Consider the following 86,381-nt stretch of genomic DNA (forward strand, 5'->3'; position numbering starts at 1 on the left):
GCCGCCTGGGCGACATCGCGCAGGCCATGCTCGACCAGGTTCCCTCCGCGCTCCCCACGTTCCACACCGATGAGGAACGGCGCGTCGTGCAAACCTGCGCCGCCGTCGTCTCCGACCTCGTGGCCGAGCCGGGTGACCGCCTCCTGCACTGGGACCTGCACTACGACAACGTGCTGGCCGGCGAACGCGAACCCTGGCTGGCGATCGACCCCAAGCCCCTCGCGGGCGACCCAGGATTCGACCTGCTGCCCGCCATCGACAACCGGTGGGACGAGATTGTCGCGACCGGCGACGTGGGTCGCGCCGTCCGCCGCCGCTTCGACCTCATGGTCGAGATCCTCGGCCTGGACCGGCAGCGCGCCGTGGGCTGGACGTACGGCCGCGTCCTGCAGAACGTCCTGTGGGACGTCGAGGACGGCGAGGAGCAGATGGACGGGGTCCAGCGCGCGATAGCCGAGGCCCTCTACCCGTACCTCTAGGATTCCGGCATGACGGGCATCAACGTGAGCCGGTACGGCGATCCGGCGGGCCCCCCGGTGCTCGCCCTGCACGGCATCAACGGCCACGGCGGCCGCTGGCGCAGGCTGGCCGAGCACCACCTGCCCGACCACCACGTCCTGGCGCCCGACCTTCGCGGCCACGGCCGTTCGACCCACGATGCCCCCTGGCATGTGGACCAGCACGTCACCGATCTCCTCGCACTCCTCAACACGGAGGACATCCCCCGTACGGACATCGTGGGCCACTCCTACGGCGGGATAATCGCCGTACACCTGGCCCGGACGGCCCCCGAACGCGTGCGGCGCCTCGTCCTCCTCGATCCCGCGACCGGCCTGGACCCCGCCCGCGCACGCCAGCGGGCCCACGAAGCCTGCACCCAACCCTCGTTCGCCACCCCCGCCGACGCCCGTGCGGACCGCGCCAAGAGCTGGCCGGAGGCCTACGCCGGCGCGGAGGACGACGAGGTGGCCGACCACCTTCACCAGGACGAGGACGGCCGCTGGCGCTGGCGTTTCGAGCCCGCCGCCGTGGTGACCGCCTTCTCCGAGATGGCCCGCCCACCCCTACCGCCCCCACCCGGCGTCCCCACGCACCTGGTGATCGCCACCCAGGCCGCCATGGTCCGCCCCACCTTCGTGACCGCCTGCCGCGAGTCCCTGGGCGACGATCTCACCATCACCGAGATCGACGCCGGCCACATGCTCTACCTCGACCGCTTCGAAGAATCCGGCACCCTCCTCCGAGAATGGCTCGAAGAGGGCGGGGGCAACCGAACGGTGTTCGGATGAACGCGCGGGCTCTGGGATGTACCTTCCGGGCTACGGCGGGCACAACAGGACAGTGGCACAACATGAACTGCGCACTATCGGGGTGGAAGAGGAGCTCCTGCTCGTCGACCCGGTGAGCGGGGCACCTCAGGCGGTTTCGGGCGCCGTGATCCGGTACGCCAAGGATCACGCCGGCGTCACGCTCTCCGGCAAGAGAGCCGAGCCTTTCGAAACCGAGCTGCAGCGCGAGCAGCTTGAGACCGGCACCGCGCCCTGCGCCTCCCTCGCCGACCTCGCTGACGACATACGCGGCGGGCGGCAGGCGGCCGCGGAGGCGGCCAGGGGCGTGGGCGCGGCGGTGGTGGCGCTCGCCACCTCGCCGGTCACCGTGCACCCGTCGATCACGCCCTCGCTGCGGTACCGGCGTATGGCCTACGCGTACGCGCAGACCGCGGACGAGCAGCTCACCTGCGGCTGCCATGTCCATGTGAACGTGGACTCGCCGGACGAGGGCGTCGCCGTCCTCGACCGGATCAGGCCGTGGCTGCCGCCGCTCCTGGCCTTGAGCGCCAATTCCCCGTTCTGGCAGGGGCGCGACACCGGATACCACAGTTGGCGCCAGCAGGTCTGGGGACGCTGGCCGTCCAGCGGCCCGACCGAGCTGTTCGAGTCGGCCAAGGGCTACCGGACCGCGGTCGAGGCCATGCTGGACAGCGGCGCCCTGCTGGACGAGGGAATGATCTATTTCGACGCCCGGCTGTCCCGGCACTACCCCACCGTGGAGGTCCGGATCTCCGACGTCTGCCTCCACGCCGACGACACCGTCCTGATCGCCGCGCTGGTCCGGGCGATGGTGGACACCGCCGCGCAGGCCTGGCGGGCCGGGATCCCGCCCGACCGGGTGCGGACCGACCTGCTCAAGCTGGCCGTCTGGCGGGCGAGCCGTTCCGGACTGCTGGACGACCTCGTGCACCCGGTCACCAGGCGTCCGGCGCCCGCCCAGGCGGTCGTGCAGGCCCTTCTCGACCACCTCACTCCGGCGCTCACCGCGTCCGGGGACCTCGACACGGTCCGCAGGCTCCTGCGGCGGCTTCTCGAACGGGGCAACGGCGCCCAGTGGCAACGCCATGTCTACACGCGGGCCCGCGACGTGAGGGCCATCGTCTCCGAAGCCATCGCCCAGACGTCAGGCACGGCCGAGGAGCCGTAGCAGGCCCGGGTCGGCCTCGAACCACCGGTCCAGCTCGTCGGCGCCCACGCGGTCGGCGACGACCTGCAGGGCGGCGTCCTGCCGCACGTACTGGACCGCCATCAAGGCGACGGCAGGGTCCGCCGTGTAGATGCCCCACGCCGCCCCGTTGCCGAACCCGCCCACGACCGCCTCGCGCCGGTCCCCCACGACGACGATGAGCCGGTAACCCAGGTCGGCCGGATAACGATGCCGGTAGACGTGCCCGACCTCCTCGATCTCCCCGAACGCCACGACCGAGACGTCAACGCCCCGTTCCGCCGCAGCCCGGACGCCCGCGTGCAGCCGTTCCATCTCCTCGGGCCACACCGACAGGAAGAGGTCCCGCCGCGCCCCGGCCACCACGTCCTCGGCCCGCGCCAGCATCGCCGCGCCGTCGCGCAGTCCGTGGACCAGGTGCGCCTCCGGCGCCGCCGCCACGGCCGGCAGCGCCGACTTCAACGCCTCCACCGACCCGTCGAACTCCCGCCGCATCCGGTCCAGCAGCGCCTCGGGCGGCAGCGGCAGGTACTCGGTCGCGTCCGGCGACTCCCGCAGTTCGTACGCCGCCCCACGGGCCACAAGCTTCCCGAGCGTCTCGTACACCGTGCTCCGCGGCACCCCCGACCGCTTCGCCACCTCGTACCCGTTGATCGGCTTCCCCGCCGCCACCAGCGCGACGTACGCCTTGGACTCGTACCCCGACATGCCCAGCCGCTGGAGGTGGTCGAGGACGTCCTGCATGCTCACCGCCGCAATGCTACGCGGCGGGCTCATGGCCGGTCTGATCAGCCGTTGACAGCCGGGCGCCTGGGAGGCCGGGCCGACGACCCCGCTGACACCCGGGCGCCCGCCGCGGCGAGGTGGACGACCCCGCTTTCGTCCACCTCACCTGCCAGGGGGCGAGGTGGACGACCTCGGTGTCGCCCACCTCGCGGTGGGAGGGATCAGGCGGCGGCGGCCGTTCGGCGCTGGAACGGCAGGTAACGCTCGGCGCGGCGGGGACGGGCCGGGAGGCCGGTGGACTCCACGGCCAGGATGCGGTCGAAGCGGAAGGCACGGACGCCGCGGCGCATGCGGCACCAGCCGACGAGGTACCAGTGGTCGCGGTGGACGAGGCAGGTGACGGGCTCCACCTCGCGGATGGTGACGTTGGCGCCGGCGTCGCCGTAGCAGAGGCGGACGACGCGGTGCTCGGTGATGGCGGCGGCCACCACGCGGGCGCGGTCGGCGGTGGAGGCCTCGAGCGGGCGGGTGAGCGTGGCCAGCGTGGCGGTGACGACGTCGTCGTGGCTGTCGGTGTCGAGGAGGTGGCGGAGGGCCCGGCGGGCGGTGGTGGCCTGCGGCCCCGCGCCGAGGTGGGCGAGGGAGAGCGCCAGGGCGGCGATCTCGGCGGCGGTCAGCGCGGCGCCGTCGGTGTGGTGTGTCTTGCCGGGGTACGTCGTAACGTTCGCCATGGTTCGATCATACGTTCGAACACTGACATTTTGGAGGTCTTGAGCCCGACCCTGCCCATACGGGAAACTGATCCCTCAAAAAGTGCACAATCCGGGGGAATCGGGGGCTAGATGTGCATGCTGCCGGTACCGGGCGACCGCTGATGAACCGCGATGACGTGGACCGTGCCCTGCAGGACCTGCGGGACGAGAAGGAGCGCATCAGCCTTGCCCTTCTCGACCTGGAGGGCCACCAGGGCCATCGGTTGCTGGACGGGGCGGCGGTCACCGGCGAGACCGCGCGGCGGCAGGCGGAGCTGCAGTCCCGGATGACCGCATTGTGGAGCCTCTTCGACCACTACGGCGGCACGCTGGCCGCGGCCGAGGAGCTGCGCGCCCGCCATTCGCGTCCCGGCCAGGCCCAGCTGGCCGAGCTGACCCGGCTGCTCACCGGGCCGTCGGTCGAGCTGCCGACCGAAGAAGTGCCGATCGAACGCCGCACGCTGCTCTCCACACCGACCGGCAAGAAGCTGACCCTCGCCCAGGTGGTCCAACGGATGACCCCGCTGTTCGAGGAGGCCGCGCAGATGGTGGCCGCCGTCGACGCGGTCTGGTCGGAGCTGCTGGCGGCACTCGGCCAGGTCGAGGCGGACCGCAGGGCGGTGCACGAACTGGCGGTGTCCCTCGGCGGGCCCGACCCCGAGCTCGACCGCCTCGGCCGCGAGCTCGACGATCTCGCGGCCGCCGTGCGCACCGATCCGCTCTCGTTCGAGAAAGGCGGCCACGTCGACACCTCCCGGCTGCGGGCGGCCAGTACCGGCCTGATCGAGCTCCGGCGCAGGCTGGGCGAGGCCGCGGCCTTCCGGGCCGACTCGGACGCGCGGATCGCACGGGCCGCGGCGGCCGTCGACCAGGTGCGCGAGGCCGAAGCGGCGGCCCGCCAGGCCCGCGACCAGGTCCTCATCAAGATCGCGTCACCGGTGCTCCCGGACCTGGCCGACCGTTCGGCCGCGCTCGCCGACCGGCTGGCGGCGCTCCCGGTCCTGCGGGACGCGCGCCGCTGGAGCGACCTGGCGGAACGCGTCGGCGATCTCGAACGCGCCGCCGCGACCGCCCTCCAGCAGGCACGGAACGACCATGCCCTCATCACCGGGCTCCTGGACCGGCGCGAGGAGCTGCGCGGCCGACTCGACGCCTACCGTGTCAAGGCCGCGCGGCTCGGTCTGGCCGAGGACACCGAGCTCACGCGCCGCTACCAGGAGGCCCGTGAGCTCCTTTGGACATCCCCCTGTGACCTCCGGAAGGCGACCGTGACGCTGTCGGGTTACCAGCAGGCCATCTCATCGCGGGCGAAGGGATCGAACGGATGAATCGATGCGGTGCGCCGGACTGCTCCGGAACCATCGAAGACGGCTACTGCGTCATATGCGGCATGCCTCCTGAGGCTCCAAGGCAAGCACAGCCAGGATCGGCGTCCGCTGACAAGTGCACCCAGCCCGGCTGTACGGGCAGTTTCCAAGACGGTTACTGCGACGTGTGCGGCAATCCTCCTGCGTCCGCCAGCGCACCTGCGCCCCTTGCTGCGGCTGCCCCGCCGATGGCCGCACCAGGACGGTGCACGCAGCCCGGATGCACCGGAACGTTGCAAGACGGCTACTGCGACGTCTGCGGCAGCCCTCCCTCCTTGGGTACTCCTGCTTCAACACCTGCAACCTCAGGCAGCACGTCCTCGGGCAGCGTTTCCTCTAGCAGCCTTCCCTCTGGCAGCTTCGCCACCGGCAGTGTCAGAACGGGCAGCAGCCGCACTGGATCGTCGCGTTCATCCGGACGCCGGGGAGCTCTCGGCGCGGGGCTGGTCGAAGTGCCGCGCGTCCCCTATCGCGACCCGTCCACGGCCATTCTCGCCAACCCCGAGGTCGCGGAGAACCGCCGCTTCTGCAGCGGCTGTGGTGAGCCCGTAGGGCGTGCCAAGGGCGGCCGCCCCGGCCGTACGGAAGGGTTCTGCGCCAAGTGCGGCGCCGCCTACTCGTTCACGCCCAAGCTGCAGAAGGGCGATCTGGTCGGTGGGCAGTACGAGGTGCTCGGCTGCCTCGCGCACGGCGGCCTCGGCTGGATCTACCTGGCCAAGGACAAGAACGTCAGCGACCGGTGGGTGGTGCTCAAGGGCCTGCTGGACTCGGGCGACGCCGACGCGCTGGCGGCGGCCGCGGCGGAACGCGCGTTCCTCGCCGAGGTCGAGCACCCCAACATCGTCAAGATCTATAACTTCGTGCAGCACAGCGGCTCCGGCTACATCGTCATGGAGTACGTCGGGGGCCAGTCGCTCAAGGACATCCTCCAGCAGCGGCGCAAGCAGGGCGAGGACGCGCTCCCCCTCGGCCAGGCCATCGCGTACGCGCTGGAGGTGCTCCAGGCGTTCGGCTACCTGCACTCGCAGGGTCTCGTCTACTGCGACTTCAAGCCGGACAATGTCATCCAGACCGAGGAGCAGCTGCGCCTGATCGACATGGGCGCGGTGCGGCGGCTGGACGACCAGGACGGCGCGATCTTCGGCACGGTCGGCTACCAGGCACCCGAGATCGCCGACGCCGGGCCGTCGATCAGCTCCGACCTCTACACGGTGGGCCGGGCGCTGGCGGTGCTGAGCTTCCGGTTCGCCCGGTTCACCACCGAGTTCTCCGACGCGATCCCCGCGCGCACCGAGGTCCCGCTGCTAATGCGGCACGAGTCGTACGACCGCTTCCTGCGGCGCGCGACGCACCGCGACCCGGCGCTGCGGTTCCACGACGCGGCCGAGATGGCCGACCAGCTGACCGGCGTGCTGCGCGAGGTGCTGGCCGCCGAGGACGGGTACGCCCGCCCCGCCGCGTCGGGGTTGTTCGGGCCGGAGCGCTTCGCGCCGGGCACCGACACGACCCGGCCGGGCAACGACGACACGGCGCTGCCGCCGCTCTCCCGCGCCGCCGCGGCGGCTTCGCTGCCCGTCCCGCTGGTGGACGGTACCGACCCGGCAGCCGGGTTCCTCGCCGGGCTGACGGCCCTTGAGCCCGCCCAGCTCGCCGCGACGATCGCGAACGCGCCGCAGCAGACGCCCGAGATCTCGCTGACCCTGGCCCGCGTGCGCATCGAGCTCGGCGACTTCCCCGCCGCGCGGGCGTTCCTCGACCAGGTGGCGGCGGAACGTCCCGACGACTGGCGGGTCGACTGGTACCGCGCCCTCGCCACGCTCGCGGAGGGCTACCTGGACAAGGCGCAGCCCCAGTTCGACCGGCTCTACTCGCTGCTCCCCGGCGAGGCGGCACCCAAGCTGGCGCTGGCCTACTGCCTGGAGGAACGGGCGCCGCGCGAGGCCATACGGCTGTACGAGACCGTCTGGCGCACCGACCAGTCCTACATCAACGCCGCGTTCGCCCTTGCCCGCATCCATCTCAAGGCGGGAAACCGGACGGCGGCGGTCGCCGTGCTCGACTCGGTCCCCAAGACCTCGATCCGGTATCTGCCCGCCCAGGTCGCCGCGGTGGCCACGGTCGTGCGCGGCCGCGCGGTCAACGATCTGACCGCCGCCGAGCTGGCCGGCGCGGGCGAGCGGCTGAGCCGCCTGGACCTGGAGGGTGAACGGCGCGCTCGGCTCGTCGCCGAGGTGCTGGAGGCGGCCCTGGCGTGGCTGAGCCTGCCCTCCTCACACCATGGCTCTTCCCGGCACGGCAACGCCCAGGGCGGGACGCTCTTCGGCGCCCCGCTCACCGACGCGGCAGCGCTGCGCCGCGTTCTGGAAGACGAGTACCGTGCGCTGGCCCAGCACACGCGTGACAAGGAGGATCGGCGCCTCCTCATCGACCGCGCCAACGCCGTACGTCCGAGGACCCTGCTTTGACGGAGGACCAGAACGTGGTGGAGGCACCGATGCGGGCTTGTCCCAACTGCGGGGAGGGGGTCTTCGAGGGAGAGGGGTTCTGCGAGGCCTGCGGGCATCCCCTGACCGCGGAGGCGACGGCGGCCGTCCAGGCCGGGCGGGTGGCGCGCGAGGGCGTCACCGCGAAGGTCCTCCCGGCCGGGCGTCCCGGGACCCGCCCGACCAGGCGGACCGAGCCGAAGTCGCCGCGGCCCGCCTGCACCGAATGCGGCGCCACCGCGATCGATGCCGACGGTTACTGCGAGCACTGCGGCATGCGGCAGCCGGCCGAACGCGACCACATCGAGATCGAGCTCCCGGGCAGCGTGGCCGCGGGGGCCAGTGACCGGGGCCGCCGCTACGCCCGCAACGAGGACTTCCTCGCCCTCGCCGCCCACTCCGGCGGGATCGCGGCGGTGGTCTGCGACGGCGTCGGGTCCTCCCCCCATCCCGACGACGCCTCCCGCGCCGCCGCGGAGACGGGCGTGGCCGAGCTCGCCGCCCGCTTCGGATCCGGCGCCGCTCCCGAGGAGGCCACGTGCGACGCCGCTCTCAAGGCGGCCGAGGCCGTCGCGGCGCTCGCCGAGTCACCGTCCGACGCCCCTTCGTGCACGTACGTGTCGGCGCTCACGTACGCGGACCCGGCGACCGGCACCCCCGCCGTGACCGTCGGCTGGGTCGGCGACAGCCGTGCCTACTGGCTGGGCGGCGGCGGGTCGGACGCGGCGTCCGAGCAGCTCACTCAGTCCGAGCAGCTCACTCAGGACGACTCGTGGGCGGCCTTCATGGTCGCCGAGGGCGCGCTGACGGAGGCCGAGGCCGAGGCGCATCCCAACGCCCACGTCATCACGGCCTGGCTCGGCGCGGACGCCGACGAGGTACGGCCGCGGGTCCGCACGTTCTCCCCCGGCGGTCCCGGCGCCGTGCTCGTCTGCAGCGACGGCCTGTGGAACTACGCGCCCAAGCCCCAGGACCTGGTCGCCGTCCTGGCCGGCGCGGCGTGCGACCCGGCCCTTGACCCTCTCGGCGCGGCCCGGACGCTGGTCCGGTTCGCCCTCGAGGCGGGAGGCCGGGACAACATCTCGGTGGCCGTCGTCCCGGTCGCCATCGGCACGGTCGCCCCTGACCCGGTCACGCCTAACACGGAGCATGCCCCATGAGCGAGCAGCCGCAGTTCAGCATCAAGATCGACCAGAACAAGTACCTGCCCGAGGGCGGCCGCGAGGTCCACGCGGTCGTGTCGGTCGAGTCGACCGGGTCGCCCACCGGGGTCTCGCAGCCGGCCTCCGCCGCCGAGGTCATCATCATCGACACGTCGGGCTCGATGTCCTATCCCGACACCAAGCTGCGCGCCGCCATCGCGGCCGCGCAGGTCGCGGTCGACACGCTCCGCGACGGGGTGTTCTTCGCGGTGATCTCGGGCGCGAACACCGCGAAGATGGTCTTCCCGCAGCAGACCACCTTGGTACGGGCGGACGCCACCACCCGGCAGCAGGCCAAGCAGGCGTTGAGCCGCCTGCAGGCCCAGGGCGGCACCGCGATCGGCTCCTGGCTGCGGCTGGCCGACCAGCTCTTCGACGCGCACCAGGAGGGCATCCGGCACGCCATCCTGCTCACCGACGGCAAGAACCAGCACGAGACCGCCGAGGAACTCGACGCGGTGCTCTACCGCTGCACCGGCCGGTTCGTGTGCGACTGCCGCGGCGTGGGCACCGACTGGGAGGTCGCCGAACTGCGCAAGGTCTCGTCGGCGCTGCTGGGCAGCGTCGACATCGTCGCCGACCCGCAGGGCCTGGTCGCCGACTTCCAGGCGATGACCGAGGCCGCGATGGGCAAGGCCGTCGCCGACGTCGCGCTGCGCGTGTGGACGCCGCAGACCGCCAAGCTGCGCTTCGTCAAGCAGGTGATGCCCACGGTGCAGGACCTCACCGGCAAGCGCACCGAGTCGGGGCCGCAGGCGGGCGACTACCCGCTCGGCGCGTGGGGCGCGGAAAGCCGCGACTACCACATCTGCGTGGAGGTGTCGCCGGGCGAGGTCGGCAAGGAGCTGCGTGCCGGCTGGGTCAAGCTCGTGGTGCCGGGCGCCGCCGGGGCCGAGGACGAGATCCTGGCGACCGGCAACGTCCTGGTCCAGTGGACCGACGACGAGGCGGCCTCCACCAGGATCAACCCGCGCGTCGCGCACTACACCGGGCAGGCGGAGCTGGCCGACGCCATCCAGGAGGGACTGCAGGCCCGCAAGGACGGCGACGAGGACACGGCCACCGCGCGCCTCGGCCGCGCCGTGAAGCTCGCCGAGGAGGCCGGCAACGACGAGATCACCTCGCTGCTGCGGAAGGTCGTGGACGTGGTCGATCCGGCGACCGGCACCGTCCGGCTGAAGAAGAACGTCGAGAAGGCCGACGAGATGTCCCTGGACACGCGGTCGACCAAGACCGTCCGTACACGGAAGGGCGAGGGGTGACGATGGCGACCTGCCCGGCGGGCCACACCTCCGGCGCGACCGACTACTGCGACGTCTGCGGCGAGCGCATCGGCGCTCCGGCGGCGCCGACCGGCACGCCGAGCCCGACCATGCAGATGCACGCGGTGGGGTCGGCGGCAGGAGCTCCGTGCCCCGACTGCGGGACACCGTCGAGCGACCGGTTCTGCGAGGAGTGCGGGTACGACTTCGCGACCGGCGGCGGCAAGCCGACACCCGTGATCGTCACCCAGCCGCCCCACCCGGATTCCCCGCATGCTTCCGGGCCGTCGCGCCATATCGCTCCCGAGGAGCTCCAGCGGCGCACGACCGGAGCGTCCGCCTCCCCGCCCGCCGCGCCCCCCGTTCCCGCCGGCCCACCGGCTGGAACGGCGAGCCGTGACGCCACCATCGAGAGGGCCTCACGCATCGCAGGGCCTGCCTCCGGAGCGCCGCCAGCCGGGTCCGCGCCAGGAACATCCGCGCCTGGCGGGTCCGCCGGGGCAGCGGCTGGAGCCGCGCCAGGAGCAGCCACCCCCGGCACGGGCTGGGTCGCGTTGGTGAACGCCGACCGCGACTACTTCGCGACGATCGTCGCCGAGGAAGGGCCCGACTCCGGGAATCTCGCGTTCCCCCCGTACCACCCGGAACGCCGGATCCCGCTGGAGGCGCAGCAGGTGCGCATCGGGCGGCGGAGCTCCTCGCACGGCACGCCGGAGATCGACCTGCGCGAGCCGCCCGAGGACCCCGGTGTCTCGCACGTCCACGCCGTCCTGCTGGCCAAGCCGGACGGCACATGGACCCTGGTCGACCCGGGCTCCACCAACCGCACGTGCCTCAACGGCGCGACCGAGCCCATCCCGTACAACGTCGAGATCCCGGTCGGCGACGGCGACCGCATCCATGTGGGCGCCTGGACCACCATCACGCTGCGGAGAGGCGAGGCTACATGACGGCCGTACACCAGGCTCCCTCGGCGGGCTCGCCACCCCCCGGACCGCCTCCGGGCACGGCGCCGGCGACACGGCAGGCAGCCCCGCCCGCGCTGCCCGGCCGTCCCGCCGCGCGCAGCGAGCCGCGCACCGGTGCCGCGCGGCTGGTCCCGCGGACCGTCGCGAGCCGGATCCGCTCCCTCACGGTGCTGGTTCTCATCGCGCTGGCCGGACTGCTCGCCGTCACCTGGAGCGCGGTCGGGAACGCGCGCGACGGCGTCCGGGTCATCGGGCACGACGCGGGGCGGCAGGTCGTCGCCACCGGCGACCTCTACACCCAGCTCATCAACATGGACGCGCGGCTCGCGGACGCGCTGCTGATCGGCCGCACACCGAACCTCGGCGAAAAGCGCGACCAGGCGCTCCGCGACTACGACGACAGCCGCCTCCGCGCCGGCACCGCGCTGCTCCAGGCGGCCAGGCTGGCCGACGATGACACCGAGAAACGCACCGCGCGCGAACTGCTGGACGCGGTGGCGCGCTACGAGCGGCTGGCCGGGCAGGCGCTGCTGCTCGACCAGCAGACGCCGCACACCGCGGGAACGCCGCCGGAGCCCGTGCTGAAGGTCTACCGGCAGGCGACCGACCTGATGAAGCTCGACCTGTTGCCCAAGGCCTACAACCTGACCCTCGACAACGGCACCCTCGTCCGCCACACGTACGAGGACAAGCAGGACGCGGTCTCGAACGGCAGGCTGTGGGTGCTCCTCACCGGGATCGTTCTGCTGGCGCTGCTCGGCGGTTTGCAGCTCTTCCTCGCCGCGCGCTTCCGGCGGATGCTCAACCCCGCGCTGGCACTGGCCACTGTCGCCACGCTGGTCCTGGTGGGCGTGAGCTTCACGATGTTGGGCGGCCAGGCCGATCAACTGCGCAAGGCCAAGGAGGACGGCTTCGACTCCATCCTCGCGCTGTCGCGGGCCCGCGCCATCGGCAACAGCGCCAACGCCGACCAGACGAGGTTCCTGCTGGACCCGGTCCGCGCCGACACCTACGAGCAGGTCTTCCTCAGCAAGTCGCAGGCCATCCTGTACGTGAAGGCGGACAGCCTCGCGCAGTACAGCGCGGCCGTGCAGACGCCGGGTCGCGAACGGGAGTACCTCGGCTTCCTGGGCACGGAGTCCCGCCGTGCCTCGCTGCCCGGCCAGAACGCCGCCCTCGGCTCGGTCTTCACCACGTACCGCGCGTACCAGCGCGACGACCGCGCCCTCCGTTCCCTGGTGGCGAACGACCAGCGGCAGCAGGCGATCACGGAGCGGCTGGCCAGGCCCGACTCGTCCTTCGTCAGGTACGACGTGGCCCTGAACGAGCTCATCAAGATCCACCAGACCGCGTTCGACGACGCGATCAAGAAGGGCGACGACGGCACCGCCGGCTGGAACATCGTGATCCCGGCCGCGGGGCTGGTGCTGGTCGCGGTGGTCCTGGCCGGCGTCCGCCCCCGGCTCTCGGAGTACCGGTGAGGGAGCAGAGAATGCGCGTACGTCGTCGGATCGGGGGCGCCGCCCTGGCGGCCGCCTCCGTCCTGGGAGCCTCCGCTTGTGGCATCGGCGCCGCCCAGGAGGGCTCGGTGGCGGGCAAGGACACGCTGGTCATCGGAGTCAACAAGGACCAGCCCGGGGTGGGCGTCCGCACGCCCGCCGGCGGCTACGAGGGCTTCGACATCGACATCGCGCGGGAGGTCGCCAAGCGGCTCGGCGTCACCGGCGGGAACGTCACGTTCAAGGAGGTGACGTCCGGCACCCGGCAGCAGATGATCAAGAACGGGGACGTCGACCTCGTGGTGGCCAGCTACTCGATCACGCCGGACCGCAAGGCCGAGGTGACGTTCGCCGGGCCCTACTACATCGCCCACCAGGACGTGCTGGTCCGTGGTGACAGCACCATCAGGAACGTGCGCGACCTCAAGGACCGCACCCTCTGCCAGGTGGAGGGCTCGGTGTCCTACGAGCGCGTCACCAAGGAGAGGGGCATCGCCGCGAAGCCGGTGCCGGCCACCGGCTACGCCGACTGCCTCGACAAGCTGACCAAGGGCACGGTCGACGCCGTGTCCACCGATGACCTGATCCTCGCCGGGCTCGCCGCGCAGGCCGCCAGGAGCGGCGGCGCCCAGGGCGGAACGCCCAAGATCGTCAACGCGCCGATCTCGGACGAGAACTACGGCATCGGCATGAAGCTCGGTGACACCGACGGCTGCGTGGCGGTCAACAAGGCGATCACCAGCATGTACCAGGACGGGACAGCGCAGAAGCTTCTGGCCAAGTGGTTCGATCCCGTCCGCCTCAAGTACACGACGACGGTCCCCCAGTTCGAGGGGTGCGAGTAGACCGTCCTCCAGCCCCCACCCAGCCGCCTTTCAAAGGACAAGCTTCGCTTGGCTGCCTGACGGGATACCGAGATCAGTCGGTTACGCAAGTGGCACTTCCGGCCCAGGATCGTACGTTATGGTCGCGATCAAAAGCATTTCCGGTAATAACCACCCGACCGGCGAGAGGTACGAGGAGCACCATGACGACGGTCATCCTGGTGGTGATGTGCGTCGTCGTGGGGGCGCTCGAGCTTTATGCCGGGAAGCAGAGCAAGGACCAGGCGCGCGCGTTCGTCCGCCGGATCGACGAGCTGAACGAGCAGGTCAGCAAGCAGAACACCGTGCTCGTGACCGTCGGCGAGCAGCTCACCGCCGAGCTGTCCAAGGTCAAGCGCGACGTGCTGCCCGCGCTCGACTCGCGGTTGCGCCAGAACACCGGCCAGGTCGAGGAGCTCGCCGCGCTCGTCCACCAGGCCGACGGCTACCTGCGGGTCCAGGCCACCCGCCTGCACGACCTGGAGAAGCAGCGGGTCACGCTGGCCGCGCTGCGGCGCAAGCTCGTCGAGGTCGAGACGTCGGTGCGGTCGGTCACCCGCGCGGGCACGGCCGCGGTCGAGGGCAAGGTCGACGCCGCGCTCGACCGGCTGTCCGATCTCGAACGCAGCGGCACCGAGATCCTGGAGCTGCAGCGCACGCTCACCCGGACGCTCGAAGACGTGGAGGACGTCGTCACCGAGCTGCTCCAGTTCACCGAGGGCGAGCTGGACGAGGCGGTCACCTCCTCTCTCACCGGCCAGCCTCGCGGCGGCGAGGGCGACGCCGCGGCGGTGACGGCGACCGGACGGCTGTGGACTCGGGACGAGCACCTGGACGACATCCTCACCGAGGTCTACGAACGGTGCGTCCGCACGGCCCGCCTCAACATCCGGTTCCGCACGATGGAGGGCCCGAACGGCTCGACGCCGGGGACGCCTGAGCGGCGCCGCTACTTCCTCGCCGGGCACAACATGGAGGACCTCGCGGGCGGCTTCACCGCACTGCTGATCTCGACCGGCGCCGACCTCCCCCACAACGGCAACGGCCTGTCGCGCGGCCGGCCCGTCCTGCCGCCGGGTGTCGAGCCGCCGCGGGCCCCGGAGGACGAGGCGGCGCTCAAGGCGTTGCTGCGCACGCTCCACGAGAGCACGGGCGCCGTGGCGCAGATCGGCCCGCTCATGGCCGTACGCGCGCGGGACGAGCTGCTGTGCGCCGTGCTGACCCCGCCGCAGTCGCTGGAGCTGGAGAGCGACGAGGTCTACTGGGATCCTGCCGCGGCCACCGTGCGGCTGCGCCGGCTCCCGTCCCATCAGTTGTGGGATCTCACCGCCTGGGCCGCCACGCCGTAGGCCCGTACGGTCCGTTCGCCGGGGTCGCCGAGCTGGACGAAGACCGGGCAGGTGACCGCGCCTGTCACCTGGTCGACCTCGGCGCACAGCCCGATGCCCGTGGCGCGGTCGAGGAAGACCACGTTCTCCACGGCCTTCGCGGCGCGCACGGCGTACGGGACCGAGTCGGCGTCACCCGTGTCGAAGAGCTCCTCGAAGGTGAGCTTGCGCGCGTACCGCAGCAACTCCCCGGCGTCCACGATCCGGGTGCCGATCGCGGCCGCCGGACCGGCGATGACGATGCCGAAGCTCGGGTTGTCGCGGCCGCGCACATAGATCTCCCGGTCCGGCTCCAGGCCCCGCCGCCGGACGGGCAGGTGCAGGCCGAACCCGGCGTCGCCGTTGAGGAACGCCGGCGGCCCGAAGCCGTTCATGCCCGTCTCGGACGGCCCCTCGGCCACGCGCAGCGCACCACCGGGAAGATGCCAGCCCGGCAGGTAGACGCCGAGCCCGCGCAACAGCAACCGCCAGACGGGACGCCCGGTGACGTCCGGGACGAACTCCCCTTGCGGGCCGCGAGCGCCCGCAGAGCCGTCGTCCAGAGCCGGACCCGGGGCAGGCCGCTGAGCGCCGTCCATGAGCAACATCTTGTGGTCTCGCACCCGCACATACAAGACCGTTTACGGAACCCGGTCACCGGCCGTCGGTTTCTGACCTCATGGGGACTGCGGAGGCGCGCTCCGGTCGGCTACCGTTTGAAGTCACCGGATCATGACGAGGGTGCCGCCGTGAACATGCAAGACATGATGGTGTTCCGCGACGCGGGCTCGCGGACCGTCGACAGGTACCTGATGTCGTACGAGGGGCGCGTGATCGCGGTCCGGCGGCATCCCGCGGTGTTGCTGCTCCCCGTCTCGCTCGTCGTCGCCGGCCTGGTCCTGTGCGGCTTCGTCGGCGCGGCGCTCGGCGTCACCTGGGTCTGGTGGTTGTGGCTGCTGCTGCTCGGCTACCTGACCTGGAAGGTCATCGCCTGGTCGATCGAGTTCTTCCTGGTCACCGAGCACCGGGTGATGGTGATCAGTGGCGTGCTCAACCGCTCGGTCGCGATGATGCCGCTCGCCAAGGTCACCGACATCGCGTTGGAACGTTCGCTCGCCGGACGCATGCTGGGGTACGGCGAGTTCGTGATGGAGTCGGCGGGCCAAAAGCAGGCACTCCGCAACGTCGGCTACATGCCGTATCCCGAGCAGCTCTACCTTGAGGTCTCCTCGGTCATCTTCGGCGCCGAGGACGCGTCGCCGGACTGACCTCAAGTGGTGGACGGGCCCCTCGGGCTCTCTCGGGCTCTCCGGCCCTCAGGAGTCGAAGCCGAGGCCGAAGCGGTCGAGCGTGCGCAGCCAGAGCCCCCGGCGGCCGCCGTTGCGGTCGGCGCGGGCGATCTCCCGGCGGGTCAGTTCGATCACCCCGTAGCGCAGCGGCTCCGGCGGGAACGGCACCGGCTTGGACCGAACCATCCGCAGGCGGGTGCGCTCGGTCTCCTCCCCGGGCGCCAGGCCGACTCCGAGCCGGTCCAGCATGACGTCCGCGCCGAACCGTGTCGCCCCCACGCCGAGCCCCGTGTAGCCGGCGGCGTACGCGAGGCGCCCGCCGTGCGCCGTGCCGAAGAACGCGCAGAAGCGGCTGCAGGTGTCGATCACCCCGCCCCACGCGTGGCTGAACCGGAGGCCCTCCAACTGCGGGAAGGTCGTGAAGAAGTGTTCGGCCAGGGTGGCGAACGTGGCGGGCCGCCGTTCGAGCTCGGCGTGGATCTCGTTGCCGAAGTGGTAGATCGCGTCGTAGCCGCCCCACAGGATCCGGTCGTCGGCCGTCAGCCGGTAGTAGTGGAACTGGTTGGCGCTGTCGCCGAGTCCCTGCCGGTGCGTCCAGCCGATGGCCTCACGCTGCTCCTTGCTCAGCGGCTCGGACACCAGGGCGTAGTCGTACACCGGCACCAGGAAGTGCCGGAGACGCTTCAGGAGGGGCGGGAAGACTCCGGTGCCAAGGGCGACCTTGCCGGCCACGACCGCGCCGTACGGCGTGGACAGGCGCAGCCGTGAGCCGCTGTGCAGTCCCGTGACCCTGGTGTTCTCGTAGATGCGGACGCCGAGGGAACGGCACGCGTCGGCGAGCCCCCAGGCGAGCTTGGCGGGGTTCACCATCGCCACGCCGTCGCGATCCCAGAGGCCGCCGAGATACGTGGGCGAGTCGACTTCCTTGCGGACCTCGGCGGCGTCGAGGAGGATCGGCGCGCGGCCGAGGGCGCTGGCCGCCTCGGCGTCTTCGGCCAGCCCGGGGATCTGCCACTCCTGCGTGGCGACGTTCAGCTCGCCGGTGAGCTCCCACTCGGCGTCGATGCCGTACCGGGTGAGGGTGGCGCCGATGTCCCGGAGATTCTCGTGGCCGAGCCGTTCGAGCTCGGCCATCTCCTCCGGCCAGCGTTCCATGCCGTTGCCGAGCCCGTGCGTCAGGCTGGCCGCGCAGAAGCCGCCGTTGCGGCCGGAGGCGGCGGCGCCGATCCGGTCTGCCTCCAGCACCACCACGTCCAGCGACGGATCGCGTTCCTTGGCCCGCAGTGCCGCCCACAGGCCGGTGTAGCCGCCGCCCACCACCGCGAGGTCGCAGGTCTCCCGGCCGACCAGGGCCGCGCCCGCCTCGGGGCGTGCGGGGTCCTGCAGCCAGTACGGCGCCGGTTCGGCCTCGGCAAGCGACGTCAGCGCGTTCACATTTCCACTCCTCACGGCCCTCAGCTGTGCCGGGCGCGGCGACGGGCGGCGACGATGTTGATGACGGCGAGCAGCACCCCGATGGCGAAGATCAGCGTGCCCATGACGTTGACCTGGGGCGGGGTGCCGGTGCGGGTGGAGGACCAGACCCACAGCGGGAACGTCTGGGTCGATCCGCTGGTGAAGTTGGTGATGATGAAGTCGTCCACCGACAGCGCGAACGCCAGCAGCGCCCCCGACAGCACCCCCGGCATGATCATCGGCAGTGTGACCAGCCTGAACGTGGTGAGCGGGCCGGCGCCGAGATCGCGCGCCGCCTCCTCGACCGACGGGTCGATGCCGACCGCCCGCGCCCGGACCGTGATCGCCACGAACGACACCGAGAACATGACGTGCGCGGCCAGGATGGTCAGGTAGCCGCGCGGCGTCTCGGTCGCCACGAACATCGACAACAGCGAGGCACCCATGACGATCTCGGGGCAGGAGATCGCGGCGAACATCACCAGGTTGGCCATGCCCTGACCGCGGAACCGGTGCCGCCCGATGGCCAGCCCGAGCAGGGTCCCCAGCACCGTCGCGATCAGCGTGGTGAGCAGCGCGATGGTGAGCGAGTTGATCAGCGCGGTGGTGAGGTCCTTCTTGTCGAACAGATGGACGTACCACTTGAGCGTGAAGCCCTCCCACTCGAAGTTCTGCTTGGTGTGGGTGTCGTTGAAGCCGAAGAGGATCATCACGGCGATCGGCACGAGCAGCCAGCCGACCAGCACGATCGTGTAGAGATGCAGGCCGCGCCCCCTGAGGGGCCGGCGACGGCGGCGCCGCGGCGCGGCGACGGGCGGCGGGGCGGAGATCGTGGTCGTCATCGTCCTGCCGCCTCCAAGACGTCCTTGGTGCCGAGGGCCCGCGCGTACGCGAAGATCCCGATCAGGAGCAGCGCCATCAACGTGAACGAGAGCGCCGAGGCCGTGTGGTAGTTGCTGTTGGTGAAGTACTCGGCCTGGATCACGTTGCCGATCATCGTGTTGCCCGGCCCGCCGAGGACCTGCGCGTTGACGTAGTCGGAGGTGACCGGGACGAACGTCATGATGACCCCGGCGAAGACCCCCGGCAGCGACAGCGGCAGCACCACCCGCCGGAACACCTCGACCCGGCCGGCGTACAGGTCGTACGCCGCCTCGATGGTCCGGTAGTCGATGCGTTCCAGCGCCACGTAGATCGGCAGCACCATGAACGGGAGGAAGTTGTACGTCAGCCCGGAGATGACCGCGAAGCCGCTGTCGAGCACGTGGAAGCCGTCCGGCAGCAGTCCCCAGCTCTTGAGCGGCCCCAGGATCGGCCCGTTGTCGGTCAGCACGAGCTTCCAGGAGATCGTGCGCAGGACGAACGACACGAAGAACGGCAGCAGCAGCAGGAACAGCCAGGTCGACTTGTGCCTGCCGCCCTTGAACGCGATCCAGTACGCCGCCGGATAGGCCAGGACGATGCACGCCACCGTCGCGATCAGCCCGTACCAGAGTGACCGGAGCAGCTTGTCGCCGTAGACGTCGAGGCCTTCGGTGTAGTTCTGCCAGTGCCAGGTGAGCTTCCACCCGTCGATCAGGTTCCCGGTCATCAGCGACACCGAGGCCATGTAGACCAGCGGGATCGCGAAGAAGACCAGCAGCCAGAGCCCGGCAGGGAGCATCAGCAGATAGGGCGTCAAAGCACCCCTGAGACGACGCATGGTCAGTTCCTTTCTGGGGGGACGACCCCCCAGACCCCCCGGCAAGAACAGCTGACCGCTGATCCTCGCTTCGCTGCGGTCATCGGTCAGCTCCTTTCTGGGGGGACGACCCCCCAGACCCCCCGGCAAGAACAGCTGACCGCTGATCCTCGCTTCGCTGCGGTCATCGGTCAGCTCCCCTGCACGATCGGGAGGAAGATCTTCTGGTACTGCGTCTCCTCCTGCTGGGTGAGGACGCGGTAGGTGCGCAGCTTGGCCAGGTCGGCGTCCGAAGGGAAGACCAGGGGGCTGCTGCTGAGGCGTTCGAGATCCGCCTTGTCGTCGCCCTTCGCCGCCGCGGCGTCGGCGGCGATGAACTTCTTGGCCTCGGGCACCGGGGTGACGAAGTTGATGTACTCGGTGAGCGTGGCGTTCCGGCGCGGGTCGTACAGCCAGTCCATGAGCGTGAGGGCGTCGACCGGGTTGGCGGCCGTCTTCGGGATCATCATCAGGTCGGTCCAGATGGTGCCGCCCTCGCGCGGCACCACGAACTTCACGTCGTCGCTGGCCAGCGAGTAGACGTCACCGGACCAGGCCATGGTGAGCCACACGTCGCCCTTGGTGACGGCGTCGATGTAGTTCTGCTCGTAGTACTTACGGACGATCTTCTGGTCGCGCTGGTCGCGCAGCTTGCGCGCGGCGTTCTCCCAGTCCTTGGGCGTGGACTTCTCCGGGTCGATCCCGAGGGCGAACATGGCGAAGTTGCCGAGCTCCTGCGAGTCGCTCATCATGCCGACCCGGCCCCTGTACTTGGGGTCGAAGAGCTGGGCGACGCTGGTGATCTCTTCCTTGACGTACTTGGTGTTGTAGGCGATGCCGGTCACCCCGGACACGTACGGGATGGTGAAGGCGTTGCCCGGGTCGTACGGCGGGTTCTGGAACTTCCGCCCCGCGTGCTTGGCGAACCTGGTCAGGCGCGTGTGGTCGAGCGGCGCCAGATAGCCGAGCTCGATGAGCTTGGTCGTCTGGATGCCGCTGGTGACCACCATCAGGTCGAAGCCGATCGACTGGTTCGCGGCGAGCGGCGCCTGGATCTTGCCGAACCACTCCGCCGCCTCCTGGATGACCTCCTTGTAGGCCACCTGGATGCCGGTCTCCTTGGTGAACGCCTTGATGGTGGCCCGGTCGTCCTCCATGTAGCCGGGCCAGTTGGCCCAGTTGATGCTGCCCTTGCCTCCCTTGCCCTTCCAGAACGCGTCGATCTGCGCCTGGTTGACCTTGCCGCGGCCACCTTGGCCGGGGATGCCGCACGCACTCAGCGCGAACGCGGCGGCGGAGGCGCCGAGCAGCCGGAGCGCGCCGCGCCGTGTCGTCATGCCGCGGACGAACGCGGGATCGATGCTGCGGACGGGCGCAGGGTCGATGCCCCGGACGAACGCGGGGTCGTTGTCCGGACGGGTCATGACGCGCCGATCGCGTAGGAGTGGCGCGGTTCCCATGACAGCCAGACGTCGTCACCGCGTCCGGCGATGTCGTCGGCGTTCGTCGCGTTCTGCAGGAAGACCGTGACCTCGTCGCCCGCCGCCGTGGTGACGATGTAGTTGGTGGACGTGCCGAGGTAGACGACCTCGGCCACCTTCGCGCGCACCCGCGAGCCGCTGTAGCCGCCGCCCGCACTGCCGGCGCCGTTGCCGCCGGGCGGCTGCGTGGCGATCTCGATCTTCTCGGGACGCACGGTCAGTTCGAGCCGGTCGCCGGGCGCCGCGGTGCGGCCGTCCAGCGGCACCACGATCTGCCCGTCGCCGCCGTAAGTGATGAACGCCTCGGTGTCGCGCACCTCGCCGATCTCACCGGCGAGCAGGTTGGACGTGCCGATGAAGCCCGCCACGAACTTGCTGGCGGGGCGCTCGTAGATCTCCCGGGGCGAGCCGAGCTGCTCGATGCGGCCGTCGTTCATGACCGCGATCCGGTCCGACATCGTGAGCGCCTCGCTCTGGTCGTGCGTGACGTACACGAACGTGATGCCGACCTCGCGCTGGATGCGTTTGAGCTCGACCTGCATGTGCTGCCGCAGTTTGAGGTCGAGCGCGCCGAGCGGCTCGTCGAGCAGGAGCGCGCGCGGCCGGTTGACCAGGGCGCGGGCCAGTGCGACGCGTTGCTGCTGGCCTCCGGACAGCTCGCCCGGCCGGCGTTTCTCGCGACCGGCCAGATCCACGATGTCCAGCATGGCGGCGACCCGCCTGCGGATCTCGTCCTTGGCGACGCCCTTGCGCCGGAGCCCGAACGCGACGTTCTCGAACACGCTCATGTGGGGAAAGAGCGCGTACGACTGGAAGACCATGTTGACGTCGCGTTTGTTGGCGGGCACGTCGGTGACGGGTTTGCCGTTCAGGAGCACCTCGCCGCCGGTGGGCTCCTCGAACCCGGCGATCATCCGCATGGTGGTGGTCTTGCCGCATCCCGACGGACCGAGCAGGGAGAAGAACTCCCCCTGCCCGATCGCCAGGTCGATCCCGCGGACCGCGGCCACCTTCTCCCCGTGCGCGTGGTACTCCTTCATCACACCGGTGAGCTCGATGGCGGGGAGCGCGGAGCCGGACGTCTCCTGGTCGTCGCGTACGGGAGGATGCGAGGTCTCAGTCATGAGCGGGGTCCTTCGCGGGGTTCGAACGGCGTGCTAGGCGCCGATGTAGTGCATGACGTGCTTGATTCGCGTGTAGTCCTCGACTCCGTACATCGACATGTCCTTGCCGTAGCCGGAGTGCTTGAAGCCGCCGTGCGGCATTTCCGAGACGAACGGGATGTGGGTGTTGACCCAGACGGCCCCGAAGTCGAGCGCCTTGGTCATCCGCATCGCGCGGCCGTGGTCACGGGTCCAGACGCTCGCCGCCAGCCCGTACTTCACGCCGTTCGCCCACTCGATCGCGCGCTCCTCGTCGCTGAAGCGCTGGACCGTGATGACCGGCCCGAAGATCTCGTTCTGGACCATCTCGTCGTCCTGGCGCAGCCCGCCGATGACGGTCGGGGCGAAGAAGTAGCCGCCGTCGTAGCCGGGTCCGCCGAGGCGCTCGCCCCCGGTGAGCACCTCGGCGTGGTCGGGTGTGCGGTCCAGGAAGCCCTGGACGCGGGCGAGCTGGTCGGCGTTGTTGACCGGGCCGTAGTCGGCGTCGGCGTCGGTGGGCACGCCGACCTTCGTGCCGCGGGCGGCCTCGGTGAGCGCCGCGGTGAAGTCGTCGGCGAGCCGGTCCGCGACCAGCACGCGGGTGGCGGCCGTGCAGTCCTGGCCGGCGTTGAAGTAGGCCGCGCCGGCGATTCCCTCGGCCGCGCTCTCGATGTCGGCGTCCTCGAAGACCACGACCGGGGCCTTGCCGCCGAGCTCCAGGTGCACGCGCTTGAGATCGTCCGCGGCCGCCCGGGCGACCTCCATGCCCGCCCGCACGCTGCCGGTGATCGACACCATCTGCGGGGTGGGGTGGGTGACCAGCGAGCGGCCGGTGTCGCGGTCGCCGCAGATGACGTTGAAGACGCCCGGCGGCAGGAACTCGGCCGCGATCTCGGCCAGCAGCAGCGTGCTGGCGGGCGTCGTCTCCGACGGCTTCAGGACGACGGTGTTTCCGGCGGTCAGCGCCGGCCCGAACTTCCAGACCGCCATCATCATCGGGTAGTTCCAGGGTGTGACCTGGGCGCACACCCCGATCGGCTCCCGGCGGACCGACGAGGTGTGGTCGGTCATGTACTCGCCCGACGCCTTGCCCTCCAGGATCCGCCCCGCCCCGGCGAAGAAGCGGATGTTGTCCACCATCGGAGGGATCTCCTCGTCGGCGGTGAGCTGGATCGGCTTGCCGGTGTCGCGGGATTCGGCCGCGACGAGCTCCTCGGCCCGGCCCTCCAGCGCGTCGGCGAAGCGGAGCAGCGCGAGGCTCCGGTCCTTCGGGGTGAGGTCCCGCCAGCCCGGGAAGGCGTCTCCGGCGGCGCGGAAGGCGGCGTCCACGTCCTCGGCTCCGGAGACGGGCGCCTCGGCGTAGACCTCGCCGGTGCTCGGATCGACCACCTCCATGGTCCGGCCGTCCTTGGCGTCCACGTACTCGCCGCCGATAAAGTTGCGCAGCCTTGTCCTGCTGTCGCTGGTCACCGTCCGACCCTCCTCGATGGGCACGCACCGATGTGTCCTATTGGCCCCGACCTTGACAGAGGTTTGGCATGATGACAAGTGATTCCGTTGTTACGATCCAATTTCACGACGGAATCACTTGGCAAGTAGCTCAAGCAGGCACGATGCCGCAGCGAAGGAGAGCACGATGGTGGCGCGCCCCCCGGACGATCTTCCGGAATCGCCGGAACAGCCCCGGGAACAGGCGATGCGGGAGCCCGCCGCGCCGGAGCAGGCGGGTGGACGAGGGAGGCGGCGGGGACAGGCCGCCGTTCCGCTGGACGACACGGCCAAGCAGATCATCGAGCAGCTCCAGCAGGACGGCCGCCGGTCGTACGCGGCGATCGGCAAGGCGGTCGGGCTCTCCGAGGCGGCGGTGCGCCAGCGCGTGCAGAAGCTGCTGGACACCGGCGTCATGCAGATCGTCGGCGTCACCGACCCGCTCATGCTCGGCTTCTCCCGGCAGATGATGATCGCCGTCAAGTGCGAGGGCGACCTGGAGAAGGTCGCCGACGAGCTCGCGGCCATCGACGAGATCGACTATGTGGTCATCACCGCGGGCTCGTTCGACATCCTGCTGGAGCTGGTCGCCGAGAGCGACGAGCAGCTGCTGGAGCTGCTCGGCCGGATCCGGGCCGTGCCCGGCGTGCTAGGGACCGAGAGCTTCGTCTACCTGAAGCTGCGCAAGCAGACCTACTCGTGGGGCACCCGCTGACCAGCCCTGTCCGGCTCCCGGTACACGCAGAACGATCCAGTAGGCCGAAACCTCCATATTCTCCTTCTTATTGGGGATGCCGCATCTGCGCCGCCGGGCGTACTTTTGGATGCTGTAAGGAAGGAGACCGGCCATGTCTGAGTCGGTTCACCAGGACCTTCCCGTCTCCCATGACGACGATCACATCGAGTTCCGGACGTCCGAGGAACAGAGCCGCGTGATCCGCAAGGCGGCGGAACTCATGGGGTGGACGGTCCCGCAATATGTCCTGTCCACGGTCCTCGACCGGGCTGAACGCGATCTTTACGAGTACGCCGCGGCGCGCGAGGCCATGCTCGACGGCCCGGACCGCGCCTCCACCTCACCCGCCGGACAGGAAGCCGCCGTCATCCCGCTGGTCGCCGTCGTGGCGGCACTCGGCTGAAGGACCGATTGATTCGGCTCGTCGACTCGGCCATGTGATCCGGCCGTTGATCTGGCTCGGCTCCGTGCCCGGGATTCACGTCCCGGCACGGAGCCGGGCGGCGTACTCGGCCGCCTCGGCGTCCGAGTCGTACTTCTGCCGTGGCCAGAAGAAGCCGCGCAGCCCGTCCTTGCGGTTGCGGGGCACCACGTGCACATGCAGGTGAGGCACGCTCTGGCTGATGCGGTTGTTCATCGCCACGAACGAGCCCGCCGCGCCGAGCACCGATTCCATCGAGGCCGCGAGCCGCTGCGCGTGGCCGAAGAGCCCGCCCACCAGATCCGCGGGCAGGTCGGTCAGCGTCTCGTGGTGCTCGCGCGGCACTAGCAACGTGTGCCCCTTGAACAGGGGCCGCGTGTCCAGGAACGCCATGGCGTCCTCGGCGTCCAGCACGAGATGCGCCGGCCGTTCCCCCTTGATGATCTCGCAGAACACGCAGCCGCTCATGAGCCGCATTCTGTCAGCTCCGGGCTAACGGGGCGCTTACAGCGAGATCACTACTGTCCGTGGCCTATGCAGCTGACCGAGGTCGCCTTCCGCTATCGCCGGAGAGCCCCCTGGGTACTCCAGGACGTCTCGTTCTCCCTCCCGCCGGGCCGGGTGCTGGAGGTGACCGGACGCAACGGGGCCGGGAAGTCCACGCTCCTCCGGTTGCTGGCGGGACTCCGTGCGCCGCACCGCGGCACCATCACGGGTCGCCCAGACCGGGTGGGGTACGCGCCAGAACGCTTTCCGGTGGACCAGCCGTTCACTGTGTCGGCCTACCTGGACCATATGGCGGCCGTACGCGGTATCAGGCGGCCTGCCATCGGCGAGTGGGCTGAGCGGCTGCGGTTCGAGCACCTCCTGAACGTGCGGCTGCCAGAGCTGTCCAAAGGCAGCGCGCAGAAGGTAGGTCTCGCCCAGGCGCTCCTCGCCGAACCCGGCCTGCTGATCCTCGACGAACCGTTCGCCGGCCTGGACGCCGAGAGCCGCGACACGCTCCCCGGGTTGATCGCCGAACTGGCCGGGGCAGGCACGGCGGTCGTGGTCAGCGACCACCAGCGCGTCATCGAGTCGGTCCCCGGCGTCGACCGGATCCGCGTCGAGAAAGGGACCGTGACCCCGGTGACCGCAGAAGCCGAGTGGACCGTGCTGGAGGTGGTCGTCCGGGCCGGCGAGGCCGAGGAGGTCGCGACCAAGCTCCGCGCGGACGGCCACGACGTACGGAGGGCCGACCGGTGATCGCGCTCGCGCGCTTCCAGGTGTCCGGCTACCTGCGGTCCCTCCGGATCCTGCAGCCGGTGATCGTCATCTTCCTGATCCTGGCGCTGCTGCTCTCCCAGGCCCCGGCCAACGCCAGGCTGGCCGCCGGGGCGTTCGGCGACGTCGCGGCGTTCATGTTCCCGGTGTGGGCCTGGACCGCCCGTGCGCTCCTGGACACCCAGCCGGACGAACAGCGTGCCTTGTCCGCAACCGCCGCGCGCCACCACCTGACCCCGGCCTTCGCTGGTCTCCTGGCGGCCTACGCCGTCAACCTGGCCCTGGGCGTCGCCGTCATCGCGGTGCCGACAGCGCAGGGGCTCTCCGCAGGTCTCGACGCCGGCGCCGTATCAGCCGGCCTCGCCCTCAATCTCCTGGTGGCCGCCGCCGGCACCTTCCTGGGCGCCTGGACGAGCCGTGCGATCATCCCGGATCCGGGCGTCTCGCTGCTGGCGCTCCTCGGTGGTGCGGCCGCGGCCCTCCTGCTCAGCATCGGCCCCTTGTCATGGCTGTCGGTCCCGATGGTCGACTGGATCCGTGCCGCCCACGACGGCCCGGACGATCTCATCGCCGCGTTCCCGGGTCTGGGCCTCCACATCGCGCTCTGGACGGCTGCCGTGGGCGTCACGTACGTCCTGATCCGCCGGACCCGCCCCTGACCGCAGAACGTCACGCGCCGGTCGTGGACCCAGGCCGGACGATCATCAGAATCGTCACCACCGCCCAGAGCACGTTGAACACCCCGGTGAACATGGCCAGCCGAGCAGCAAGAGGCCCGACGTCCGACCCCTCGCCCTGCGCGCGCTGAGCCCGACCGCCACCTGACGCGCCCTCGGTCTGATGTTCGGCTGACGCGCCCTCGGTCTGGCGTTCGGCTGCCACGCCCTCCATCCGACTCGCGGCCGGTGCGCCTTCGACGGCGGCGAGCGCGGCGGCTTGCCGGGGCAGGACGAGGAGGCCGAGAACGGCGGCTGCCGCGGCGGTGAGCAGGATCGAGATGACCAGCCACGGATCGCTGAGGACTCCCATGCTGCTGGCGGTGATGAATCCGAAGACGGGCACGGCGATGCCGAACACGGCGTACACGCGGCAGATGCGGTGCAGGTTGCGCAGTGCCGGGAGGGAGTCCGGATCCGTCTTCGCGTTGCGCAGAGCAGGCGGGAACATGCTGGCGGCCACGGCGACCGGGCCGATCGCGAGGATCGCGGCGAGGACGTGCAGGATGAGGAACAGCTTGCTCATGTCGGCCCTGGGAACCCTTCGTGCACACGGGATCGTACGGAACGTCGCTGACGCTAGTCAGGGCTCCCAGGAGCGGACAGCGGCGAGCACGCCAACTTCCGACCGGATCCAGCCAGGAGGTCGTCAGGCAGTGGCGGCCGCCTGCAGGGTGAGCCAGGTGTCTTCCAACCGTCCGGCGGAGTTGACGCAGAAGTAGATGCGGCCCGGGGCGCCCCAGTCCCAGCCGAGCCGCGCGTCGGAGTCGAGCTGGAGCAGCAGCTGCCATTCGTTTTCGGCGGCCGTCTCCTCTTCGGGAGAGAGGGCCATCGTGTCGAGGTCGCGACCCGTCGACGCGTACGTGCAGTCGGGGCCGAGCGGCCGCTGCACGAGCGCGGGCCAGCCGCCGAGCTGGTGCAGCGGAGTGTCGTCGGGCCATACGTGCTGGAGCCACGCCGCGTGCAACTGCTCGTACACCGGAAGGACACCGCTGTAGCGTTCCTCAAGACGCCTGACCACGGTCTCCTGTGGCGCGGGCAGTGAGAGGAACGGCGCCGCGCCGAGCGGGCAGATCGGGAACGAGGACGTGCCTTCGGGAGGCTCGACCTCGTGCAGGCCGCCTGTGAAGAGCCGCCACCCGTCCCGCTGCGCACGGTCGTCTCCCCAAGGGCGCGGCAGGGCACTCGCATAGAAGAACGCTGCCTGGCCCTCCTGGGGCAACCCGGGAATGTCCATCACCTTGGCCAGGTCCGCGAAGTCGACCGCCAGCATGAAGTCGAGGGGTCGCCCTTCCCACGTCGGCCATTCCTCGCCGGGCGGAAGCAGCGGCGTGCCGCCGAGCCGTACCGTCGTGTCGCCGTCCGGACCGAGCCGCAGCGCGGGTCGCGCCAGCGGAAGCAGCGCGCCGGTGACTTCGGGGGCGAAGAAGACGCCGAACAGGGAGCGCAGCCGCTGATGCTGCGCGGCGAAGTGATCCATGTCACGTAGCGTTGCGTGTTCGGGCGCCGCGCGCCAGCACCCGGCCAAGATCTGTGGATATCCGGTTCGTCCCTAACCGGGGGCAGGCTCCGCCGGCGTGGGGTTTCAGCGGCGTTCGAGCGCGCCCGCGAGCTGGACCAGGAAAGCGTCGACCTCTGCCTCGTCGTAACCGGGCCCGAAGCGTACGGTCCGGAAAACGATCTCCCGTACGTCCCGAGCCGTCACCGGCGGCGCCGTCCCGCGCAGCCCCGTGATCACCCGTTCGAGGAAGGCGTCCACGTCGCGCACGTCATATCCGGTCCGCATCCGGGCGCCGGTGAACCGCGCGTTCTGGATCCAGCCGATCAGCCAGCCCGGATGGACCCGCCCACGCCCCGGGCGGAGCCCGATGGGTGCGGCGGCCTGAAGCTCGCGGATGCACTCCTGGAGCAGCTCGTCCACCGCGCGCGGCTCGTACCCCCGCAGCACGATGTCGAAGCGGGCCGCCCGCACGTCGTCAGCGGTGATTCTCTCGACGGCAGTGCCGCCTTCGGCAGCGGTGTCGCCTCCGGGAGCAGTGCCGCCTCCGGCGGCGAGGAGTCTTCTTATGGCGGGACCGGTCGGCTTGCTCGTGGCGCCGAGCGTGCTCCGAATACGGCCGAGCAGATCGTCCACCTGGCCGCGGTCGTACCCCCGCAGCGCCACGGGCAGGCGGTGTGTTCTCGTCTTCACCGTCCCTCGCTCCTCGTTCCGCGCCTCCCCCAAGGCTCAACGGCAACAGAGTGGCGCCCGTACGCCCAGCGCGCAAGGTCAGATGGCAGCGGAGCGCGTGGTGCCGAGAAGCCGTTCGCAGGCATCGAGCAGGCGCTGCCGAAGCGGATGCGCGCGTTCGGCGAATCCACGCTGCTCGCTGGCGTATTCCGCGCGGCCTTCCGGCGTCTCGATCCTGATCGGCTCATGCCCGAGCGCGCTGAGGTCGTACGGGCTGGCGCGCATGTCCACGGCGCGGATGTCACGGGCCAGCGCGAAGCAGTCGGCCACCAGCTCGCTGCTGATGAGGGGCGAGAGCTTGAACGCCCACTTGTAGAGGTCCATGTTCGCGTGCAGGCAGCCGGGTTGTTCGAGCTCCGCCTGACGCTCCCGGGTGGGCTGCAGAACGTTCAGTGGCCGCGCCTCCGGGGTGAAGAAGCGGAACGCGTCGAAGTGGCTGCATCGCACGCCGCGGGCCTCCACGACCTGCGCGATCTCCTCGGCCTCAAGCCTCATCGGCCAAGCCGAATGCCGGATCTCCTGCGACCTGTAGACCATCGCCCACTCGTGCATCCCGAAGCACCCGAAATGCGCAGGCCGTCGAGCGGTCGCGGCCAGCAGCGCGGCGGCGAACTCCACCGCGGCCTTGCGCTTGGTCATCAACGAGGCGACGTCGAGGACGGCACCCTCGGGTGTGTCGAGATAGTCGCGCCCGAACTCCCGCGCATCGGCGCCCAGAAGGACGACGCCCGCCCCCGGATGCCACCTGCGCAGCTTGCCCGGGCTGTAGCCGTAGTAGCTGAACAGGAAATCCTCAACCGGATGCGCCACACCACGTCCGCGTCGTTCGAGATGAGGCTCCACCCAGCCCGCGACCCGCCGCCGATGCGCCTCGGCCCGTGCCCGCCATGCAGCAGACTCCAAAGCCAGAGCACCATGCTGATCTTTCACTCGCCTGCCCGCCGCCAACCTGCCGACCGCACCCTCCGCCGCGCCATTCGCCGAGCCGCTCACCACGCCGCTCGCCGAGCCGTTCGCCACGCCGGGGGTCAGTCCTTGGTCGTGGCGGCGAGCTGGCCGCAGGCGCCGTCGATCTCACGGCCGCGCGTGTCGCGGACGGTGACCGGCACACCGTGGGACTCCAGGCGGTGGACGAACTCCTTCTCGTCCTGCGGGCGCGAGGCGGTCCACTTGGAGCCGGGCGTCGGGTTGAGCGGGATGAGGTTGACGTGCACGAGATGCCCGCGCAAAAGCTTGCCGAGCAGGTCGGCCCGCCACGCCTGGTCGTTGATGTCCTTGATCAACGCGTACTCGATCGAGACCCGGCGGCCGGACTTGGCCGCGTACGCCCAGGCGGCGTCCAGGACCTCGCTGACCTTCCAGCGGTTGTTGATCGGGACAAGCTCGTCGCGCAGCTCGTCGTCGGGCGCGTGGAGCGACAGGGCGAGCCGTACGGACATGTCCTCGGCCGCCAGCTTCTCGATCGCCGGGACCAGGCCGACCGTGGACACCGTGACCGAACGCTGGGAGATGCCGAGGCCCGCCGGCGCCGGATCGGTGATCCGGCGGACCGCCCCGAGCACCGCCTTGTAGTTGGCCAGCGGCTCGCCCATGCCCATGAAAACGATGTTGGAGACCCGGCCGGGCCCACCAGTGATCTTGCCACGGGCCATGGCACGGGCGCCCGCAGCGACCTGCTCGACGATCTCCGCCGTGGACAGGTTGCGGGTCAGCCCGGCCTGCCCGGTGGCGCAGAACGGGCAGTTCATGCCACATCCGGCCTGTGACGAGACGCACATCGTCGCCCGGTCGGGATAGCGCATCAGCACCGACTCGAACAGCACGCCGTCGAAGGCCTTCCAGACCGTCTTGAGCGTCTTGCCGCCGTCGCAGGTCAGCTCGCGGACGGGCGTCAGGAGCTCGGGCAGCAGCTCGTTCGCCAGCCGTTCCCGGACCGCGGCCGGAAGATCGGTCATCTCGGCCGGGTCGTCGGCAAGGCGCGCGAAGTAGTGCCGCGACAGCTGATCCGCGCGGAACGGCTTCTCGCCCAGCTCGGCGACGGCCTCCCGGCGTTCGGCGGAGGTCAGGTCGGCGAGGTGGCGCGGCGGCTTGGCGCGGCGGGGTGCGGCGAAGACGAGCTTGGCCGGGGTCTTCTCGGTGGCAGACATGGTCCTTCCAGTGTCGCAAACCCCAGCGTGTGCCTGGGCCGTACGGGGGTTGAGCCGTACGGGGGGTTGAGCCGTACGGGGGGTTGAGCCGTACGGGGGTTACGTCCGGGATGCTGCGCATGACCATTAGCGGGGATTAGGCTTTCGATCATGTCGGTATTGCACAGGGGGTCCGTTTCGAAGGCAGTCCTCGATGAGGTCAGCCCGTACGGAAGCCGCAGGCTTGTGGTGGAGACCGACGGCGTCGTCTCGGCCGCCTATCTCAGGAACGCCAAGGACGCGGTCGTCGGGGCGGTGTGGATCGCCAACCACGGCCCCGCCTCCCAGGATTTCGACCGGTCCCGGTTGGACGCAGGCCTCGCGCCGTTGCTGAGCGCCGATCACGTGAGCCACCCGGAGGGCCGCCCGGCCCTCGGCGACCTCGAAACGGTGTGGTTCGAGGAGGGCGACGGCGTGGCGATCCTGGAGGCCGGTGACCTGCTCTGCGTGATCCCGGGCTGGTCCGACATGGAACGCGGCATCCCCGGTTACAGCCGCGACGCGACCAAGCAGAGCCCGTTCGCGTTCCCCCTCTCGGACGAGCCGTTCGGCCCTCGCCTCGAACGTGCCCGCCGGCACTGGCAGACCGTACGGGCCGACGGCTCCTGGGCGGACTTCCAGCAATCCGTCCTCGGTCATCTCCTCCACCGCCTCGGCCCAGGCGGCCACTACTGGCACGACGTGGGCCGCCAACTGCGCGACGGCCTGGCCCCTACGGTCGGCGTCTCGGAACGTCCCGCTCGCGGTGACCGCGAGTTCACGGTGCTGAGCACAGTGGGCATGAGCCGCCAGCGCATGCCCACGATCGAGTTGTACGAGGACGAGGTGGCCCCGCATGCCCGCATAGAGCTCGCCCTTGCCACCACCCTGCCCAGCCAGCGCGCGGGCAGCATCTTCCCCTGGCTGGCCCAATACCCCTGGCGTTCCGTCACGTGGTTCGCCCCCGGTGACGTCGTCAAGTGGTACCACGAGGCTCGGACGTTCCCGCTGAACACGACCGAGTCGGCCGACTGGGAAGGCGTGCTCCTCCTGGACGACCCCACCCGTCTCCCTGGCCCCATCGCCCCACCCATGGACGGCCTCACCATTCAAGGCGACCCCGTCCACTGGCTGTGGCTCGTCCCCATCACGGGCGAAGAGCACAACTACGCCAAGAGCGAGGGCTCCGACGCCCTGATCCGCCGCCTGTCCCAACAGTCCCGTACCTGGGTCGTCAGCTGACCAGCCGAGGGGCCCTAGCCGCCAGGTGAGCGCGGTCCAGGTGAGCGCGGGTTCAGGTGGAGGGGAGGAAGAGTTCCAGGAGGATCCAGACCACGGGGGCTGTGGCGATCAAGGAGTCGAGGCGGTCCATGACGCCGCCGTGGCCGGGGAGGAGGGTGCCCATGTCCTTGAGGCCGAGATCGCGCTTGATCATGGAGACGATGAGGTCGCCGGCGATGGCGATGACCGCGGCGGCGGCGCCGATGACGGCGCCCTCCCAGAGATGGCCGTCCAGCAGCCAGGCGACGAGCCAGGCGCCGACGAGCATGCAGGCCAGGACGGCGCCTCCGGCGCCCTCCCAGGTCTTCTTGGGACTGATCGCGGGGACCAGCTTGTGCTTGCCGAGGAAGGTCCCGGCGAAGTAGCCGCCGATGTCGCTGGCGACGGTGGTGGCGATGAAGATCACGATGCGGTGGTCGCCGTCGGCGGGCTCCATGAGGAGGGCGACGATGCCGCCCATCAGCACCAGGTAGCCGGTGGCGAAGACGCCTGCGGTGACGTCCCGGACGTAACCGGACGCCGGGCCGTCGGCCATGCGCCAGATGAGCACGGTGAGGATGGTCAGCGCGGTGACCGCGACCAGCGGCTCGGGGCCCCAGCCGTACGCGGTGATCGCGCCCGCGACCAGGCCGAGGGCGAGCGGGATCAGCGGGACCCGGATGTCGCGGGCCTTGAACGCGTCGGTGAGCTCGCGCAGGCCGATGACGAGGAACACCACCATGACGACCAGGAAGATCGTCTTGACGGTGTAGAGGGAGAGCAGCACGAGCGCGCCCAGGGCCACGCCGACAACGATGGCGGCGGGGAGGTTACGCCCGGTCTTCGTGTGGGCCGGGGGTGGCGTCCGCGGTGCCTCCGGCTCACCCGGGGAGCCCTCGGGCTCCCCGGACGCGTCCAGTTCCATCAAACCTCGAGGAGCTCGGCCTTCTTGTGCTCGAGAAGTTCGTCGACCTGCGCCACGTACTTGTGGGTGGTGTCTTCGAGCTCCTTCTCGGCACGCCGGACCTCGTCCTCGCCGGCCTCGCCGTCCTTGGCGAGCTTGTCGAGGGTCTCCTTGGCGCGGCGGCGGATGTTGCGGATGGAGATCTTGCTGTCCTCCGCCTTGCCGCCGGCGACCTTGATGAACTCCTTGCGGCGCTCCTCCGAGAGTTCGGGGAAGACCACGCGGATGACGTTGCCGTCGTTGGTGGGGTTCACACCGAGGTCGCTGTCGCGGATCGCCTTCTCGACAGCCTGCATGGACGACTTGTCGAAGACCTGCACGATGACCATGCGCGGCTCCGGCAGCGTGAACGACGCCAGCTGGTTGACCGGTGTCGGCGTGCCGTAGTACTCCGCGGTGATCTTGTTGAACATGGCGGGAGTGACCCGGCCGGTGCGGATGGCCTGGAAGTCCTCCTTGGCGACCGCGACCGCCTTCTCCATTTTCTCCTCGGCCTCGAGGAGGGTCTCGTCGATCACTTCGACTCCCGTGTCATCTGATCGGCCAATGTCACCTGAACGCCGGTGCCTGCTCGGCTCCGGTCAGCCCTCGGCCGGGCTGACCAGCGTGCCGATCTTCTCACCCCGGACGGCCCGGACGATGTTGCCCTGTCCCATGAGGTCGAAGACCACGATGGGCAGTTCGTTGTCCATGCAGAGACTGATGGCCGTGGCGTCCATGACCTTCAGGCCCCGCTGTAGAACTTCACCGTAATCCAAACGGTCGAACTTGACCGCGTCCGGATTCTTTCGCGGATCGGCGTCGTACACACCGTCCACTTGAGTCCCCTTCAGCACCGCCTCTGCGCCGATCTCCAGCGCGCGCTGCGCGGCGGTGGTGTCGGTGGAGAAGAACGGCTGGCCGAGACCGGCCCCGAAGATCACCACGCGCCCCTTCTCGAGGTGCCGCATGGCGCGCCGCGGGATGTAGGACTCGGCGACCTGGCTCATCGTGATGGCGGTCTGCACGCGGGTGTCGAGGCCGAGCTTCTCCAGGAAGTCCTGGAGGGCCAGGCAGTTGATCACGGTGCCGATCATGCCCATGTAGTCGGCGCGGCCGCGGTCCATGCCGCGTTCGGCCATCGCGGCGCCGCGGAACATGTTGCCGCCGCCGCACACCACCGCGACCTGCACTCCGTCACGCACGGCCTCGGCGATCGCCTCGGCCACGTGCTGGACGACCTCCGGGTCGATGCCCAGCGGGTCGCGTCCGGCGAACGCCTCGCCGGAGAGCTTCAGCAGAACGCGCTTCCAGCCACGCTTGTGACCTGCGGGCACGCCACGGGCGCCGGACGAGACGGCCGGGGCGCCCGCGGCGCTCGGCGAGACGGTCTGGGCGCCGGACGGGGCGGCCTGGGTGGACGCACCGGACGTACCGGACGTTTGTGGAGACGACGCGGCCGCCGTCGTGTCAGCGTTCGGTTTCTCCTGCACGGCGGCGGCCTCCTCGTATCGCGGCTTCGTAATCTGTCGGTCCCTGTTTCTCGGGGGGTCGTCCCCGGACCCGGGCTCTCCTGCGACCTGTGCCCAGATCCGGGGAATCCCCACAACGCCGTGCTTGTGGCGGGCGCTGCGGGGTCCCTGTTCCCAGAATGCCTCTAAGCGGCGAGCGTCAGCTCTGGCCGACCTTGAAGCGGGCGAAGCGCTTGACGTTCACGCCGGCCTCCTGGAGGACCTTCGCGATCGTCTTCTTGCCGTCCTTCACGAACGCCTGCTCGACCAGGACGAAGTCCCGGAAGTAGGCGTTGACGCGACCCTCGACGATCTTCGGGATGGCCTGCTCGGGCTTGCCCTCGTCGCGGGTGAGCTGCTCGGCGAGCGCCCGCTCCTTCTCGACCGCCTCGGCCGGGATCTCGTCCCGGGTGAGGTACTTGGGCGCCATCGCCGCGATCTGCTGGGCGATGTCCTTGGCGATCTCGGCGTTCTCGGTGTCGAGCTCGACGAGCACGCCGGTGGTCGGCGGCAGCTGCGGGTCGGACTTGTGCAGGTAGCTGGCCACGTACGCGCCCTGGAAGTGCGCGTAACGGCCGAGCTCCAGCTTCTCGCCGATCTTGGCGCCGTTCTCCTCGATCAGGGCCTGGACGGTCTTGCCCGGCTCGATCTCCAGGTCCTTGAGGCTGTCGGCGTCGGTCGCCTCGCTCTTGGCTGCGAACTCGACCAGACGGTCGGCCAGCTCGATGAACGCCTGGTTCTTGGCGACGAAGTCGGTCTCGCACTTGAGCTCGAGCAGGGCGCCGTCGCCGGTGCCGTCGAAGCGCTCGGCGACCAGGCCGTTGGCGGCGGTGCGCTCGGCGCGCTTGCCGACGTCCTTGGCGCCCTTGAGGCGCAGGATCTCCACGGCCCTGTCAAAGTCGCCGTCAGCCTCGGTGAGAGCGTTCTTGCAGGCCATCATGCCGGAGCCGGTCAGCTCACGGAGCCGCTTGACGTCAGCGGCGGTGAAGTTCGCCATCGTTTTCTTCGTCTCTGTCGGGATGGAAGTCTGCTGGTGAGACGGGCCCCGGGGCGGCCGCACGCCGCGTACATCCGCCCCAGGGGCACCACGTCGTCGTCAGGCCTGCTCGGCCTCGGTGGCCGGGGCCTCGGCGGCCGGAACCTCGGCGGCGGGGGCCTCAGCGGCAGGGGCCTCAGCGGCGGCCGGAGCGTCGGCGGCGGGAGCGGCCTCGCCCCCGGTGGCCTCGGTGGCCTCGGCGACCGGGGCTTCGGCGGCCGGGGCCTCAGCGGCCTTGGCGGTCTCGGTGCCGACCTGCTCCTTGTTCTCCAGCAGCTCGCGCTCCCACTCGGCCAGCGGCTCGGCGACGGTGCCGCCCTCGGCCGGCTTCTCGTCGCCGCCGGAGGCGGCGCCGGCGCGGGCGATGAGGCCGTCGGCCACGGAGTCGGCGACCACGCGGGTCAGCAGGCTGACGCTGCGGATCGCGTCGTCGTTGCCCGGGATCGGGTAGTCGACCTCGTCGGGGTCGCAGTTGGTGTCGAGGATCGCCACGACCGGGATGCCCAGCTTGCGGGCCTCGTTGACGGCGATGTGCTCCTTCTTGGTGTCCACGATCCAGATGGCGCTGGGAACCTTCGCCATGTCGCGGATACCGCCGAGGGTGCGCTCGAGCTTGTCCTTCTCGCGGCGGAGACCCAGAAGCTCCTTCTTGGTCATGCCGGAGCCCGCGACGTCGTCGTAGTTGATCTCCTCCAGCTCCTTGAGCCGGGTGAGCCGCTTGTGGACGGTGGAGAAGTTGGTGAGCATGCCGCCCAGCCAACGCTGGTTGACGTACGGCATCCCGACCCGGGTGGCCTGCTCGGCGATGGCCTCCTGGGCCTGCTTCTTGGTGCCGACGAACAGGATCGTGCCGCCGTGGGCGACCGTGGCCTTGACGAACTCGTAGGCGCGGTCGATGTAGGACAGCGACTGCTGCAGGTCGATGATGTAGATGCCGTTACGGTCCGTGAGGATGAACCGCTTCATCTTCGGGTTCCACCGGCGGGTCTGGTGGCCGAAGTGGACGCCGCTCTCAAGCAGCTGCCGCATTGTGACGACGGGTGCCATTGCCCGTGTTCTCCTGTCCGGCCCGGTTCGCTCTTTCCGGGCCACGTTCTCGGTTGGATGCCGGCGCCCGGCTCGGCCCCTCCGTCACCGTGGTGACGGACCGAGAGGCCGTGCCCCACCTGTCAGAAGCAGGTGGCCAGGGAGCGCGTGAATTCGGTCGCTCGGGTAAGCACCCACGCGACCGTTTCCCAAGTCTATGGGATGACCGCCGTACACGTGGAATCGACCGGAGGTGGCCGCCCGGGGGTTTTCCACAATCCGGTCCGGGCCTGGTGACGAGCGGCCCCGTCGAGGCAGCCTGCCGGACATGACCCTCGTCACACTTCTGCTCGCCTGCGCCGCGACCATGCCCGCCCCGGACGTGCGGCGCATGCCCGCCCCGGAAGCATGGCGCATGCCCGCGCCAGAGGCATGGGGCATGCCCGCCTCGGACGCGTGGCGCTGGCCGTTAGGACCACCCGCGCCCCGGATCGTACGGGGATTCTCGCCGCCACCGGCCCCCTGGTCTTCCGGCCACCGAGGCGTCGACCTGGCCGCCCGCCCAGGTCAACCGGTCTACGCCGCAGGCCCCGGCCGCGTGTCCTATAGCGGCCGCCTGGCCGGCCGAGGCGTGATCGCCATAAACCACGGCCCCGTCCGCACCACCTACCTGCCCGTACGATCCCAGCTCCCGTTGGGCCGCCCGGTCGAGGCCGGCGCGCACATAGGCGTCCTGGAGGCGAGCTCTCACTGCGCCGAACCCTGTCTTCACTGGGGCCTGCTGAGGGACGCGACCTATCTGGATCCCCTGAGCCTGGTCCGCCCCCGCATCCGCCTGCTCCCCCTATGGCCGTCCGAACCCACACCCGCAGACGCCAAGCCCGAACAGCCACCGCCCTACGAACCAGAACCCCGCCTAGACCTCCGCGACGCGACAACCGCCACAGGCGGGGCGATAGCCGGAATTCTCCTAGCCCTTGCCTGCTCCCTCGCCTGGCGCACCACCCGCACCCTCACGCGCCGCAAGCCCCCCACAGGCGTAATCGACCTGACCCAGGAACGCCGCCAGCGCCGCCAACGCCAAACCCCGTCGCCCTAACCCCCGACGGCCATTACGGAGACGCCCCTCGCAACCCCGAGGCCCGCGCCCCAGGCACACCGAGAGAGCCTCCGAAAGGCGGCTATTCAGCACCGCGAGGGTGGGCTTGGCGGTGCACCTGTTTGAGACGTTCTGCTGAGACGTGGGTGTAGATCTGGGTGGTCTGCAACGATGCGTGGCCCAGGATCTCTTGGACGCTCCTGAGATCGGCGCCTCCCTCCAGGAGGTGCGTTGCCGCGCTGTGCCGGAGACCGTGCGGGCTGAGGTCTGGCACGCCGACCTCCCCGATACGGGTGTGGACGATGCGCCGGGCGCTGGTGGGGTGGAGTCTCCCTCCCCGCGCGCCCAGGAAGAGCGCGGGCCCGCTGTCCTTGGTGACGATCGCGGGACGGCCTCGCCTCAGCCAGTCCGCGACGGCCCGTGCCGCCGGTTCGCCCATGGGGACCGTACGTTCGCGGCCGCCCTTGCCCAGCACCCGCGCCGTTCTCCGAGCGGTGTCCAAGTCGTCGATGTCCAGGCCGCAGAGTTCGCTGACACGTACGCCAGTCCCGTAGAGCACTTCCAGGACCGCGCGGTCGCGCAGGCCCAGCGCCCCCTCCGCCTCCATCTCGTCCAGCAACCGGGCAGCCTCGCCCTGCGTGAGCACTGCAGGCAGGTCACGCTCCCGTTTGGGAGTGCCCAGCAGAAGTCCGGGATCCGTTGAAATCAGGCCCCTCCTATGGAGGTGGCGGGTGAACGCACGGGCCGCGGCAGTCCGGCGGGCAAGCGTGGCTCGTTTACGGCCAAGTGCGTGTTGGCGGGCCAGCCAGCCTCGCAGCACCCCGACGTCCAACCCCTCGGGCTCGCCCACACCCACGTTCGCCGCGTACAGGCACAGGTCGGCAAGGTCACCGAGATAGGCCCTCAACGTGTGGGGCGACACATCACGTTCAGCCCTCAGATGCAGCTCGAAATCCGCGAGTGCCTCACGCGCCCAGGGTGCCTGCGAACCATCCACAGCGGTCACGCTGTCGCCCCCGACCGCGTCAAGCAAGCACCAAGGCCGAGTTATCCCCAGAATTCCGTTCGACTTCCTTCCGAGCCCGGCCCGGGGCAACGTCGAAGGCCGGAGGTATCGACCATGAACAACATGACCCTCGGGCAGCGCGGCGAGGACGCGGCGTCCGTCTACCTGGCCGGACTCGGCTGGACGATCATCGATCGCAACTGGCGGTGCCGCCAGGGCGAGATCGACATCGTCGCCCATGACGGACGGCAGCACGTGGTCTGTGAGGTGAAGACCCGCAAGAACGCCGCACTGGGCACCCCCTTCGAAGCGATCACGCAGGAGAAGGCGGTCCGGTTACGGCGGCTGGCCTGGCGATGGGCCGCACGGCACGGCATCGCGGGCTCAGCCGTCAGGGTCGATGCCATCTGTCTCCTGACCGAGCCGCCCCGCCGCCCCGCGCCCGGCAACGTCGTGGACGGCTTCACGATCGAGCATCTGCGCGGGGTGATCTGAGTGGCGCTGGCCAAGACCCGCTCCGTGGCCCTGGTGGGCGTCGACGGCTTCATGGTCGACGTCAGTGGTCGTAAACCACGACGCCGAACGTAGGACGGGCCCGGACGCGGTGATGGAAGCACCGGCCGAGCCCTTGATCCGGAAGCCCACTAGGAAGGTCCGAACCCAATGACGAATCATCCCACGCCCAACGACATACTCCCCAGCGAGACCGTGAAGATCATCCTCGCGGTTCTCGACGGGATCGCGATCCCGCACGCGGCGACCGTCGAGCACGACGAGACCCGCACCAAGATCCTCCTCGACCGCGTCATGCACGTCACGGTGATGCTGGAGAGCCTGCTTGGCTCGGGGTGCCCGAACATCGACGACGCCGTCTCGTACTTGGAGGAGAAGCTCGCCGAGCACCAGCCGGTCGGCTACGTGTCGCAGAAGGCCGCGCGCCGGCGTATCGAGGCGGGTGCCACGTGGAGCGAGGCCGTGTCCCTCGACTACCGCGAGGGGGCCGGCCGATGACCGCGACCATGCCCGAGCGGCTCAACCTGAGCGCGCTGCACGACGACCTTCAGGCCGTCCTCGACGCGCACGGCATCGCCTGCGACGACCTGTCCGTGCTCCCGATCGTGCAGGCCGGCGAGTTCGCCGGCGTCACGTTCTCCGGGCACTCCTACGAGCGCCCCGCGGGCCTGCCCGCCGCGGACAACGCGGCCGTGCGGCGTGACGTCGTCGGCGAACTCCTCGCGCGGTTCTTCCCCGAGCACGCAGAGGAGGCCGCAGCGTGAACCCGGCGAAGATCTGGGCAACCGGCGCGTTCCTGCTGGGCGTAGCCGTGTCGATCTCAGCGAACGTCGCCCACACCTACTACCCGTCGCCGGAGACCCTCCAGGAGGCGCACAAGACCGCGGAGACGTGGAAGCCGGAGTTCGGGGCGCAGTTGGCGGCGGCGTTCTACCCGTTGGCGCTGCTCCTGGTGGTCGAGCTTCTCGGCCGGGTCCAGTGGCCGTCCACGTGGGGCTGGGTCGCTGCCCGCTACGGCGGTACTGCGGTCGTCGCCGGCGTTGCTGCGGTCGTCTCCTACCGGCACATGGCCGCGCTGCTGGAGGCGTACGGCGAGGACGACCTCACCGCGACCATTGGGCCGCTCGCAGTCGACGGGCTGATGGTCGTGGCGTCGTTCGCGCTGCTGGCTCTGGGGAGCGCTCAGGAGCGGCACGGGGTATCCGGGGGCGACACCCTTCCCGCCGCTGCAGAGGAGCCCGTGGCGGACGGGTACGCGCTGTGGGACGACATTGAGCCCGAACCGCACACGCCGGCGCTGTCCTGGTGGCCACTGCCCGCGCTCGAGGCCGCGGAGCCGGAAATCCCATCAGAACCTAATGGGGTATCAGAGCCCGAGCCTGTACACGCCGTACTCGACGTGCCCGCCGATGTACTCGCTCGGGCCCGCGAGGTGTTCGCGAGCGAGCTCGACGAGGGCCAGGTGCCGGGCATCCGTCCCATCCGCCGGGCCCTCAAATGCGGCCAGCCGCGAGCGCAGCAGGTACAGGCGTACCTGGCCGAACTCGCCAACGGCGTACGCGTACCCGCCCAGTAACCCCCCCCATTGCCTGGCCCCGGGTGGACCTTCCACAGCACGCCCGGGGCCAGGTCCCCCTCAATCAAAGGAGGACCCTCATCATGACTCAGCGCAGGAGTACGCGGCGAGGTACGCGTACCCGCACGCGCCGTTGGCGCCCCAGCCTGTTTGATCACCTGCTGGTTGCCGGGTGCTTCGCCGGAGCCCTGTACCTGCTTTTCCACGAGCTGCTGGCCGCACCCGTCGCGCCAGCGGCCGTCGTCGCGTTCATCGGGTTCGGGTTCGCGCTCGGCGCTCAAGTGCCGGCACCGCGGTACCGGGCCCCGATCACCTGGAGGCACCGCCGATGAGCCGCGGAGGCAAGAACATCACCGAACTCGCCGAAATCCCCTTCCACGGGTCACTCGGTGAGGCGTTCCACGACTACGGCCAAGAGCTGTTCGCGCTCGGCCACCGGTGGGCGTTCGAACTCGGCCAGGCAGCCAACGACGCCGAAGCCGCCATGGCCTCACTCAAGGGCCACCCGCTGCTGTTCGGAGTCGACGTCAGGGCGCGGGCCCGGCGCGTATCCAAGCGGCTCCGCAGGGCGCAGAACCTCGCCTACGGCCTCTCGCAAGAGGGTCTGCGGTTCCACCAGGCGTACGTGCAGCACTTCATCAACGCATCGGACAAGTGGTGACGCATGGGATCGGGTGAACGGCGCATCGAATCGCTCGGAGACATCGAGTTCAACGACCGCGTGTCCCGAAGCGTCAGCGAGTACGCCAAGCAGACACAGCGCCTGGCCCGCGACATGGCGTCAGAGCTGGACGTCGGCGCCACGGCCGCGCATTCGGCGATGCTCAAGCTGCGGTTCCACCCGCGGCTGCAGCACCTCAACGTCAGGTGGCGGGCCCGGCGCGTCGCTCGGCATCTGGCGCGGGCCCGTGACCTGGCTCAAGGCATCTCAGCGGAGGCCGTCCGCTTCAACCTGCAGTACCGGCGCGAGTTCCTCGACATCGACTCGCGCGGCGACACCAGCAAAGCCAAGTACACAGGGGAGGTGGACCTGTAATGGCACGCAAACAGACATTGGAGATCGCAGGGGACGCCACCATGGAGCGGATCACCGTGGCGGCCGTGTCGCGGATCGGGGTGCTGATCCCGCCGTACGTGGTGCTGATCCTGCTCATGGTCGTCGGTGCGGTCTCTCACGCCAAGTGGGGTGACCCGCCGGCGGTGGTGTGGGCGACGATGTTCGGGACGTTCGCGTCGGTGGCGCTGGCCGCATTCACGTGGCTTATCGCCCACAGCCGCGGCCCAGTCGGGCGGATGCACGCCACCGTCACGGCTGGCGGCGCGTCGCTGTGGTTCACCGTCGCCACCATCACCGGCCCCACGTCGGGGTTCACGCTGGCCGCGTGGTTCTTCGGCGGCGGCTACCTGGCGGTGTTCTGGAACGCACGGGTCCTGATCAGGCAACAGCCCGGGGCCGAAGGCATCACTGACCCGTTGGCGTGGCTGTTCAACAGGTCCAAGGGCAAGTTCGGACTCAACGACGGCACGGTCCGCACGACCGAAGTGACCGAACACGCGATCAAGGGCAAGATGCAGCTCCCGCCCGGGGAGAAGACCCAGGGTGACGCGTTGAAGTCGGTCGACCGGATGGAGTCGGGGCTGCAGTTCCCGCCCGGGTCGGTGGTGCTGGCTGAGGACGAAGACGACGCGTCCCGCATGCACGTCACCGTGACCGACCCTCGGACCATGAAGAAGCCGCTTCCGTGGATCGGCCCCTACCGGCCAGGCGGGTCGATCGCCGAACCGCTGCGTCCGGGCCTGTACCAAGACATGTCCGATGTCCTGCACACCTTCATCGGGCACTACATGCAGACCATGGGTGCCATCGGGTCCGGCAAGTCGATCGGCGGGTGCTGGAACTACTGTGCCGAGATCATGACCCGGTACGACGCCGCAATCTTCGCGATCGACATGTCCAAGGACACCCAGACGTTCGGACCGATGCGCAACGGCCTGCACCGGTTCGAGACGACCAAGGCCGGCGCGGTCGACCTGGTCCGCAAGATGCACGCCGAGATCCCCAAGCGCACCAAGCGGCTGGCCGAGCACGGCTACCAGAAGTGGGCGAAGGGCTGCGGCCTGACGTACTGGTACCTGTGGATCGAGGAGTTCCCCAAGTTCCACGCTGCGCTGGGCAGCAGGGACGCCGACAAGTTCGAGGAGGTCGTCAAGGAGATCCGCTCTGCGGGCGGGTCGGTGATCCTGTCCTATCAGCGGTCGGACTACACGCAAGGCCCGACGATCGTCCGCGGGCAGCTCGGGAAGATGTGCTTTGGCGTGATGGAGTCCGACGATGCCGGGTTCGGGCTTAGCGAGCGTCAGAAGGAGGCTGGGGCGTCTCCGGAGCTGTGGGGCAACCACCAGCCCGGAATGGCGTTCCTGGACGTCCCAGGGATTGCTGAGACGCGCTACGCGATGCCGTTGCGCACGTTCTCGTGGGGCAAGACCGACCGGGAAGCCAACGCAGCCATGAAGGCACACGCCGCGCAGTGGCCGGCCGCAGCCAAGACGGTGGACGAGTTCACCGCTCGGCTCGTCGGGACCACGGCCGTCGCCATCCCGATGCCCGCCGGCACCGACGAGGACGACGACGAGCTGCTCGACGACCAGGACAACCCGGTTGAGGAGTACCAGACCGACGACGACCCAGACCCGACCGTCACCGCGAGCCCTGACGACGAGGTCCGTGAGCCCACCGGCGACGAGGCCGACCGGTTCGTCATCCCCGCCCCGTCCGGGCAGAAGATGCCGCCGGCCGCGGCGCGCGGCCTGGTCCACGACTGGATCCGGCACCGCTCCGCAGTCGGCAAACCCACCTTCACGGCCGGAGACCCTGAGCTCAGGAAGCTCCGGGAAGCGGCTGGGATGACGTCCCGCGGCTGGACGTACAAGGTCATTGAGGAGCTGCAGGCCATGGGCGTCATCGTCGCCGACGACTCCGCGTCCACCACCGTCTACAGCATCGACGACCTGGAGGCGCTCGACCGGACCCCTGTAGGCGTCTAGCCCGACAGGCAAGGGGCCCCGTCACGGTCGGCGGGGCCCCTTTTCGCGTGCGTACGGCTGCGCGTGGGACGCATGCGCAGGCACGTGTTTGATCTTGTCACGCGGGTGTCACGCGTACCTGTCACGCGGGTGTCACGGGCAGGTGTCACGCGCCGTGACACACCCGCTGACCTCACACTCCCTCCCCCAACCCCCGCCCCGCGTCACGCCGAACCGTCACAGACGCTCGACCGGCGTACACTCGGAACCCTTGGCAGGGCATGGCAAGGCATGGCGCGGCTCGGGACTCTGCAGCCCGAAAGAAGGACAAGACCATGACCTGTGAAGAGATCACCGTCCGCCGGGAGTGGTGCCGCAACGCTCCGCGTCCCGGACAGACCAGGTGCACGGAGCACGTCGACGGACCCGCGTTCGACGCCACCGCGGACGACTACCGGCACGCTGACGCCGTCGAGCACGACCGCGAGATGAACCGGGGCACCTGACATGCGCTAGGCCCTGCGCCTACCGTGGGAGTTGTCTGGGCTTCCACGGAAGGGCGCAGGGCCTATGTCAGACCGTACAACGATTGGCGCGAGACTCAAGAAGCTCCGCAAGGACCAATCACTCACCCAAGAGGAACTCGCCGAAGCGGCCGGAGTATCGGTCGACCTGATCGGCAAGCTTGAGCAAGGTCGCCGTGAATCCGCCCGGGTTTCCTCACTGGTCAAGCTGTCCAAAGCGCTCGATGTAGACCCATCTGCGTTGATTGGGAAGCGGCCACGGCTCGATCCCAGCGAAGATGCGCGGGTGCTGTCTGTACGAGACGCGATCCTGTCGCCGAGCCTGCTGCCCGGCATCACCGACGACGACACCGAACCGCCCGCGCTGCCCGACGTTGAACGCGCGGTCCGCGGCGGCTGGCTGGACTACTGGGGCGGCCGGTTCTCCCGCCTGGCTGCGACGCTGCCGGGCCTGCTCGCCGAAACCCGCATGGCGTCCCGCGAGCACGGGCCGGCCGCGGCCAAGCCACTCGCGCAGTCCTACCAGCTCGCCGCGTGCACACTCGTGCACCTGGGCAAGGACGACCTGGCCGTGATGGCCGCCGAACGCGCAATCCACGCCTCCACCGGCGGCGACGACCAGCTGTTGTGGGGCACCATGCACGGCACATGGGCGTGGTGCGTCCACCACCAAGGCCGCCTGGACGTCGCCGAGCGGCACGCGCTGCGCGTCGCCGAACAGATCGAACCGGACTTCACCCGGTCACCGTTGCCGCACCTGACGGCGTGGGGCGGCCTGGTGTTGACCGGCCTGGCCAGCGCCGCCGCGGCGGAGCGAACCGATGAGGTGCGGGAGTACATCGGGTACGCACGGACCGGAGTGGGGCGGTTCGACCACGACCGCCACGACTACGAAGTGAACTTCGGGCCCACCGCCGTGGCAATGCAGGCCACACACGCGTACACGATGCTCCACAAGCCCGGCGAAGCATTGAAGGCCGCCAAGCGCGTAGAACGCGGTGACCTGTACGACATCAGCTATGCGCGGCATCTGCTGGACGTCGCGTCGTCCCATGTCGACGCCAGCCACCACGTGACCGCCGAAGCGACGTTGCAGGAGGCGGAGTCGATCTCGCCGGAGTGGTTCCGGCACCAGGGGCCGGCGCGGGCGCTGGTCGGCGACCTGGTGAACGAGACACGGCGGCTCTCCCCGGGCCTGCGTCGTCTGGCTCGCGCGGTCGACGTCGACCGGTAACCCGGACACCACGTCCGGGTGCGGCCGGATACGGCCACTGGCACCCGGACACCCCGTCCGTGGTCTGTGTGTTGATTCGGCGAAAGCCTGTGTCGTGTGACGCAGACGAGACCAGCGGCAGGCACCGACGAGATCAAAGCCGCGCTACGCCGAGACTTCCCCGGCTGGTCCATCATCACGACCAATCGTGATCGGTGGTGGGCAACCCGGAACCCCGAACGTGACCCTGTCACCGGCCGGTTGGTCGACCACTTCGTCACAGCTGTGGAAGCCGACACCTCGGATGAACTGCACGCCAAGCTCGCCGAGGTCACGGACGGCACTCCATGATGAAGCGGGCGGGGGCGGCGAGCCGAGACAACCGCGCCAAGGATGCCGAAGGCTCGTCGCCAACGTCTCTACCTCCCGATCCGGTCGGCGTCCACATGCTGCGGATCTCACTCGAACGCCAAGGATGGTCCGTCACCAACCGCGGCGACCACGTCGAGCTGATCCCCCCACGCGGCACCAACTGGCCACACCCGCACCCCAAGCTCGTTGTACGGCAAGTCGGCGAATCCGGGTGGCGCTGGTGGGCCTGGGCAGGCACCGGCACGCTCATCTGCCGCGTCAACTACGGCGACCGCGCATCCCGCCTCATCCTGTCGACCCTGGCCAAACACACCCGCTAGACCGTCGTGGCCCTGGATGGGTGACCACATCCCCAACCCCGCCCAGGGCCACGGCCCACGACGCGGGGCCGGCGCCGGTTACTAGGGCCGGCGCCGCCCCGCGTGGACCTGCACCCCACTCAAGTGGGTCACAGCCCAACACGTGTAGCCCACTCATCCAGAGCCCGGACAGGGTCACCGGACCTCCGTACATCGACCGGCAGAGCAAGCAGCCGATGACGCGCCACCAGCTCCTCGAGCTCGCCGAGCGCGATCAAGCCTGCGTCCGCATCAAGCGCCAACCCGTACCCGGCAATCGCCACCAGGCCGGCCGCGCGGTCATGCCAATCCCTCTCGGGATTCCGGAGCCTCACCGCGGCACCCGCCCCGCGGCTATCTCAGCGACCGACACGCCCTCAACCCACGACTTCGGAGCCACACGCCGCTCAATGGACGACGGCCACCGTTCGATCCGGTTCCGTTCCCGCTCCGTCAACGCGCCACGCTGCCTCAGCACCCAACGCGCGACCTCACGCCGGAAACGCCGCACCACATGCCGCTCAGCCTGCCCACGGAACGAGTCGAACTCAGGCCCGTCCAGCCGGAACCCCTCACGCGTCACCAGCCGAGCCACCCGCAACGCCTCCACGTCATCCCACATGAACGACGGAGCCCCCATCGCCCGCCACACCTCCGCCGGCCGCTCAAACAGCGGGAAATCCCGCAACTCCGCACGAAGCCTCACGACACCACACCCCGCACGCCATACGTGCCACGCACACCCACCCGGCGCTGCCGTGCGTTCTGCTGCTCCTCACCCGGCATCCCAGACGGCAACCGCAGCGACGCGGACAACCGCGCCAGCGCGATACGCGCATGCCTGGCCTCCACCGCGGCCGGATGAACCCGCTGCGTCAGACCCGGACCCGGCACCATCAGCCCGTCTTGCCGCACCTGGTCGTCGAGCTCGTCCAGGAGATCCACCGTGCGGACCATCTCGCGGAACAGCGCCATCTCGTGCTCGTCGAGCTCGAACACCGACAGCACCGACGTCCACAGACGGCGCCCAGACGGGCCCGTTTCGTCGGGCACGCTCTGTAGTTGAGAATCGGACATACCGGGCACTCCGATCGTTTCAGGGGTCAGGCAAGGCGAGCCGCTATACGAGGGCGGGTGCCAGCGACCCCCGGGGGAAGATCACTCCCCACCCTGTGTAGTCGCTGGTCATGAGTTGTCCGGGTCGATGAGGCCGGGATGGCGTTCGGGATCACGCTTGCGCTTGGGTCGTCGGCGTTGGGATTCCTTGCCTGCGTCGCTGCTGGTCTTCCACCTGTGGTGACGGAGGCACAGCAACCGTAGGTTCGTGTCCTGTTCGAGTAGGTGAAGTTCGGCTTCTGTCTTGGCCGTGAACACGGGAACGATGTGGTCGACGTCGGTTCCTGGCTGTCCGCATCGTGTGGTGCCTTGGGCGTCCATGAGCCATTGGCAGACTCCGCCGTCGCGGGCGATGATCCGTTCTCGGGTCTGCTTCCAGCCTGTTGGACGAGGCTGTGACCTCCGAGACCCTTCGTCCTTCCAGTACCCATCGGGCATGAGGGGTCTCCTACTGGACGTCGGCGAAGCGTGGGTCGGCGGCGAGCTGGGGAAGTCTGTGGTCCTGGTAGCGGTCGACCTCTGTGGGTGTGGGCATGAGGTAGGTGGCTTCGCGGGCGAATCGTCCACTGAGGGACTTCTCGTCACCGATCATGGATTGCAGTTCTCGGTAGTCGTCTGTCTTGTGGGGTTCGACCTCGTTGAGGTAGGCGACGATGACCCTGCTCAGGCCCTTGCCGTCGGTGGCCTGGGCGACGTCGTGGGCGCGTTCGAACAGGGCCTTGGCCATGAGCTTGTCGTCGGCGCGCATGGCTTTGCGGAGCTCGGCGACGATGGCGCCTTCCTCGTCGAACTTGGCCGCTTCGGCGCGGGCCTGGCGGAACGCGGCGGCGCGGGTGGCTGGGTCGTTGCCGTCGCTGCTGTTGGGTGCGAATAGGCGACGCTCCAGGGTCTGCCGGCGGTTGGTTCGTTCGGCTTGTTCGGCTTGACGGAGTTCGGTGAGCTGGTTCCGGGTGTCGACGGTGTTGCGGGAGATCAGGGTGTCGCGGAGTTCAGCGGTGATCTCTTTGCGGGTGAAGCGGTCGCGGATGCGTTGCAGCTTGCGGTCGTGGGCTTCTTTGATGCGTGCGGCGTGTTCGCCGTAGTTGGTGGTCATGGGGTGTCCTTCCGGGTGGGTGTGGTCTGCCAGTAGCGGCAGCTGGCACAGACGCCGGCGCCGTGCATGAGCACGCCGCATACGACGGTGAACGGGTAGATGGGTTCGCCTGCTTCGAGGCCGGCGACGATGTGTCCGCAGGCGTCGCAGGTGCGGTCGGCTGTGGAGTCCGCGGGGACGCCGAGTAGGTGTGTGCATGTCCCGCAGACGACGAGGTCGGGTTTCCACGCGACCGACGCGACGGGTTGGGGTCGGGACGGGTGCGGGTTGTGGAGGCATGTGTCAGCGGTGCCGGCGAACCAGCGGACGAGGGAGTCCAGGACCGACAGCCGTACCCATCCGGGGTGGTCTGCGGCGGGCATGTCTGCGGTGTGGTCGACGGTGCCGTGTTCGGCTGCGTTCTTGAGGCCGGTCGCGATTTGGGTTACGGCTGCTTTGGCTTGGTCGCGGTACCAGGCGGGGAACCGGTCGCCGACCGCGGCGAGAGTCTGGGGGGTGAGGTCGCACAGGACGTCGTCGAGGGCGAGGACGGCACGACCGTGGGCAGCGGAGGTCACGGTGCCTTCTCCTGGTTGCGGTTGAGTTTGTCGCGGTGCCTGCGCTGCAGGCCGTGACGGCGGCGTTCGGAGAGTTCGGCGAGGCGCCGGCGCCGGTTGTCTTGGCGTTCGCGGTTGCGCCGGATGGTCTCGGCGAGGCGCTCGTCGACTGCGGCGCGCATGTCGTCATCGAGGCTCATGCGGCATCACAGCCGGGGTGGGTGGTCTGGCCGGGTTCCACGACCGTCATCGATCCGCCGCACCCGCGGCACGTGCTCTCAAACGGGACCGACAATAGAGAGGATCGCGTCTCAAGCGACTCAGTGCGTCTCAACCCGGCCTCAGAGCCCTCCGGTGAGCCGCTTGAGTCGCTTGAGACGCGATCGTTCTTATTGTCGGTCTCGTTTTCATCGGCCGGTGTCCGGAGCCGGAGGCCGGTGTAGGTACGAACCTGCTTGCCGTCCGCGTCTCGTGGCCGGGTGGTGCGGATCTGTGGAACCACTGCTTGGAGGTTGCGGCCGAAGATCTGCTTCGTACCGGCGCCGCCGCGGCCGTTGTCCTCACACCAGATCTTCCAGGCTGCCCAGATCTCCTCCACCGTGATCTGGAAGCGGGTACCGGTGACGCAGCAGTCCCGGACGAACGCGCTCGTCGGTGAGGCGATGTCCTTCATCGCGGTCACGGCTTCAACCGACGATCCGGGTTCGGTCAGGCGTCCGCGTTTGTTGAGCCGGTCAAGGCCGTCGAGTGCCCAGTTCAGGATCCCGCCGAGCTCAGTGGCCAGTTTCCCCTCAAGCTCGGTGTCCTCTCGGCCCAGCCAAGACTGCGTCATGGTGAGCACGATGAACCGGTGCGCGATCACGCCGGAGGCGTCTCCGAACTGCGGCATGACGTTGGAGAGGATCAAGAACCGGGTTGGGAGTCGGCCGGTCCACGCCTGCTTGTACTTGCGGTCGACCTCGACGCGGTCCTCACCGCTGATGGTCAGCAGACGTTCTACGACCTGGTTGCCCGCGTTGCCGGTGAGCCGGGCATCGGAGATGACCGCGAAGGGCTTGCCGATCAGCGACGCCATACCGAAGTTGGTCGCCATGCTGGCCATGGTTGGGCCAGCGACGTTGCCGGCGCCGAGGAGAGCGGTCAGCGTCCGGCCAATAGTGCCCTTACCGGATCGGGAAGGGCCGAGGATCATGAGGATCTTGTGCAGGTGGGTCCGGCCGGACAGCACGTACGCGAAGTACTCCTGTACTGCCTGAATCGACGCGATGGCGTCTTTGTCCTCGGCTTTGCTCTGGTCGTCGTCGCGGCCGGTCGTGGGCCAGAGTCTCCTGAGGAACTCCAGCCACTGAGCGGGGGGCGGCGCCGCGGCGTCGTAGTCGAACGGGACGCTGACCAGGTTGAAGTAGGCGGGGGTCAGGTCCAGGAGTTTCCGGTCAGACAGCCTGAGCAGGCCGTTTCGGCATGCCACCAGCGGACCGTGTCGTTCCCCGCTGGTTCGCCCGATCCATGCTGGCGCCTGCACGGACTCCGGGAGGTGGCAGATGGCTGCCATGGCCTCCATCAGGTCGGAGATCTTCCGCTTGTTCGGAGCCCACTCCCGTTGTTCGACGTCTCCCTTGCTGGTGATGTGCACGTACTGGGCGTGCTCAAGCCTGCGGTATAGCGTCGAGCGGATCTCACGGTCTTCGATCTCTGACCAGTGGGTCTCATCCCAGCGCATCCACGCGCCGCACCAGTGACGCAGCGTCGGAACTCGGTCATGCTGCCAGGTCTTGAGGATCACACGGGCAACCGCCATCGGGTTGGTCGGCGCGGGTAGCTTTTCCCGCTCGGGCTCGCTGCCCGGCGGTGGCTCGGCCGGCGGCGGGGGCGGGGAGCACTGGCAGTGGTCCGGGGCGAGCTCCTTGCACGTCGGGCAGACGTCGGGGGCGTCGACAACCCCGTCGAGAGGATTGGTCACGCGGCCGTCCCCCGATCCAGCGGCGGCCGGTCAACGTTCCACTCCACCGGGCCGCCGGTGTACTCCGGGCGCTGCGAGGCGTCGAGCCGCTCCTTCAGGCGTTGCTCGGATGCGCACGTGTCCGCGACGCGGTGACGTGAACACCAGGATTTGGGCAGGTGCTTAGGGCACAGCACAAGGCGGAAGTCGACGCGGCGGTGTACTTCGACCTGCGTGTTGCACTCGGGAGCTGTGCAGTAGGCCCAGAGGGTGTCGTGCACGAGGCGCCGCTCCTGGACTTCCATCTGCCGGGGGATACCGCGTACCTTCTCGGCGACTACCTTCCAGGCCGCCGCCATGTCCGCTTCGGCTCGCGCGTATCCGACCTCGACACCGTGGTCGAACATCGCCCGGATCAGGTAAGCGTCCCGTTCGGTTACGCTGGCGGTGGTGTTGTTGGCCTGTCCAGGGGCCGATTCTTTAGGCGGCACGTCTCCCTCGGGGGGCGTGCCGCTTCGCGTTGGGGACGTCATCAGGCAGCATCTCCCTGTGCCTCCGCGCGTTGGGCACGTACGAGCGCGACGAGCTCAGCGATCGAGTACGAACCACCAGGCACATGTGCTCGTTTCGCTACTTGTTCGGCTGGTAGGGCGTCTATCTCGGCGCACGCGTCGACAAGGATCTGTGCGGCCTCAGTGATCGCCTGATCGCGTGTCATGCCGCATCGCCTCGCAGCCAGGCGAGGACCTCGGAACGCCGGTACCGGACTTCGCGTGTACCGAAGTGGTGAGGCCGCGGACCGATGCCCTTCTGCGCCCACCGTTTGGCCGTGCGTATCGATCCAGGGCCAACCCCTGCCGTTTGCGCGAGCTCCACAAGTTCAACGCGGGTGAGCCACTCACGCTCGACGGACTGTGCTCCCAGATGACTAATGACGCTTGTCTGGTCATCCATGAGCACAAGAGTGCATGAGGGGCTTGCAGGTGTCAACTCGGGCCGTTATTGTCATCTCACGTGACAAACGGCGAGTGGACGGCGAAATTGATCAAGGTGGCAGCAGGCGAGATCAGGCGGCATCGCGACCGCTCTGGGCTCAGCGCCCAGCAGGTAGCCGACGCCTGTTCCGATGACTACGGCTTGTCGATGAAGCGGAGCGTCATAGCCAACCTTGAGAGCGGCCGGCGGCCGACGCTCAGCTTGATGGAGCTCCTAGTGCTGGCCAGGGTCCTACGCGTCGCCCCCGTCCAACTCGTCATCCCGATCGGACACGAGGAGGAGATCGAAGTCCTCCCTGGCACTGTCGTACGTACATGGGACGCGCTCAAGTGGTTCACGGGAGACGCCCCACTCATTCGTCGTGATGGCCAGGGCGCCGAACTCCCCCTAGACCCGCGTGACCTTGCTGCTTGGAACAGCGGGTCATCACCTATCCCGCTGTTCCGTGAGCACGACAGGTTGCTGCAGGCGCGTCAGGCGGCGCTCACAACTGCCGCGAGTGCGCGCAAGGCCGGGCGAGACGCGGCAGATGACTTCAAAGAAATGCAGATCCTCCGTGCGGAGACCGAGGAACGGCGCGTACGCGAGATCGAACGCCAGATCCGCGAGGGGCGCGCTTACATGCGCCAACAGGGTCTGTTGCCGCCGGCTCTACCGGCCGACCTCTCGCATCTGGATGATGAGGCAACGCCATGAACACTGCGCGTCTGCACGCGGTTCCGGAGGAGCCGCCCCGCGTCGTCGGGTACGTCCGGGTGTCCACGGCCCGCGAAGAAATGATCTCCCCAGAGCTGCAGCGCGCTGCCATCGAGGATTACTGCACACGCCGCGGCTACATCCTGGACGAGGTCATCGAGGACCTGGACGCCACAGGCCGGAACTTCACCCGTAAGGGCGTACAGAAGGCGATCGAACGCGTAGAGAACTCCGGCGCCGCGGTGGTCGTGGTGTGGAAGTTCTCCCGCTTCGGACGTGACCGGAAGGGGTGGGCGATCAACCTCGACCGCGTCGAGTCGGTTGGTGGGCGGCTGGAGTCCGCAACAGAGGACGTGGACGCGAGCACCTCAACCGGCCGGTTCACACGCGGCATGCTGTCGGAGATCGCCGCATGGGAGTCCGAGCGGATCGGCGACCAGTGGCGGGAAGCCCACGAACGGCGCGTCAAGATGGGCCTTCCGCACGATGGGCGGGACCGGTTCGGCTACCTGTACCACCGTCGGGCAACGGCGGCTGTGTCGTGCGCGCAGGGTTGCGCCCTTGGTGAGTGCGAGCCTGGGTACGTCATTGATCCTGAGACGGCGCCGTTCGCAGCCGAGATGTACGAGCGGTACAACGGCGGACAGTCTCACCGCGCAATCGCGATCTGGCTGAACTCGCAGGGCATCAAGACCACCGTCGACAAGTGGTGGACCGACCGGACCGTCCGCAAGTACCTTGCCACCGGGTTCGCAGCCGGGAAGATCCGCGTTCACGACCGGGTGTGCAAGTGCAAGTCGCCGCAGACCTGCGAGCGGAACGCCTACCTGCCTGGCGCTCACAAACCGATCATCGACGAGAAGGTGTGGGAGTTCTTCCAGCGGAACCGTAACCGGCGGGCGAAGCTCGCCCCGCGGGTGGAGACCCCGGTATACCCGTTGTCCGGCCTGCTGCTGTGTGGCCGGTGCGACGGCCCCCTGAACTGCCACGGGATCAAGCACCACGGCGTCTATAAGCAGGGCTACATGTACTACTGCGCTCGCTACCACAGGGCCCGGCTGTGTGAAGGGACGTGGATTGCCCGGCCGCGGCTGGAAAGCCTGATCCTCGACTGGATCGAGGAAGTTGCGGCGGTGGACGTGAACACCAAGGCCGAACTGATGACCGCCCGAGCGGCGGCCAGGACGGCGGCGGACGCGGGACGGAAGCGTCTGCTTCGCGAAGGTCAGCAGCTCGCGAAGGCGCTCACACAGCTGACGGTCGACCGGGCGAAGGGCCTCGTCCCCGAAGCGGCCTACCGAGAGGCGCGTGACGAGCTCGTCGCCGACCAGGAACGCGTGCAGAACGCGCTCGAGTCGCTGGCTGATGAGAAGGATCGGCTCGCCGATCCGCCGGTTCGGGTCGCGCGGGATCTTGTGAAGCGGTGGCCCACGCTGCCACCAGCCGTGCGGCGTGACCTGCTGTCCAAGCTGGTCAAGCAGGTCACGGTGACATCTCACGGCCAGGGGACAGCGGACGTCGAGCTGTTGACAACCTGGGGGGAGGTAGTAAGCCTTTAGGACACTTGACGGACGTGGAGGCCGCCATCACCAGCGGCGTGCCGGGTCTGCACCTGGTGGGCCTGCCCGACGCCGCCCTCAACGAGGCACGCGACCGCGTACGCGCCGCGATCTTCAACTCGGGTGAGGATTGGCCCAATCGCCACGTCACCGTGAGCCTTTTCCCAGCCAGCCTCCCCAAACGCGGATCGATCTTCGACCTCTCGATAGCCATAGCTTTGCTGGCAGCCGCCGAAGCCGTCCCGCCCAAAGCCTGCGCGGGCCTGGTGATGATCGGAGAGTTGGGGCTCGACGGGCGCATCCGGGCCATCCCCGGCGTTCTGCCCGCCGTCGTCGCCGCCGCGAACGCCGGTTACACCTCTGTCGTCGTACCGCAGGCCAACTCCGCCGAAGCCGAGCTCGTACCGGATCTCAAGGTGATCGCCGCAGCATCGCTGCGCAGTCTCCTGTGCCACCTCCGCGACGAGCCGCCCCCGGTCGAGGAGGACGACGACGCTCCCCCGCTCCGGCCCGCCCCCGACTCGGCAGACCGGCGTTCCGGGCTGGACCTGAGCGACGTACGAGGCCAGGCCGAGGCCCGCCGGGCCCTCGAGATCAGCGCTGCGGGCGGCCACCACCTGTTCTTCAGCGGCCCACCCGGCTGCGGCAAGACCATGCTGGCCGAGCGCCTTCCCACCCTCCTGCCCCCGCTCGAACCCGACGCCGCCCTCGAAGTGACGGCCATCCATTCGGTCGCGGGCACGCTCCCGCCCGGTCAGCCGCTGATCACGCGGTCTCCGTTCTGCGCGCCCCACCACACCGCCACCCGCGCCGCCATGGTCGGCGGCGGCGCGGGCCGCGTCATCCAACCCGGCGCAGCGTCCCTCGCCCATCGCGGGATCCTGTTCCTCGACGAAGCCCCCGAATACATGGGCGGCGTGCTGGACGCCCTCCGCCAACCCCTCGAAGAGGGCGAGGTAAGGATCGCCCGCTCAGAGGGCACAGCGTGCTTCCCGGCCCGCTTCACCCTCGTCTTGGCGGCCAACCCATGCCCCTGTGCGGCGGCCAAAGAGGTCGACTGCTCGTGCGCCCCCGCGATCAGGCGCAGATATCTCGCCCGCATCTCCGGCCCGCTCCTGGACCGCATCGACCTCAAGCTCGAACTCCACCCGGCCACCCGCGCCGAACTCCGCTACGACCTGGAGTTCGCGGAGTCGAGCGACGTGGTCGCCGAACGCGTCCTGACGGCCCGAGACCGCACCGCGAAACGCCTCGCAGAGACCCCCTGGCGGTCCAACGCGGAGATCCCAGGCCCAGAGTTACGCCGCCGCTTCACCCCACCCCCGGAGGCAATGCGAGCCGCCGACGACGCCCTGATGCGAGGCACCCTCAGCGCCCGCGGCCTCGACCGCGTCCTCCGCGTCGCGTGGACCATCGCCGACCTGGCCGGCCGAGACCAACCCAGCGAAGACGACGTAGGCGGCGCCCTGGCCCTATGGACGGGCCGCCGCCCATGACGCTCAGCCACAAGGAGGCAATGTGAACGACGATCGGCTTGCTCGGGCGACGCTTTGTGCGGTCGCTGAGCCCGGAGACACACAGATGGGTCGGCTGATCGCCGTCGCCGGCCCTGCCGGGGCGTTAGAGACGATCCGTTCCGGCGAGATACCTCCCGGGCTGGAGGCGGGACGGGTCGGTGATCGGCTGGAGCGGTGGCGGATCAGACTGTCGGGTGCCGACCCGGAAGCGGATCTGGCCGTCAGCGAACGCATGAACATCCGGCTGGTGTGCCCGGGCGATCCCGAATGGCCGACCACGCTCGACAATCTCGGTGACGAACGGCCGTACGCTCTCTGGCTGCGCGGTCCCGAAGATCTGCGTTACGGTTGCCTGCGTTCGGTGGCCATCGTCGGTTCCCGCGCCGCCTCCCCCTACGGGCTCCGCGTCGCGGCTGAACTCGGTGCTGAGCTGGCCGAACGAGGGTGGACGGTCATCTCCGGGGGTGCCATGGGGATCGATGCCGCAGCCCACCGCGGCGCCTTGGCCACGGACGGCCCCACACTTGCGGTCTTCGCGAACGGCGTCGACGTGTCCTATCCGGCCGGCAACGACGGCCTGTTCGCCGAGATGGCCCGCCGGGCACTGCTGGTCAGCGAGATGCCGCCGGGCACGGAGCCGAACCGGCTGCGCTTCCTGATCCGCAACAGGGTGATCGCCGCTCTCTCCCGGGGCACCGTGGTGGTGGAGGCCGCCCGCCGCAGCGGCGCGCTGGGCACCGCCGCCTGGGCCCGCAAGCTCGGCCGGGTGCTCATGGCGGTCCCTGGGCCCGTGCACTCCGGATCTTCAGTCGGCTGCCACAGGCTCCTCCGGGACGACCCGCCCGCCACGCTCGTGACGCGGTCTGAGGAAGTGATCGAAGCGGTCGGTCCGATCGGGGCCCTCGCCCCGGACCCGGGCGTCCCCGTCCTGCCCCGCGACCGTCTGGACGCCACGACCCGGGCGGTCCTGGAGGCCCTGCCCGCCCGCGGCGCCAAAGGCACGGCCCAGATCGCCGTCAAGGCGGGGCTGGACCTCGCCACCGTCAACGGCAAGCTGGGCTTGCTCGCCGCTGCCGGCTTCGTCGAACGCGCGCCCGCGGGCTGGCGCCTGACCACCAAGGCCAGAGCATGATCACGCGGCCGCCGGAGGGCTACTGGTCGGAGGGGAGTTCGAAGTCGCTCTTGGCCAGCTCTTCGACGTTGACGTCCTTGAACGTGACGACACGAACATTTTTCACAAACCGTGCAGGGCGGTACATGTCCCAGACCCAGGCGTCCTGCATGGTCACCTCGAAGAAGACCTCGCCGTTGTCCGTGCTCCGCACCTGGAGGTCCACCGAGTTGGTGAGGTAGAACCTTCGCTCGGTCTCGACCACGTACGTGAAGAGGCCCACGACGTCGCGGTACTCGCGATAGAGCTGCAGCTCCATCTCGGTCTCATACTTCTCCAGGTCCTCAGCGGACATCGCAACCCCCCATCGGATCCGACAAGGCAACCTGACCAGGCACTGCGCCCTCGATCCGGCGAACCAACTCGATCATCATGATCATCCGCTAGTGAACCCGCTTGTTGACATGGCAGCTAGCTCCTCCTGTAAAGGCTATTGGAGTCCAGCGCAGACCAGTAGGGCAGACCCCAAATCGCCAACCAAGCCTGCACCGTGAACACCACGCCCATCGTCACACAATGCGCCCTCCACTCCGCGCTTCCACGCGGAGCGAGAGTCTTGGGTTCTCATGATCCCGGTGACACAGACTCCAGCGGCCACAACCACAGCGAAGCGCGACGATCAAGCGACCAGACGAAACCGTCTCGCAGGCCCCCGGAGTCGGCACCGCCACGACAGACGACAAGGACATCCGCGCCCGGCACTCAACGAGGTCTGCAGGTCCTCATTCGCATCGCACCGCCGGGCCTGATCCCCGACCCGCACCGAAGATGCGCGCCAAGCCCGCAAGCGCTGGGGAGCGTAGGCCGGCCGGGCTCACCGCACCAGGCAATGCATGTGGTGCGGGGCCCCACCACCGGAGGCTCAACCCGACCGCGATCTCGGAGCGAACCCAGCGCCCGACTGGCAGCGCGTCCTCCGAGATCATTGCTGCCGTTCAAACGCCCGCGATCCCCCACCCGCACAAAACCTGTAGCTGACGCATGAAGTTTCCTCCAAATGAGACCGTGTCCTACGTGGTGAGTTTGAGGGGGCGTTTGTAGCAGGTGAGGGCAGCGGCGAGCCTGAGAAAGGCCAGGTAGTCGCAGAGGTAGCGTTCGTAGCGGGGTGACAGGCGGCGGTACCCGGTCAGCCAGGAGATGGTGTGTTCGATCGCCCAACGGTGCCCGTCCGAGCCGGTTGCCAGGCTCGACACCGATCCGGGCGATGCGCGGGGTGATGCCCATGCTGGGCAGCCAGCGTCGCAGGTCAGGGCGGTCATAGGCCTTGTCCGCATGGAGCTTGCCGATCAGGCGGGTACCGGCCTTGTTCAGGGTCGTGTTTCATTTGGGATCCAGCAACCATCGGCTTCAGGCCGTGCAGGTCGTGGACATTGCCAGCCGCGACGCCAACGCCGATGGGCAGCCCGGCGGCATCGGACAAGATGTGCATCTTGGCGCCGGGTTTGCCGCGGTCGACCGGGCCGGGGCCGGTGTGCCCGCCCCATTTTTCGCCCGCACATGCGCCGAGTCCACAACGACACGCGACAGGTTCAGCAACCCACGGTCGTCCAGGCGATCCAGCAGCACCTGATGCAACCTGCCCCACACCCCGGCCCGCGACCAGAGCGTAAAGCGGCGTTGCACGGTGGACTTGGACGCCCCAAAGCACGGCGGCAGATGCCGCCAGGCACACCCGCTGGTCAGCACGTACACATCTCCGCGAACACCGCCTCGTCGTCGATGTTCGCCGTCCCGCCGCCCTGCGGCCGCACCCGCGGCGCAGGCAGCAATTGCCGCACGATCCCAGACAAACCCTCCGGCACGATCCGACCGCACCGGCCATGATCCACACCGCTGTAAACGATCACACACCACGTAGGACGTGGTCCAATCAGCGCGACGAGCATGTAAGCAATCCCGGTCGACGCCTGCGAGGAGCGCCGCACTGCAAGCCGGTCAATCCTCAAGCCGATCAACCTCAAGCCAGTCAAGCCTCAGCCAGTCAGGCCCCAGACCGGTCAGATCCCAGGCCGGTCAGGCCTCGGGCTGGTCAGCCTTCGACGCCGGTGGCGTGGTGGGAGGAGCCGACGGGTTTTGATTCAGGGGAGCCGCGCTGGCGCAGGAAAATAGACAGCGCCACCATGGAGGCGATGGCGAGGAATTCCGATTGCCAGTTCTGCATCGTCCGGTTCCAGAAGTCGGCGCTGGTGACGTAGCTGTGCCAGGAGATGGTGTCCTGGCGCTGGGCCAGTTGCTCGGCGTTGTACGCGGCGCGGCCGGCCACCGATTGGGCTAGCCAAGACAGCAAGAACAGAGTGCCCATGGTCAACCCGAGGGAGCGGGAGAACAGCGCGCCGCGAAAACCGCCCGCGCGTGCCCATGACGGGGCGTTGGGGCCGGCGTGGCGGCCGACCCTCTGGTCTTTGTCAGATTCGGTGCCCTGCTTACCCGGCTCCTTGGATTCTGGTGATCCACGCTGGATCAGCCAGACCGTCACGAAGATGTAGAGGAAGAACTGCAGATACTCCGACTGCCAGTTCTCGGTCACGTCCACGGCGAAGTCCGATCCGGTGAGGTAGTCCAGCAGGCTCACCGTGCCGCCGCCCTGCGTGATCTGCTGATTGTTGTACTCCGCATGTCCCGACAGCGCCTGCCCCACCAGCGCAAACCCCGTCAGCGCAAGGAAGAACAACGTTAGGGCGTTGTCTCGAAGAAAGTGCCGCATCGTCCCTCCTTCAGCGGTGCAGTAGCCCGATGGTGGTGAAATAGGCCAGCCCGAGTAGGACGATCAGCAATGTCAACGTGAAGACGAACCTCATGGCTAGGTCTCCACGTCGCAGTCGTAGGGCTGGCGTGGACGTGGCCGACAGCCCGCAGCGGCCACCCGCCAACCCGATCCCCACCGGCTGAAGAACACGGGCTGATCTCCGATGTGGAGGCGCGCGTTGTCACCCCACCGTTCAATGTGGTGGATCCGGTCCTGGGGCAGATCGAGCTTGAGGATCTCCTGCGCGCATTGTGCTCCGCCGGACTCCAGATTCTTCGCGGCTCGGGGCAGCAACAAAGCGCACGCTCGGACGCCGTCACGCTGCCCGATCGCCTGCGCGAAAGCCGTCGCCTCGGCTCGCAGGTTCCCCGTACCTGATGACGCACATCCGGTCAGGCACGTTACGCCCAGCAGCGCACCGCTCAACGTCAGCGACACCATGCGCACCATGACCCCGCTCTACCCACAACGCGGCTGATCAACGCCGTTTCGGGCTCGCGGTCGCAGGCGTGCGGAGATCCCATCTTGATCGGGTTCAAGCGGGCCGTGCGGGTCCGACGGGTTGATCGGTGGCGGGGCCTTGCTGTGGCGGCTTGGACTGTGGGGCCGGTGCGGCTCAGGGTCTCCGGGACGCGTTTGCGGCGGACTTCACCTCTGCGCTCGGGCCCCTTCCTCGCCGGGGACGTCCAGCTCGGCCTCGATCTCCTCGGCAACTCCACGCAGGGCCCGCCCCACGTTGACGAAGGAGAAGCGATGCTCTGGGCAAGGCCCGAACTCGGCGAGCGCCGCTGAGTGCTCGCGGGTGGCGTAGCCCTTGTGAACGTTGAATCCGTAGGCCGGATAGCGCTCATGCAGGTCCACCATGATCCGGTCTCGGGTGACCTTGGCCACCACCGAGGCCGCCGCCATGCATGCGGCGACCTGGTCACCCTTGATCACCGCCAGGCTCGGCACGTCCAGGCCGGGGACCGCGAACCCGTCGCTCAGCACGTACGAAGGCCGCGGTTCCAGGGCCGCCAGCGCCCGCCGCATCCCGGTGACATTGCACCGGTGAACGCCGATCCGATCGACGTCGTGGCAGGGGATCACGATCGCGCTCCAGGCCTCGGCCCGCTGAACGACCTCCTCGTAGATCGCCTCGCGGCGTGCGGGAGTGAGCAGCTTGGAGTCCGTCAGGCCCTCGATCATCCTCCGCCGCCCCCGAGGCAAGATCACGGCGGCGACGACCAGCGGCCCGGCGCAGGCACCGCGCCCAGCCTCGTCGACGCCCGCGACGCGCCCGAAACCGGCATGTTCGAGCGCCCGCTCGTACGCGTGCAACCCAGCGTCGCGGCGCGGCGTGAAGCGGAGAGGACGACCGTTCATGGAACGCCAGCGTACGACGCCACAAGCCCCAATAGCGCCTCGAATCCCCCGATCGCAGACGCCTCTAGCTAAGCCAGGGAAACCCATCAGGCACCAACATGCCGACCACCTGCGCCAACGCGGCGGATCAGGGTGATGGGGACGGCGCCGATCAGGCCCAGGGCGACGGGGAAGGCCGCCGCTGCGGCCTTGTCGAAGGTCTTGGGGATCGGGAGCGTGTCGATCCGGTCCAGTGGCCACACGATCACGAACGCACGGCCGATCACGCGGCTGACGGGGATCGTGCCGCCGCCCGGGTCACCCCGGTGGTTGCGCGAGTCGTGCGAGAGCTCGCGGTGATCACCCATCACCCAGAGCTGGCCCTTGCCGACGGTCGCGTCGAACGGGATGTCGGAAGGCTTGTTCTGCTCCCCGGTCTCCGGATCGGTGTACAGGTAGGACTTCTCGTCGAGCGGCACGCCGTTGACGGTGATGCGGCTCTGCGCGTCGCAGCACCTGACCCGGTCGCCGGGAACGCCGATCACGCGCTTGATGTAGTCCTTCTCGCCGGGTACGACGCCGAACGTGCTGCCGATCGCGCGGAGCACCTTGGACACCGGGTTGGACGGCTCGGCGTAGTCGACCTCGAGGTCCCAGGAGTCCAGGCCGCTGAACACCACGACGTCCCCGCGTTCGATGTCGCGCGTGTGGTAGACGAGCTTGTTGACCAGCACACGGTCGCCGACGAGGAGGGTGTTCTCCATCGACTCCGAGGGGATGTAGAACGCCTGCACGACGAAGGTCTTGATGATCAGGGCCAGGACCAGCGCGACGCCGATCAGGACCGGGAGTTCCTTCCAGAACGACCCTTGCTTCTTGCCCTTCTTGGAAGGGCCCTGAGCAGGCTCCGCGCCCGCGTCGGAGGCCTGCGACCGTTCGTCAGGGTCGTCCGCCGCGGCCGAGGGGCGGCTCTGCTCGGGACCCGTGCCCTCGGGTTCGGAACGCACGTCTCCTCCGACCGTCTTCGTCCAGTGACCCCCACCGCGGGCCGATCCGGTTGACATCGTGACACGAGCGGCCGTCTCCTTCGGGCAGGCGACGCTCGGCGATCTACGAGTCGCGCGTTCGGGCGAAGCGGATGCGGAGGCGGCGGTGGACGAGGACGACGGGGACGGCGCCGACGAAGCCGAGGGCCAGCGGGACTGCGGGCGTCAGGGCCGCGGCGGCGTTCAGGGCGGGCTGCTCGAACGTCTTGGGGATCGGGAGCGTGCCGATCCTGTCCAGCGGCCACACGATCACGAACGCACGGCCGATCACGCGGCTGACGGGGATCGTGCCGCCGCCCGGGTCGCCCCGGTGGGCCCGCGAGTCCGAGGAGACCTCCCGGTGATCGCCCATGACCCACAGCTGGCCGGGCTTCACGGTGTGGTCGAACGTCTCGTTGGAGGGCTTGTTCTGCTCGTCGGTCTGGGGGTCGGTGAACAGGTAGCGCTTCTCGTCGAGCGGCACGCCGTTGACGGTGATGCGTCCTTGCGCGTCGCAGCACTTGACCCGGTCGCCGGGGATGCCGATCACGCGCTTGATGTAGTCCTTCTCGTTGGGCGCGACGCCGAACGTCGTGCCGATCGCGCGGAGGACCTTGGACACCGGGTTGGACGGCTCGGCGTAGTCGACCTCGGGGTCCCAGGAGTCCAGGCCGTTGAAGACCACGATGTCGCCCCGCTTGATGTCACGGGTGTGGTAAACGATCTTGTTGACCAGGACCCGGTCACCGATCTGCAGGGTGTTCTCCATCGAGGCGGACGGGATGTAGAACGCCTGCACGGCGAACGCCTTGATGACCAGGGCGAGAACGAGGGCGACGCCGATGAGGACCGGCAGCTCCTTCCAGAAGGAGCCCTGCTTCTTGGACTTCCCCCCGCCGGTGGACGACTCGTCGTCGGACGTCGTGTCGTCGACAGGGTCCTGGCCCGAGGTCACGGCCTGCTTCTCGTTGGGCACCGCGCCCTCGGCTTCGGAACGCACGTCTCTCCGATCGTCCTCGTCTGTCATCAGAGCGAAAGCCTATCGGCGTCACGCCCGGCGTACCTTGTGCACAGCCGTGTCGCCCCGTACTACCTTGCGCCCGGCCGACCGCTGCTCTCGCGCTCGCCGATGCCCGCCGGCAAACGGGCAACGCCCCGGCAACCGCTGAGGGTTCCCGGGGCGCCGTACGGCCGCACACCCGCATCGCCATGACGCGGGCACTCGGGCTCAGAAGTCGCGCTTCTCCTTGATCCGGGCGGCCTTGCCGCGCAGGTTGCGGAGGTAGTAGAGCTTGGCGCGGCGAACGTCACCGCGGGTGACGACCTCGAGCTTCTCGATGTGCGGGCTGTTGAGCGGCCAGGTGCGCTCGACGCCGTAGCCGCCCTTGCTGACCTTGCGTACGGTGAAGCTCTCGCGGGCGCCGCCGCCCTGGCGCCGGATCACGACGCCCTCGAAGATCTGCACGCGGGTGACCTTGCCCTCGGTGATGCGCGCGTGGACCTTGACCGAGTCGCCCGGACGGAAGTCCGGGTGGTCGCTGCGCAGCGCGGCGTTCTCGATCTCCTGGATCAGGGTGTGCATGGCAGGCGTTTCCTCATGAGTCGAACGCGGACATCGAGAGGCCCCGGAGTACGTCGTGGGGGGCATCGAGCCGCGCGAAGTGGATCTTCTTGGAAGCTGTGGGCGCCGCATGTGAGATTCACGGCGACGCTCTAGTGTGCCATATGTTCGCCGTCCACCGGAAAACCGGCGTCCTCCAGCACCTGGCGATCATGCTTGTCGAGGCTCTCCGGATCCAGCCTCGCGGCCAGTTCGGGCCGGTTGGCGACGGTCCGGCGCAGCGCCTGATCCCGCCGCCAGCGAGCGATCGCGCCGTGGTTGCCCGACAGGAGCACCTCCGGAACGGCGCGATCCCGCCAGACCGGCGGCTTTGTGTAGACGGGCCCCTCCAGCAGGGACTCCATGGCCCCCGGCGCGAACGAGTCGTCCGTCACCGAGTCGAAGTTGCCGAGCACACCCGGCACCAGCCGGCTGATGGCCTCCACCATGACCAGCACGGCCACCTCGCCGCCCGCGAGCACGAAGTCACCGAGGCTGACCTCGTCGACCCGCATCCGTCCCCGCGCCTCCTCGACCACCCGCGAGTCGATGCCCTCGTACCGCCCGCAGGCGAAGATCAGCCACGGCTCCGCCGCGTACTCCCCCGCCAGCGCCTGGGTGAACGGCCGCCCGCTGGGAGTAGGAACGATCAACCGTGGCACCCCATCGGCCCGTTCGCCGACCACCTCGGCCGGCTGGCCGGTGACGTCGGCTGGGGGGGCTATGGCGTCCAGGGCTTCGCCCCAGGGTTCGGGCTTCATGACCATGCCGGGGCCGCCGCCGTACGGGGTGTCGTCGACGGTGCGGTGGCGGTCGTGGGTCCACTCCCGGAGGTCGTGGACGGCCATGTCGATCAGGCCCTTCCGGCGGGCCTTGCCGAGCAGCGAGACGTCCAGCGGAGCGAAGTACTCCGGGAAGATCGTGATGATGTCGAGTCTCACTGGTCGTCTCTCACTGGTCGTCCAGGAGGCCCGCCGGCGGGTCGATGACCAGCCGGCCCGCGGCGACGTCCACCTCGGGGACAAGGGCGGCGACGAAGGGCACGAGGGCCTCTCCCCCGCCGTTCCGGCTGATGACCAGCAGGTCCTGCCCGAAGTGACGGACCTCGGCCACCGTGCCGACCTCGTCGCCGCTGACGGTCACCGCCGACAGGCCGACCAGCTCGGAGTCGTGGAAGTCGTCCGGGTCGCCGGTGTCGATGATGTCGTCCGGGGCCACGACCAGCCAGGTGCCGCGCAGTTCCTCGGCCGCGGTGCGGTCGGCCACTCCGGCGAACGCCACCAGGAGCCGCCCGGAATGCCAGCGTGCACGTTCCACCGTGAGCGGGCCCACCTCGGCGGGATCTGTCGCGATCTCGGCGCCCGGGGCGAAGCGCGCGTCGGGCTCGTCCGTACGGACATCAATGGTGATCTCACCACGGATCCCGTGCGGCCGCCCGATCCGGCCGACCACCAGCTGGTCCTTCATCACCATCACTTACCTGACATCCTTGGATACGACCGATCTTACAAACGGCGACCGGCCCGACGGCGGGGCCGTCGGGCCGGTCACTGGGCCTGCGGGGGCCGACCGGTGCGGTCGGCCTTTGCGCGGGCGAGGGCCGCTGGGAGCCGGGCTCCGAGCGTCAGCGGACCTCGTTGACGTCGAGCAGGTCCACCCGCACATAGCGTCCTCCGGAGAGGGCGCTGATGACCGTGCGGAGGGCCTTGGCGGTACGACCGCTGCGGCCGATGACCTTGCCGAGGTCCTCGGGGTGCACGCGCACCTCCAGGACCCGGCCTCCCCTGATGCGGCGGGCGCGCACCCGGACGTCGTCCGGGTGCTCCACGATGCCGCGCACCAGGTGCTCGAGCGCTTCTTCGAGCACGTCAGTCCTCGCTCTTGGCTTCGGTGGTCTCGGCGGCCTTGGCCTCGGCGGCGTCCTCGGCCTTGGCCGGGGTCTCGGTCTTGGCCTCGGCCTTCGCCTCGGACTTGGCCTTCTTAGGCTCGGCCTTCTTAGGCTCGGCCTTCTTCTTGGTCTTGGTCGCCGTGGCGGCGGCCTCGTCCTCGTTGAAGGCCTCCTTGACGGCCGCCTGGAAGACGGCCTTCTTGTCCGGCTTGGGCTCGGCCTTCTTGAGCGTGCCCTCGGCGCCGGGCTCGCCCTTGAACTTCTGCCAGTCACCGGTGATCTTGAGGAGGGCGAGGACCGGCTCGGTCGGCTGCGCGCCGACGCCCAGCCAGTACTGCGCGCGCTCGGAGTCGATCTCGATGAGCGACGGCTCCTGCTTCGGCTGGTAAAGGCCGATCTCCTCGATGGCCCGACCGTCACGCTTGGTGCGGGCATCGGCGACGACGATCCGGTACTGCGGGTTCCGGATCTTCCCCAGACGCTTGAGCTTGATCTTGACTGCCACGGGTGTGGTGTTCTCCAGACTTCATTACAGGGTGAACGGGCCTCACCAGGTGGGGACACCGGTTACCGGCCGTTCCATGGATTTCCGGTCCGCGCAGGACGAGAGAGGGCTCCTGGCGGTCCCGGGGTTTCCAGCCTGCCATTCTGCCAGACGATCGCGGAAAAAGCGCAATCGCGCGGTGACACGCGGAGACGTTTACTTTTTCTTGCGCCCCTGAAGCTTGCCGAGGTCGGGCATCTGGAATCCCGGCGGCAACTGGCCTCCCAGGCCTGGCGGCAACTGGCCGCCGAGACCGGGCGGCAGACCGTCCGGCGCCGCGCCGTCCTGGGCGGCGGCGGGCTGTTGCGGCTGGCCGCCGGCGGCGCGCTTGCGCGGGTCGCCGCTGCGCTGCTTGCCCTTCTTGTTCTTGGCGTTCTTGGCGGCCTTCGTGGCCTTGCGGCGGCCAGGCATGCCGGGCATTCCAGGCATGCCGGCGGTCATCTGCCGCATCATCTTCTGCGCGTCGAAGAAGCGGGTGACCAGGCTGTTGACCTCACCGACCGTGACGCCCGAGCCCTTGGCGATCCGGGCCCGCCGGGAGCCGTTGATGATCTTCGGATTGGCGCGCTCGCCCGGGGTCATGGAACGGATGATCGCGGCGACCCGGTCCAGGTCCTTGTCGTCGATCTGGCTGACCTGGTCGCGGACCTGGCCCATGCCGGGCATCATGCCCAGCAGGTTGCCGATCGGCCCGAGCTTGCGGATCATCATCATCTGCTCGAGAAAGTCCTCGAGGGTGAAGTTCTCGCCCTTGAGGACCTTCTGGGTCATCTCCTCGGCCTGCTGGGCGTCGAACGCCTGCTCGGCCTGCTCGATCAGGGTGAGGATGTCACCCATGTCGAGGATGCGCCCGGCCATCCGGTCGGGGTGGAAGACCGAGAAGTCCTCGAGCTTCTCACCCATCGACGCGAACATGATCGGCCGGCCGGTGACGTGCCGGACCGACAGCGCGGCGCCGCCGCGCGCGTCGCCGTCGAGCTTGGTGAGGACGACGCCGTCGAAGCCGACGCCCTCCATGAACGCCTGGGCCGTGTTGACCGCGTCCTGTCCGACCATCGCGTCGACCACGAACAGGATGTCGTCCGGCGTGACCGCGTCGCGGATGTCGATGGCCTGCTGCATCATCTCGGCGTCGACACCGAGCCGGCCGGCGGTGTCGATGATGACGATGTCGTGCTGGGCGTGCTTGGCCTGCTCGATCGAACGCCGCGCCACGTTCACCGGGTCGCCGACGCCGCTGCCGGGCTCGGGCGCGAACACCGGAACCCCGGCTCGCTCACCGACCACCTGGAGCTGCTGGACGGCATTGGGCCGCTGCAGGTCGGCCGCCACCAGCAGCGGCGCGTGCCCTTCGGACTTGAGCCAGCGTGCCAGCTTGCCCGCGAGCGTCGTCTTACCGGCACCCTGGAGACCCGCCAGCATGAGCACCGTGGGCGGGGTCTTGGCGAACCGGATCCGCCGGGTCTCGCCGCCGAGGATGTTGATGAGCTCCTCGTTGACGATCTTGACGACCTGCTGCGCGGGGTTCAGCGCCTGCGAGACCTCCGCTCCGGCGGCCCGCTCCTTGATCTGCGCGATGAAGTCCTTCACCACGGGCAAGGCGACGTCGGCCTCGAGCAACGCGACCCGGATCTCGCGGGCTGTCGCGTTGATGTCGGCCTCGGAGAGCCGCCCCTTGCTGCGCAGCGACGAGAAGACCGTCGTCAACCGGTCGGATAGCGTCTCGAACACGTGTCTGGACCCGTCCTTGGAAAGCTTCTGGGATCGCCTATCAGACTATCGGGTCAACCACCGCGCCCCGCCCGATCAATCCCTTGCGCTCCTTGCTGGCTTCCCTCCCTCCTCTGCGGGCCTGCTCTGCCGGCCTCTCCTTGGCCGAGCCTTCTCCTCCCCGCCCTCCTCCCCGCCGCGTTCCCTTCCCCTCCGCCGAGCAGGCGGGTCTCGCCGGGTGAGGAACGTGGTTTGGTCCAGGCGGTGTGCCTGTGACGGCTAAGTTGGGGTCGTACGCTGGAGCGGTGAGGGGTTCCATGTGACCTGCATGACAGGACACGCCGGACCCCGCTGTCCTGATCAAGCCCCCGAAGGACCCCCAAGGTGAAGACGTGGCCGCGCCGACATGGGCGCGCATGAGCGGACGGGTGACCACCCGGATCGAGCCTCCCGACCAGAGCCTCGAGGTCGCTCTGCAGACCGCGCAGGCCGGAGACGAGGTCGCGTTCCGCACGATCTACCGCGACCTGCAGCCCAGGCTGCTCAGGTATCTGCGGGCGCTGGTGGGTGGGGACGCCGAGGACGTGGCGGCGGACGCATGGCTGCAGATCGCCCGGGACATCCGTTCGTTCAGCGGCGACTACGACCGGTTCCGCGGCTGGGCGTCGACGGTGGCGCGCCACCGGGCGCTCGATCATCTGCGCCGGCTCAACCGGCGGCCTGAGACCAGCGTGCAGATCGACGAGCTGACCGACCTGGTGGCCCGCGACGACACCGAACGGGACGCGCTGGAACGCATCTCCACCGACGGCGCCGTCGCGCTGATCGGCGCGCTGCCCAGGGACCAGGCCGAGGCGGTGCTGCTCCGCGTCGTCGTCGGGCTGGACTCCAAGGAGGCCGGACGGGTGCTCGGCAAGCGGGCGGGGGCGGTCCGGACCGCGGCCTACCGCGGCCTGCACCGGCTGGCCGATCAGATGGGAGAACGGCCTGCTCACGGGCCCGACGGCGAATGACTGAGATGTCAGGTGTGACACGAGCGCAGGTCGCGACGCTGAGGGGAGTGAGATGAGTACGGATCGCTGGGAACTCGACCGCGACGCCGCCGAGCGACTGCTCCGCGGCGAGCCGGGCGACCCCGGCACACCCGCCGAACCCCTGGGCCAGTTGCTCGCCGCCGCCTCTACGCCCGCTCAGGAACGAGAGCTCGCCGGTGAGGACGCCGCTGTGGCCGCTTTCACCGCCGCCGCCGCGACCGCTGCCGCGACCGCGACCGCTACCAGTGCCGCTGCCGGCACCGGCACCGCGCCGCTGACGGCGAAGCGGGCGCACAGGATCCCGCTGAGCCGCATCCTGACGGCGAAGATCGCGGCGTTGAGCCTGGCGGTCACCGCGGCGGGCGGGGTCGCCCTGGCCGCGGGCACCGGGACGCTGCCGATGGGCCCGCTGGACAACGATCCGGTCACCACGGTGTCCCCGTCCCCCCACCCCGTCTCCAAGACCCCGTCCACCGGGCCCTCTGGGACCAGGACGAGCCCGCCTCCCGCAAACGGCGGCGTTCAGCCGTCGGCCCTGGCGGCGCTGTGCCGCAAGTACGCCTCTGTCAGTGCCGCACAACGTGCCGCGGCGCTGCGTTCGGCGGCGTACTTGCCCTTGGTGTCCGCCGCAGGCGGGGCTCCCAAGGTGACCGGCTACTGCTCGAAGCTCCTGAAGCCGAACGGGAACACGAGCAAGGGGAAGAAGCCCAAGAACGCCAAGCCCTCGAATCAGCCGTCCCAGGGCAAGAGCGGCGAGAACAACGGCAATCAGAACAAGGGCAACGGTCAGGACAAGGACGACGACGGCAACCCGGGCAAGGGTGACGACAAGGGCAACGGCAACGGCAACCGCGGTGGCAAAGGCCGCGCCGACCCCAACAGAGCCAACACTGACCAGCCCAGCCAAAACCAACCAGGTGTCAGCGACCCAGTGCGCTCCTGACATCCCTAGACCGGCGGAGGGGCAGCCGTGCCCCCGTGGCTGCCCCTCCGTCTTCAAACCGCAGATCCGTCTTCAAACCGCAGATTCGACCCGCGCCGGCAGGCAGGCACGGCGAGGTGACGGTTACGCCAGAGCCTCCAGGACCTGCGTTCGTACGCGGGAAAGGTCGTCGACGTCGGTGAGCGGGCGGCCTTCGGCGTCGACCACGTAGAAGACGTCCACCGCCTCGGCCCCCAGCGTGTCGACCTGGGCGGCGCGGACCTGGAGGCCGCACTCACCCAGGGCCTGGCCGATCCGCCACAGCAGCCCCGGCCGGTCGTGGGCGCGGACCTCCACCACGGTCGCCGTGCTGGAGGCGTCGTCGACGAACGACACCCGCGGCGGCGGAACGGCCACGCCCGGCCTCGTCCGCACCGAGCGCGCCCGTTTCTCCAACCGGTCGGCGACGTTCAGGCGATCGGCGAGCATCCGCCTCAGGTCGGCCTCCAGAGCCGCGGGGTCCGGCGGCGTCCCGTACTCGGGCACCGCCGTGAAATCCAGCACCGCCGTCGTACGGGCCGCGTCCTCGCTCGGGCGAGGTGAGGAGTTGACCGTCCGGGCGGTGCGGACGGCCAGGCGGTGAAGGGCCAGCACGCCTGCGGCCTTCCAGAGAAGACCGACGCGGTCGGGGGCGGCGATGGTGATCCGGGAACCCGCGACGCGTACCGCGGCGCCGTCGTGGCGGGCCAAGGCCAGTTGTTCGGGCGGCAGGGCGGGCGCGGGCGGCGGTGTGCCACCGGCGAGCGCGGCGATGGCCCGGCGGGCCAGCTGGGCCACGAGGCGGGCTTTCCAGGGCCCCCACGCGGCGGGTCCGGTCGCCTGGCCGTCGGCGATCGCGAGGGCGGCCAGAAGCTCGATGATCTCGCGTTCGCGGCCCGGTACCGCGGACACCGCCTTGATCACGGTCTCCACCGTGACGGGGTCGTCGAGGTCGCGGCGAGTGGCGGTCTCGGGGAGCAGCAGGTGATGCCGTACGAGGGTCTCCAGCACCTGGACGTCCCCCGGCGGGAAACCCAGCCGCGTGCCCATGTCGCGCGCGACGACCGCGCCGCTCTGCGAGTGGTCACCGGGCCAGCCCTTGCCGATGTCGTGCAGGAGCGCCCCGACGAGCAGCAGGTCGGGCCGGGCGACCTCGCGGGTGAGGGCGGCGGCGCGGGCCGCGGCCTCCACGAGGTGACGATCGACGGTGTACGTGTGGACGGGGTTGCGCTGCGGGCGGTTCCGCACCCGCTCCCAGTCCGGCAGGAGCCGTACGATCAGCCCGGCCTGGTCGAGGGCCTCCCACACGCCGATCGCCGCCGTACCCGCGCCCAGCAGCGACACCAGGGCGTCACGGGCGTCGGCGGGCCACGGCGTGGTGGGCAGCGCGGCGCGTTCGGCCAGCCGGTCCACCGTGGCGGGGGCGAGCGGCAGGTCCGACTGGGCCGCGGCCGCGGCCACGCGGAGCGCGAGTGCGGGGTCGTCCAGGTCGGCCCCGCGTGCGAGGACGACCTCGCCTTCCTGCTCGACGGCGCCGTCGCCGACAGGGGTGCGTTCGACGGTGGCCCGCCTGCCTGCCGCGTCCGTGCGGGGACGGATGGCGGGCGCGCGGCGCGGCGCGCAGAAACGATCCACGAGCCGCCACAGGTGGTCCTCGGCGTAGGTGATGGTGCGCGCCGCCTCGGCGATCGAACGGAGCAGCACGTTGGCGTCGAGCATGCCGAGTGCCTGGGCGACCGCCTCCTGCTCCTGGAGAACCAGGCGGTCGGAGGTCCGGCCGGTGGTCTCATGCAGCGCGTGCCGGACGTCCAAGAGAAGATCGTGAGCGGCCCGTACGCGCCCGTCGGGGGCCGAGGCCACCCAGGACGCGGCGACGGCCTGCATGACGTGGACGTCGCGGAGGCCGCCGTGCGCCTCCTTGAGGTCGGGTTCGAGGAGGAACGCCAGTTCGCCCTGGGTCTCCCAGCGCTCCCGGCACATCTCGGCCAGCTCGGCCAGGCGCCGCCGGGCGTCGGCACGCCAGTCGGCGAGAACGGCGGCGCGCAGTTCGTCGACGAGCACTTGGTCGCCGGCGATCCGGCGCGCGGAGAGCAGCCCCAGCGCGGCCTTCATGTCGGTGCGCGCGACGGTGCGCGCCTCATCGACCGTGCGCACGGAATGGTCGAGCCGCATCCCCGAGTCCCAGATGGGGTACCAGACGCGATCGGCCACCTCGGCGACGTCCGGCCGCCCGCGGTGCAGCAGGACCAGATCGAGATCACCGCCGGGGGTGAGCTCGCGGCGGCCGTGGCTGCCGACCGCGATCAACGCGACGGCGTCCCCCTGGCGATGGGCGAGATCGGCAGTCCTTGCCTGAGCGGCGGTGGCCGGTCGGCCTTGGGCGCCCAGCAGACCGGTGAGCCATCGGTCGAGTTCGCCGGCGCGCGCTGCCCGCGCAGCCGCAAGGGCTGCGCGGGCTTCGTGGCGTTTTCCCCCGACCGTTCCGTGAGCGAGGACCACTCGTTCGCCCTACAGGGCTTCCGGGCCGGTCTCGCCGGTGCGGACGCGGACGACGGTCTCGACGGGCACCGCCCAGACCTTGCCGTCACCGATCTTGCCGGTCTGCGCGGCCTTGACGATGACGTCGATGATGTCATCGGCGTCCTCGGCGTCGACGAGGACCTCGACGCGGAGCTTGGGCACCAGGTCGACCTTGTACTCGGCGCCGCGGTAGACCTCGGTGTGGCCCTTCTGCCGGCCGTACCCGCTCGCCTCGCTGACGGTCAGGCCCTTGACCCCGAAGGTCTCCAGGGCCGCCTTCACCTCGTCGAGCTTGAACGGCTTGATGACCGCTGTGATCAGCTTCACGCTTCCGCCTCCACCTTCTTCGCAGTGTTCTCAGCGACCTTTGCGGGCGCGGGGAGCGAGGCTCCGACACCGGCGTGCACGCTACCGAAGTCGTAGGCGGTCTCCGCGTGCGCGGTGCTGTCGATGCCGGCGACCTCGTCCTCCTCGCTGACGCGCAGGCCCATGACCAGGTCGAGGACCTTGGCGATGACGAACGTCACGATGAACGAGTAGGCCAGGGTCGCGCCGACCGCCGCCGCCTGCTTGCCGAGCAGGCCGATGCCGCCGCCGGCCAGCAGGCCGTCCGCGCCCGCGTCGTTGACCGCGGTGGTGCCGAGGACGCCGATCAGCAGGGCGCCGACGATGCCGCCGACCATGTGGACGCCGACCACGTCGAGCGAGTCGTCGAAGCCGAGCTTGTACTTGAGGCTCACGGCGAAGGCGCAGACCGCGCCGGCGACCAGGCCGAGGGCGAGGGCGCCGAGCGGCGTGACGAACGCGCACGCCGGGGTGATCGCGACCAGTCCGGCGACCACGCCGGAGGCGATGCCCAGGGTCGTCGAGGAGCCGTGGCGCAGCTTCTCGACCACGATCCAGGCGAACGCGGCGGCGCAGGTGGCGACCAGGGTGTTGATGAAGGCGACCGCGGCCGTCGCGCCGGCGGAGAGCGCCGAGCCGGCGTTGAAGCCGAACCACCCGAACCACAGCAGACCGGCGCCCAGCAGCACGAAGGGCAGGTTGTGCGGCCGCATCGGGTCACGCGGCCAGCCCTTGCGCTTGCCGACCACGAGAACGAGCGCCAGGGCCGCGACACCGGCGTTGATGTGGACCACGGTGCCACCGGCGAAGTCCAGCGCGCCCAGGTCGAAGAGCCATCCGGCCTTGCCGTTCTCTTCACCGTCCGACCACCACACCCAGTGCGCGATCGGCATGTAGACGAGGGTCACCCAGACCAGGGCGAAGACCACCCAGGCTCCGAACTTGACACGATCCGCCACGGCGCCGCTGATCAGCGCGACGGTGATGATCGCGAAGGTCGCCTGGAAGGCGACGAAGACCAGCTGCGGGATGCCCGAGCCGTCGTCGGCCGTGGCCGCCGTCTCGAGGCCGACAAGACCCCAGTCCCCGAGTCCACCGATGAACGAGCTGAGCCCGCCGGCGGCGGAGAACGTGAGGGAGTAGCCGTAGACGACCCAGGCCATCCCCACCACGGCGATGCTGACGAAGCTCATCATCATCATGTTGAGGACGCTCTTGGCCCGGCTCATGCCTCCGTAGAAGAAGGCCAGGCCCGGTGTCATGAGCAGCACGAGCGCTGTGCTCACCAGCATCCAAGCAGTGTTACCGCTATCGATTTTCATCTCGAAGAGAGCCCTCCTCGGCACGGAACGTTGGGTTGCTCCAGAGATTCGAGGCTGGCCGTTTCACCTGGGGGGCTCTCGTGTTTCGGCAGTGTGAAACCCCGCCACGGCATGTTTCGATGATGTTTCGAAGACCTCACTTCATTACCGTCAAGACAGTGAAAGTTCCCGGTTTCTGAAGTGAAGTTGCCCATGCGCCGCATGTGACGAGATGGAACGACGCCCCGACGGCGGCAGCACCCCACGAGGCATCGATTCGTCTGCGAGGCCCCATCTACCCGCACGTCCTCCCTGCGCGACCCCTCCAAGATCAACCGAGGTGAGGACGGGGAGGACGGCGGGGATCAGTCGCCGAGGATGGCGTCCACGAAGGCCTCGGGCTCGAAGGGGGCCAGGTCGTCGGGGCCTTCACCCAGGCCCACCAGCTTGACGGGGACGCCCAGCTCGCGTTGGACCTGGACGACGATGCCGCCCTTGGCGGTGCCGTCCAGCTTGGTGAGGACGATGCCGGTGACGTTGACCACTTCGGCGAAGACGCGGGCCTGCTGCATGCCGTTCTGGCCGGTCGTGGCGTCCAGGACGAGCAGGATCTCGTCTACATCGCTCTGTTTCTCGATGACGCGCTTGACCTTGCCCAGCTCGTCCATCAGGCCGGTCTTGGTGTGCAGGCGGCCGGCGGTGTCGACGATCACGGTGTCGACCTTGCTCTCAATGCCCTGCCTGACCGCGTCGAAGGCGACGCTGGCGGGGTCGGCGCCCTCGTCCTTGCGGACCACCTGGGCGCCGACGCGGGCGCCCCAGGTCTCCAGCTGGTCGGCGGCGGCGGCGCGGAAGGTGTCGGCCGCGCCCATGAGCACCGTGCGGTCGTCGCCGACGAGCACACGGGCCAGCTTGCCGCAGGTGGTGGTCTTGCCGGTGCCGTTGACGCCGACGACCATCATCACCGCGGGCTTGTTGGCGTGCCGTTCGGTGTGCAGCGACCGGTCCAGGTCGGGGCCGATCTGCTTGATCAGTTCGGCCTTGAGCAGGCCGCGCACCTCCTCGGGGGTGCGGGAGCCCAGAACCTGCACCTTGGTGCGCAGGTCCTCGGTGATCTGCCGGGCCACGGCGACGCCGATGTCGGCGCCGATCAGGGTGTCCTCGATCTCGTCCCACGCGTCGTCGTCGAGCGTGTCGCGCGACAGGAGGCCGAGCAGGGTCTTGCCGAACGTGGACTGCGACCGCGCCAGGCGGGCCCGGAGGCGGACGAGGCGCCCCGCGGACGGCGGCGGCTTCTCGATCTCGATGACCGGTGCCGGTGGGGCGCGTTCGACGGGCGGCGCGGTGGCCTCTGCCTCATCGACGACGGTCGTGCCACCCGGCAGGACGTCGGCGGGGCGCTCCGGGGGTTCAACGGGCTTGCGGCGGCCAGGCCGCAAGAACATGACTCCGCCCACGATGAGGGCGAGGGCGGCCAGCCCGGCGATGAGGATCAGATATTCCATAGCGACCCCAGTTTTCCAGACCACCGCCCGTGCGCCGAACGCGACGGCGAGTTCGCCTTAATGATCCTTGGTCAGGGCGGACCGCTCAGACGTCTCCCACTCGTCCACGTTCTTGAGGAGGGCTTCCAAATAGGAACGCAGATGGGTGCGGTACACGTCGCTGTAGGTCCGCAGGTAGGCGATCTCGCGTTCCATGGCCTGGCGCTCGTCCGTGGGCAGCGCGGGCTCGACCGCGGTGGACTCGACCGCGGTGGAGGGGAGCGCGACCGGGGCGGAGCGGGCCGCCTTCTCGGCGACCTCGGCGGCGCGCTGGTGTGCCTCCTCCAGCATCAGCTCGGCACGTCCCCGCGCGTCGGACAAGATCGATTCGCGGTGCAGGCGGGCCTCGTGGGCCAGTTCCCGGGTGTACCGCTCGGCGTCCGCCACATAGAGGTCCGCGGTCTGCTGCGCGTGCGACAGGATCCGCACGGCCTGGAAGTGCGCCTCTTCGTGCGCCATCCCGCCACGCCGGTCCGAACCGGCGGCGTCCAGCCGGTCCCGCAGCTGCGCGATCTCCTCGGCCAGGGCCGCCTTCTCGTTGCCGAGCTGGGCCAGCTCGTGCTCGACGCGGTCGAGGAACGCCCGTACGTGATCCTCGTCCAGGCCACGGCGTCCGAGGGACGCGCGCGCGAACGTGACCGCCCGCACCTCGCTCGGCGTCAGCCGGTCACCGCCGATCATCCCGAAGCCGCCCGGGCTTCCCGGCGCGGGGAGGTTCTCCGCGGCCGGGACGACCGGATAGGACGGTTCCTGGCCCAGCACCTGGCCGGGCGTGTGCCCCGGCGGCTGGGCCTGGCCGGACCAGGCCGGCACGGGCGGGCCGGGTTCCGCCGGCGCGGAGTCGAAGCCCGGGTAACCCGGTGGGTCGCCGAACGGGTCTGGATAGTTCGGAGAGTTCAACGGTTCACCTCTCGGAGTCGACGAAGGTCTCGTGGCGGACGCGCGCGGGGTCCATGCCCAGCTGCGCCAGCCGTTCCACCGTGCTCATGACCATCGCGGCCGGCCCGCAGACGTACGCGTCGTGCTGGGTCCACGAGCCGCGCCGGGCGAGCACGTCCGGGAGCGCGCCGTACTCGATGTCGGCGTCCTCCGAGCGCTGGCCGGACAGCGGCACCTGCACGAGCGAGCCGTTGGGCCCGGGCCGGACGTCCATGGCGAACAGCGAGCCGCCCGTCGGCGGGGCCTCGTCCGAGACCGCCGGGACCACGGTCAGCCACGGCAGGTCGGCCGCCAGCTTGCGCAGGTCTTCGAGGTCGTAGAGGGCGTCCCGGGTGCGGGCGCCGAAGAAGAGCTGCACGGGCGGCGGCACGGAACGTTGCGCGAGCTGCTCCAAGATCGCCTTGAGCGGGGCCAGCCCCGTGCTTCCGGCGACGAGCAGCACCTCACGATGCGATGACTCGTCCAGCACGAGCGTGCCGATCGGCGCGCCCATCCGGAGCCGGTCGCCGGGCTGCAGGGCCCGTACCAACACGGGGCTGACCGCGCCGCCGTCGACCAGCCGAACGTGGAAGTCGACGGTGTTGTCGGGCCGTGGCGCGTTGGCCATCGAGTAGAACCGCCACTGGCGCAGCCGCGCCGGGAGCTCGACGGCCACCGACTGGCCGGGCAGGTAGGACAGGGGCCGGTCGGGTTCCACCCGGATGACGGCCAGGTCGAACCGGCGCCGTTCCACGGCGACCACGCGGCCCTCCCACCAGGGCGGGCTGTTCAAGGAGTCCTCGTCGGCGGCCTCCTGCATGACCTGGGCGAGCACGCCGTACGCGGCGCCCCAGTCCTGCTCCAGCTCCGGCGTCCAGTCGGCTCCGGAGAAATACTTGAGGGTGCGGACGAGACTGGCCCCGACGTGCGGATAGTGCTCCGCGACGATCCCGAACTTGCGGTGGTCACGGCCCAGTTGCTGGAGGAATGGCACGAGCCGGGGCAGGTCGTCGACCTGCGAGACGATCCGTCCGAGCGCACGCAGCAATTTGTCCCGCTGACTGCTCATTCCCACCGGGAACATGTCCCTGAGGTGCGGATTGCGCACGAACAGATCCGAATAGAAGAACAGAGCGACCGCATCACCCTGCTGCGCGACCTGCGCGAAGTTGTCCTTCAACCGCTGAGCGTCCACGCCTGCGTCTCCTGGTAGCGGCCATGATCAAGAGGGGACCTTACCGAGCGATGCGTACATATATGGACTTTTAACGCAAATGCGGCTCGTGTCACAGCAGTCACAGAAAACACATGAGCAACACGTCTGTGCACGCCAGGGCGACCGCCGGCGCTCGAAAGAGCGGCGGCGGGCCGGGCGTACGACAGAAAAATCAATCCGGCGGGACGGCCGGACCGGATGTGATCAGGCCGGCTGGCCGGCGTCCTGGCCCTCGGCGGCGGCCTCGGCCATCACCTGGGCGACCAGGCCGTAGGCGGCGGCCCAGTCCTGCTCCAGCTCGTCGTTCCAGGACGGGCCGCTGAAGTGGGCCAGCGTGGCGAGCAGGCTGGCACCGACGACCGGGTAGTGGTCGGTGACGACGCCGAAGCCCGCGTGCCGGCGGCCGAGGTCCTGGACGAACGGCACGAGGGCCGGCGCGTCGTCGACGAGGGAGACGATGTGCGAGAGCGCCCCGAGGAGCTTCTCGTGCTGCTTGGCCATCGCGGCGGGGAACATCGGCCGCAGCGTGGGCTCACGCTCGAAGAGGTCCGCGTAGAAGTACGCGGCGACGTCTTCGCCGTTCTTGCCGACGAGCGCGAAGTTCTCCTTGATCCGCTGCGGGTCCATGCGCCTACCTTCCAGGCCGTCGCTGTACCGGGCCGGGTGCCCGCGTCGGGGAGATCAGACGACGGCCGGTCCACATGAGTAGTGGATCGGTGGATCATGCACAAGGGCCCGCGCGGCGGGTCGCGATAGATCCATTGCGTGTTCCGGCGGCGCTCCAGGGCAAGCGGCACAGGCGGATCAGGCACCCGGCGTGGACGGAACAGCACTCGGCATAGACGGAACAGCAGCGGGCGCAGACGGATCGGCAACCGGCACCGACGGATCTGCGACCGGCGTAGGCGCATTGGCGGTCGGCGTAGGCGGACCGGCGGTCGGCGTCGAGGGACCGGCGGCCGGGGCAGAGGGATCGGCGGCCGGCGCAGACGGATCCGCAGTCGGCGCTGCCTGACCACGCAAGGTGTACATGCGGATCCAGTCGACCTCGAGCGTCGCCGGCGCGCGCCGGTCGATGCCGGCGGCGGTCTTCCGGGTGTCCTGGGGGAACCAGTCGAGCTGGATCGTCTGCCCCATCGGGCCCAGCGGCAGCGCCCTGCGGTTCGCCGTGAAGAACCACCGCCGCCCGTCGATGAATCCGCTCATGTTCCGGGGCGTCCACTCGACGGCGAACGTGTGCCAGCGGGTCAGATCGGCACGCACCTTGGCCCCGATCTTCCGTTCCCCGTGCTCGGGCCCGTAGTGCAGGTAGAACCCCGTGCTCTGGCGCTGCCCGTCGTCGTAGGTCTCCATGTAGTCGACCTCGCCGCCGCCGCCCTTGGGCGCGACTCCCCCGCCACCGCCGACCGGCCACAGCAGCAGAACGGGGTGGTAGCAGGCGCACCCCTTCGACGACCTGACCCTGGCCTCCCAGCGCCCGTACTTCTGCGTCCCCTTCCGCCAGGCGATCCCGCCCGTCGTGCCGTCCCGCGTGCCGGTGATGGTCAGCGTCCCGTTCCGCACGGACACCGCCGTGGGGCTGCGGCGCCCCTGCCCGGCGTGCCCGGGGCCGTCATAGACCAGCCATCCGTTGGGGTCGAGCGCCTCCCCGCTGAACTCGTCGGCCGCGACGGGCTCACCCCACCCGTACTTCCCGGCCGCGGTCGGCACCGGCTCGGTCTCCGGCGGCGTCGTGACCTTCACGTCCCGCCGCTTCGGCACGTCGGCGTCCTGCACGGCGGCCGTTCCCACGGCCAGTACGCACATCCCGACCACGCCGAATCTGGTAATTCCGTTCAACACCGAACCGCCCCCTAGAAATCAAAGTACTCATTCGCCCTTTCGGACTCCAGGACCGCGAACATCGTTCGCCCGCGAATGACCAGACGGCGCAGGTGCACACGGGCCGCATGTGACAGTCGGTGGCCATGCGGGAGGCGGTGCGGGCGAGCGGCCGCCTCCACGCTGTGGGGAACGACCGTCTGAAACTCACCTATACCGGTCGCCTGAATTACCCGGCCAACAGGACGGAACATTATTGATAAGAAGTTTTTCCGGATAGGGCCCTAGGGCCCCGGCGGCAAGCCGAGCGGACCTCAACAGGAGCTGCCTCTCTCCATTAACCGGTCCATCCCGACCCATTCACGGAGGGTAGTCGAAATTTCTTCTCCGGCCTCTGTCAATGCGGCTGTCACGTCGATAGAATTGTCAATTGCCCCCGACCCGAGGGGCTCTCTCCGCCGGATGTGCCGATCGGCTCGTTCCAGCTAAGAAAGGCGTGCTATGGCTTATCGGTCAGCGGTTCAACTGGGCGCCCTGTTGTTCGCCGGAGTGTTCGCCTCGGCGGCCTGCGGCGCGGCGGATGGAACGGGAGATGACAAGGTCTTCACCGCTCCCTCCTCCAAGGCACCGACGTCACCCGCGCCCGCCAAGCCGACACCGGGCACCGAACGGACCCTGGCCGGCGCGCGGGCGGCATTGCAGGCGTTTCTGCGAGGACAGGGGGCCGGTGAAATGTCGGTGTGCCGTTATGTCGTCCCCGGCAGCTCATTCGAGAAAGGCGGCGCACTGCGCGGCAACTGCCTCGATGGCATCCGGTACAGCCCGCATACTTTGAAGCCTCTAGAACGGGAGGCGCTGCGCAGCATCTCCGTTTCGGGTGGCAAGCTGGTGGGCAACGAGGCCACGATCCCGTTCTCCGGCCTCAAATGGGAAGTGGGCGACCTGGTGGTCTCGTCGGTACAGAGCAAGTTCGTCTTGCGCTGGCAGGACGGCATCTGGAAGATCATCCGCTGAGTCCGCGCCATTCCCGGATCCGCGTCTCTTCCGTGACCGGCACCCCCGACGAGCTTCACCCCTCGGAGTCGGGCCTCCGAGGGGTGAAGGGCTCGTCAGGGGCGGTGGCGTGTCAGGGGCGGTACATCCTGATCCAGTCGACCTCCAGCGTCGCCGGGTACCAGCGCTTGACGCCGCGTGCCGTCCGAGGCCGCAGCTGCGGGAAGAAGTCGAGCTGGATCGACTGGCCCATCGCACGCGGCGGGAACGCCTGCCGCTTGGTCGAGCGGAACCAGACCTTGCCGTCGATGTAGCCGGTGATGCTGCGCGAGTTCCACTGGATCGCGAACGTGTGCCACTTCCTGAGGTCCGTCCGCACCCGGCTCGAGATCGTCGTCGGTCGCGCGCCCCGGCCGTAGTGGAGGAAGAACGAGGTCCCCGTGCGCATGCCGTTGTCGCCGTAGGTCTCCATCCAGTCGACCTCGCCGCCGCCGTCCCAGGGCTTGCCGGTGGTCGGCCACAGCAGCAGGTTGGCGTTGTAGCAGGCGCACGCGCGGTTGATCCGGATGCGGGCCTCCCAGCGGCCCCACTTGCGGGCACCGCGGCGCCATCCGACCGCGCCGGTGGTCCCGTCCTTGCGCCCGGTGATCTTCATGATGCCGTTGCGCACGGTGATGGCCGACGGGCGGCGCTTGCCGTGCTCGCTGTTGGCGTTCTCCGGGGACCAGTCACGCAGGTTGAGCCTTGTGCCACGGAAATCGTCCCAGGCGATCGGCTTCCCCCACCTGTACCGCTTCGCCGCAGTCGGGTAGCCCGCGGCCTCCGCGCCGCCACCGGCCGGGTCGGGCTCTCCCTGCGCGACGCCCTGCCCACCGGTGTCTGGTGCGCCGGGGGCGGGCGCCCGGTCGCCGGCGCTCACGGCCGACGTGCTGCCGCTCGGTATGGCACCTGCCGTCCCGTCGTTCAGCAGTGTGGCGGACACGGTCGTCGCGACTGCCACGGCGGTCGTCGCCAAAATGGCCGCCCGATGACGATGGGTGAATTGCATGGACAACCTCCGAGCACGGGGGGATTTATGGCGACCCGTCCATGTGGGCGCCAAAAGTCGAATTCTTCGGGGTTGAAGATACCGAGAAGGGGGTCCGGGCCCCTAGGGCCCTAGGGCCCTATCGCGCACCGGCGGGGACCTCAACCGGGCATCGCCGGTCAGCCGCCTGGTGGCATTCCGAGCCAGGTCACGATGGCTGTGGCCCGGTTGGGCACGCCTAGTTTGGCATATATGCGGTTGATGTAGTTCTTGACGGTTTTCTCCGTCAGAAATAGCTTGGCCGCGATGTCAGAGTTCGCGTGTCCCTGAATGATGAGGTCCATGACTTCGATTTCGCGGGCGGAAAGGCCGAAACGCGACCTGTGACCGGCCGGGTCGGGCGGTGGCGGGGTGGCCTGTCCCGTCCGGGTGGCCTCGATCAGGGCGGCGGACGCGACCTGAGAGAGGGGGTGGGCCCGGTGCAGGACGGTCTCGCGGATGGCCGCGGCGAGCTCCTCGATCGTGAACGAGTTGTGCACGAGGTAGCCGACGGCGCCCCTGCGCACCGCGGTGAGCACCACGTCGGGGTCCTCGACCTGGGTGAGCATGATGACCCGGCTGAGCGTGCTCAGCACCTCGACGGCGTCCACCCCGTCCACATGCGGCATCCGCACGTCGAGCAGCGTCACGTCCGGCAGCAGGCGCCGGGCCATCTCGATGGCCTGGCCGCCGTCGCCCGCCTCGCCGACCACCTCGATGTCGTCGCTGGTCTCGAGCGCCATGACGAGGCCGGAACGGATGAACTGGTTGTCGTCCACGACCAGCACGCGATACGAGCCTCCCGGCCCCGACCCGCCACCGCCCGCCGGTGCCGTCCCGTGAGGGCCCGGCGGCGCCGTCCCGTGGGGGTCCGGTCCTCCGGGGTACGCAGGGTGGCCGTTCATCGATCCCTCCTCCTCGTCAGCGCGGCACGCCCACCGGCCGCGTCCTCCCCCGCGAAGCGCACCGTGATCCCCGTGCCTGCCCCCGGCAGCGAATCCACGACCAGCTCGCCCCCGGCCCGCCGTGCCCGTTCGTGCATGCCGAGGAGGCCGTAGTGACCCGCACCGCTGAGCGCGTCCAGCCAGCCCTCGCCGCCCGGGCGGACCGACAGGCCATGACCGTCGTCGCGCACGCAGACCTCCAGCAGGTCCCGGTCCCCGGCCACACTGATCTCGACCCTGGACGCCTCCGCGTGCCGGCTCACGTTCTCCAGCGCCTCCTTGACGATCGCCAGCGTCTCGTGCCGTGCGCTCAGCGGCAGGTCGACGCCGTCCTGAACACGGGTGCGCACCGGGATGCCGGTGGTCCGTTCCCATTCGGCGGCGATCTCGTCGATCGCGACACCCAGCGGGTGTTGCACGGCGTCCTCGCGCAGCTCGGCGATGAGTTCCCGCGCCTGCCGCGCCGCGACCTGGGCCGCGGCGGCGATGCGCTGCGCCTCCGCCTCGGCGCGTTCGGGCGACTTGCGGATCCAGGCGGGCAGCCCGGTCGACGCCAGCGCGATCCCCGACAGGGTGCCGGTCAGCGAGTCGTGCATCTCCCGGGCCAGGCGGGAACGTTCCGCCGCGGCGAGTGCCAGCGCCTCCGACTGCCAGCGTGCCTCTTCGGCCTCGGCCTGCTCGTCGTACAGCCGGCGCAGCACTCCCCCGACCAGCGCAGCGATGATGTAGAACGAGGGCATCGCCAGCAGCAGCGGCAGCCCCACGGCGTCCCTTATATCCTTCTCCTCCTGCTGGCCCAGCGCGACGTAGTAGAGCACTGTCTGCTGGGCGCACAAGAGGAGCACGGCCGGCCAGCGGTACAGCAGGCCCGCGAGGCCCGCGGCCACAATGGTGACCAGGAAGTACGGTCCGATGATCCCGCCCACCGCGAGCACGGCGTACCCGATGAGCACGTCGAACGCGAGCAGCGCTGGCTGATCGAACAACCGGGGGACGAGCCGTTCCCAGCCCATCAGCGCCACGCCGGAGACGAGCGCGGCCAGGGCCAGGACCCACAGCCCCTTGAAGTTGCCCCGAACTTCGCTGTTGATCAGCACGGTGACGCCGACGACCAGCACCCGCACCTGCATGAGCAGGACGAACGTCAAGCCGATGCGGGTCTCGAGGGAGCTCCGCATCGTCCCGCCGGACAACCCCTCGTCGCCGACCAACTCAGGATCCCTCCCGAAACGCGGCACTGGACGGGAAACGCCGTGATTCCACACAACCGCCGCACAGCGAACACTAGCCACATTTAACCCGGAGGTCGCTACGATGCCCGCGAAAACAGGGGTTCCCGACGGCATGCGGCGAACCGTGCCCCAGCCGGAGGGTGCCCGCACGCCCGCCGAGTTCGTCACGTTGATGCGCAAGCTCCAGTTGTGGTCCGGCCTCTCGATGGAGGAGCTGGAGGCCAGAGTCCGCGACCCGGGCGGCGTGCTCGTTCCGGGTGGCCTGTCGGCCCTGTTGTCCGGCGATCTGCTGCCCCGCGAGGAAACGCTCGGGGCGTTCCTCGTCGCCTGCGGTTGTGTTCCCGAGGTCCGCGCACGCTGGCTGGAGGCCCATGCCCGCCTTTCCGCCGTACGCTCGACGCCTCCCCCTCCGGGCGCCGAGCCGGAAGACGTCCGCGTTGCCGGCCCTGCCTTCAGGCCGCGTCCACGGCGCACGGACACCCGCCCCATGATCGCCGGGCATCTCGGGGTGCCCCCGATGCGGGAACAACCGCGACCGGCTCTAGAGCGTCCGGCACCAGGAAGTCCGGCACCAGGGCGTCCACCGCAGGAGCTGCGCGAGGAGAGCGGCCAACGTGCAGCGGCCGGTGACCACCGTGGCGACCGCGCCGATGGAGCGCAGCGGTCGAGCGGGGAACGGCGAGCGTTCACCGGACGGCACGCGTCCACGGGACGGCGGGCTTCGGCCGAACGGCGCCTTGGCCGGGAACCCCGGCTCGCGGGAAGGCATCGTTCGACCGGCGAGCTGCCGGTGGTGGCGGCTCCCGCACCGGTCTCCGAAGGATCGTCGGCGCGGGCGGGACGGCACCGTGCCTCCGGCGAGTTCCCGGTGGTGGCGGGCCGGCGGCGCGTCCAGATCTCGCCGCAGGCCGCGACGGTGTCGCTGATCACGGCGGCGGCAGTGGTCTTCGCGGTGGTGAACGGCACGGACGGCGGGGGCAGGGAGGCCGGTAAGGCGTCCAGGACGGAGCAGACGAAGGTCGCCTTGCCGCCCAAGGACGGGGCGTACATGCTCAGCCCCGTGACCGGCGAGCCCACCGTCAACTGCCTGTCGATCATGAACGATGACGCGCTGCGGCCGACGTTGTCGCAACATGTCTGCGATCCGGAGGACCAGACCCAGAACTTCACCCTCGAATCCCAGCGCAAGGGCGGCCATGTGCTGAAGGGCCGGGCGGCCCCGGGCGAGACGCCCAGATGCGTCACGCTCGACGGGGGTCAGGACCGGGCAAGGCTGCATCTCAAGCAGTGCTTTCCCGGCGATGAGCGCCAGCGGTTCACGTTCGAGCCGATCGCGCCGCCGCCGGTGAACGGCACGGCGATCTTCCGGATGTTGCCCGCCCAGACGCACGCGAACGGGATGTGCGTGGGCATGGACCCCGCCAAGCCCGGTACCGTCCACGCCGTGCACACGTCGTGTTTCCGGGCCGGTGTCCAGGGCTTCACGTTCACCCCCGTGAGGGGTTCGTGAAACGACTGCTGATCCTCTGCGGTGGCGGGCTTGTCTGCGCGGTGCTCGTGATGACCGTCATCTCCTTCGGCGGAGTCGGCGGAGGCGAGTCCGGTCCGGCCACGTCCAATCCCCCCGAAACGCCCGCTTCCTCCGTCCGCCCGCGATTCACGAGACCGCCCTTGTGGGATCCCGGCAGCTCGCCTGACATGCCCGGTATCAAGGGGGCACGGACGGCCTTGCAGGCGGTCCTGCGCGGACACGCGCACGGCGACGTGTCGGCCTGCCGATATGTCGACGTGCGCGGGCCGTTCGCCACGAAGAAGAAAGGTCCGCTGCGCGGCGACTGCACCAAGGGGATGCGGGACGGGCCACATGACCTGCGGCCGCGGGAACGCCAGGCACTCTGGGAGATCAGGGTGACGGGCGGCCGGCTCACCAAGCCGACGGAGGCCGTCATCCCGTCCCTGGGGCTGCAGTACGACCACGGAGAATTCCTGTCGCCTCAGCCGACCTTCACCTTGCGGCGGCTCGGCGGGAGGTGGATGGTCGTGAAGTAACGTCCCACCACCCCCATAGGGGACAATAGTTACTTTCGCCTTAAGGGTCGCTACGATGCCACCACTGGCACTCGCTGATCTTTAGGGGAAAGAGAGTGACCGCGAGCACCGTGGCTCCACGACCCGGCGAGGTGGGAACAGCTGCCGAGTTCCTGTCTCAGATGCGACGGCTCCATGCCTGGTCGGGGTTGTCGCTCCCCGAGTTGGAGACGCGGCTCCTCGCGGTCGGCATCCTGGTCCCCGGTGGTCTCGGCGGCCTCCTCGGCGGCGACGTGCTTCCCCGGCGGGAGCTCGTCGCGGCGTTCGTGACCGCCTGCGGGTGTACGGGCGAGACGCTCGAGGCGTGGCTCCGCGCCCGCGATCGCGTCGGGAGCGAGCCCTCGCGCGCGGAGCCGGCGCGCGCGGAGCCGGCGCGCGCGGAGCCG

Annotated in this window: 92 protein-coding genes and 2 pseudogenes (1 of these 94 only partly in view); 41 read left to right on the forward strand and 53 right to left on the reverse strand. The window is 69.5% G+C overall.

The features are described from left to right. The 3 genes in view from F8566_RS40325 to F8566_RS40335 are tightly spaced (at most 52 nt apart) and all read left to right on the forward strand, a layout consistent with a single transcriptional unit that may run on beyond the window. Positions 1–479, forward strand: the 3' portion of a protein-coding gene (locus F8566_RS40325; protein ID WP_404800391.1) for an aminoglycoside phosphotransferase family protein. It extends 448 nt beyond the left edge of the window; 479 of the gene's 927 nt are visible here — the last part of the coding sequence; its start codon lies beyond the left edge, outside the window; the stop codon is at positions 477–479. Positions 480–488: 9 nt separating this feature from the next. After that, positions 489–1,289, forward strand: coding sequence for an alpha/beta hydrolase (locus F8566_RS40330; protein ID WP_151567964.1), 801 nt, complete (start codon positions 489–491; stop codon positions 1,287–1,289). Between the two features lie 52 nt (positions 1,290–1,341). Further along, positions 1,342–2,478 (forward strand): carboxylate-amine ligase, encoded by a 1,137-nt coding sequence (locus F8566_RS40335; RefSeq protein ID WP_225993948.1) that lies wholly within the window; start codon positions 1,342–1,344, stop codon positions 2,476–2,478. Here the strand turns inward: F8566_RS40335 and F8566_RS40340 are convergent. Together F8566_RS40340 and F8566_RS40345 are read right to left on the reverse strand one after the other, a co-directional pair. Further along, positions 2,455–3,240, reverse strand: a complete 786-nt coding sequence (locus F8566_RS40340; protein WP_151568150.1) for a TrmB family transcriptional regulator — start codon at positions 3,238–3,240, stop codon at positions 2,455–2,457. The genes F8566_RS40335 and F8566_RS40340 overlap by 24 nt on opposite strands. A 203-nt stretch (positions 3,241–3,443) precedes the next feature. Further along, positions 3,444–3,953, reverse strand: coding sequence for a helix-turn-helix transcriptional regulator (locus tag F8566_RS40345; RefSeq protein ID WP_151567969.1), 510 nt, complete (start codon positions 3,951–3,953; stop codon positions 3,444–3,446). Between the two features lie 143 nt (positions 3,954–4,096). Between F8566_RS40345 and F8566_RS50430 the strand changes: the two genes are divergently transcribed. The 8 genes from F8566_RS50430 to F8566_RS40385 all read left to right on the forward strand — a co-directional run bounded on the left by F8566_RS50430 (position 4,097) and on the right by F8566_RS40385 (position 14,967). Next, positions 4,097–5,302 carry a hypothetical protein gene (locus F8566_RS50430; protein WP_192810103.1) on the forward strand — a complete coding sequence of 402 codons (1,206 nt, stop codon included), beginning with the start codon at positions 4,097–4,099 and terminating at the stop codon, positions 5,300–5,302. Between the two features lie 62 nt (positions 5,303–5,364). After that, the gene (locus F8566_RS40355; protein ID WP_151568152.1) at positions 5,365–7,806 is read left to right on the forward strand and encodes a serine/threonine-protein kinase; all 2,442 of its coding nucleotides are present in this window, start codon (positions 5,365–5,367) and stop codon (positions 7,804–7,806) included. Then, positions 7,803–8,984, forward strand: a complete 1,182-nt coding sequence (locus F8566_RS40360; protein WP_225993950.1) for a PP2C family protein-serine/threonine phosphatase — start codon at positions 7,803–7,805, stop codon at positions 8,982–8,984. The genes F8566_RS40355 and F8566_RS40360 overlap by 4 nt, the downstream gene beginning before the upstream one ends. After that, complete coding sequence (locus F8566_RS40365; protein WP_151567972.1) at positions 8,981–10,288, forward strand: vWA domain-containing protein; 1,308 nt, start codon at positions 8,981–8,983, stop codon at positions 10,286–10,288. The genes F8566_RS40360 and F8566_RS40365 overlap by 4 nt, the downstream gene beginning before the upstream one ends. Before the next feature lie 2 nt (positions 10,289–10,290). Continuing rightward, positions 10,291–11,238, forward strand: a complete 948-nt coding sequence (locus F8566_RS40370) for an FHA domain-containing protein (RefSeq protein ID WP_225993951.1) — start codon at positions 10,291–10,293, stop codon at positions 11,236–11,238. Then, positions 11,235–12,737, forward strand: coding sequence for a hypothetical protein (locus F8566_RS40375; protein WP_225993952.1), 1,503 nt, complete (start codon positions 11,235–11,237; stop codon positions 12,735–12,737). Before F8566_RS40370 ends, F8566_RS40375 begins: the two co-directional genes overlap by 4 nt. Positions 12,738–12,748: 11 nt before the next feature. Beyond that, the gene (locus F8566_RS40380; RefSeq protein WP_151567975.1) at positions 12,749–13,600 is read left to right on the forward strand and encodes a glutamate ABC transporter substrate-binding protein; all 852 of its coding nucleotides are present in this window, start codon (positions 12,749–12,751) and stop codon (positions 13,598–13,600) included. A 182-nt stretch (positions 13,601–13,782) separates the two neighbouring features. Continuing rightward, entirely contained in the window at positions 13,783–14,967 is a 1,185-nt protein-coding gene (locus tag F8566_RS40385; RefSeq protein ID WP_151567978.1) for a hypothetical protein, read from the forward strand. Here F8566_RS40385 and F8566_RS40390 read toward each other — a convergent pair. Then, positions 14,928–15,608, reverse strand: coding sequence for a hypothetical protein (locus F8566_RS40390; RefSeq protein WP_225993953.1), 681 nt, complete (start codon positions 15,606–15,608; stop codon positions 14,928–14,930). The genes F8566_RS40385 and F8566_RS40390 overlap by 40 nt on opposite strands. Positions 15,609–15,740: 132 nt before the next feature. On the opposite strand from F8566_RS40390, the gene F8566_RS40395 reads away from it, so the two are divergent. Beyond that, positions 15,741–16,253, forward strand: a complete 513-nt coding sequence (locus F8566_RS40395; RefSeq protein ID WP_225993964.1) for a PH domain-containing protein — start codon at positions 15,741–15,743, stop codon at positions 16,251–16,253. 48 nt (positions 16,254–16,301) lie between these two features. On the opposite strand, the gene F8566_RS40400 is transcribed toward F8566_RS40395, so the two are convergent. The 6 genes from F8566_RS40400 to F8566_RS40425 form a co-directional block, all read right to left on the reverse strand. Then, complete coding sequence (locus F8566_RS40400; RefSeq protein WP_151567981.1) at positions 16,302–17,708, reverse strand: NAD(P)/FAD-dependent oxidoreductase; 1,407 nt, start codon at positions 17,706–17,708, stop codon at positions 16,302–16,304. Positions 17,709–17,728: 20 nt separating this feature from the next. Further along, complete coding sequence (locus F8566_RS40405) at positions 17,729–18,571, reverse strand: ABC transporter permease (protein WP_151567984.1); 843 nt, start codon at positions 18,569–18,571, stop codon at positions 17,729–17,731. Further along, positions 18,568–19,431 carry an ABC transporter permease gene (locus F8566_RS40410; protein WP_151567987.1) on the reverse strand — a complete coding sequence of 288 codons (864 nt, stop codon included), beginning with the start codon at positions 19,429–19,431 and terminating at the stop codon, positions 18,568–18,570. The genes F8566_RS40405 and F8566_RS40410 overlap by 4 nt, the downstream gene beginning before the upstream one ends. 170 nt (positions 19,432–19,601) lie before the next feature. Next, complete coding sequence (locus tag F8566_RS40415) at positions 19,602–20,873, reverse strand: polyamine ABC transporter substrate-binding protein (protein WP_151567991.1); 1,272 nt, start codon at positions 20,871–20,873, stop codon at positions 19,602–19,604. Next, positions 20,870–22,054 carry an ABC transporter ATP-binding protein gene (locus F8566_RS40420; protein WP_151567995.1) on the reverse strand — a complete coding sequence of 395 codons (1,185 nt, stop codon included), beginning with the start codon at positions 22,052–22,054 and terminating at the stop codon, positions 20,870–20,872. Before F8566_RS40420 ends, F8566_RS40415 begins: the two co-directional genes overlap by 4 nt. A 33-nt stretch (positions 22,055–22,087) precedes the next feature. Further along, positions 22,088–23,542, reverse strand: coding sequence for a gamma-aminobutyraldehyde dehydrogenase (locus F8566_RS40425; RefSeq protein WP_151567998.1), 1,455 nt, complete (start codon positions 23,540–23,542; stop codon positions 22,088–22,090). Positions 23,543–23,768: 226 nt separating this feature from the next. Here F8566_RS40425 and F8566_RS40430 point away from each other — a divergent pair, with 226 nt between their 5' ends. Continuing rightward, positions 23,769–24,275 (forward strand): Lrp/AsnC family transcriptional regulator, encoded by a 507-nt coding sequence (locus F8566_RS40430; RefSeq protein WP_151568164.1) that lies wholly within the window; start codon positions 23,769–23,771, stop codon positions 24,273–24,275. Between the two features lie 133 nt (positions 24,276–24,408). Further along, positions 24,409–24,699, forward strand: coding sequence for a type II toxin -antitoxin system TacA 1-like antitoxin (locus F8566_RS40435; RefSeq protein ID WP_151568001.1), 291 nt, complete (start codon positions 24,409–24,411; stop codon positions 24,697–24,699). Between the two features lie 75 nt (positions 24,700–24,774). On the opposite strand, the gene F8566_RS40440 is transcribed toward F8566_RS40435, so the two are convergent. Next, positions 24,775–25,185, reverse strand: coding sequence for an HIT family protein (locus tag F8566_RS40440; RefSeq protein WP_151568004.1), 411 nt, complete (start codon positions 25,183–25,185; stop codon positions 24,775–24,777). Between the two features lie 66 nt (positions 25,186–25,251). Here F8566_RS40440 and F8566_RS40445 point away from each other — a divergent pair, with 66 nt between their 5' ends. Both F8566_RS40445 and F8566_RS40450 read left to right on the forward strand, forming a co-directional pair. After that, positions 25,252–25,962, forward strand: coding sequence for an ATP-binding cassette domain-containing protein (locus F8566_RS40445; RefSeq protein WP_151568007.1), 711 nt, complete (start codon positions 25,252–25,254; stop codon positions 25,960–25,962). Then, entirely contained in the window at positions 25,959–26,639 is a 681-nt protein-coding gene (locus F8566_RS40450; RefSeq protein ID WP_151568009.1) for a hypothetical protein, read from the forward strand. Before F8566_RS40445 ends, F8566_RS40450 begins: the two co-directional genes overlap by 4 nt. Before the next feature lie 10 nt (positions 26,640–26,649). Here F8566_RS40450 and F8566_RS40455 read toward each other — a convergent pair whose 3' ends face one another. The 5 genes from F8566_RS40455 to rlmN form a co-directional block, all read right to left on the reverse strand. Next, positions 26,650–27,222: a protease gene (locus F8566_RS40455; RefSeq protein WP_151568012.1), complete on the reverse strand. Its 573-nt coding sequence runs from the start codon at positions 27,220–27,222 to the stop codon at positions 26,650–26,652. A 123-nt stretch (positions 27,223–27,345) separates the two neighbouring features. Continuing rightward, positions 27,346–28,176, reverse strand: coding sequence for a DUF1963 domain-containing protein (locus F8566_RS40460; RefSeq protein WP_151568015.1), 831 nt, complete (start codon positions 28,174–28,176; stop codon positions 27,346–27,348). A gap of 105 nt (positions 28,177–28,281) precedes the next feature. Continuing rightward, positions 28,282–28,887: a DivIVA domain-containing protein gene (locus tag F8566_RS40465; RefSeq protein WP_192810104.1), complete on the reverse strand. Its 606-nt coding sequence runs from the start codon at positions 28,885–28,887 to the stop codon at positions 28,282–28,284. Between the two features lie 78 nt (positions 28,888–28,965). Then, positions 28,966–29,856, reverse strand: coding sequence for a 3-methyladenine DNA glycosylase (locus F8566_RS40470; protein WP_151568166.1), 891 nt, complete (start codon positions 29,854–29,856; stop codon positions 28,966–28,968). A gap of 98 nt (positions 29,857–29,954) precedes the next feature. After that, positions 29,955–31,073 (reverse strand): 23S rRNA (adenine(2503)-C(2))-methyltransferase RlmN, encoded by a 1,119-nt coding sequence (gene rlmN, locus F8566_RS40475; protein ID WP_151568019.1) that lies wholly within the window; start codon positions 31,071–31,073, stop codon positions 29,955–29,957. Between the two features lie 150 nt (positions 31,074–31,223). Between rlmN and F8566_RS40480 the strand changes: the two genes are divergently transcribed. After that, entirely contained in the window at positions 31,224–32,333 is a 1,110-nt protein-coding gene (locus tag F8566_RS40480; protein WP_151568021.1) for a suppressor of fused domain protein, read from the forward strand. A gap of 52 nt (positions 32,334–32,385) precedes the next feature. On the opposite strand, the gene F8566_RS40485 is transcribed toward F8566_RS40480, so the two are convergent. The 5 genes from F8566_RS40485 to rpsB form a co-directional block, all read right to left on the reverse strand. Beyond that, on the reverse strand, positions 32,386–33,276 hold the full coding sequence (locus F8566_RS40485; RefSeq protein ID WP_151568023.1) for a phosphatidate cytidylyltransferase: 891 nt from the start codon (positions 33,274–33,276) through the stop codon (positions 32,386–32,388). Then, on the reverse strand, positions 33,276–33,833 hold the full coding sequence (frr, locus tag F8566_RS40490; protein ID WP_151568026.1) for a ribosome recycling factor: 558 nt from the start codon (positions 33,831–33,833) through the stop codon (positions 33,276–33,278). Before frr ends, F8566_RS40485 begins: the two co-directional genes overlap by 1 nt. Before the next feature lie 63 nt (positions 33,834–33,896). After that, the gene (gene pyrH / locus F8566_RS40495; protein ID WP_151568168.1) at positions 33,897–34,631 is read right to left on the reverse strand and encodes a UMP kinase; all 735 of its coding nucleotides are present in this window, start codon (positions 34,629–34,631) and stop codon (positions 33,897–33,899) included. Positions 34,632–34,965: 334 nt separating this feature from the next. Continuing rightward, on the reverse strand, positions 34,966–35,802 hold the full coding sequence (tsf, locus tag F8566_RS40500) for a translation elongation factor Ts (protein WP_151568028.1): 837 nt from the start codon (positions 35,800–35,802) through the stop codon (positions 34,966–34,968). A 99-nt stretch (positions 35,803–35,901) separates the two neighbouring features. Next, positions 35,902–36,888, reverse strand: coding sequence for a 30S ribosomal protein S2 (gene rpsB, locus F8566_RS40505; protein ID WP_151568030.1), 987 nt, complete (start codon positions 36,886–36,888; stop codon positions 35,902–35,904). A 307-nt stretch (positions 36,889–37,195) separates the two neighbouring features. On the opposite strand from rpsB, the gene F8566_RS40510 reads away from it, so the two are divergent. Beyond that, positions 37,196–37,966 carry a M23 family metallopeptidase gene (locus tag F8566_RS40510; protein WP_225993955.1) on the forward strand — a complete coding sequence of 257 codons (771 nt, stop codon included), beginning with the start codon at positions 37,196–37,198 and terminating at the stop codon, positions 37,964–37,966. 82 nt (positions 37,967–38,048) lie between these two features. Here F8566_RS40510 and F8566_RS40515 read toward each other — a convergent pair whose 3' ends face one another. Beyond that, on the reverse strand, positions 38,049–38,972 hold the full coding sequence (locus F8566_RS40515; RefSeq protein WP_151568032.1) for a tyrosine recombinase XerC: 924 nt from the start codon (positions 38,970–38,972) through the stop codon (positions 38,049–38,051). 114 nt (positions 38,973–39,086) lie between these two features. On the opposite strand from F8566_RS40515, the gene F8566_RS40520 reads away from it, so the two are divergent. The 12 genes and pseudogenes from F8566_RS40520 to F8566_RS40565 all read left to right on the forward strand — a co-directional run bounded on the left by F8566_RS40520 (position 39,087) and on the right by F8566_RS40565 (position 46,514). After that, entirely contained in the window at positions 39,087–39,467 is a 381-nt protein-coding gene (locus F8566_RS40520; RefSeq protein ID WP_151568034.1) for a YraN family protein, read from the forward strand. A 168-nt stretch (positions 39,468–39,635) separates the two neighbouring features. After that, on the forward strand, positions 39,636–39,983 hold the full coding sequence (locus F8566_RS40525) for a hypothetical protein (protein ID WP_151568036.1): 348 nt from the start codon (positions 39,636–39,638) through the stop codon (positions 39,981–39,983). After that, positions 39,980–40,249, forward strand: coding sequence for a hypothetical protein (locus tag F8566_RS40530; protein WP_151568038.1), 270 nt, complete (start codon positions 39,980–39,982; stop codon positions 40,247–40,249). Before F8566_RS40525 ends, F8566_RS40530 begins: the two co-directional genes overlap by 4 nt. Further along, positions 40,246–41,061 carry a DUF2637 domain-containing protein gene (locus tag F8566_RS40535; protein WP_151568040.1) on the forward strand — a complete coding sequence of 272 codons (816 nt, stop codon included), beginning with the start codon at positions 40,246–40,248 and terminating at the stop codon, positions 41,059–41,061. Before F8566_RS40530 ends, F8566_RS40535 begins: the two co-directional genes overlap by 4 nt. A gap of 328 nt (positions 41,062–41,389) precedes the next feature. Then, positions 41,390–41,722, forward strand: a complete 333-nt coding sequence (locus tag F8566_RS40540) for a hypothetical protein (RefSeq protein ID WP_151568042.1) — start codon at positions 41,390–41,392, stop codon at positions 41,720–41,722. A gap of 3 nt (positions 41,723–41,725) precedes the next feature. Continuing rightward, positions 41,726–42,097 (forward strand): hypothetical protein, encoded by a 372-nt coding sequence (locus tag F8566_RS40545; RefSeq protein WP_151568044.1) that lies wholly within the window; start codon positions 41,726–41,728, stop codon positions 42,095–42,097. Continuing rightward, the gene (locus tag F8566_RS40550) at positions 42,097–44,106 is read left to right on the forward strand and encodes a hypothetical protein (protein ID WP_151568046.1); all 2,010 of its coding nucleotides are present in this window, start codon (positions 42,097–42,099) and stop codon (positions 44,104–44,106) included. The genes F8566_RS40545 and F8566_RS40550 overlap by 1 nt, the downstream gene beginning before the upstream one ends. A 314-nt stretch (positions 44,107–44,420) precedes the next feature. Then, a complete protein-coding gene (locus tag F8566_RS50435; protein ID WP_192810105.1) occupies positions 44,421–44,591 on the forward strand; it encodes a hypothetical protein in 171 nt (56 codons plus the stop codon). A gap of 64 nt (positions 44,592–44,655) precedes the next feature. Further along, positions 44,656–44,841 (forward strand): annotated as a pseudogene (locus tag F8566_RS53160) (helix-turn-helix domain-containing protein); the annotation flags it as partial. Between the two features lie 54 nt (positions 44,842–44,895). Continuing rightward, positions 44,896–45,843: a hypothetical protein gene (locus F8566_RS40555; protein WP_225993966.1), complete on the forward strand. Its 948-nt coding sequence runs from the start codon at positions 44,896–44,898 to the stop codon at positions 45,841–45,843. 96 nt (positions 45,844–45,939) lie between these two features. Then, the gene (locus tag F8566_RS40560; RefSeq protein ID WP_151568050.1) at positions 45,940–46,173 is read left to right on the forward strand and encodes a hypothetical protein; all 234 of its coding nucleotides are present in this window, start codon (positions 45,940–45,942) and stop codon (positions 46,171–46,173) included. Further along, complete coding sequence (locus tag F8566_RS40565) at positions 46,170–46,514, forward strand: hypothetical protein (protein ID WP_151568051.1); 345 nt, start codon at positions 46,170–46,172, stop codon at positions 46,512–46,514. The genes F8566_RS40560 and F8566_RS40565 overlap by 4 nt, the downstream gene beginning before the upstream one ends. A 349-nt stretch (positions 46,515–46,863) precedes the next feature. Here F8566_RS40565 and F8566_RS40570 read toward each other — a convergent pair whose 3' ends face one another. The 7 genes from F8566_RS40570 to F8566_RS40600 form a co-directional block, all read right to left on the reverse strand. After that, positions 46,864–47,238: a hypothetical protein gene (locus F8566_RS40570; RefSeq protein WP_151568053.1), complete on the reverse strand. Its 375-nt coding sequence runs from the start codon at positions 47,236–47,238 to the stop codon at positions 46,864–46,866. Further along, positions 47,235–47,585: a hypothetical protein gene (locus F8566_RS40575; RefSeq protein WP_225993956.1), complete on the reverse strand. Its 351-nt coding sequence runs from the start codon at positions 47,583–47,585 to the stop codon at positions 47,235–47,237. Before F8566_RS40575 ends, F8566_RS40570 begins: the two co-directional genes overlap by 4 nt. A 511-nt stretch (positions 47,586–48,096) precedes the next feature. Further along, positions 48,097–48,741, reverse strand: coding sequence for a hypothetical protein (locus F8566_RS40580; RefSeq protein ID WP_151568057.1), 645 nt, complete (start codon positions 48,739–48,741; stop codon positions 48,097–48,099). Continuing rightward, positions 48,738–49,298, reverse strand: a complete 561-nt coding sequence (locus F8566_RS40585; RefSeq protein WP_151568059.1) for a hypothetical protein — start codon at positions 49,296–49,298, stop codon at positions 48,738–48,740. The genes F8566_RS40580 and F8566_RS40585 overlap by 4 nt, the downstream gene beginning before the upstream one ends. Continuing rightward, positions 49,295–49,477, reverse strand: a complete 183-nt coding sequence (locus tag F8566_RS40590) for a hypothetical protein (RefSeq protein WP_151568061.1) — start codon at positions 49,475–49,477, stop codon at positions 49,295–49,297. Before F8566_RS40590 ends, F8566_RS40585 begins: the two co-directional genes overlap by 4 nt. Beyond that, entirely contained in the window at positions 49,474–51,237 is a 1,764-nt protein-coding gene (locus F8566_RS40595) for a DNA primase family protein (RefSeq protein ID WP_225993957.1), read from the reverse strand. The genes F8566_RS40590 and F8566_RS40595 overlap by 4 nt, the downstream gene beginning before the upstream one ends. Beyond that, complete coding sequence (locus F8566_RS40600) at positions 51,234–51,707, reverse strand: hypothetical protein (protein WP_151568063.1); 474 nt, start codon at positions 51,705–51,707, stop codon at positions 51,234–51,236. Before F8566_RS40600 ends, F8566_RS40595 begins: the two co-directional genes overlap by 4 nt. A gap of 523 nt (positions 51,708–52,230) precedes the next feature. Here F8566_RS40600 and F8566_RS40605 point away from each other — a divergent pair. The 4 genes from F8566_RS40605 (at position 52,231) to dprA (ending at position 57,116) form a co-directional block, all read left to right on the forward strand. Next, on the forward strand, positions 52,231–52,908 hold the full coding sequence (locus tag F8566_RS40605) for a helix-turn-helix domain-containing protein (RefSeq protein ID WP_192810106.1): 678 nt from the start codon (positions 52,231–52,233) through the stop codon (positions 52,906–52,908). After that, positions 52,905–54,467, forward strand: a complete 1,563-nt coding sequence (locus F8566_RS40610) for a recombinase family protein (RefSeq protein ID WP_151568067.1) — start codon at positions 52,905–52,907, stop codon at positions 54,465–54,467. The genes F8566_RS40605 and F8566_RS40610 overlap by 4 nt, the downstream gene beginning before the upstream one ends. Before the next feature lie 5 nt (positions 54,468–54,472). Next, positions 54,473–55,963 (forward strand): YifB family Mg chelatase-like AAA ATPase, encoded by a 1,491-nt coding sequence (locus F8566_RS40615; RefSeq protein ID WP_225993958.1) that lies wholly within the window; start codon positions 54,473–54,475, stop codon positions 55,961–55,963. A gap of 85 nt (positions 55,964–56,048) precedes the next feature. Continuing rightward, entirely contained in the window at positions 56,049–57,116 is a 1,068-nt protein-coding gene (gene dprA / locus F8566_RS40620) for a DNA-processing protein DprA (protein ID WP_151568071.1), read from the forward strand. Positions 57,117–57,135: 19 nt separating this feature from the next. On the opposite strand, the gene F8566_RS40625 is transcribed toward dprA, so the two are convergent. The 5 genes and pseudogenes from F8566_RS40625 to F8566_RS40635 all read right to left on the reverse strand — a co-directional run bounded on the left by F8566_RS40625 (position 57,136) and on the right by F8566_RS40635 (position 59,859). Beyond that, complete coding sequence (locus tag F8566_RS40625) at positions 57,136–57,450, reverse strand: DUF2469 domain-containing protein (protein WP_151568073.1); 315 nt, start codon at positions 57,448–57,450, stop codon at positions 57,136–57,138. 715 nt (positions 57,451–58,165) lie between these two features. Further along, a complete protein-coding gene (locus tag F8566_RS53165) occupies positions 58,166–58,348 on the reverse strand; it encodes a hypothetical protein (RefSeq protein ID WP_404800392.1) in 183 nt (60 codons plus the stop codon). A 62-nt stretch (positions 58,349–58,410) separates the two neighbouring features. Beyond that, complete coding sequence (locus F8566_RS53170; protein WP_404800393.1) at positions 58,411–58,827, reverse strand: transposase; 417 nt, start codon at positions 58,825–58,827, stop codon at positions 58,411–58,413. Further along, positions 58,737–59,009, reverse strand: a pseudogene (locus tag F8566_RS53175) (transposase); the annotation flags it as partial. The pseudogene F8566_RS53175 and the gene F8566_RS53170, both read right to left, overlap by 91 nt. A 175-nt stretch (positions 59,010–59,184) precedes the next feature. Beyond that, positions 59,185–59,859: a DUF6766 family protein gene (locus F8566_RS40635; protein ID WP_151568076.1), complete on the reverse strand. Its 675-nt coding sequence runs from the start codon at positions 59,857–59,859 to the stop codon at positions 59,185–59,187. Positions 59,860–60,066: 207 nt separating this feature from the next. On the opposite strand from F8566_RS40635, the gene F8566_RS40640 reads away from it, so the two are divergent. Then, positions 60,067–60,279, forward strand: a complete 213-nt coding sequence (locus F8566_RS40640) for a hypothetical protein (RefSeq protein WP_151568077.1) — start codon at positions 60,067–60,069, stop codon at positions 60,277–60,279. 270 nt (positions 60,280–60,549) lie between these two features. Here F8566_RS40640 and F8566_RS40645 read toward each other — a convergent pair whose 3' ends face one another. The 9 genes from F8566_RS40645 to ffh form a co-directional block, all read right to left on the reverse strand. Next, entirely contained in the window at positions 60,550–61,266 is a 717-nt protein-coding gene (locus F8566_RS40645) for a ribonuclease HII (RefSeq protein ID WP_151568079.1), read from the reverse strand. Between the two features lie 86 nt (positions 61,267–61,352). Then, positions 61,353–62,252: a signal peptidase I gene (lepB, locus tag F8566_RS40650; RefSeq protein WP_225993959.1), complete on the reverse strand. Its 900-nt coding sequence runs from the start codon at positions 62,250–62,252 to the stop codon at positions 61,353–61,355. 103 nt (positions 62,253–62,355) lie between these two features. Next, positions 62,356–63,297 (reverse strand): signal peptidase I, encoded by a 942-nt coding sequence (lepB, locus tag F8566_RS40655; RefSeq protein WP_151568083.1) that lies wholly within the window; start codon positions 63,295–63,297, stop codon positions 62,356–62,358. A gap of 201 nt (positions 63,298–63,498) precedes the next feature. Beyond that, positions 63,499–63,852: a 50S ribosomal protein L19 gene (gene rplS / locus F8566_RS40660; RefSeq protein WP_151568085.1), complete on the reverse strand. Its 354-nt coding sequence runs from the start codon at positions 63,850–63,852 to the stop codon at positions 63,499–63,501. 131 nt (positions 63,853–63,983) lie between these two features. After that, entirely contained in the window at positions 63,984–64,811 is an 828-nt protein-coding gene (gene trmD / locus F8566_RS40665; RefSeq protein WP_151568087.1) for a tRNA (guanosine(37)-N1)-methyltransferase TrmD, read from the reverse strand. 10 nt (positions 64,812–64,821) lie between these two features. After that, a complete protein-coding gene (rimM, locus tag F8566_RS40670) occupies positions 64,822–65,337 on the reverse strand; it encodes a ribosome maturation factor RimM (protein ID WP_151568175.1) in 516 nt (171 codons plus the stop codon). 157 nt (positions 65,338–65,494) lie between these two features. Then, complete coding sequence (locus tag F8566_RS40675; RefSeq protein ID WP_151568089.1) at positions 65,495–65,737, reverse strand: RNA-binding protein; 243 nt, start codon at positions 65,735–65,737, stop codon at positions 65,495–65,497. A gap of 1 nt (position 65,738) precedes the next feature. Then, positions 65,739–66,263, reverse strand: a complete 525-nt coding sequence (gene rpsP, locus F8566_RS40680; protein ID WP_151568091.1) for a 30S ribosomal protein S16 — start codon at positions 66,261–66,263, stop codon at positions 65,739–65,741. Between the two features lie 195 nt (positions 66,264–66,458). After that, entirely contained in the window at positions 66,459–68,033 is a 1,575-nt protein-coding gene (ffh, locus tag F8566_RS40685) for a signal recognition particle protein (RefSeq protein WP_151568093.1), read from the reverse strand. Positions 68,034–68,404: 371 nt separating this feature from the next. On the opposite strand from ffh, the gene F8566_RS40690 reads away from it, so the two are divergent. Both F8566_RS40690 and F8566_RS40695 read left to right on the forward strand, forming a co-directional pair. Continuing rightward, positions 68,405–69,025: an RNA polymerase sigma factor gene (locus tag F8566_RS40690; protein ID WP_225993960.1), complete on the forward strand. Its 621-nt coding sequence runs from the start codon at positions 68,405–68,407 to the stop codon at positions 69,023–69,025. Positions 69,026–69,077: 52 nt separating this feature from the next. Continuing rightward, a complete protein-coding gene (locus F8566_RS40695; protein ID WP_151568095.1) occupies positions 69,078–69,989 on the forward strand; it encodes a hypothetical protein in 912 nt (303 codons plus the stop codon). 123 nt (positions 69,990–70,112) lie between these two features. On the opposite strand, the gene F8566_RS40700 is transcribed toward F8566_RS40695, so the two are convergent. The 8 genes from F8566_RS40700 to F8566_RS40735 all read right to left on the reverse strand — a co-directional run bounded on the left by F8566_RS40700 (position 70,113) and on the right by F8566_RS40735 (position 79,693). Further along, positions 70,113–72,506: a [protein-PII] uridylyltransferase gene (locus tag F8566_RS40700; protein ID WP_151568097.1), complete on the reverse strand. Its 2,394-nt coding sequence runs from the start codon at positions 72,504–72,506 to the stop codon at positions 70,113–70,115. Between the two features lie 9 nt (positions 72,507–72,515). Then, on the reverse strand, positions 72,516–72,854 hold the full coding sequence (locus tag F8566_RS40705; protein WP_151568099.1) for a P-II family nitrogen regulator: 339 nt from the start codon (positions 72,852–72,854) through the stop codon (positions 72,516–72,518). Next, on the reverse strand, positions 72,851–74,194 hold the full coding sequence (locus F8566_RS40710; RefSeq protein ID WP_192810107.1) for an ammonium transporter: 1,344 nt from the start codon (positions 74,192–74,194) through the stop codon (positions 72,851–72,853). Before F8566_RS40710 ends, F8566_RS40705 begins: the two co-directional genes overlap by 4 nt. Positions 74,195–74,538: 344 nt before the next feature. Further along, positions 74,539–75,678 (reverse strand): signal recognition particle-docking protein FtsY, encoded by a 1,140-nt coding sequence (ftsY, locus tag F8566_RS40715; RefSeq protein WP_151568103.1) that lies wholly within the window; start codon positions 75,676–75,678, stop codon positions 74,539–74,541. Between the two features lie 57 nt (positions 75,679–75,735). Continuing rightward, positions 75,736–76,617 (reverse strand): DivIVA domain-containing protein, encoded by an 882-nt coding sequence (locus tag F8566_RS40720; RefSeq protein ID WP_151568105.1) that lies wholly within the window; start codon positions 76,615–76,617, stop codon positions 75,736–75,738. Positions 76,618–76,621: 4 nt separating this feature from the next. Then, positions 76,622–77,830 carry a globin domain-containing protein gene (locus F8566_RS40725; protein WP_151568107.1) on the reverse strand — a complete coding sequence of 403 codons (1,209 nt, stop codon included), beginning with the start codon at positions 77,828–77,830 and terminating at the stop codon, positions 76,622–76,624. Positions 77,831–78,055: 225 nt separating this feature from the next. Then, on the reverse strand, positions 78,056–78,478 hold the full coding sequence (locus F8566_RS50440; protein WP_192810108.1) for a globin domain-containing protein: 423 nt from the start codon (positions 78,476–78,478) through the stop codon (positions 78,056–78,058). A 177-nt stretch (positions 78,479–78,655) separates the two neighbouring features. After that, the gene (locus F8566_RS40735; protein ID WP_151568109.1) at positions 78,656–79,693 is read right to left on the reverse strand and encodes a glycoside hydrolase family 16 protein; all 1,038 of its coding nucleotides are present in this window, start codon (positions 79,691–79,693) and stop codon (positions 78,656–78,658) included. A 480-nt stretch (positions 79,694–80,173) separates the two neighbouring features. Here F8566_RS40735 and F8566_RS40740 point away from each other — a divergent pair, with 480 nt between their 5' ends. Next, positions 80,174–80,686 (forward strand): hypothetical protein, encoded by a 513-nt coding sequence (locus F8566_RS40740; protein ID WP_151568111.1) that lies wholly within the window; start codon positions 80,174–80,176, stop codon positions 80,684–80,686. A gap of 112 nt (positions 80,687–80,798) precedes the next feature. On the opposite strand, the gene F8566_RS40745 is transcribed toward F8566_RS40740, so the two are convergent. From F8566_RS40745 to F8566_RS50445, 3 genes are all read right to left on the reverse strand, one after another. After that, a complete protein-coding gene (locus F8566_RS40745) occupies positions 80,799–81,713 on the reverse strand; it encodes a glycoside hydrolase family 16 protein (RefSeq protein WP_151568113.1) in 915 nt (304 codons plus the stop codon). 158 nt (positions 81,714–81,871) lie between these two features. Next, on the reverse strand, positions 81,872–82,636 hold the full coding sequence (locus F8566_RS40750; protein WP_151568115.1) for a response regulator: 765 nt from the start codon (positions 82,634–82,636) through the stop codon (positions 81,872–81,874). Then, positions 82,633–83,886 carry a sensor histidine kinase gene (locus tag F8566_RS50445; RefSeq protein WP_192810109.1) on the reverse strand — a complete coding sequence of 418 codons (1,254 nt, stop codon included), beginning with the start codon at positions 83,884–83,886 and terminating at the stop codon, positions 82,633–82,635. The genes F8566_RS40750 and F8566_RS50445 overlap by 4 nt, the downstream gene beginning before the upstream one ends. Positions 83,887–83,989: 103 nt before the next feature. On the opposite strand from F8566_RS50445, the gene F8566_RS50450 reads away from it, so the two are divergent. From F8566_RS50450 to F8566_RS40770, 3 genes are all read left to right on the forward strand, one after another. Then, the gene (locus F8566_RS50450; RefSeq protein WP_192810110.1) at positions 83,990–85,417 is read left to right on the forward strand and encodes a hypothetical protein; all 1,428 of its coding nucleotides are present in this window, start codon (positions 83,990–83,992) and stop codon (positions 85,415–85,417) included. A gap of 188 nt (positions 85,418–85,605) precedes the next feature. Then, positions 85,606–85,956, forward strand: coding sequence for a hypothetical protein (locus F8566_RS40765; RefSeq protein WP_151568121.1), 351 nt, complete (start codon positions 85,606–85,608; stop codon positions 85,954–85,956). A 161-nt stretch (positions 85,957–86,117) separates the two neighbouring features. Further along, on the forward strand, positions 86,118–86,381 hold a 264-nt coding region (locus F8566_RS40770), incomplete at its 3' end, for a hypothetical protein (protein WP_225993961.1).

It is taken from the genome of Actinomadura rudentiformis, from assembly GCF_008923185.1.
Lineage (GTDB): Bacteria > Actinomycetota > Actinomycetes > Streptosporangiales > Streptosporangiaceae > Spirillospora > Spirillospora rudentiformis.

Coding starts and splice junctions, on each gene's coding strand:
- tsf (WP_151568028.1), bottom strand. CDS start 35,802: ATGGCGAACTTCACCGCCGCTGACGTCAAGCGGCTCCGTGAGCTGACC.
- F8566_RS40565 (WP_151568051.1), top strand. CDS start 46,170: ATGATGAAGCGGGCGGGGGCGGCGAGCCGAGACAACCGCGCCAAGGAT.
- F8566_RS40345 (WP_151567969.1), bottom strand. CDS start 3,953: ATGGCGAACGTTACGACGTACCCCGGCAAGACACACCACACCGACGGC.
- F8566_RS40745 (WP_151568113.1), bottom strand. CDS start 81,713: ATGCAATTCACCCATCGTCATCGGGCGGCCATTTTGGCGACGACCGCC.
- F8566_RS40445 (WP_151568007.1), top strand. CDS start 25,252: ATGCAGCTGACCGAGGTCGCCTTCCGCTATCGCCGGAGAGCCCCCTGG.
- F8566_RS50450 (WP_192810110.1), top strand. CDS start 83,990: ATGCCCGCGAAAACAGGGGTTCCCGACGGCATGCGGCGAACCGTGCCC.
- F8566_RS50430 (WP_192810103.1), top strand. CDS start 4,097: ATGAACCGCGATGACGTGGACCGTGCCCTGCAGGACCTGCGGGACGAG.
- F8566_RS40590 (WP_151568061.1), bottom strand. CDS start 49,477: ATGAGCCTCGATGACGACATGCGCGCCGCAGTCGACGAGCGCCTCGCC.
- F8566_RS40580 (WP_151568057.1), bottom strand. CDS start 48,741: ATGACCACCAACTACGGCGAACACGCCGCACGCATCAAAGAAGCCCAC.
- F8566_RS40540 (WP_151568042.1), top strand. CDS start 41,390: ATGAGCCGCGGAGGCAAGAACATCACCGAACTCGCCGAAATCCCCTTC.
- ftsY (WP_151568103.1), bottom strand. CDS start 75,678: ATGGAATATCTGATCCTCATCGCCGGGCTGGCCGCCCTCGCCCTCATC.
- F8566_RS40750 (WP_151568115.1), bottom strand. CDS start 82,636: ATGAACGGCCACCCTGCGTACCCCGGAGGACCGGACCCCCACGGGACG.
- F8566_RS40635 (WP_151568076.1), bottom strand. CDS start 59,859: ATGCGGCACTTTCTTCGAGACAACGCCCTAACGTTGTTCTTCCTTGCG.
- F8566_RS40710 (WP_192810107.1), bottom strand. CDS start 74,194: ATGAAAATCGATAGCGGTAACACTGCTTGGATGCTGGTGAGCACAGCG.
- F8566_RS40460 (WP_151568015.1), bottom strand. CDS start 28,176: ATGGATCACTTCGCCGCGCAGCATCAGCGGCTGCGCTCCCTGTTCGGC.
- F8566_RS40485 (WP_151568023.1), bottom strand. CDS start 33,276: ATGGAACTGGACGCGTCCGGGGAGCCCGAGGGCTCCCCGGGTGAGCCG.
- F8566_RS40765 (WP_151568121.1), top strand. CDS start 85,606: ATGCCCGGTATCAAGGGGGCACGGACGGCCTTGCAGGCGGTCCTGCGC.
- F8566_RS40455 (WP_151568012.1), bottom strand. CDS start 27,222: ATGAGCAAGCTGTTCCTCATCCTGCACGTCCTCGCCGCGATCCTCGCG.
- F8566_RS40520 (WP_151568034.1), top strand. CDS start 39,087: ATGAACAACATGACCCTCGGGCAGCGCGGCGAGGACGCGGCGTCCGTC.
- F8566_RS40550 (WP_151568046.1), top strand. CDS start 42,097: ATGGCACGCAAACAGACATTGGAGATCGCAGGGGACGCCACCATGGAG.
- F8566_RS40375 (WP_225993952.1), top strand. CDS start 11,235: ATGACGGCCGTACACCAGGCTCCCTCGGCGGGCTCGCCACCCCCCGGA.
- dprA (WP_151568071.1), top strand. CDS start 56,049: ATGGGTCGGCTGATCGCCGTCGCCGGCCCTGCCGGGGCGTTAGAGACG.
- F8566_RS40380 (WP_151567975.1), top strand. CDS start 12,749: ATGCGCGTACGTCGTCGGATCGGGGGCGCCGCCCTGGCGGCCGCCTCC.
- rlmN (WP_151568019.1), bottom strand. CDS start 31,073: ATGTCTGCCACCGAGAAGACCCCGGCCAAGCTCGTCTTCGCCGCACCC.
- F8566_RS40385 (WP_151567978.1), top strand. CDS start 13,783: ATGACGACGGTCATCCTGGTGGTGATGTGCGTCGTCGTGGGGGCGCTC.
- F8566_RS40365 (WP_151567972.1), top strand. CDS start 8,981: ATGAGCGAGCAGCCGCAGTTCAGCATCAAGATCGACCAGAACAAGTAC.
- F8566_RS40480 (WP_151568021.1), top strand. CDS start 31,224: ATGTCGGTATTGCACAGGGGGTCCGTTTCGAAGGCAGTCCTCGATGAG.
- F8566_RS40525 (WP_151568036.1), top strand. CDS start 39,636: ATGACGAATCATCCCACGCCCAACGACATACTCCCCAGCGAGACCGTG.
- F8566_RS40340 (WP_151568150.1), bottom strand. CDS start 3,240: ATGCAGGACGTCCTCGACCACCTCCAGCGGCTGGGCATGTCGGGGTAC.
- F8566_RS40440 (WP_151568004.1), bottom strand. CDS start 25,185: ATGAGCGGCTGCGTGTTCTGCGAGATCATCAAGGGGGAACGGCCGGCG.
- F8566_RS40410 (WP_151567987.1), bottom strand. CDS start 19,431: ATGCGTCGTCTCAGGGGTGCTTTGACGCCCTATCTGCTGATGCTCCCT.
- F8566_RS40355 (WP_151568152.1), top strand. CDS start 5,365: ATGCCTCCTGAGGCTCCAAGGCAAGCACAGCCAGGATCGGCGTCCGCT.
- F8566_RS40625 (WP_151568073.1), bottom strand. CDS start 57,450: ATGTCCGCTGAGGACCTGGAGAAGTATGAGACCGAGATGGAGCTGCAG.
- rpsB (WP_151568030.1), bottom strand. CDS start 36,888: ATGGCACCCGTCGTCACAATGCGGCAGCTGCTTGAGAGCGGCGTCCAC.
- F8566_RS40330 (WP_151567964.1), top strand. CDS start 489: ATGACGGGCATCAACGTGAGCCGGTACGGCGATCCGGCGGGCCCCCCG.
- F8566_RS40740 (WP_151568111.1), top strand. CDS start 80,174: ATGGCTTATCGGTCAGCGGTTCAACTGGGCGCCCTGTTGTTCGCCGGA.
- F8566_RS40395 (WP_225993964.1), top strand. CDS start 15,741: ATGCAAGACATGATGGTGTTCCGCGACGCGGGCTCGCGGACCGTCGAC.
- lepB (WP_151568083.1), bottom strand. CDS start 63,297: ATGACAGACGAGGACGATCGGAGAGACGTGCGTTCCGAAGCCGAGGGC.
- F8566_RS40530 (WP_151568038.1), top strand. CDS start 39,980: ATGACCGCGACCATGCCCGAGCGGCTCAACCTGAGCGCGCTGCACGAC.
- F8566_RS40435 (WP_151568001.1), top strand. CDS start 24,409: ATGTCTGAGTCGGTTCACCAGGACCTTCCCGTCTCCCATGACGACGAT.
- F8566_RS50440 (WP_192810108.1), bottom strand. CDS start 78,478: ATGGACCCGCAGCGGATCAAGGAGAACTTCGCGCTCGTCGGCAAGAAC.
- F8566_RS40610 (WP_151568067.1), top strand. CDS start 52,905: ATGAACACTGCGCGTCTGCACGCGGTTCCGGAGGAGCCGCCCCGCGTC.
- F8566_RS40545 (WP_151568044.1), top strand. CDS start 41,726: ATGGGATCGGGTGAACGGCGCATCGAATCGCTCGGAGACATCGAGTTC.
- F8566_RS40430 (WP_151568164.1), top strand. CDS start 23,769: ATGCGGGAGCCCGCCGCGCCGGAGCAGGCGGGTGGACGAGGGAGGCGG.
- F8566_RS40405 (WP_151567984.1), bottom strand. CDS start 18,571: ATGACGACCACGATCTCCGCCCCGCCGCCCGTCGCCGCGCCGCGGCGC.
- rplS (WP_151568085.1), bottom strand. CDS start 63,852: ATGCACACCCTGATCCAGGAGATCGAGAACGCCGCGCTGCGCAGCGAC.
- F8566_RS50435 (WP_192810105.1), top strand. CDS start 44,421: ATGACCTGTGAAGAGATCACCGTCCGCCGGGAGTGGTGCCGCAACGCT.
- F8566_RS40510 (WP_225993955.1), top strand. CDS start 37,196: ATGACCCTCGTCACACTTCTGCTCGCCTGCGCCGCGACCATGCCCGCC.
- F8566_RS40420 (WP_151567995.1), bottom strand. CDS start 22,054: ATGACTGAGACCTCGCATCCTCCCGTACGCGACGACCAGGAGACGTCC.
- F8566_RS40415 (WP_151567991.1), bottom strand. CDS start 20,873: ATGACCCGTCCGGACAACGACCCCGCGTTCGTCCGGGGCATCGACCCT.
- F8566_RS40370 (WP_225993951.1), top strand. CDS start 10,291: ATGGCGACCTGCCCGGCGGGCCACACCTCCGGCGCGACCGACTACTGC.
- F8566_RS40645 (WP_151568079.1), bottom strand. CDS start 61,266: ATGAACGGTCGTCCTCTCCGCTTCACGCCGCGCCGCGACGCTGGGTTG.
- rimM (WP_151568175.1), bottom strand. CDS start 65,337: ATGAAGGACCAGCTGGTGGTCGGCCGGATCGGGCGGCCGCACGGGATC.
- F8566_RS40695 (WP_151568095.1), top strand. CDS start 69,078: ATGAGTACGGATCGCTGGGAACTCGACCGCGACGCCGCCGAGCGACTG.